We start from the raw sequence: 90,254 nt of genomic DNA on the forward strand, positions 1-90,254 counted from the left end.
TCCACCGCGTTTGCCCGTAACGCAATTCAAAGGCCGGAAATGGGCGCGCACATGCCCGGCGCATGGCCTCCGCGCATAAGAGCGGGGCCCGGCGCACAAGGGCAGAACGAAGGGGCGGGCGCCCCCGCACAGGGCGCCCGCCCCTTCGTCCTCTTCCGGAGCCGCCCGCCGGGCCGGTGAGGGTCGGGGCAACCGGCGGATACGCTCCGGGGTCTTCGACAGCCGGGCTAGGGCCTGTCTTCGCGATCAGGCACTAGCGCGAGTCGCTGCCCGCCGAGGCCGCCGCCGCGCGCCCCGCCTCCAGCCGTGCCACCGGGATACGGAACGGCGAGCAGGACACATAGTCCAGGCCCACCTCGTGGAAGAAGTGCACCGATTCCGGGTCGCCGCCGTGCTCCCCGCAGATGCCCAGCTTCAGCCCCGGCCGGGTGGCCCGGCCCGCCTCCACCGCGCTCCGTACCAGCGCGCCCACCCCGTCCCGGTCGATCGTCTCGAACGGCGACACCCCGAAGATGCCCTTCTCCAGATACGCCGTGAAGAAGCTCGCCTCCACGTCGTCCCGGGAGAAGCCCCACACGGTCTGGGTGAGGTCGTTCGTACCGAAGGAGAAGAACTCCGCGGCCTCCGCGATCTGTCCGGCGGTCAGCGCCGCGCGCGGCAGCTCGATCATCGTGCCGAGCGCCAGCTTGAGTTCGGTGCCGGTCGCGGCTTCCACCTCGGCGATGACCTGCTGGGCCTCGTCCCTGACGATCTCCAGCTCCTGGACCGTACCGACCAGCGGGATCATGATCTCGGCGCGCGGGTCGCCCTTGGCGTTCCTGCGCTCCGCGGCGGCCTCGGCGATGGCCCGTACCTGCATGGCGAACAGACCGGGGATGACCAGGCCGAGTCGTACTCCGCGCAGCCCCAGCATCGGGTTCTGCTCGTGGAGCTTGTGCACGGCCTGGAGGAGGCGCAGATCGTTCTCGTTGTGGTCCTTGCGCGCCTCGGCGAGGGCGACCCGTACCGACAGTTCGGTGATGTCGGGCAGGAACTCGTGCAGCGGCGGGTCGAGCAGACGGACCGTCACGGGCAGCCCGTCCATCGCCTCGAACAGCTCGATGAAGTCCCGCTTCTGGAGCGGCAGCAGCGCGCCGAGCGCCGTTTCGCGCTCGTCGTCCGTGTTGGCGAGGATCAGCTTCTCGACCATCTCGCGGCGCTCGCCCAGGAACATGTGCTCCGTACGGCACAGGCCGATGCCCTGGGCGCCGAAGCGGCGGGCGCGCAGGGCGTCCTCGACATTGTCGGCGTTGGCGCGCACCCGCAGCCTGCGGCGGCGGTCCGCGTACGCCATCATCCGGTGCACCGCCTCGACCAGTTCGTCGGCGTCGTCGGCGCCCGCGTGCATCCGGCCCTCGAAGTACTCGACGACGGGCGACGGTACGACGGGGACCTCACCGCGGTAGACCTTGCCGGTCGAGCCGTCGATGGAGACGACGTCGCCCTCCTCGACGACCGTGCCGTTGACGGTCATCCGGCGCGCCTTGGTGTCGACCTCCAGCTCCTCGGCGCCGCACACACAGGTCTTGCCCATGCCACGGGCGACGACGGCGGCGTGCGAGGTCTTGCCGCCGCGCGAGGTCAGAATGCCCTCGGCGGCGATCATTCCGTCCAGGTCGTCGGGGTTGGTCTCGCGGCGGATGAGGATGACCTGCTCGCCGGAGCGGGACCACTTGATGGCGGTGTACGAATCGAAGACGGCCTTGCCGACGGCCGCGCCCGGCGAGGCGGCGATGCCGCGCCCGAGCAGCTCGCGCTTGGCGTCCTCGTCGAAGCGCGGGAACATGAGCTGGGCGAGCTGGGCGCCGCTGACCCGCTGGAGCGCCTCGGCCTCACCGATCAGCCCCTGGTCGACGAGCTGGGTGGCGATCCGGAAGGCGGCGCCCGCGGTGCGCTTGCCGACCCGGGTCTGGAGCATCCACAACTGGCCGCGCTCGATGGTGAATTCGATGTCGCACAGATCGCGGTAGTGCGTCTCCAGGGTCTCCATGATGCCCATGAGCTGGTCGTACGACTTCTTGTCGATGGTCTCCAGCTCGGCGAGGGCGACGGTGTTGCGGATGCCCGCGACGACGTCCTCGCCCTGGGCGTTCTGCAGGTAGTCGCCGTAGACGCCCTGCTGGCCGCTGGCGGGGTCGCGGGTGAAGGCGACGCCCGTGCCGGAGTCGGGGCCGAGGTTGCCGAAGACCATGGAGCAGACGCTGACGGCGGTGCCGAGATCGCCGGGGATGCGTTCCTGGCGGCGGTAGAGCCGGGCGCGGTCGGTGTTCCAGGACTCGAAGACCGCGCGGATCGCGAGATCCATCTGCTCGCGCGGGTCCTGCGGGAAGTCGCGCCCCGCCTCCCGGGAGACGATCTTCTTGAAGTGCTTGACCAGCCTCTTGAGGTCGCCGACCTCCAAGTCCACGTCGGTGGCGGCCTGTTTGGCCTGCTTGGCCTCCTCCAGCGCCTCTTCGAAGAGCCGGCCGTCGACACCGAGGACGGTCCTGCCGAACATCTGGATGAGCCTGCGGTACGAGTCCCAGGCGAAGCGCTCGTCGCCGGCCTGGGCGGCGAGCCCGGCCACGGAGGCGTCGGAGAGACCGACGTTGAGGACGGTCTCCATCATGCCGGGCATGGAGAACTTGGCGCCGGAGCGTACGGAGACGAGCAGCGGGTCGTCGTGCTGGCCGAGCTTCTTGGCCATCTTCCGTTCGAGGGCGTCGAGATGGGCGCTCACCTCGTCGCGCAGCGAGGCCGGTTCCTTGCCGCTGTCGAGGTAGATGTTGCAGGCCCGGGTGGTGATGGTGAAGCCCGGCGGGACAGGCAGCCCGAGGTTGGTCATCTCGGCGAGATTGGCACCCTTGCCGCCGAGGAGGTCCTTGAGATCCTTGTTGCCCTCGGTGAAGTCATAGACGAATTTCTCGGCTGAGTCTGAGTGTGGATCATTCTTTTCCGGCACGGGTCTCGACTCCTCGAAGACGCGGTGGCTGCCCTGACGGCGAGGAACATACCCATTTCGAAGGTACCTCGGTACGTCCACTTGCCTGTCATACGGTCTTAACCACCCATCCGCCAGCAGATCGAAAGTGGCCCCGGTCAAGCGCGCTCGCGATGGCGTCTTCACGCCTCGAAGCGGACATGACCTGCCCATGACGCGCCATGCTCATCTGAGCTAGGACATCGACGTCTGAGTTCAGGATATGAACACAGAAGGGGTGGCGCGGGACGCCACCCCTTCCAGAAATGCATGCACCCACAAGTCGCTCATGTGAGCTAAATGCCGATCAAACGTGGCGAGAATCACGCCCCGACCGGCTCCGTGATTCCAGGATCCGGACGCCCGTCGGACCCGGTCACGGTCCCCGTAACCCGGCCGTCACACGCGCCGGGAGCGCAGCCGCTCAGCACACCGAGATCGACCTCTTCCAGGCTCCGCGCGAAATACCGCCCGGGCGCCGGCTCCACGGGCAGCAGCGAGGGCACCACCATCACCGCGCATCCCGCCGCCTGGGCCGAGGCGGTGCCGTCCGGTGAGTCCTCCACCGCGACACATTCCCCGGGCGGCACCCCCAGCCGCTCGGCCGCCGCCAGATATGGATCGGGGTGCGGCTTGGTCCGTACGGTGTCGTCGGCCGAGAGCGTGAAGGCGAAGCCGGCATCGGCCAGCGAGCCCGCCACCACCGAGTCCACCACGGCCCGCGGCGAGGCGCTGACCAGGGCGAACGGCACCCCGGCGCGCTCCAGCCCGGCCAGCAGCGAACGGGCGCCCGGCCGCAGCGGCGCGCCCGCCTCCACCCGCCGGAAGAAGGACCCGGCCAGCTCGGCCGCGACCGTATCGGCGCGGCCGCCGCCCGCGACCCGGATCAGATGAGCGGCCGTATCAGCGACCGCGCGGCCGACGACCTGGGGCGCGTCCGCGGCGGAGAGCCGGTGGCCGAGGCCGGCCGCGACCTCCTCCACCGACTCCCACCACAGCACCTCGGTGTCGACGAGCGTGCCGTCCATGTCGAAGAGGACCGCCGCGGGCGCCCTCACGCGCCCTGGCCGGCGGCCGGAACAGCGGCGGAAGCACCGGCGGAACCGGCGGCGGGCACCACGAGGACCGGGCGCCGCGCGGGCTCCACCCTCGCGCGCACCCCGGGCACCAGCTCGCCGGCGTCCCGCGACGGCACGTCCGACTTGACCGAGCCGCCGCCGGGCAGATCGAGCAGCACGCGCGTCACCGAACCGAAGAAGGACGCCGAGACGACCGTGGCCGTACCGGCCGGATCGGCGGTGGCGGTGATGTTCTCGGGACGGATCAGCACCTCCACCTCGCGGCCGGCCGGGATCTCGCCGTCCACGGGCAGTTCGGTGCCCGCGACCGCGACCAGACCGCCGTCGGTGAGCCGCCCCGGCAGCCGGTTCATCGCGCCGACGAACTCGGCGACGAAGGCCGTGGCGGGCCGCTCGTACAGCTCGGCGGGCGGAGCGCACTGCTCCAGCCTGCCCGCGTTGAGCACCGCCACCCGGTCGGCCATGGAGAGCGCCTCCTCCTGGTCATGGGTGACGAAGATGGTGGTGATGCCGAGCGAGAGCTGGAGGCGCCTGATCTCCTCGCGCAGGGTGAGCCGGACCTTGGCGTCGAGCGCCGAGAGCGGCTCGTCGAGCAGCAGGACGCGCGGGCGCAGCGCCAGCGCGCGGGCCAGCGCGACCCGCTGCTGCTGGCCGCCGGACATCTGGTGCGGGAAGCGGTCGCCGTGGGCGGGCAGGCCGACCAGATCGAGGAGTTCGGCGGCGCGGGCGCGCCGCTCGTCGGCGGACACCTTCCGTACGCGCAGCCCGAAGGCCACGTTGTCGCGGGCGTTGAGGTGCGGGAAGAGGCTGTACGACTGGAAGACCATGCCCGCGTCGCGCCGGTTGGCCGGGACCCGGGTGATGTCCTCGCCGTCCACCAGCACCTCGCCCGAGTCAGGGTGCTCGAAGCCGGCGAGGACGCGCAGCGCCGTGGTCTTGCCGCAGCCGGAGGGGCCGAGCAGGGCGAGGAGTTCGCCGGGCTCGGCCGTCAGGTCGAGGCCGTCGAGGGCGACGGTGGAGCCGAAGGCCCGGCGCAGGCCCCGGAATTCGACTCGGGCGCCGCCGGCCGCGGCCGGCTCCGGCCGCTCCGCGGTCGCTGTGGAGGTGGATGACATGGGGGGTCTACTCCTTGCCGGAAATGTTGCCGGAGACGTTGCCGGAGGTGGAAGGGGCCGCGGGGGCCGGAGCCGTGGAAGGGGCGGGGGTGGCTGGAGGGGCCGGAGTGGCGGCCGAGGTACGCGCGCCCGCCCGCGACAGGACCAGCAGCAGCACCCAGGTGATCAGCAGGCTGAGCAGGGACACCGCCACCGACATCCGCGCCTCCGCGCCCGAGACGGTGACGATCCACACGGCGAAGGGCTGGAAGCCGAGCAGCGAGGCGATGGTGAACTCGCCCAGGACCAGCGCCAGGGTGAGGAAGGAGGCACCGGCCAGTGCGGAGCGCAGGTTGGGCAGGATGACCCGCAGGATCACATACGGCCTGCTCGCCCCGCAGTTGCGCGCGGCCTCCACCAGGGTCGGTACGTCGATGGCGCGCAGCCCGGCGTCGAGCGAGCGGTAGACGAACGGCAGGGCCAGCACCGTATAGGCGAGCACCAGCACGATCGGGAACGACTCGTTCTGCACCGCGAGGAACGTCTGGTAGAGCGGGGTGCGCGAGAAGTGCTCAGGCCCCCAGCGCAGCACCGTGGTCACCCCGGTGACCAGCGCGATCGGCGGCACCACCAGCGGCAGCATGCAGACGATCTCGACCAGCGGGGCCAGCTTCGGCGCGCCGAGCCGTACCGCCACCAGCGCCGGCACGGTCAGCAGCAGCGAGAGCAGGATGGTGGCGGCGGCGAGCCCGAGCGAGAGCAGCAGACTCCGGGTGAAGCCCTCGGCGGACAGGATTCCGGTGTACGCCGAGAAGGTGAGGCCCTGTCCTGGGACGCGGACCGTGAAGACGAACGAGGAGACCAGCGGTACGAGGAAGTACAGCCCGGCCACGAACAGGACAACCCCACGCCAGACACGCGGCCGGCGGCGGGTGCGCGCCGTCCCGCCGTCCCGTGCCTTGCGGGGAGCCGCGGGGGCGGGGGCGGCCGGGGGCGCGGTGGGGGTCAGTGCAGCCATCGGGTGCTCCGTCGCTGGAGGGGCAGATAGACCGCCATGACCAGGCCGGCGATCACGATCATGTCGAGGCTCAGCGCGAGCGCCACATTCTCCTGACCGACCAGTACGTTGCCGGAGAGCGCGTCCGCGATCTTCAGGGTGACCAGCGGGACCGAGCCGCCGACCAGCGCGGCGGCAGTGGCGTGCGCGGCGAAGGCGCTGCCGAAGAGCAGTACGAACCCGCCGAGCAACGAGGGCGCGAGGACCGGCAGTCCGACATGGCGCCAGAACTGCCAGTTGGTGGCACCGGCGTTCTGCGCGGCCTCCCGCCACTGCGGCCGCAGACCGTCCAGCGCGGGCACGCTGACCAGCACCATCAGCGGCACCAGGAAGTAGAGGTAGATCAGGGTGAGTCCGGTGAAGGAGTACAGGTTCCAGCCCAGGCCGTCGAGATGGGCGAGCTGGGTGACCACACCGGAGATACCGAGGGTGGCGACGAACGCGAACGCCAGTGGGATTCCGCCGAAGTTGGCGAGCACACCGGAGGCGGTGAGCACCCCGTTGCGGAGCGCGCCGCCGCGCGAGGTGACGACGGCCTGCGCGATCAGCATCCCGAGCACGGTGCCGATCACGGCGGTCAGCGCGGAGAGTTCGACGCTGCCGACGATGGAGGTGAGATAGGGGCCCTGGAGCGAGCGCTGGAGGTGCTCGCCGGTCAGGGAGGTGGCGCCGGTGGCGGGATCGTCCCGGGTGACGGCCCCGTACAGCAGGGCGCCGACCGGGAGTCCGAAGCACAGTCCGGCGAAGACGAGCAGCGGGAGGGCGCCGAGCCAGGCGCGCGACGCCCGCCGCCGACGGCGACTGCCGTCGGCGGCGCCCACCGCTGCGAGCGGGGTGGGGACGGACGTGGGGGCGGTCATCAGGAGACGGCCTTGTCCCAGTTCTCGGCGAGGGTGGCGTTGGCCTTGTCCAGTTCGGCCGACTCCGGGAAGGCCGGGGTGCCCTCGACCTGGGGCAGCTTGCCGACGAAGGTCTTGTCGGCGGTGCCGTCCGTGGTCATGGCGGGCAGCAGCACGGGCCGCGCGTACCCCTTGAGCCAGAGGTTCTGGCCCTCGGCGCTGTACAGGAACTCCATCCACAGCCGGGCGGCGGCCGGGTGCGGCGCGTCCTTGTTGATGGCCTGCGAGTAGTACTGCGCGTAGACGCCGTCGCTCGGGATGGCGACCTTCCAGTCCACGCCCTTGCCCTTGAACTGGTCGGCGTAGCTGGCGTTCAGGTAGTCCCAGTCGATCGAGATGGGCGTCTCGCCCTTCTCGACCGTGGCCGGGGTGGACTCGACGGGGATGAAGTTGCCGCTCTTCTTCAGCTTGCCGAAGAAGTCGATACCGGGCTGGATGTCGGCGAAGGAGCCCTTGTTGGCGAGGGACGCCGCGTACACGCCGCCGAAGGCCGAACCGGACTTGGTGGGGTTGCCGTTGAGCGCCACCTTGCCCTTGTACTCGGGCTTGAGCAGATCGGCGAAGGTCTCGGGGCAGGTCTTGATACGGGAGGCGTCGCAGCCGATGGAGACATAGCCGCCGTAGTCGTTGAACCAGCGGCCGTCCTTCTCCTTCTGCGCGTCGGGGATCTTGTCCCAGGCCTCGACCTTGTACGGCGCGAAGAGGTTCTCGGCGGCGCCGCTGCGGGCGAAGGCGATCCCCAGGTCGAGCACGTCGGGGGCGCGGTCCTGGCCCTTGCGGGACTTGACGGCGGCGATCTCGTCGGAGCTGGAACCGTCCGGGTTCTCGCTGTTGACCTTGATCTTGTACTTGGCTTCGAACGCCTTGATGATCTCGCCGTAGTTCGCCCAGTCCGGCGGAAGGGCGATCGCGTTCAGCTCGCCCTCCTTCTCGGCGGCGGCCACCAGGTCCTTCATCCCGCCGAAGTCGGCGGCGGAGGTGGCGGCCGCGGAGTCGGCGGTGTCGGCGGATTCCTCGGGTGCCGCACCACAGGCGGTGAGCGCGGTGAGAGCGGCGGTACTGAGCGCCAGGGCGGCTGCCAGCCGGCCGTTGGCGCGGGCACGGAGTCGGGTCACGCGGTGTCTCCCGGAGCGAAGAGAGGGTGTCACTTGTTCATACAAGCTGGCATCAGTTCGCCCGGTCCAGATGACTCAGCAGTGAACGAATGATGGCGGCGGCGGCACGGCCCGACGAAGACCAGTCCTTGCAACTAGCTGGTCAGCACAGCCTTTCAGGGAGGATTTCCGGAAGAATTGACGCTCAACAGGGCATCCCGGGGTCCGGACACCCGGCGGGACGTGCGGTTAGAGTGAGGGCCGGGTCCGCGGCGGATAAGCGCACCTGTGCACAGTTCCGGAATTCAATGGGGGCAGGCGTGGGCAGTTCGCGGTATCTGGAGATCGCGGAAGCGCTGCGGAAGTCGATTCTGGGCGGCGAGTATCCGGTCGGCGCCCGGCTGCCCTCGGAGAGCGATCTGGCGGCCCGCTGGTCGGTGTCGCGCGGGACGGTACGGCAGGCGGTGGGGCTGCTCGCCTCGGACGGCCTGATCGGCTCGCGGCAGGGGGCGCGCCGGGTGGTCCTGCGTCAGGAGCGCCGCCACAGCTTCCAGCAGCTCAACAGCTTCGCGCAGTGGGCGCAGGCGCTGGGGTGCGAGGTCTCCAGCCGGATACTGAGCCGTACGTCACGGCCCGCCACCGCGGAGGAGTCGTCGCGGCTGGGGGTCGCTCCGGAGAGCGAGGTGCTGTACGTCGTACGGCTGCGCAGACTGGACGGGGAGCCGGTCATGGTCGAGCGGACCGCGTACACGGACTGGGTCGCGCCGGTCGTACGTGCCCTGCCCGACGATGTCGTGTCGATCATGGACAGCATCGCGGAGAACGCGGACATCGTGGCGCACTACGGCGAGCACCTCATCGACGCGGTCGCGGCGGGCAGCGAGGACGCCCGGCTGCTCCGTGTCCGCCGCGGCAGCCCGCTGCTGCGGCAGCGCCATCTCACGTACACGGCCGCGGGCCGGCCGATCGAGTGGACGGACGACCGCTACCGGGCGGGCAGTGTGGCCTTCAGTGTCAGCAACTCCGCGGCGGCCACCCCGCTGGAGCGGCACGCGGGCCCGGAGGTGACACCGCAGCCGCCCCGCCCGGAATAGCGCGGGGGTCAAGCGCCGGCAGGGCCGGGGCGGAGGGCCGGGCGCGGGCCGGGGTCCGGAGGGCCGGGCGCGAGCCGAGTGGGCCACTTAAGCCCTGTTCAGCCTCCTGAGGTGTCCAGTTCGGCTTCCGCGCCGACACAGGAGTGGTCGTACGGGTCCTTCAGCCAGCCGTCCGGCAGGACGACCCGGTTGTTGCCGGACGTACGGCCGCGCGGCCCGTCCGCACCCTCCGGCCAGGGCTGGTCGAGGTCGAGACGCGACAGCAGCGTGTCCAGTTCGGCGAGAGACGAGGCGACCGCCAGCTCCTTGCGCGGCCCCGAACCGACCGAGAACCCCTTCAGATACCAGGCCACATGCTTACGGAAATCGATCACCCCGCGCGCCTCGTTCCCGAGCCACTCCCCCAGCAGCTCGGCATGGCGCCGCATGATCCCGGCAACCTCCCGCAGTGACGGCCGCACGGGAGCGCCCGTACCCTCGAAGGCCGCCACCAGGTCGGCGAAGAGCCAGGGCCGCCCCAGGCAGCCGCGCCCCACGACAACGCCGTCGCAGCCGGTCTCGCGCACCATCCGCAGCGCGTCGTCCGCCGACCAGATGTCGCCGTTGCCCAGCACCGGGATCTCCGGGACATGCTCCTTGAGCCGCGCGATGGCGTCCCAGTCCGCCGTACCCCCGTAGTGCTGCGCGGCGGTCCTGCCGTGCAGGGCGATCGCCGTGACGCCCTCGTCGACCGCGATCCGCCCGGCGTCCAGATACGTGAGGTGGTCGTCGTCGATGCCCTTGCGCATCTTCATCGTGACGGGCAGGTCCCCGGCGTTGGAGACCGCCTCGTGCAGGATCGCCCGCAGCAGGGGCCGCTTGTACGGCAGGGCCGAACCGCCGCCCTTGCGGGTCACCTTGGGCACCGGGCAGCCGAAGTTGAGATCGATGTGGTCGGCCAGATCCTCGTCCGCGATCATCCGGACCGCCTTGCCGACGGTGACCGGATCCACCCCGTACAACTGGATCGACCGCGGCGTCTCGGCCGCGTCGAAGCGGATGAGCTGCATGGTCTTCTCATTGCGCTCGACCAGCGCCCGCGTGGTGATCATCTCGCTCACGAACAGCCCCTTGCCCCCGCTGAATTCGCGGCACAGCGTCCTGAACGGCGCGTTCGTGATCCCGGCCATGGGGGCGAGCACCACCGGCGGGCGCACGGTGTGCGGCCCGATCGCAAGTGACGGCGTGGTCGCGAGCGAAGACGTGGCGGGTGAAGAGGTGGTGAGGGTGTCGAGCGAAGCGGTCATCCGCCCATTGTCGCGCACGACGATAGTCATTAGTTAGTCGTACTATCGACATATGCCCGAGCTGAGTCACCGGCGGCGCGTCCTGGTCCTGGCCATCTGCTGTATGAGCCTGCTGATCGTCAGCCTGGACAACACCGTCCTCAATGTCGCCCTCCCCTCCATGCAGCGGGAGCTGCACGCCTCCGTCTCCGGGCTCCAGTGGACCATCGACGCCTACACCCTGGTCCTGGCCTCCCTGCTGATGCTCTCGGGCTCCACCGCCGACCGGATCGGCCGCCGCCGGGTCTTCAAGACCGGGCTCGTCCTGTTCACCCTCGGCTCCCTGCTCTGCTCCCTCGCGCCGAGCCTGGAATCGCTGGTCGCCTTCCGCATGGTGCAGGCCGTCGGCGGCTCGATGCTCAACCCCGTCGCGATGTCGATCATCACCAACACCTTCACCGAACCCCGTGAGCGCGCCCGCGCCATCGGGGTCTGGGGCGCGGTCGTCGGTATCTCGATGGCGGCGGGCCCACTGGTCGGCGGGCTGCTGGTGGACTCGGTCGGCTGGCGGTCGATCTTCTGGATCAACCTCCCGATCGGGATCGCCGCGCTCCTGCTGACCTGGCGGTACGTTCCCGAGTCCCGCGCCCCGAAGCCGCGCCGCCCCGATCCGGTCGGACAGCTCCTGGTCATCGGCATCCTGGGCTCGCTGACGTACGCGATCATCGAGGCGCCCACCGCCGGGCTGACCTCGCCGCGGATCCTGGCGTTCGCCGCCGTCGCCGCCCTCTCGCTGATCGGGCTGCTGCTGTACGAGCCGAGGCGCAAGGAGCCGCTGATCGATCTGCGGTTCTTCAACAGCGCGCCGTTCAGCGGGGCGACGGTGATCGCCGTCTGCGCCTTCGCCGCGCTCGGCGGGTTCCTCTTCCTCAATACGCTCTACCTGCAGAACGTACGGGGGCTGTCCGCGCTGCACGCCGGGCTGTACATGCTGCCCATGGCGACCCTGACGTTCCTCTGCGCGCCGCTGTCGGGGCGGCTCATCGGCAGCCGCGGGCCCCGGCTCTCGCTGCTGATCGCCGGCACGACGATGACGGCCAGCGGTGCCCTGTTCGCGGCGACGGACGCGGAGGGCACCAACGCGCTGCTCTTCACCGGCTATGTGCTGTTCGGTCTGGGCTTCGGCATGGTGAACGCGCCGATCACCAATACCGCCGTCGCCGGAATGCCCCGCTCCCAGGCGGGTGTTGCCGCCGCGGTCGCCTCCACCAGCCGCCAGATCGGCTCGACGCTGGGGGTCGCCGTGATCGGCGCGGTACTGGCGGGCGGGGTCGTCGGCGTCACCGCGTCCGCACCGCACGCGCCGTCGGCCTCGTACACCGCGGCTTTCACGGCCGCGAGCGGCCCGGCCTGGTGGATCATCACGGCCTGCGGACTCTGCGTACTGCTGGTGGGGGCGCTGACCAGCGGGGCGTGGGCACGCGCGACGGCGCGGCGTACGGCGGAACGGCTGGAACCGGTCAGCGCGCGGGCCTCCGTGGAGACCGGGCGCTGAAGCCGCGTCGAGGCGGTGGAGGCGGCGCGGAAGCTGCTGAAGCTCAGGCCGGGGCGGGCACCAGGCTGTGCAGCCGCTCCAGCCGATCCCTGGACTCGGCGTCCACGGGGATGTAGCTGACCAGCCGCGGTCCCGCGGAGGGGCCGAGCCAGAGATTGGTGTACTCCAGATTGAGCAGCCCCACCCGGGGGTTGGCGAACCGCTTGGTCCTGTCGCCGACCACCGCGACCACTTCGTGCTGCTCCCAGATCTCCCGGAACTCGGGCGAGGCCGACCGCAGCCGCCGCAGAAGCGTCTTCCACGCGGGCTCCGCGAGATGCTCGGCCATGGCGGCCCGGAACTTGGCCGCCATCATCCGGATCGTCTCGTCCCGGTGGACGAGCGCGGCGCGCCACTCGTCATTGGTGAAGGCGAGCCACATGGCGTTGCGGTCCTCGGGCGCCAGCGCGTCGAGATCGCACATGAGATGCCCGTACACGCGGTTGTACGCGAGGATGTCGTACCGCCCGTTCTGCACACAGGCCGGATACGGCTCAAGGCGCTCCAGCATCTGCCGCAGCGCGGGCGTGATGGTCGGGCAGGGCGTGCCGGGGGCGGGGTCGACGGCGCCCGCGAGCGCGAAGAGATGCGCGCGCTCGCTGCGGTCGAGCAGCAGGGCGCGGGCGAGCGCGTCGAGCACCTGGGCGGAGACCTGGATGGAACGGGCCTGCTCAAGCCAGGTGTACCAGGTGACTCCGACAGCGGAGAGCTGGGCGACCTCCTCGCGCCGCAGCCCCGGCGTACGGCGGCGGCTCCCGCGGGCGAGTCCGACCTGCTCGGGCGTGATGCGCTCGCGCCGGCTGCGCAGAAAAGCGGCCAGCTCATGGCGCCGGATGTCGGTCTCCTGCACAGCCATGCTCATGGGGTCCAGCGTGCCGCAGGTCCCAACCCGTTGCCAGGTGGTGCGAGTACCAGGATGAGCCGCTCCGATACCAGGCTGAGCACCGCAGCGGCCAACGGGCCGTACGGGCCGTACGCGCACCGCCCGGCCGGTCAGGCGCCGGTCGGGCGGTGAGTGTTGTTGACGTTTCTGGCGCTCTTCTTACGGAGGCCACGTCTCTTGTCCTCTTGTTGCTTGTCCTCTTGTTGGCAGAGGCCGTGTCATTTGCGCCTTACAGAGGCTGTGTCACTGGCTGTGTCACTTGCGCTTTCCGCGCGTCTCCACCGCCGTGTCGGGGCCCGGCGAGACGATCGTTTCATGGCCGTCCTCACCGCGTACCTTGAAGGGCGGTGTGCCGTTCGGTCCCAGCACCTCCACGACTTCCACCACACGGTCGTGCTTGCCGACCACCCTGCCGTGCATCACCAGGCGGTCACCCTTGCTCGCTTTCATCCCGCACTCCCAAGCCGCTCGTCGACGCTGTCATCCCTGTCACCGGCTGTGATCGCCAGTGTACGGAATGTCCGGTTCTGTGTCGTCCGGAAGCGCCTCAGCCCATTGCCGGGTAGTTCATCTACCAGGATAAAGACACTCTGGTACCAGGCTGTGTGACGCGCGATCGTCGGATGCGTGAGCAGAGCATCCGCGAAACACACCTCCAACGCGGCAACGGGCCCGGCGACGACCTCGTCCGCCGCCGCCGCTCCCGGCGGGCCCTCCGGTGAATCCGCCGGCCCCGTCATCCACGACCACGGGTCGGTGCTCGGCACCCTCGGGCTCTTCACCGTGCTGCTCGGCGCGGCGCTCCCTCTGATCGACTTCTTCATCGTCAATGTAGCCCTGCCGACGATCGACCACGATCTGGCCGCGGGGCCCGCCCTCCTCGAACTGGTCGTCGCCGGGTACGGCCTCGCGTACGCCGTGCTGCTGGTGCTGGGCGGGCGGCTCGGGGACATGTTCGGGCGGCGCAGACTCTTCCTGGCCGGGATGGCGGCGTTCGGCCTCACCTCGCTCGCCTGCGGTGTCGCGCCCGACGCCTGGACGCTGGTCGGGGCCCGGGTCGCGCAGGGAGCGGCGGCCGCGCTGATGCTTCCGCAGGTGCTGGCCACCATCCACTCCGCGACCGCCGGGCAGCGCCGCGCGAAGGCGGTGAGTCTGTACGGTGCCACCGCCGGGCTGGCGATGGTGGCGGGCCAGATCCTGGGCGGCGTCCTGGTCGCGGCGGATATCGCGGGCAGCGGATGGCGCGCGATCTTCCTGGTGAATGTGCCGGTGGCGCTGCTGGGTCTGGTCCTGGCGGTGCGTTCGGTGCCCGAGACGCGATCCCAGAAGCCCGCGCCGATCGACATACCGGGGACGGTGCTGCTGGCCGCCGCGCTGATGACCCTGCTGGCGCCGCTCACCGAGGGCCGCGCGGCCGGCTGGCCCGTCTGGACCTGGGTCTCCCTCGCGGCCTTCCCGCTCGTCTCGTACGCCTTCCTCCGCGTCGAGAAGCGGGCCGACCGGCAGGGCCGGATCCCGCTCGTACCGCCGAGCCTGCTCGCGCTGGTGACGCTCCGGCGCGGTCTTGCGCTGCTTCTGCCGTTCTCGATCGGCTTCGGCGGCTTCATGTTCGTGATCGCTATCGCGCTCCAACAGGGCCTCGGCATGGGCGCGGTGACGGCCGGACTCGCACTGGCGCCGATGGCGGTGGCGTTCTTCGCCGCCTCACTGGCCGGGCCCCGGCTGGTACGGCGGTACGGCAGCCTGGTGGTGACGGCGGGCGCGGTGTCACAGTTGGCCGGTGTCGCCCTGCTGGTGCTCGCCGTCCGGCACGACTGGCCATCCGTCAGCCTGCTGGATCTGGCGCCGGGAGTCACACTGGCCGGTCTCGGTCAGGGGCTCCAACTGCCGGTGATGATCCGGATCATGCTCTCCGACATCCCGTCGGAGCGGGCCGGAGTGGGCAGCGGCGTCATGGTCACCACCCAGCAGTCCGCGCTGGCGCTGGGGGTCGCGACGCTCGGCTCGCTCTTCCTCTCGCTGGCCGCGGCGACGGGGATGCGGGACGCGCTGGTGATCACGTTGCTGGCACAGTTCGGGCTGGTTGTCCTGACCGGGCTGCTGAGTCTGCGGCTGCCGCGCTCGATCGGCTGAGAGCGTCCCGTACCGCCCCAGGCCCTGTCACGGCGTTGGGCCCGGACCACCTCGGGGTGGTGGTCCGGACCCAACGTGTGTGTACGACGGGTCGGTTCAGCGCCGGTCAGTTCTGCGCGGCGGATCCTTCGCCGGCCTGCGCACCGTCCTGGCTGCTCTGCCCGGTCTGCTCATCCTCGCTCTGTGCCTGGCCGCCGGCGCGCTCACGCATCTTGCGCAGCAGCTCCGCCTTCTGGTCGGCGGCGGCCTTGCGGTCGGCATTGCGTGCGGGGCCATTGCCCTGCTGGTCGGCGCGGGACAGCTTCTTGCGTTGTCCGCCCACGCCGAGAAGGTTGTTGCGGCTCTTTGCCACGGGGTTCTCCCGAAGTGATGAGAAGTGATCTGCGGATTCGTCGGTGGGGGGCAGGCCGTGGCCGCCGCGCTCTCACTCGTAGATCTGGAAGAACATGCCCGAGACGCTACCACCGGGCGCGACCGGGACGTAACGCATTTTTGGCGAGCATCAGCCATGACGGCTGACAGAAATTGAAATCTGTCAGCCGACATGCCATAGTCGTGAGTGTCACTCCCCGCTGGGCCGTCTCTCTGGAGGAACCCCTCATGACTTCCGTCTCCGGTACTCCCGCCGCCCCCGGCCTCCCCGCCCGCCGCCTCGGCGCCACCGGCCCCCGCACAGCCGCCCTCGGCCTCGGCTGCATGGGCATGTCCGCGATGTACGGGGAAGCGGACCGCGCCGAATCCATCGCCACCATCCACGCCGCCCTGGACGCGGGCGTCACCCTGCTCGACACGGGCGATTTCTACGGAGTGGGCCACAATGAGCTGCTGATCGGCGAAGCGCTGCGCACCGCCCCCGCCGCCGCGCGCGAACAGGCCCTGGTCAGCGTCAAGTTCGGCGCCCTGCGCGATCCGGACGGCGGCTGGGGCGGCCATGACGGCCGCCCGGCGGCCGTGAAGAACTTCGCGGCGTACTCATTGCAGCGTCTCGGCACCGACCATATCGACATCTACCGGATCGCCAGGATCGACCCCGATGTCCCGATCGAGGAGACGGTCGGCGCCATCGCCGAGCTGGTCCGGGCCGGCCATGTCCGCCATATCGGCCTCTCCGAGGCGGGCGCCGCGACCATCCGCCGCGCGGCGGCCACCGCCCCCATCGCCGATCTCCAGATCGAGTACTCACTGATCTCGCGCTCCATCGAGGCCGAGATTCTGCCCACGCTCCGCGAGCTGGGCATCGGCATCACGGCGTACGGAGTGCTCTCGCGCGGCCTGATCAGCGGCCACTTCACCCGTGACCGGGCGCTGGGGCCCGGCGACTTCCGTTCGACGAGCCCGCGCTTCCAGGGGGAGAACCTCGCGCACAATCTCGGGCTTGTGGAGTCCCTGCGGAAGATCGCCGAGCAGAAAGGCGTCACCGTCGCCCAGATCGCCATCGCATGGGTGCTCTCGCGGGGCGAGGACATCGTGCCGCTGGTCGGCGCGCGCCGCAGGGACCGGCTGGCCGAGGCCCTGGGCGCCGTCGAGGTCACGCTCGACGCCGAGGACCTGGCCGCGATCGAGCGCGCGGTGCCGCCGGGCGCCGCGGCGGGCGACCGCTATGCGCCCGCCCAGATGTCCCACCTCGACAGTGAGCGCTGAGGTAGCGGCCGTCGGTGTCGGCCGCGAAGGCTCCCGGTCCCGTCGCCGGGCCTGACAGGTAATGTCATCTGTCGCGTCCCGTCGTACGAGCCTCTCGCCGTACCGGTCATGAAAGGTCGGATCCCATGGCCCCCGAGACCCTGACCGCCGAGCGCATCCTCGAAGCCACCGAGGAGGTGCTGCGCCGCTACGGCCCGGCGAAGGCCACGGTCGTCGATGTGGCCCGGGCGCTGGGCGTCAGCCATGGCAGTGTCTACCGCCACTTCCGTACGAAGGCGGCGCTGCGCGAGGCGGTCACCATGCGCTGGCTGACCCGTACGGAGCTGGCCCTGGCCCGGATCACCGACGCCGCGCGGCAGGAGAAGGCCGGGACAGGAGCCGTGGAGGAGGGGGAGCCGGGTCCCAAGCCGGAGCCGAAGCCGGGGCCGGAGAAGCTGCGCGACTGGCTGGCGACGCTGTTCGACACCAAGCGCCACAAGGCGGGGGACGATCCCGAGCTGTTCGCGACCTTCTCGGTGCTCATCGACGAGAGCAGCGGGGTGGTCGACGCCCATATAACCGAGCTGACCCGGCAGCTCACCCGGATCGTCGAAGAGGGCGTGCGGGCGGGCGAGTTCGCCGCGGACGACCCGGCGAGCACGGCGGGCGCGGTCTTCGCGGCCACCGCGCGCTTCCATGACCCGGCGTATGCCCCGGAGTGGCAGAAGCCCACCATCGACGCCGAGTTCACGGCCGTCTGCGATCTGGTGCTGCGCGGACTGCGGCCGTGAGCAGGTCTTGAAGCGGGCAGGCCCCGAGCGGCGGGCCCTGAGCCCCGGCCCGAGCCGGTCCCAGGGCCCGCGGGCCCGCTCTTACGGCCGGCCGGACAGGGTTTAGGGCGTGTTTCGGAAGTAGCGTCGTCCGCCCGCAGGGCGGGCCTCGCGGTGTCCGGTGCGTGCAATCGCAAGGCGGAGGATCGCCCGTGTACTGGACGTACTCGGGCGACTCCGACAACGCAGCGAGTGTGCGTGCCGGGCGTCGCGGGGCAGACGGGACTTCCGAAACACGCCCTAGCCGCCGGCCGGGTCCACCGTGGCCTGGTGGGCCTCGGTGAGATGTTCCTGGGCCTTCAGCCAGGGCAGGAACTGGGCGTTCTTGTGCCAGCCGCAGGTGTCGCAGACCAACGACCGCTGCACACCCGCCTTCTGGACGTGTACGACATGCTCACGCCCATGCTGATCCCATCTGCTGACCTTGCTGGTGGTCGGGGACGGCATCCGTGCCTCCTGTTGACGCGTGCGCCCAGTGTGCAACGAAGCCCCCGGTTCCGTGGCGGAACCGGGGGCTTCGAGCCACGACCGTGACCCGTCAGCAGCCGACGAGCCGGCCGCCGAGGTAGCTCTGGATCTGGTCCAGCGAGACCCGCTCCTGCTTCATCGTGTCGCGCTCGCGCACGGTCACCGCGTTGTCGTCGAGGGTGTCGAAGTCGACGGTCACACAGAACGGGGTGCCGATCTCGTCCTGGCGCCGGTAGCGGCGGCCGATGGCGCCCGCGTCGTCGAAGTCGATGTTCCAGTTGCGCCGCAGGTCCTCGGCGAGGCCCTTGGCCTTGGGCGAGAGCTGCGGGTTGCGGGAGAGCGGCAGCACGGCCACCTTGACCGGCGCGAGGCGCGGGTCGAGCCGCATCACGGTGCGCTTCTCCAGCACGCCCTTGGCGTTGGGCGCCTCGTCCTCGTTGTACGCGTCGAGGAGGAAGGCGAGCATCGCGCGGCCGACACCGGCGGCCGGCTCGATCACATACGGAGTCCAGCGCTCGCTGGCCTCCTGGTCGAAGTACACCAGGTCGTGACCGGACGCCTTGGAGTGCGCGGTGAGGTCGTAGTCGGTGCGGTTGGCGACGCCCTCCAGCTCGCCCCACTCGCTGCCGCCGAACTGGAAGCGGTACTCGATGTCGGCGGTGCGCTTGGAGTAGTGGGAGAGCTTCTCCTTGGGGTGCTCGTACCAGCGCATGTTCTCCTCACGGAGACCCAGGTCGCGGTACCAGTTCCAGCGCTGCTCCATCCAGTATTCCTGCCACTGCTCGTCCTCGCCCGGCTTGACGAAGAACTCCATCTCCATCTGCTCGAACTCACGCGTGCGGAAGATGAAGTTGCCCGGAGTGATCTCGTTCCGGAAGGACTTGCCCATCTGCGCGATACCGAACGGCGGCTTCTTGCGCGAAGTCTGCTGGACCTGGGCGAAGTTGGTGAAAATGCCCTGCGCGGTCTCGGGCCGGAGGTAGGCGACCGAACCAGTGTCCTGGGTGGGGCCGAGGTGGGTGGCGAGCAGGCCGGAGAACTGCTTGGGCTCGGTGAAGGTGCCCTTGTTGCCGCAGTTGGGGCAGTTCAGGTCGGCGAGGCCATTCGCGGGGGCCTTGCCGTGCTTCTCCTCGTACGCCTCTTCCAGATGGTCCGCGCGGAACCGCTTGTGACAGGAGGTGCACTCGGTCAGCGGGTCGGTGAAGGTCGCCACATGCCCCGACGCCTCCCAGACCTCGGTGGCCAGGATCACCGACGAGTCGATACCGACGACGTCCTCGCGCGAGGTGACCATGTAGCGCCACCACTGACGCTTGATGTTCTCCTTCAGCTCGACTCCGAGCGGCCCGTAGTCCCAGGCGGCGCGCTGTCCACCGTAGATCTCACTGGACGGGTAGACGAAGCCACGGCGCTTGCTCAGGTTGACGATGGTGTCGATCTTGTCGGCGGCCACGGTGCTCTCTTCATTACGACGACGAACGCGAATGCTTCAGATTAGCGGCGGTCGCACCCCTTCGATCAAATCGGTGCGGGACAAGAGACATACCCATCCCTTGTTGACAATCGTTTCCAGTTTTGTTGAAAATGACTGTCATGAACGTACGACGCCTGATACCCACCGCCACCCTCGCCGGAGCGGTCTCGCTCGGCCTGGTGGCGCTGTCCGCCTGCTCCTCCTCCGACGCCGCCGACCGGACGAGCGGTGACAAGCTCGCGGTCACCGCGTCGTTCTACCCCATGCAGTTCCTGGCTCAGCAGATCGGCGGCGATCATGTCTCCGTCACCACCCTCACCAAGCCGGGTGTGGAGCCGCACGATCTTGAACTCAAGCCCCGGCAGACCGCCGAGCTGGGCGAAGCGGACGTCATTCTGTATCTCAAGGGTATCCAGCCCGCCGTGGACAAGGCCATCGCCCAGTCCGGCGTGGGGACCGTCGTCGACGCGGCCGCCCTCACCACTCTGGAGAAGCACGGCACCGAGGTCGGGCACGCGCACGGCGGCGACGATCACGCCGGTGAGGAGCACGGGGGCGAAGGGGAGGCCACCACGGACGGCAACGACCCGCACATCTGGCTCGACCCGGTGAGATACGCCGAGGTCGCCAAGGGCGTCGGCGCGGCCCTGGAGAAGGCCGACCCGGACAACTCCGCCGACTACCGGAAGAACACGGACACGCTGGTCGGCCGGCTCGGCGGCCTGGACACCGCGTTCAAGCAGGGCCTCACGGACACCGCCACCAAGACCTTCATCACCACCCACGCCGCCTTCGGCTATCTCGCCGAGCGCTACGGCCTGGAGCAGGAGGCGATCGCCGGTATCGACCCCGAGGCCGAGCCCAGCCCCGCCCGGGTCAGGGAACTGGAGACCATCGCGAAGCAGGACAAGGTCACCACCGTATTCTTCGAGACACTCGCCAGCGACAAGACCGCCAGGACCATCGCCGCGGACTCAGGACTGAAGACCGATGTCCTGGACCCGCTGGAGGGAATTACGGACAAGTCCAAGGGCGATGACTACATCGAGGTCATGCAGTCCAACCTCGCCGCGCTGCGGAAGGCACTCGGCGCGAAGTGAACCGGCCGACGGCAGCAACGGAGGCGCCGCACATGGCGACCATGGAGAGCGACGAACAGGCCCGTGAGGCGCGAGCGCCGGAGACCGCGCCGCCGTCCGCCCCCGCCGACCCCCGGCCCCGCCCCCCGGAGCCTGCCGGCACCGAGGACCGGCCTCCCACTCCCGGCCCCCGGAACGCTCCGGAGCCGGCCGGGACCACAGCCGCCGCGGACGGAGAACCTGTCGTTGCTCAGCGCCTCGCGCCGGTCGTCTCCGTCCGCGGTGCCATCGCCGTCCTCGGCTCGCGCACCGTGCTGCGCGGCGTCGACCTCACCGTGCGCCGTGGTGAGGTCGTCGCCCTGCTGGGCGCCAACGGCTCCGGCAAGTCCACCGCCGTCCGCGCCATGATCGGCCAGGTCCCGCTCACCGGCGGTGAGATCTCGCTCTTCGAGACCCCGCTGCGCCGCTTCCGCGACTGGTCGCGGGTCGGTTACGTACCGCAGCGCACCACCGCCGCCAGCGGAGTGCCCGCCACCGTCCGCGAGGTCGTCTCCTCCGGCCGGCTCTCGCGCACCAGGCTCGGCCGCCCCTCCAAGGCCGACAAGGCGGCCGTCCAGCGGGCCATCGATCTGGTCGGTCTCACCGACCGCGCCAAGGACTCCGTGGGCGCGCTCTCCGGCGGCCAGCACCAGCGCGTCCTGATAGCCAGGGCGCTCGCCGCCGAACCGGAGCTGCTGCTCATGGACGAGCCGATGGCGGGCGTCGACCTGGCCAGCCAGGAGATCCTCGCCGCGACCCTGCGCGAACAGGTCGCCGCCGGTACGACCGTCCTCCTCGTCCTCCATGAGCTGGGCCCGCTGGAGCCGCTGATCGACCGCGCGGTGGTGCTCCGCGACGGCTGTGTCACCCATGACGGGCCGCCGCCCCGCGCCCTCGGCCAGCACGCCCTGCCCGGCCACGACCATGTCCACCCCCACGCGGCCGGCGAGCCGCTCCGTACAGGACTGCTGACCTGACCATGGACATCCTTGAGACCGCGTTCATGCAGCGCGCGCTGATCGCGGCCGTACTGGTCGGGATCACCGCCCCCGCCGTCGGCATCTATCTCGTCCAGCGGCGCCAGGCGCTGATGGGCGACGGCATCGGCCATGTCGCCATGACCGGGGTCGGACTGGGCTTCCTGCTCTCCGCCAGCCCGGTGTGGATGGCGACGCTGGTCTCGGTCGCCGGGGCCGTCACCATGGAGCTGATCAGGGCGTACGGACGGACGCGCGGCGACATCGCGCTGGCCATGCTCTTCTACGGCGGGATGGCGGGCGGTGTCCTGCTGATCAATCTCGCGCCCAACGGCTCGAACGCCAACCTCAGTTCGTATCTCTTCGGCTCGCTCTCCACGGTCTCGCCCTCCGACGTGACCGCGATCTCGCTGCTCGCCGCGTTCGTCGTGCTGGTCACGGTGGGGCTGCGGCGGCAGCTCTTCGCGGTCAGCCAGGACGAGGAGTTCGCCCGGGTCACCGGGCTGCCGGTCCGGGCGCTGAACCTGCTGATCGCGGTCACGGCCGCGGTGACCGTCACCGTCGCCATGCGGGTGGTGGGGCTGCTGCTGGTCAGCGCGCTGATGGTGGTGCCGGTGGCGGCGGCCCAGCAGATCACCCGGTCGTTCGTGGTCACGTTCGTGCTCGCGGTGGTGATCGGTACGGCGGTGACGCTCGCCGGTACGGTCACCTCGTACTACCAGGACGTACCGCCCGGCGCGACGATCGTGCTGATGGCGATCGGGGTCTTCGTGGTCCTGACGGTCCTGGCCTCTCCCCTGGCAAGACGGCGGGCCAGGGCGCTGCGGACCGCGGAGGCGGCCGAGGAGACCGCCGCCGGGGCGGTGACCGCGCCCGTACCCGGTGTGACGGGCGCCCAGGCCGTACCGGGCGTGCCCGCCGCCCGTCGGCCCACGGACGACCTCACGGTCTGACCGCGAGCCGGTGGCGAACTGGCAGAATGGCCCGAGGGAAGCGGGCAATGCCCGGTTGATACGGGCAGAGGCAAGGAGGCACCTGTGACGACTGCGCCCAGCGGTGGATCAAGTGCGGCCCCCGTGCGCGGCCGATCGACCCGCCAGCGTGCCGCGGTGGCGGCGGCGCTCGACGAGGTGGATGAGTTCCGCAGCGCGCAGGAGCTCCACGACATGCTCAAGCACCGCGGTGACTCGGTGGGTCTGACCACGGTCTACCGCACGCTCCAGTCCCTCGCCGACGCGGGCGAGGTCGATGTGCTGCGGACCAACGACGGCGAGTCCGTCTACCGCCGCTGCTCGACCGGCGACCACCACCACCATCTCGTCTGCCGGGTCTGCGGGAAGGCCGTCGAGGTGGAAGGGCCCGCGGTGGAGCAGTGGGCCGAGACGATCGCCGCGCAGCACGGCTATGTGAGCGTGGCGCACACGGTGGAGATCTTCGGCACCTGCGCGGAGTGCGCGCAGTGCACGGGCCGGGCCGCCAAGAACTGAGTCCGATCACTCCTAGGTGCCGGACGGGCGCACAGCGCGCCCGTCCGGCACCTGGTTCTACGGGCCGTCCGGCGCCCGGAAACCCTCTCAGCCCTGCGAAACCGCGGCCTCCGCCGCCTCCTGCGCATCCGCTGCCGCCCTCGCGTCGGCCTCCGCCTGCTCCTCGTTGGGCAGTGCGCCGCCGAAGCGCCGGTCCCTGGAGGCGTATTCGAGACAGGCCCGCCACAGATCCCTGCGGTCGAAGTCCGGCCACAGTACGTCCTGGAAGACCATCTCCGCGTAACTGCTCTGCCAGATCAGATAGTTGGAGGTGCGCTGCTCCCCGCTGGGACGCAGGAAGAGATCCACGTCCGGCATGTCGGGGTAGTAGAGGTACTTCGCGAAGGTCTTCTCGTTGACCTTCGCCGGGTCGAGCTTCCCGGCCGCCACATCCGCCGCGAGCGCTTGCGCCGCGTCCGCGATCTCCGCGCGCCCGCCGTAGTTGACGCAGAAGTAGAGCGTCATGGCGTCGTTGTCCTTGGTCTGCTCCTGCGCGACCTGGAGTTCCTGGACGACCGACTTCCACATCTTGGGCATCCGGCCGACCCAGCGGATACGGATGCCCAGTTCGTCCATCTCGTCCCGGCGGCGGCGGATGACATCGCGGTTGAAGTTCATCAGGAAACGCACCTCGTCGGGTGTGCGCTTCCAGTTCTCGGTGGAGAAGGCGTACAGCGAGAGGTTCTTGACGCCCATCTCCAGACAGCCCTTGAGCACATCGAGGACGACTCCCTCGCCGACCTTGTGGCCCTCGGTGCGCGGCAGACCGCGCTCCTTGGCCCAGCGGCCGTTCCCGTCCATCACGCACGCCACATGCCGCGGCACCAGTTCGGCCGGGATCTTCGGCGGCCGGGCGCCGGAGGGGTGCGGTTCGGGCGTCTTGTACTCGCGGCGGGAACGTCCCAGGATTCCGCGTCGTGCCATGCGCTCTCGTCTCCCAAGTTTCGCTGTCGCTGTGCAGCCGTGCGGCTGTGTCTGTGCGTACGTGTCGGCCCTGGCGCGTACGTACCGGTGCTGGCGCCGCGTACGCCCCGTATCAGTTCTTCTCCACGTATCTGAGCGAGCGCAGACCGCGCTCCAGGTGCCAGTGCAGATAGGCGGACACCAGCCCGCTGCCCTCCCTGACGTACCGCGCCTCGCACGCGTCGGCCGTCTCCCAGTCGCCGGTCAGCAGCGCGCTCAGCAGTCCTACGGCCTCACCCGAGGGTACGACGCTGCCGGGCACCCGGCAGTCGGCGCAGACGACCCCGCCCGCGGCCACCGAGAAGAAGCGGTTGGGGCCGTGGAGCCCGCATTTCGCGCAGTCGTCGAAGCTCGGCGCGTAGCCGTTGACCGCGAGCGAGCGCAGCAGGAAGGCGTCCAGGACGAGATGGGGCGCGTGCTCGCCACGGGCGAGGGTGCGCAGCCCGCCGACGAGCAGCAGATACTGCTGGACGGCCGGCTCGCCCTCGTGGTCGGTGAAGCGCTCGGCGGTCTCCAGCATGGCCGTCCCCGCGGTGTAGCGGGCGTAGTCGGTGACGATGGTGCCACCGTACGGAGCGATGGTCTCGCTCTGTGTGCACAGCGGCAGACCGCGGCCGACGAGATCGCTGCCGCGCGCGAAGAACTGCACGTCGACATGGGAGAAAGGTTCCAGCCGGGCGCCGAACTTGGATTTCGTACGGCGCACTCCGCGGGCGACGGCACGGACCCGCCCGTGGCCGCGGGTCAGAAGCGTGATGATGCGGTCGGCCTCACCGAGCTTCTGGGTGCGCAGCACGACGCCGTCGTCCCGGAACAGACTCATGGCGCCCATTCTCCCGCACGCACACGGGCGTCCCACACGCGCACCGGGCCCCGGAGCCGTCGGCCCTCTGGGGAAGGCTCAGGAAGGCGTGCCCGAGGCCGCCAGGAGCAGTCTCTCCGTGTCGTCCGAGCACAGCAGCAGCGCGCCGCCGACGATGCTCAGCACCTCGCGCTCCGCCGCGCTGTACGGCCCGTCCGCCACCGCGATCCTGGCGCCCTGGAGCACGATCGACTCCCGGCCCGCCGGGGCGAGATGCGGCGCCAGCGGCTCCAGCGCCTCGTGCAGCTCGATCGCGAGCGCCGCGCCGCACGGTCCCGGGTCCGTGATGAACCGCCCGGTGTCGGCGGCGAGCGCCTCCACCAGATCGGTCAGCCGGTCCTCTGTGCAGTCCTCGAATCCGGCCGAGCGGACCGCGTGCACCGCGGTCTCCCTGACCGTACGGGAGGACACCCCGCCGGCCGCGAGCACGGCCAGCGCCACGGTGTGCACGGCGTCGCGCAGCATCGCGGAGAAGCGGAGCGTGGTGGGATGGTCGAGGACATCCGTACCGAAGTGGGCGTGGCAGGCGGCGCATTCGACCACGGGCCCGGCCAGTCCGCGCGCCAGCAGCGGAACACCCAGCACGGTGAACCGGCGACGGCCGGTCCGGCGGCGGTAGTTGCGGTCGCCGCCGCAGTCGGGACAGAAGAACTCCCCGTCCCCTACGGTGTTCCAGGACGTACGAATGCCGCAGATGCGCACTTTTCGGCCGCTTGATCCCTGAGCTGGCAGCACGTCGCGCACCTCCGTAACGCTCCGGCAACATTGCCGCGTTGACGTGATGTTAGCCACACCACCCGGGCCCCGTCAGCACCGCGGCGGGAGATCGCCACGACATGGCTGAACCCCGCCCACCGCGACGGGTGGACGGGGCCGGTAAACGCCCAGGTGAACGCCTGGATCAGCGGAAATCAGCCGTCGGCGGAGCCGGACCGGCGGGTCGCGCGGTTGACCGCGGAGATGACCGCCTTGAGTGAAGCGCGGGTGGTGTTCGCGTCGATCCCGATGCCCCAGAGCACCTTTCCGTCGATCGCGCACTCGATGTACGAGGCGGCCTGCGCGCTCGCGCCCTCGCTCATCGTGTGCTCCTGGTAGTCCAGCAGCCGGGCGTCCACCCCGACGAAGGCCAGGGCCTCGAAGAACGCGGAGATGGGACCGTTCCCGGTGCCGGTGAGCACCGTCTCCGTACCGTCCACGACGGCCTGTACGGTCAGCGTGTCCCGGCCGTCCGTGCCGGTCGTGCTCTGCCCCGAGCGGAGCTGGATCCGGCCCCAGGCGTTGTCCGGGTTGGGCAGGTACTCGTCCTGGAAGACGGACCAGATCTGGCCGGGGGTGACCTCGCCGCCCTCGGCATCCGTCTTGGCCTGGATGATGCGGGAGAACTCGATCTGCATCCGGCGCGGCAGGTCCAGCTTGTGGTCGTTCTTCAGGACGTAGGCGATACCGCCCTTGCCGGACTGCGAGTTGACACGGATGACCGCCTCGTAGGAGCGCCCCACGTCCTTCGGATCGATCGGCAGATACGGCACCGCCCACTCGGTCTCCCCGACCGGGACGCCCCGCGCGGCGGCGTCGGCCTCCCGGGCGTCGAAGCCCTTCTTGATGGCGTCCTGGTGGGAGCCGGAGAAGGCGGTGTAGACCAGATCGCCCGCGTAGGGGTGGCGCGGATGGATCTCCATCTGGTTGCAGTACTCACTGGTCCTGCGGATCTCGTCGATCTGCGAGAAGTCGATCTGCGGATCCACCCCCTGCGAGAACAGGTTCATGCCCAGCGTCACCAGATCGACATTCCCGGTGCGCTCACCCTGCCCGAACAGACACCCCTCGACCCGGTCCGCACCCGCCATCAGCGCCAGCTCCGCCGCGGCGACGGCCGTACCCCGGTCGTTGTGCGGGTGCACCGAGAGACAGACAACCTCGCGGCGGGACAGATTCCGCGACATCCACTCGAAACGGTCGGCATGCGTGGACGGCGTCGAACGCTCCACCGTGGCCGGCAGATTGAGAATGATCTCGCGGCCGGCCTCCGGCTGCCAGACATCCATCACGCCCTCACAGACCTCCAGAGCGAAATCCAGCTCCGTGTCGGTGAAGATCTCCGGACTGTACTGATAGCCGAAAGTGGTCTCCGGACCCAGGATCTTGTCCGCGTACTCCATCACCAGCCGCGTACCGTCCACCGCGATCTGCTTCACCTGCTCCCTCGTCCCCCGGAAGACCACACGCCGGAAGGTCGGGGCGGTCGCGTTGTACAGGTGGACGGTCGCACGGTGGGCACCGCGCAGCGACTCGACCGTCCGCTCGATCAGCTCCTCACGCGCCTGCGTCAGGACGGAGATCGTCACGTCCTCGGGGACCGCACCCTCCTCGATGACCGACCGTACGAAGGCGAAATCGGTCTCCCCGGACGACGGGAAACCCACCTCGATCTCCTTGTAACCCATACGCACCAGCAGATCGAACATCTCCCGCTTACGCGTGGGCGACATGGGATCGATCAGCGCCTGGTTGCCGTCACGCAGATCCGTGGACAGCCAGCGCGGGGCGACGGTGATGCGATGGTCCGGCCAGGTGCGGTCGGGGATGTCGACGGCCTCGTACGGGCCGTACTTGTGGATCGGCATCCCGGACGGACGCTGGGCGTGGGTCGCGTTGGTGACGGGCGTCGGACGACCGACAGAAGGGTCGGACATGGCGCGATCGGACATGGCGTAGGGCTCCTCGTGAGTCCGCTGGGACGGCCGACGGGGCGCGATCACCGCAACGCCAGACTCCGCGGGGAGGGGGTCGGCCTACGACTACAGGCCCTCGCCGCGGCAGCTAAGGAGAAGCAGCCCGAAACGCATGATGCAGGCGAGCATATCCGAGGCGGGCCGGGCACGGCGGGTCGTATCAGCATGCGGGACCCGCGCGTGAGGGGCCCGCGCGGCCGGGATCCCGGGACGCGGCCGAGTTCCCGGAATGCCGAGAGATCACTCCATTTCAGCAACATTGGTCGCAATGGGTGACATTGTGATGACGGAGTGCCACATTGCCTGTATGAACGCCTTCACGCACGCCGACACCGCCACCGCGGGTGGCCCCGGTCCCGTCTTCTGCACCATCGTGCCGCCGCACGTCCTCGACAAGCTCGCGCAGGCCGACGATCCCGTCATCTCCGGGCCCGCCCGCCGCACGCTGGAGGCCGACTCCTCCCAGCGCACCCGGCGCCGGCTGACCGCGTTCCGCGCCGCGGGGCCGCCGAGCGGCGCCGAGGCGACGGGCAAGCCGGACCGCACCGTCCACGACTGCGGCAACGGCACCGCCCTGCCGGGCAGGAAGGTCCGCGCGGAGGGCGACGAGCCGGGCAGGGACGCCACGGTCAACCGCGCGTACGCCGGACTCGGCGCCACCTTCGAGCTGCTGCTCAAGGCGTACGGACGCGATTCGCTGGACGGCGCGGGGCTGCCGCTGGTCGCGAGCGTCCACTACGACCGGGAGTACGCGAACGCGTTCTGGGACGGCGAGCAGATGGTGTTCGGCGACGGGGACGGGGAGATCTTCCTCGACTTCACGATCCCGGTCGATGTGATCGGCCATGAGCTGGCCCATGGCGTCACGCAGTACACGGCCAATCTGACCTACTACGGGCAGCCGGGCGCCCTGAACGAGTCCATGTCGGACGTCATCGGCTCGCTGGTCAAGCAGTACACCCTGGACCAGACCGCCGACCAGGCCGACTGGCTGATCGGCCAGGGGCTGCTCGCCCCACGGGTCACCGGGGTCGCGCTGCGCTCCATGAAGGCGCCTGGGACGGCGTACGACGACGATGTCCTCGGCAAGGACCCGCAGCCGGCCACGATGGACGACTACGTACGGACGAACCAGGACAACGGCGGGGTGCACATCAACTCCGGCATCCCCAACCACGCGTTCTATCTGCTCGCCGACCGGCTGGGCGGCAAGGCGTGGGAGCGCGCGGGACGGATCTGGTTCGACGTGCTGACCGGCGGGGAGCTGGCGGGGGACGCGGACTTCGCGGACTTCGCCCGGCTGACCGTGTCGGCGGCGCGGTCCCGCTTCGGGGACGGGGCGGAGCACGAGGCCGTGGTCAAGGCCTGGTCCCAGGTCGGCGTCCCCACGACATGACGACATGACCCGGGAGCGGCGCCTACCGCCCGCGCCCGCCGGCCACTAGACAGGACCCATGCGTATCGAAGTGCGTCGTACGGGCGGTTTCGCGGGCATCGAACGCCGGGCCGAGGTGGACACCTCACACCTCCCGGACGCCCCGGCCTGGCAGTCCCTCGCTGAACAGGCCCTGTCGGACGCCTCAGCGGACCCCGCCGACCTCGGGGTCCCGGACGGCTTCCACTACTGGATCACCATCGACAGCCGAACGATCCACTGCACCGACCACCACCTCACCGATTCCCAGCGCACCCTGATCTCCAGAGTCCTCAAGGAAGGAGCCTGAATGGAGAAAATCACCATCACGCTGCCCGAAGAGCTGATCTCCGCCTGCCCTGAGCCTTAAGTCGCTCAGAAGCCCAGTTTGCGGAGCTGTTTGGGGTCGCGCTGCCAGTCCTTGGCGACCTTGACGTGAAGGTCGAGGAAGACCGGGGTGCCCAGCAAGGCCTCGATGTGTTTGCGGGACTTGGTGCCGACTTCCTTGAGGCGCTTGCCCTTCGGGCCGATGATGATGCCCTTCTGGCTGGGGCGTTCGATATAGACGTTCGCGTGGATATCGAGAAGCGGTCTGTCCGCCGGGCGGTCCTCGCGGGGGAGCATCTCCTCGACCACCACCGCGATGGAGTGCGGCAGTTCGTCCCGTACGCCTTCGAGCGCCGCCTCGCGAATCAGTTCCGCCACCATGACCTGCTCGGGCTCGTCCGTGAGATCGCCCTCCGGGTAGAGCGGGGGGCTCTCCGGGAGCAGGGGGACCAGCAGGTCCGCCAGCAGCCCGACCTGGCGGTCGCCGACAGCCGAGACCGGGACGATCTCCGCCCACTCCAGGTCGAGTTCCTGCCCGAGCCGGTCGATCGCGAGGAGCTGCTCGGCGAGTGTCTTGGAGTCGACCAGGTCCGTCTTGGTGACCACGGCGACCTTGGGCGTCTTCTTGATCGCGGCCAGTTCCTTGGCGATGAACCGGTCACCGGGGCCGAGCTTCTGGTCCGCGGGCAGACAGAAGCCGATCACATCGACCTCGGCCCAGGTCGTCCGTACGACATCGTTGAGCCGCTCACCGAGCAGGGTGCGCGGTTTGTGGAGGCCCGGGGTGTCGACGAGGATGAGCTGCGCCTCGGGCCGGTGCACGATGCCGCGGACCGTGTGCCGGGTCGTCTGCGGCCGGTTCGAGGTGATGGCCACCTTCTGGCCGACCAGAGCGTTCGTGAGGGTGGACTTGCCCGCGTTGGGGCGGCCGACGAAGCAGGCGAAGCCGGCCCGGTGGGGGGCTTCGGCCGTCTCGGGAGAGGGGGTACGAGCGCTCATGGCGCCCATTCTCCCCGATCGTTCACCCCCCGCCGACCAGATCGCCTCGGGCCGTCGCGTACGGCCTGCCCCGGCGCCCTGGTACGGGCCCGCCGGGAGGCCGCCGGCTCAGGCGGTCCCGCCCGCTTCGACAGTCGTCCGGAGGGTGCCGTCGGGGGCCGCCACCAGCAGCGGGGTGGCCGGTCCGCCCAGGTCGCGCACGGCCGCGCGGTCCTCGTCCGTCGCCGTCTCCGCTTCCGTGACGACCGCCGCCGCCTCCAGTGAGGTGGCACCGCTGGCGACGGCCATCGCGACCGCGGTCCGCAGCGCGCTGAGTCTGAGGGAGGCCAGCTCCACGGTCCCGGCGACATACGTACGCCCGGTCTCGTCCCGTACCGCCGCGCCCTCCGGTACGCCGTTACGGGCGCGGGCGCTGCGGGCCAGGGTGATGATCTTGCGGTCCTCGGGGCCGAGGCCGGTGCCGGGGTCGGTGCTCTCAGTCATGTGCCGAGCATAGGCAGCACGCCCGGCGGCCCCGCGACCGCCCTGAGACCGCCGGCGCTGAGACCCGCGCCTTCTCGTACACCCCACCGGCCGCCCCGTACCCCCACACCTCAGGGCCGGTCGAGCCGCAGCCGCTCCGCCTTCGGCAGACCGGCCACCACCAGGTCGTACGAGTCCTCGACCAGTTCCCGCACCATCCGCGCGGGCAGGCCGCCGACCGTCACGGTGTTCCAGTGCCGCTTGTTGAGATGCCAGCCGGGCACGATCGCCGGATGGGCCTCGCGGAGCCGGACCGCCTCCTCCGGATCGCACTTGAGGGCGATCTTCAGTGGCCGTTCCTCCAACGAGCAGAACGCGAAGATCCGGCCGCCGACCCGGAAGACCGTGAGGCCGGGGCTGCGCGGGAACGGCACATCGCTGGACGTCCCGTTCAGCCCCAGACACCACTCCGCCAGTTCCTCCGCGGTCATGGCGTCGTCCGGAGCCATGACGTCCTCGGATGCCCCCGCGTCCTCGGGCGCCACCACGCCCTCCCACGTCACGAAGCCTGGGCCTCCTCGCGCACCGGCTCGACCAGGACCGTGACGATCTTGTTGCGGCGGCCCGCCGGTGACTCCGCCGTCAGCCGCAGCCCGCGCCCGTCGGGCAGTTCGACCCTGGCGCTGGCCCCCGCGATCGGCACCCGGCCCAGCGCCTTCGCCAGCAGCCCGCCGACCGTCTCCACATCCTCGTCGTCGTACTCGTCGAGCCCGAACAGCTCCCCGAGGTCGCCGATGTCGAGCCGCGCGGTGACCCGGTACGAGCCGTCGCCGATCTCCTCGACCGGCGGCAGCTCACGGTCGTACTCGTCGGTGATCTCGCCGACGATCTCCTCCAGGATGTCCTCGATGGTGACGATCCCGGCCGTGCCGCCGTACTCGTCGATGACGACCGCGACATGGCTGCGCTCCTGCTGCATCTCGCGCAGCAGATCGCCCGCGTTCTTGGTGTCGGGGACGAAGGCGGCGGGGCGTATCGCCGTGGACACCAGGTCGTTCTCGGAGTCCCGGTTGATATGGGTCTTTCTGACCAGGTCCTTCAGATAGACGATGCCGACGATGTCGTCCTCGTTCTCACCGGTCACCGGGATCCGCGAGAAGCCGGAGCGCAGCGCCAGGGTCAGCGCCTGCCGGATCGTCTTGTAGCGCTCGATCGAGACCAGGTCCGTACGCGGCACCATCACTTCCCGTACGAGCGTGTCGCCCAGCTCGAAGACGGAGTGCACCATTCTGCGCTCGTCGTCCTCGATCAGGGACTCCTGCTCGGCGAGGTCGACCATGGCCCGCAGCTCGGCCTCGCTCGCGAACGGCCCCTTGCGGAAGCCCTTGCCGGGGGTGAGGGCATTGCCGAGGAGGATCAGCAACTGCGGAATCGGCCCCATGATCCTGGCCAGCGGCAGCAGGACGTACGCCGAGGCCGTGGCCGTATTGAGCGGATGCTGCCGGCCGATGGTCCGCGGCGAGACTCCCACCGCGACATACGAGACCAGGACCATCACCCCGATCGCGACCACCAGCGCGGCCCAGGTCTCCTCGAACTCCTTGATGCAGACATAGGTGACCAGCACTCCGGCCGCCATCTCGCAGGCGACCCGGACCAGCAGGGCCACATTCAGATAGCGCGTCGGATCGGCGGCGACCTGCTCCAGCCTGGCCGCCCCGCGCCGCCCGGACCGTACGGCCTCGGCCGCCCGGAAGCTGGAGACCCGGGCGATCCCGGCCTCCGCCGAGGCCGCCAGCCAGGCCACGACGACCAGGGCGACCGCTCCGACGATCAGTTGCGCGGTCACGAGACCGTGGGCGCGGGGGACGGTCCCGTGAGCCCTTGTTCGGATCGCCAGCCGTCGATGATCGCCGCCTGGAGTCCGAACATCTCGGCCTTCTCGTCCGGCACTTCATGGTCGTACCCCAGCAGATGCAGCACTCCATGGACGGTGAGGAGCTGGAGCTCCTCGTCCATGGTGTGCTGCGTCGGGGCTTCCTCGCCCTGTTTCCTGGCCACTTCGGGGCAGAGGACGATGTCACCGAGGAGCCCCTGCGGGGGCTCCTCGTCGTCCTTCACCGGCGGACGCAGCTCGTCCATCGGGAAGGACATGACATCCGTGGGGCCGGGCAGATCCATCCACTGCATATGGAGCTGCTCGATGGCCGCCTCGTCCACCACGATCACCGACAGCTCGGAGAGCGGGTGGATACGCATCCGGGTGAGCGCGTAGCGGGCGACGTCGAGAATCGCCTGCTCGTCGACCTCGGTGCCTGACTCGTTGTTGACGTCGATCGACATGGTGCGCTCTTGCTCTACTTCCCGTTCCGGCCGTCGTTGCGGCTGTCGTACTGCTCGTACGCGTCGACGATACGGCCGACGAGCTTGTGCCGTACGACATCCTGCGAGGTGAGACGGGAGAAGTGGACGTCGTCGACGCCTTCCAGGATCTCCTGGACCTGGCGCAGACCGCTCTTCGTGCCGCCCGGGAGGTCGACCTGGGTGATGTCTCCGGTGATGACTATCTTCGATTCGAACCCGAGCCGGGTGAGGAACATCTTCATCTGCTCGGGGCTGGTGTTCTGGGCCTCGTCGAGAATGATGAACGCGTCGTTGAGCGTCCGGCCGCGCATGTACGCCAGCGGCGCGACCTCGATCGTGCCCGCCGCCATGAGCCGCGGGATCGAGTCAGGGTCGAGCATGTCGTGCAGCGCGTCGTAGAGCGGGCGCAGATACGGGTCGATCTTCTCGTAGAGCGTGCCGGGCAGGAAGCCGAGCCGCTCACCGGCCTCGACTGCGGGCCTGGTCAGGATGATCCGGGTGACCTGCTTGGCCTGGAGGGCCTGGACCGCCTTGGCCATGGCGAGATAGGTCTTGCCCGTGCCCGCGGGGCCGATACCGAAGACGATCGTGTGCCGGTCGATCGCGTCGACGTACCGCTTCTGGTTGAGGGTCTTGGGGCGGATCGTCCGGCCCCGGCTGGACAGGATGTTCTGCGTGAGTACTTCGGCGGGGGTCTCGGGACCGTCCGCGCCGCCGTTCTCGCTCGCCCTGAGCATGGCGATGGAACGTTCCACTGCGTCCTCCGTCATCGGCTGACCGGTGCGGAGCACCAGCATCATCTCGTCGAGCAGGCGCTGGACGAGCGCGACATCCGCCGCGCTGCCGCTCGCACTGATCTTGTTGCCCCGTACGTGGATGTCCGCCGCCGGGAACGCGTTCTCGATCACACGCAGCAGGGAATCCCCTGAGCCCAGGACCGTCACCATCGGATGGCTGGCGGGGACGGTGAAGTGGGCACGTGCCTGCCCCTCTGCGGGGGTCCGGGCTGTAGGTGTCTGAGTCATGGGCCGGCTCTGTGGCCTGCGCATACCTCCCGTTGCAAGGTTCTCGCCGCTCGACAACCTCTGGGCTACCAGCCTACGGCTCCGCACTGACAACGCCCTAGGGCTTTTACCTGCGCCGTACCGGGAACCTTGCGGCGGTCCGGTCGCGGCTCTCAGCCCGAGCGGCCGAAGCCGATGGTCGGTACGGCCCTGCGCAGCGGCCACGGCCTGCTCGGCGCGGGCAGCAGCTCCTCCAGGAAGGCATAGCGCCGCAGCGCCGCCGGGTCCTGGTCCGAGCAGGTCCGTACGTACTGCCACCAGGCCGCGACCTCCGACCAGCCGGGCGCGGAGAGCGAGCCGCCGAACTCCTGGACCGAGAGCGCGGCGGTCAGCCCGGCGAAGGCCAGCCGGTCCGCGAGCGGCCAGCCGGCGAGCGTCCCGGTGACATAGCCGGCCACGAAGACATCGCCGGCGCCCGTCGGGTCCAGGGCCTCCACCGCGATGGCGGGCACCTCGGCGGTCTCGCCGCTCGCGCCGTCCACCGCGTACGCGCCCTCCGAGCCCAGCGTGACGACGGCGACCGGCACCCGCTCGGCGAGCACCCGGGCGGCGGCCCTGGGGCAGTCGGTACGGGTGTAGCGCATCGCCTCCTCCGCGTTGGGCAGGAAGGCCTCGCAGTGCTCCAGGTCGGCCAGCCCCGCGAGATCCCAGCGGCCGGAGTCGTCCCAGCCGACATCGGCGAAGATCCGGGCCCCGTGGCGGACGGCGCGGGCGATCCACTCGTCGCGGCGGCCGGGGGTGAGCGCGGCGACGGCGGCGCGGGCGCGGGGCGGGCACTCGGGCAGGGCGCCCTCGGGCGGCGGGGCCTCGTGGCCGTGCGACACCATGGTCCGCTCACCCTCGTACGCCATGGAGACGGTGACGGGCGAGTGCCAGCCGGGGACGGTGCGGGAGCGGGACAGGTCGATGCCCTCGCCCTGCTCCAGCGCGTCCCAGCAGTACTCGCCGTAGTGGTCGTCGCCGAAGGCCGCCGCGAGCGAGGTGTGCAGACCGAGCCGGGCCAGCGCGGTGGCCATGTTGGCGATGCCGCCGGGGCTGGATCCCATGCCGCGCGCCCAGGACTCCGTACCGCGTACGGGCGCGCTGTCCAGGCCGGTGAAGATGATGTCGAGGAAGACCGTACCCGTGAGGTAGACGTCGCAGTCCGGGTCGTCCGGGGCGCGTACCGCGCCCAGCGGATCGACATGGGCGTCGACATGGACGGTGTGTTCGATTTCTCCGTTGGGTGTGATCACGGCGGGCTCCCGGTCGCGTGCGGATCCGGACAGTCTGCCCGATCCCCGGGGCCTCGGCGGACGCTCAGGATCTTCCCAGGCGCCTTGTTCGCGCCAACTGCCCGCCCTGTCATATGCCATGTCGTATTCAGCCGGAGCGTTTGGGCAGCGGTACGCGTACGAGATCGGCCGCGACGGTCAGTTCCCCGTCGAACCCGGCCGCCCGCGCCTGCCGTTCGAACTCCTCGGGATCGGGGTAGCGCTGCGAGAAGTGCGTCAGTACGAGATGCCGTACGCCGGCCTCGTGCGCCGCCCGTCCGGCCTGGCCGGCCGTGAGATGACCGTGTTCGGTCGCCAGCCGCTCGTCCTCGTCCAGGAATGTCGACTCGATGACCAGAAGATCGCATCCCTCGGCCAGGGTGCGCACCCCCGGGCAGAGCCGGGTGTCCATGACGAACGCGAAGCGCTGGCCCCTCCGGATCTCGCTGACCTCGTCGAGGGTGACCCCGTTCAGCGCGCCCTCGCGCTGGAGACGGCCCACATCGGGGCCCCCGATCCCGTGCTCGGCCAGCAGCGCCGGGATCATCCGCCGCCCGTCGGGCTCGGTGAGCCGGTAACCGTACGACTCGACGGGGTGCGAGAGCCGGTACGCCTCCAGCGTGTACGAGGGGGTCCGCGCGAGCACGCCGTCACCGGTGACCGGCGCCTCGGTCAGCGGGACGGACTCGCGGTAGGCCGTCGCGTACCGCAGCCGCTCGAAGAAGTGCTGCCCGCTCGCCGGGTAGTGCGCGGTGACCTGGTGCGGCACCTGGTCGAGATTGATGCGCTGGACGACCCCGGCCAGGCCGAGCGAGTGGTCGCCGTGGAAGTGCGTGACACAGATGCGGTTGATGTCGTGCGCGGCGACCCCGGCGCGCAGCATCTGGCGCTGGGTGCCCTCGCCCGGGTCGAAGAGCAGGCCCTCGCCGTCCCAGCGCAGCAGATAGCCGTTGTGGTTGCGGTGGCGGGTGGGCACCTGGCTGGCCGTGCCGAGCACCACCAGTTCGCGTACGGACAAGACGCCTACCCGGGGGGCCAGTTGAAGCCGCGCCCGCCCAGCACATGGGCGTGAGCGTGGAAGACCGTCTGTCCGGCGCCCGCGCCGGTGTTGAAGACGATCCGGTAGCCGCTGCCGTCGGTCCTGTCGTCGACGGCGACCGCGGCGGCCTCGCGCAGTATGTCGGCGGCGACGGCGGGCTCGGCGGTGGCGAGGGTGCCCGCGTCCGGGTAGTGCACCCGGGGGATGACCAGCACATGGGTCGGGGCCTGCGGATTGATGTCACGGAAGGCGACGGTGGTCTCCGTCTCCCGGACGACGGTGGCCGGCACCTCCCCCGAGACGATCTTGCAGAACAGGCAGTCGGCCTGTGGTTCTCCGGCCATGATCCGGGCCTCCTCGACGCCGCCGGTGATCGGTTCGCTACGGACGCATGCTATCCGTCCGCGGGGCGCCGCCTGTTGAGAGCCGCCCTGCTGAACCAGTAGGTGAGGAGCATGACCCAGAACAGGGACACGCCCAGTCCGCCCATGGCGCTCGATCCCGCGCCGGGCATGGAGACCACGATCAGCGAGTGGAGCCCCAGCAGTCCCACGGCGACCGCCATCGCGACCACCGGCCGGCAGCGGCGGGCCAGCAGCAGCATCGGCCGGCGCAGCCGCGCGGGCACTCTGCGCCGTACCCACACCGCCCAGCCCGCCCAGAGCGCCACCAGCATCAGGGCCGCCGTGATCTGGGCCGCTGTCGCGCTGCCGTCGCCGGGGATCCGTACCGTACCGAGGACCGCGACGACGAATCCGGCCAGCGCGACCCAGCGGGCGCCCGCCGCCACGCCCCAGGCCATGGACTCCAGATTGAACCGGGAGTCCCGGTCCTCCCCGTCGAGGGCGGCGGCCGTCGCGAAGCCCTCCGCCGCCGCGGTCCACGCCCCGCGCCGCCACCACCGGCGCCGCATCCGGAGCATCGCCAGATTGTTGTGCGCCTCGCCGCTCTGCGGGTTGAGCCGGAGCGCGGTGCGGTAGGCGAGTTCGGCGGTGCGGAAGTCCCGCAGGCGGTGGGCAGTGACCCCGACGAGGAAGTGCGCCGAGTCGTGCTCCGGCGCCAGCTCCGCGGCGCGCCGGGCGACGGCGTACGCCTCCGGGCGGCGGGAGCGGTCGCCGGAGCGGTCCAGGACCCAGGCGAGGGCCTGGTACGCGCCCCAGAAGTGCGGGGCGAGCCTGATCGACTCGCGGGCCGCCGCCTCGGCCTCGGCGTACCGACGCGCCCCGGCGAGCAGTTCGGCGCGCACGATCCAGCCGGAGAGCTGGCGGGGGTCGGCGCGCAGCGCCTCGTCGATCGCGTGCAGCGCGGTGGGACGGTCGTCGAGGGCGAGGGCGCAGCGGGCGAGCAGGACCCAGGCGCGCGCGTCGTCCGGGTGGCCGGCGAGATGGGCGGAGACGGAGGCTGCGGCCTGTTCGTACCGGCCGATCTCATGAAGCGCGCCGGCCCGCGTCAGCGCCTCGCTCACCGGAAACGGCCGGTGAACGAGCGGGCGGTGGTCGAGCAGGCGGTGGTCGAGCAGGCCTCGCCGGGACGGATGGGACGAGCGGGGCGGCCGGGACGAGCGGGGCGGCGGCCGGAGGTCACAGCTTCCGCTTCTTCTTCAGATAGGCCAGCAGATCGTCGTACATCCCGCCGTCGTTGGCGAACATGGCGACATTGCGGGCCGCGGCGAACCAGGGCTCCGTGGACGGCCGTATCTCCTTGGCCGCTGTCAGCAGGTCCGTCATATTGATCATGCGGACGGTGCCCGTACGGGCCGAGTCCAGCAGCGCGCTCTCCGAGGCGGACTCGCAGAGATGGGCGAGATCGGCGCCGGAGAAGTCCTCGGTGACCTTGACGAGCCGGCCCAGATCGACGGATTCGATGGGCCGGTCGCGCAGGTGGTACTTGAGGATCGCCTCGCGCGCGGGCGCGTCGGGCGGCAGGACGAGCAGGGTGCGGTCGAGCCTGCCGGGCCTGCGCAGGGCGATGTCCACATCCCAGGGGACATTGGTGGCGGCCAGCACGAACACGCCTTCATTGACCGCATCCACGCCGTCCAGTTCGGTCAACAACTGGTTGACGGTATTGCGCATCCCATTGTGCTGCGTACGGCTCCTCTTGGCGCCCAGTCCGTCCAGCTCGTCCAGGAACACCACACAGGGCGCCTGGCGGCGGGCTGTCTGGAACACCTCGTGCATATTGCGCTCGGAGTTGCCGATCCACATGTCCAGGACGTCATTGACCGACACGGACAGGAAACTCGCGCCCAGTTCGCCCGCGACGGCCCGGGCCACAAAGGTCTTGCCGCAGCCGGGAGGTCCGTACAGAAGCAGCCCGCCGCGCAGGCTCTTGCCGAACAGCCTGCGCAGTTCGGGGTTGCGCATCGGCGCCAGGAAGGCGGCTTCCAGACGGTCCTTGACCTCCCGCATCCCGCCGACATCGGCGAGGGTGACGGACCCCGGCGCATCGACGTCCCAGGCGGAGGCGGTGGCGGAGTCCTCGCCGCCGCCGTCGGAGGCGAGGGGCGGTTCCGGCGCCCGGTGCGGCGCGGACTCCTCGGGGGCGACGAAGCGGGGCGGGATCGCGTCGCTGATCTCCCGCTCGGCCGCGGTCCAGTCGAATTCACCCGCAGTGGACGGAGGTTGACGGGAAGCGTCCTCCTCCTTAGGAGGCGACGGAATTGGGGGAGACGGCATTGAGGGTGGCGGCGTTGGAGCTGTCGGCATTCCCATGGCGCGCAGCATCAGCGCCCGCGCGTCGGCGTCCCCCGGAGCGTGCTGGAGCGCCACGGCCGCCTCGGCCACCGCCTCCTCCGCGTGTCCGGCGCCGAGCAGCAGCTCGGCGAGATGGATCCGTAGCGGTACGTCGTCGGGGGCCGCGGCCACAGCGGCGCGCAGGCTCCGGATCAGCGGGGACTCGTCGGACATGTCACCACCCTATGAAGCGGCGGTGGGCCGCTGTCCAGTGGGTGGCGAGTACGGGCCGCCCGACCGGCCGCGGAAAGCACCGAAGGCCCGGGCGGCCGGCCGGAGGGCTCGCCGACTCGGAGGCTCAGGGCCTCAGGACCAGCGGCCGGTGCGGCCGAGCAGCAGGGCCGTGGCGGCCGTCCCCGCCGTCGAGGTGCGCAGGACCGTACGGCCCAGGCGGTACGGCTTCGCCCCCGCCTCCGCGAAAGCCGCCAACTCCTCGGGGGACACGCCCCCTTCGGGCCCCACCACCAGCACGATCCGGCCCGAAGCGGGCAACGGCGCCGTGGCCAGCGGTTCGCTGCCCTCCTCGTGCAGGACGGCGGCGAAGTCCGCGTCCGCGAGCAGCGCGGCCACCTGTTTGCCGGTCATGGCGTCCATGACCTCCGGGAACCGCAGCCTGCGCGACTGCTTGCCCGCCTCGCGCGCCGTGGCCCGCCACTTGGCGAGCGACTTGGCGCCCCGCTCGCCCTTCCACTGGGTGACACAGCGGGCCGCCTGCCAGGGCACGATGGTGTCGGCGCCGGTCTCGGTCATCGTCTCGACGGCCAGTTCGCCGCGGTCGCCCTTGGGCAGCGCCTGGACGACGGTGACCGAGGGCGAGGGCTCCGGCTCGGTCCGTACCTCGGTGACCGTGACCTCCAGCCGGTCCTTGCCCTCGACGGCGGCGACCGTCCCGTACCCGCCGGTGCCCGCGCCGTCCGTCAGGACGATCTCCTCGCCGACGCGCAGCCTCCGTACGGAGACGGCGTGGCGCCCCTCGGGGCCGTCGAGGACGACCGTACCGACGCGCGGCGCGCCGCCCTCGACGAGAAAGACCGGAGCGGTCACGAGGCGCTGCCCGCCAAGGAGGCGCGGGTCGCTTCGAGTTCGGTCTCCAGGACCTCGACAAGCTGTCCCGCGGGCAGTTCGCGGGCCATACGGTGGCCCTGTCCCGCCCAGAGCGCCATCCCCTGTGGGTCGCCCACCTTGGCCGCGGCCTTGCGCAGCCCGGAGGTGAGGTGGTGGACCTCGGGGTAGGCGGCCGGGGCGTACCGGCCGTGCTCCCGCATGAAGCGGTTGACCAGGCCACGGGCGGGCCGGCCGGAGAACGCCCGGGTCAGCTCGGTCCGTACGAACAGCGGATTGGTCATGGCCTGTTTGTGCACCACATTGGCGCCGGACTCCGGGCACACCAGGAACGCCGTGCCGAGCTGGGCCGCGTCCGCGCCCGCCGCGAGCACCGCCGCTATCTGGCCGCCGCGCATCAGCCCGCCCGCGGCCAGGATCGGAAGCTGCACGGCCTCCTTAACCTGGGTCACCAGGGACAGCAGCCCGATGCCGGCGCCGTCGGTCGCGGGGTCGTCGCGGTGCGTGCCCTGGTGGCCGCCGGCCTCGATGCCCTGGACACAGACGGCGTCGGCGCCCGACCACTGCGCGGCCTGCGCCTCTTCGGGGGTCGTCACCGTGACCACGGTGTACGTGCCGACGCGGGCGAGAGCGTCCAGGGTCGACCTGCTCGGGCAGCCCAAGGTGAAGGAGACGACCGGTACGGGGTCGTCGAGCAGGATCGCCAGCTTGGCCTCATAGCCGTCGTCCCGGCCGGCCTCGGGGTCGCCGAGCGGGGTCTCGTACCAGGTGGCCTCACCGGCGAGCTGGTTGCGGTAGACCTCCACGGCCGCGCGGTCGGCGGACTGCGTCTGGGGCATGAAGAGGTTGATCCCGAAGGGCTGGCCTGTCAGCCCGCGCAGCTGTTTGACCTCTTCGTACATGCCGTCCGCGGTCTTGTACCCGGCGGCGAGGAAGCCGAGCCCGCCGGCCTCGCAGACGGCCGCGGCGAGCTGCGGGCAGGAGGCACCACCCGCCATGGGGGCCTGCACGATCGGATACCGGCAGAGATCGGTCAACGCGGAGGACATGGAGGCATGGTGCCATGCCCTCCGGGACAGCTCCGAATCGGTCCGGGCGGTTGTCTACAATCGCCGGACGGGCCGCAAAAAACAGCCCGTCCGGCGATTGAGGACAGCATCGAGGCCAACAGGGCGCGCGCCTAACGCCCGTTGAACGCGTCCTTCAGGCGGGAGAACAGACCCTGCTGGCCGGGCTGGAACTGCCCCGTCGGGCGTTCCTCGCCCCGCAGTTTCGCCAGTTCCCGCAGGAGCCGCTCCTGCTCCGGGTCCAGCTTCGCCGGGGTCATCACCTCGACATGCACGATCAGATCGCCCCGGCCGCCGCCCCGCAGATGCGTGATGCCGCGCCCGTGCAGCGGGATCGACTGGCCCGACTGCGTACCCGGCCGTACGTCGATCTCCTCCATCCCGTCCAGCGTCTCCAGCGGGCACTTCGTACCGAGCGCGGCCGCCGTCATCGGAATGGTCACCGTGCAGTGCAGATCGTCCCCGCGCCGCTGGAACACCGCGTGCGCCAGCTCATGGATCTCGACATACAGGTCACCGGCGGGACCGCCGCCGGGCCCGACCTCGCCCTCGCCCGCGAGCTGGATCCGGGTGCCGTTGTCGACACCGGCCGGGATCTTGACCGTGAGCGTACGGCGGGAGCGGATGCGCCCGTCGCCCGCGCACTCGGGGCACGGCGTCGGCACGACCGTACCGAAGCCCTGGCACTGCGGGCACGGCCGCGAGGTCATGACCTGGCCCAGGAAGGACCGGGTGACCTGCGAGACCTCGCCGCGGCCACGGCACATGTCGCAGGTCTGCGCCGAGGTGCCGGGCGCGGCGCCCTCGCCGGAACAGGTCGTACAGACCACGGCCGTGTCGACCTGGATGTCCTTGGTCGTACCGAAGGCCGCCTCGTTGAGGTCGATCTCCAGCCGGATCATCGCGTCCTGGCCGCGCCGCGTCCGCGACCGCGGGCCGCGCTGCGACGCCGTACCGAAGAACGCGTCCATGATGTCCGAGAAGTTGCCGAAGCCACCGGCCCCGAACCCGCCGGCGCCGCCCCCGCCCCCGTTCGCCGAGAGGGGGTCCCCGCCGAGGTCGTAGACCTGCTTCTTCTGCGGGTCCGACAGCACCTCGTAGGCCGCGTTGATCTCCTTGAAGCGCTCCTGCGTCTTGGGATCGGGATTGACATCCGGATGCAGCTCGCGCGCGAGTCTCCGGAATGCCTTCTTGATCTCGTCCTGAGATGCGTCGCGGCGTACGCCGAGTACGGCGTAATAGTCCGTGGCCACTTACGACTCCGCCAGGATCTGTCCGACGTAACGTGCCACTGCGCGTACCGCTCCCATCGTTCCGGGGTAGTCCATGCGGGTCGGTCCGACCACGCCGAGTTTGGCGACTGCCTCGTCGCCCGAACCGTAGCCGACCGCGACGACGGACGTGGAGTTGAGCCCCTCATGGGCGTTCTCGTGCCCGATACGTACGGTCATGCCGGGGTCCTTGGCCTCGCCGAGCAGCTTGAGGAGCACCACATGCTCCTCCAGCGCCTCCAGCACCGGCCGGATGGTCAGAGGGAAGTCGTGTCCGAAGCGGGTGATGTTGGCCGTACCGCCGATCATCAGCCGCTCCTCGGTCTCCTCGACCAGGGTTTCGAGCAGGGTCGCGAGCACGGCGGACACCACGCCGCGGTCCTCCTGCTCGAACGAGTCGGGCAGGTCCTGCACAAGCTGCGGGACATCCGCGAACCGGCGCCCGACGATCCGGCTGTTGAGCCGGGCGCGTAGATCCGCGAGCGAGGTCTCGCCGAAGGGCGCGGGCGCGTCGATCATGCGCTGTTCGACCCGTCCCGTGTCCGTGATCAGGACGAGCATCAGCCGGGCGGGCGCGAGCGCCAGCAGCTCCACATGCCGCACCGTCGAACGGGTCAGCGAGGGATACTGCACGACGGCGACCTGCCGGGTGAGCTGGGCGAGCAGCCGTACCGTACGGCCCACGACATCGTCGAGGTCGACGGCGCCGTCCAGGAAGTTCTGGATGGCGCGGCGCTCCGGCGAGGACAGCGGCTTCACACCGGCCAGCTTGTCGACGAAGAGCCGGTAGCCCTTGTCGGTCGGGATGCGTCCCGCGCTGGTGTGCGGCTGGGCGATGAAGCCCTCGTCCTCCAGGACCGCCATGTCATTGCGGACAGTGGCCGGCGAGACACCGAGCTTGTGGCGCTCGGTGAGCGCCTTGGAGCCCACGGGCTCCTCCGTGCCGACATAGTCCTGGACGATGGCGCGCAGGACCTCGAGTCTGCGTTCGCTGAGCATCGCGCACACCTCCAGCTACGGTCGTGGTCCCGGGCCGTATCACTTCTTGCCGTGTCACTGCTTGGTACTTGGGCTTGGTACTTGGGCTGCTTGGTACTTGCTCTTGGCACTCGCTCACAGGGAGTGCCAACACTCCCCCCGTTAGTGTACGGCCGTGGGGTACACCCCTAGCAAGGGTGGCCGGGCACGGTAACGCCCGATCGCGCCGGTCGGCGGGGGCGCCGTTTCCGTAGCGTCCCGTAGCGTCCTGGTATGGACCTCTGCTGGGATCTCCGCTGGGAAGAGCACGGATGGGAGCGGCTGGCCCCCGGAGTGGGGCGGCGCCGGCTGCCGGGGTGGGACGCGACGGCCGGACTGGTCGTCGGCGAGGACTCCGTCCTGCTGTACGACACGGGCGCGACGCTCCAGGACGGCGCGGGGCTCCGGGCGGGTGTGCGGTCGCTGCTCGGCGAGCGGCGCGTGACGCATGTCGCACTGAGCCATCCGCACTTCGACCATGTGCTGGGGACGGCGACGTTCCCGGGGGTCGAGGTGTACGGGGCGGTGGGGATGGCGCGGCTGCTGTCGGGGGGCGGGCCGGGGCTGTACGAGGAGGCGGTACGGCTGGGGGCCGACGCGGACGGGACGGCGCGGGCGGTGGAGGCGCTGGTGGTGCCGCGGCACGAGGTGTCCGGGGAACTGGTGCTGGAGCTGGGCGGGGGGCGGCGGGCGGTGCTGGTGAATGTGGGGCCTGGGCATACGGCGCACGATCTGGCGGTGCTGGTGCCGGGGGCTTCGGCGGGGGCAGGGGCGGCTTCGGCGGGCTCTGGGGCTCCTGCGGCTCCTCCGGTGGTCTTCTGCGGCGATCTGGTGGAGGAGTCGGGTGAGCCGCAGGCGGGGCCCGACGCGATCCCGGCCCGCTGGCCGGCGGCCCTGGACCGGCTGCTGGCGCTGGGCGGCGAGGACGCGGTGTATGTGCCGGGGCACGGGGCGGTGGTGGACGCGGCGTTCGTACGGGCACAACGGGAGGCGCTGGCGCGGCGGTTCGGGGGGTCGTAGCGGTACTGGCGGGGTCGGCCCGAGACGGGGCCTGGATGCCGTAGCCGTTGTGGCGCGGGCGGCCTATCGTCTTGCGAATGCGTAGCTACAGCCCCGATCTGACGCCGCCGTGGAAGAAGTCCACGCCCGCGCCCGAGGTCCCCGCGGAACCGGATCTGGTGGTCGAGGAGGTGTCGACGGGCTTCTGCGGCGCGGTGATCCGCTGCGAGCGGACCGCGGAGGGGCCGACGGTCACCCTGGAGGACCGGTTCGGCAAGCACCGGGTGTTCCCTCTGGTTCCTGGCGGATTCCTGCTGGAGGGGCGGGTGGTCACCCTGGTCCGCCCGACAGCGGCGGGCCCGGTACGCCCGGCCCGTACGGCGTCCGGTTCGGTGGCCGTGCCGGGGGTCCGCGCGCGGGTGGCGCGGGCGGGCCGGATCTATGTCGAGGGCCGCCATGACGCGGAGCTGGTGGAGAAGGTGTGGGGCGACGATCTGCGCGTGGAGGGCGTGGTCGTCGAGTATCTGGGCGGCATCGACGATCTCCCCGCCGTCGTCGCCGAGTTCGGCCCGGCCCCCGACGCCCGGCTGGGCGTCCTGGTCGACCACCTGGTCCCGGGTACGAAGGAATCCCGCATCGCGGCACAGGTCACCGGCCCGGACGTGCTGGTCGTCGGCCACCCGTACATCGACATCTGGCAGGCGGTCAAACCGTCGTCCCTGGGCATCCCCGAATGGCCGACGGTCCCGAAGGGCGAGGACTGGAAGACGGGCGTCTGCCGGGCGCTGGGGTGGGGGGAGAACACGGGCGCGGCGTGGGGGAGGGTGCTGTCACGGGTCCGGACGTTCAGGGACTTGGAGCCGGCGCTGCTGGGTCGTGTGGAGGAACTGATCGACTTCGTCACGATGCCGGAGGGTTGAGCGGGGGGGGTGGGGCGCGGACGGCTGGTCCGGGACGCGCCCGTGCGGGGCGGCCTGGCTCGGTGCGCCGGCTCGCGGCGCGGTAGTACCTGGCCCGGGGCCGGCCCACAACCGGGGCAGGCCCGGGCCCCTGAGCGCACAGGCTCAGGGGCCCGGCTCGGTCGGCCCGGGACCCCGGCACCCCTGCCCGCGCGGGCGTGGGCGGTCGGGGGCTTTTCCCCACCCCGCCCCTTCCCGAACCCGGGGCAAGCCCCGGGACCCCGAACCGCGCTCTGCGGGCGCGGGGGGTGTGTTCAGGGGTACGAGTACCCCCGGGCCCCCGGAAACGGCAGCTCCGCGCCGCGTACCCGCGCGGAGGGCGGGCACGAGCGCCGCTGCACGGCGGGCGCAGCCCGCGCCGCGTCGGCACCGCCGACGGCGCCTCGGCGCGGGGCGCGCTGTGAGCGCACAGCGCGAGCGGCTGGGTACACAGGGGCCGCGCCAGGCGGCCCTCAGGCGGGCGCAGCCCACGCCCCGCCGCGGGCCCGCGGACGCCGACGGCGAGCAACCGCCCACAGGAGAACCCGCACCCCTGCATCCCACCCGCACGCGCGGAGCGAGTGGGTAACCCCGGCCCGCCGCCAGGCGGGCCGTCAGCGGGCGCCTCCCGGCGCACCCCGTCAGTCGACCAGGTCCCTCACTACCGCGTCCGCCAGTAGGCGGCCCCTCAGTGTCAGTACCGCCCTCCCCGCCTCGTACGGCTCCGGGGACAGCAGGCCCGCCGTTACCGCGCGGGCGGCTGCTGTCAGGCCCTCGCGGGTCAGGAGGGACAGCTCGCAGCCTGCGGACAGGCGGAGTTCGAGGAGGATGCGCTCCACCCGGCGGTCCTCCGCCGAGAGGATCTCCCGGCCCGCGCCCGGCGACCGGCCCGCCGCCAGTGCCGCCGCGTACGCACCCGGGTGCTTGACGTTCCACCACCGCACCCCGCCCACATGGCTGTGTGCCCCTGGCCCCGCGCCCCACCAGTCCGCGCCGCGCCAGTACAGCTCGTTGTGCAGACAGCGGGCCGCCTCCGAGGTGGCCCAGTTGGACACCTCGTACCAGGAGAAGCCTGCCTCCGCCAGCACCGCGTCCGCGATCAGATACCGGTCCGCGTGCTCGTCGTCGTCCGTCATCGGGACCTCGCCGCGCCGGATCCGCCGCGCCAGCCCCGTACCTTCCTCCACGATCAGCGCGTACGCCGAGACATGGTCGGGCCCCGCCCCCACCGCCGCCGCGAGCGAGTCGCGCCAGTCGTCGTCGCTCTCCCCCGGCGTGCCGTAGATCAGGTCGAGGTTCACATGCTCGAACCCGGCCGCGCGGGCCTCCGCCACGCACTCCTCCGGCCGTCCGGGCGTGTGCGTACGGTCCAGCACCTTCAGTACGTGCTGCTTCGCGCTCTGCATCCCGAAGGAGATCCGGTTGAAGCCGCCCTCCCGCAGCGCCGCCAGATACTCCGGACCGACCGATTCCGGATTCGCCTCCGTGGTGATCTCGGCGTCGTCCGCGAGCCCGAACTCGTCCCGGACGGCCCCCAGCATCCGTACGAGATCCGCGGCCGCCAGCAGCGTGGGCGTACCGCCGCCGACGAAGACCGTACGTACGGGCCTCGGGTCGTCGCCCAGCACCTTTCTGGCCAGCCGTACCTCGTCGACGAGGGCCGAGGCGTAGTTGTCGCGGGACGCCAGCACACCGCCCGAGCCGCGCAGCTCGGTCGCCGTGTACGTATTGAAGTCGCAGTAGCCGCAGCGGCTCGCGCAGTACGGAACGTGCAGGTAGAAGCCGAGCGGCCGGTCCGCCGCGCCCGTCAGCGCATGCGCGGGCAGCGCTCCGGTCTCGGGTACGGGCTCGCCGTCGGGCAGTGCGGAAGGCATGCGTCCAGTGTCCCGTACGGCGTCCAGTGCCCCGTACGGCGACCGCTGTCCCGTACGGGCCGGGCTGCCCGGTCCGCGCGGTTCCCGCGGCACCCCACTCCGTCGCCGGCCCACTCCGGCGATGGCCCGCCCCGGCGTCGGCCCGCCCCGGCGTCACTCCGCCTGGAGCACCAGCAGCGCCAGATCGTCCCCCGGCGGTGCCTCCGCGAACTCGTGCACCGCTTTCCGTATCCGGTCCGCGACCCCCTGCGCCGTCAGCCCGGCGCACTCCGCCAGCACCCGCGCGAGCCCGTCGCCGTCGTCGAACATCCGCGGCCCCGAGCGCCGCTCCGTCACCCCGTCGGTGACACAGAGCAGGGTGTCGCCGGGCTCCAGGTCGAACGTACGGCTCTCGTACGTGACGTCCTCCTCGACCCCGAGCAGAAGCTGCGGCTCCGCGGCGACCCGTACCGTCCCGTCGGGCCGCAGGAGCAGCGGCAGCGGATGGCCGGCGCTGGCGAGGGTGCACCGTACGCCGCCTCCAACGCCCGGCAGCGGCATCAGCTCCCCGTACAGCAGCGACAGGAAGCGCGCCTGCCCGCCGCCCTCGCCCGGAGCCGGTACGGCGCCCTGCGCACCCGCACCCATGCCCGCGCCACCAGCGCTGCCACTGCCGGTACCGGTACCAGGACTCGTCCCGGTCGCCGCGGCGACGACCAGGGACGCCGATTCGGCCGCCTCCGTCGCATCGTCGAGAAGCAGCCGGTTGAGCCGGTCGAGAACCCCGCCGACGCGATAGCCCTCCCGGGCCAGCAGCCGCAGCCAGGGACGGGCGAGGCCGGTGACGACCGCCGCCTCGGGGCCGCTGCCCTGGACATCGCCGAGCATGAAGCACCAGCGGTCGCCCGGCGGACAGGGGAAGACGTCGTAGAAGTCGCCGCCCGCGAGCCCCTCGTCGCTCGGTTCGTACACCAGGGAGCTGGCGACACCGGGGATACGGGCGACCTGGCTGGGCAGCAGACCGCGTTGCAGGACACGGCTGATGGTGACCTGGCGGCTGTAGCGGCGGGCCGCGCCGATGGCGAGGGCGACGCGGCGCGCGAAGTCCTCCACGAGGGCGGTCACTTCGTCGGGGACGCCGGCCCCGCCGGGTCTGCCGAGCATGAGGGTGCCGAGCGAGCGCCCGTTCGCGACGAGCCGGCAGGCGAGCGCGCCGTCGCCGCCGACGCCATCAGCGCCAGTGCCCTCGCCTCCGGTCGTATCGGCGCCGGAGTCCGTGGAGTTCGCGCCCGCGCCCGCCTCGGGACCAGCCGTCCCCGCACTGCCCGTACCGGAGCCCGTAGTACCCGTACCGCCACCGGCCCCCGTACCGCCCGCGCCGACGCCCGTACCGCCCGTACCGCCCCCGCCCGGCCACGGCACCCGTACCGCTCCGCCCCGCGGCAGGTCCGGCAGCCGCGGCGGCTCCTTCTCCAGGACCGCCCGCAGCTCCCCGGTCCTCGACTCGTCGGCGTGCCAGACCCGCGCGAGCCGGGGCGCGCTGCCCGCCTGCCCGCTCTCGCCGTCCAGCCAGACCGCGCACCAGTCCGCGAGCCGCGGCACCAGCAACTGCCCCGCCAGCGCAGCGATCAGATCCTCGTCGAGCTGCCCCGCGAGCAGTTCGGAGGCCTCCGCGAGAAACGACAGCGCGCCCCGGCCGACCCACTCGGGATCGTCCCGTACGGCGCGCCGCGACGCGGGCGCCAGGATCTCCGCGGCCCGCAGCCCCCGGCGCACCGCGGGTTCGGCCGGCTGGCCCGGCCCCGTGTCCCGGCCTTCGAGCGGCAGCCGGGCCCAGACGGTCTTGAGCCCCGGGCGGTAGGTGATGCCCCACCGCTCGGCGAGGGAGGCGACGAGATGCAGCCCTCTGCCGTACTCGGGCGTCCCGGACGGCCCCTGCCCCTCCGCGTCGCTCTGTATGACGCGCGCGGGATGGTGGTCGGAGACTTCGAGGACCAGGGCGGCCGGTTCCTCCACCGTCCCCGAGGCGTCCTCGGAGGCGTCTTCGAGGCGGCAGAGCAACTCGACGGTGGTCCCGGCGTGCACCACCGCGTTGGTGACGAGTTCGCTGACGATCACCGCCGCGTCGTCCGCGAGCAGGTCGGTGCTGTGCCGCCCGGGGGCGCACCCCCCGTCGCCCCGGCAGAAAGTACAGGTGGCCAGCAGGCCCTGGCCGGTCCAGTCGGCCAGCGCCGCGCGGGCGAAACGGCGCGCGGCGGACGGCGCGAGCGGGTTGCCGGGCAGGCTGGTACGTGATGTCGACCGCGCGCCCTGCCGTAACGGCACCGGAAGTGCCGGACGGTGCGACGGCTCGCGCGGAATCGGAATGGGCCCCACTGCGGCTCCTGATCCCGTTCTGGAGTTGTGCCACTTACGATCCCGACAGAGTGACAGACGGAGCGCGCCCATATGCGCCGAGTTATCGAAGTGGGCAGATATTTGCCCGAAGTTGGCAGAACGGCCAGGTCCCGGAGACTCCAGTGGGCACCCCCGCCACGGGCATCGGCGACACGGTCTCAAACCCCGGGAACGACGTGCGAAATCACGCCGGACAGAGCAGTCTTGCCCCGCCGGACGACAGCCGAGGGCCGGGGGCAGGGACCCGCAGCTCAAGGCCGCCGAAGGCCGGGGCCGGGAGCCGAGGGCCCCGAAGGCCGACAAGGAGACCCGGATGAGCAGGTCAACAGCCACCGTCGAGCGCGTGAGCATCCTTCTCGTCGATGACATGGAGGAGAATCTCGACGCGCTGGAAGCGGTCCTGGCCTCGCTGGACGAGACGCTCGTACGGGCCCGCTCCGGCGAGGAGGCGGTACGGGAGCTGCTGCTGCGGCCGTTCGCGGTGATCCTGCTCGATGTCCGGATGCCGGGCATGGACGGTTTTGAGACGGCCTACCGGATCAAACGGCTCGATCGCGCCAAGGACATACCGATCATCTTTCTGAACGGGCCCGAGTCCGGCGGCGGTTACGCCTTCCACGGATACGCCACGGGCGCGGCGGACTTTCTGGCCAAGCCCTTCGACCCCTGGGTGTTACGTGCCAAGGTCAGCGTCTTCCTGGATCTGCACCGCAAGAACAGGGAGGTCGAGCGGCTGCTGGCGCGGGAGCGCGGGCAGTTCGGGGAGATCGCGGACCGGCTGTCGTCGATAGAGGAGGCGTTGCGGCGGGGCGCGCCGGACGATCTCGCGGCGCTGGGCAAGCAGCTCGCCTGTATCAGCGACACGCTCTGCGAGCTGCGACGCGAACAGGAGCGGTAGCAGCCGCCGTTGACGCCCGACGGAACTCGGGCGCCGTTGAGGCCCGACGGAACTCGGGCCTCCCGGGTACCTCAGGCCACGCCGGGCCCTCAGGCCACGCCGGACCCTCGGGCCACCGCGAACCCTCAGACCTCCCGCGTCCCCTCGTACATCTCCTCGATCAGGTCCTTGTACTCCCGCTCCACCACCGGCCGCTTGAGCTTCAGGCTCGGGGTCAGCTCGCCGTGCTCGACGTCCAGATCGCGCGGCAGCAGCCGGAACTTCTTGATGGTCTGCCAGCGCTGGAGCCCCGCGTTGAGCCGCCGCACATAACCGTCGATGAGCTGCCGCACCTCCGCGGAGGCGACCACATCGGCGTACGGCCTGCCGCCCATGCCGTTCTCCGCCGCCCAGCCGAGGATCGTCGGCTCGTCGAGCGCGATCAGCGCCGTACAGAAGTTGCGGTCCGCGCCGTGCACCAGGATGTTGGAGACGAACGGGCACACCGCCTTGAACTGCCCCTCGACCTCCGCCGGCGCGATGTACTTGCCGCCCGACGTCTTGATCAGGTCCTTCTTGCGGTCGGTGATCCGCAGATAGCCGTCGGGGGACAGCTCACCGATGTCGCCGGTGTGGAACCAGCCGTCGGGCTCCAGCACTTCGGCGGTCTTCTCGGGCAGTCCGTGGTATCCGGCCATGATCCCCGGGCTGCGCAGCAGGATCTCGCCGTCGTCCGCGATCCGTACCTCGGTGCCGGGCAGCGGCTTGCCGACCGTGCCGGTACGGTACGCCTCCCCCGGGTTGACGAAGCTGGCGGCGCTGGACTCGGTCAGTCCGTACCCCTCCAGGATGTGGATGCCCGCGCCCGAGAAGAAGTAGCCGATGTCGGGCGCCAGCGCGGCGGAACCGGAGATCGCGGCGCGCAGCCGCCCGCCGAACGCCTCGCGCAGCTTGGCGTAGACGAGCGCGTCGGCGACCCTGTGCTGCGCGTTGAGGGCGAACGGTACGGACGCGGTGCCCGTACGGCGGAAGTTGTCCTGGCCGGTCCTGGCGTACTCGCGGGCGATCCCGGCGGCCCATTTGAAGATCCGGTACTTGGCGGGGCCGCCGGCCCGCGCCTTGGCCGCGACCCCGTTGTAGACCTTCTCGAAGATGCGCGGCACGGCGGCCATATAGGTCGGCTGGACGACCGGCAGATTCTCGATGATCCTGTCGACACGGCCGTCCACGGCGGTGATGTGCCCGACCTCGATATGCCCCGAGGTCAGCACCTTGCCGAAGACATGGGCGAGCGGCAGCCACAGATACTGCACGTCGTCCTTGCTGAGCAGGTTGGTGGCGGCGATGGCCTTGGCCATGTACGACCAACTGTCGTGGGCCAGCCGTACACCCTTGGGGCGGCCGGTGGTCCCCGAGGTGTAGATCAGAGTGGCGAGCTGGGTGGCGGTGATGGCGCCGACCCGCTCCTTGACCGCTTCCGGGTGGGTGAGCAGATACTCGGTGCCGCGCGCCTCCAGGTCGGCCAGGGAGAGCACCCAGCCGTCCGGGTCGCCCTCGGCCGGCAGCGCGTCGGCGGTGTCGATCACTACGACATGGGCGAGACGTGGCAGTTCGGCCCGGCGCTCACGGGCCTTGGCGAGCTGGGCGGCGTCCTCCGCGATCAGGACCCGGCTGTCGGAGTCGGCGAGGATGTACGCGGACTCCTCGGTGTTGGTCGAGGGGTAGACCGTGGTGGTCGCGGCGCCCGCGCACATCACCCCGAGGTCGGCGAGGATCCATTCGACACGGGTGGCGGCGGCGAGCGCGACGCGCTCCTCCGGCTCCACGCCCAGCGCGATCAGACCGGCGGCGATGGCGTACACGCGTTCCGCGGCCTCGCTCCAGCTCAGCGAGCGCCATTCGTCGGGGCCCGGGCCGTGGGTACGGGGGACGGGGTAGCGGTAGGCCTCCGCGTCGGGCGTGGCCGCCACGCGCTCAATGAAGAGGGTCGCCACGGAGGGCGGCCGGTTCTCGATCAAGGTCTGTGTGTCGCTCACGACATCCTCCGGGCCCGCGGCTGCGCTGCGTGACTGAACTGAACCGTCCGGCTGAACCATGGCCGCCGGGTGACTGCCGGGTAACTAACCGGCGGGTAACTACGGCTCAGTGATCAGACTAGAGGGGACCAGGCCGGTACGTAAGAGGCCGTACGCCGCCGCTTGAAAAGCGACGGGGAGCCGGGCGATGAGCGGGGGGTCCTCACACCGCGGTGTGAGGACCCCCCGCTCAGCCCGCCGCTCATCGCCCGGCGGGCGCCACTGCTACTTCTTCGCCTTGCCTACTTCTTCGCCTTGCCGCTACTTCTTCGCCTTGCCGCCGGACTCGTCGCTGGACAGCACCGCGATGAAGGCCTCCTGCGGGACCTCCACACTGCCGACCATCTTCATCCGCTTCTTGCCTTCCTTCTGCTTCTCCAGCAGCTTCCGCTTCCGGGAGATGTCGCCGCCGTAGCACTTGGCGAGGACGTCCTTGCGGATGGCGCGGATCGTCTCGCGGGCGATCACCCGGGAGCCGATGGCGGCCTGGATGGGGACCTCGAAGGCCTGGCGCGGGATCAGCTCGCGCAGCTTGGCGACGAGCCGCACGCCGTACGCGTACGCCTGGTCCCGGTGGGTGATCGCCGAGAAGGCGTCGACCTTGTCGCCGTGCAGCAGGATGTCGACCTTGACGAGGTGGGCGGTCTGCTCGCCGGTGGGCTCGTAGTCGAGCGAGGCATAGCCCCGGGTCTTTGACTTGAGCTGGTCGAAGAAGTCGAAGACGATCTCGGCGAGCGGCAGGGTGTAGCGGATCTCGACCCGGTCCTCGGAGAGATAGTCCATGCCCAGCAGCGTGCCGCGGCGGGTCTGGCACAGCTCCATGATCGAGCCGATGAACTCGCTGGGCGCGAGGATCGTGGCCCGTACGACCGGTTCATGCACCGAGTCAATTTTTCCCTCGGGGAATTCACTCGGGTTGGTGACCGTGTGCTCCTTCCCGTCCTCCATCAGTACGCGGTAGACGACGTTGGGGGCGGTCGCGATCAGATCGAGGCCGAACTCGCGCTCCAGCCGCTCCCTGATCACATCGAGGTGCAGCAGCCCGAGGAAGCCGACGCGGAAGCCGAAGCCGAGGGCCGCGGAGGTCTCGGGCTCGTAGACCAGCGCCGCGTCATTGAGCTGGAGCTTGTCGAGGGCGTCGCGCAGCTCGGGGTAGTCCGAGCCGTCCAGCGGATAGAGGCCGGAGAACACCATCGGCTTGGGGTCCTTGTAGCCGCCGAGCGCCTCGGTGGCCCCATGGGTGAGCGTGGTGATCGTGTCGCCGACCTTGGACTGGCGTACGTCCTTCACACCGGTGATCAGATAGCCGACCTCGCCGACGCCGAGGCCGTCCGCCGGGAGCATCTCCGGGGAGTTCGTACCGATCTCCAGCAGCTCGTGCGTGGCCCCGGTGGACATCATCCGGATCCGCTCGCGCTTGTTGAGCTGGCCGTCGATGACTCGTACGTACGTCACAACGCCGCGGTACGAGTCGTAGACCGAGTCGAAGATCATCGCGCGGGCGGGCGCGTCCGCGACCCCGACCGGCGCCGGGACATCCGCGACCACCCGGTCGAGCAGGGCGTCCACACCGACACCGGTCTTCGCCGAGACCTTGAGGACGTCCTCGGGGCCGCAGCCGATGAGGTTCGCCAGCTCCTCGGAGAACTTCTCCGGCTGCGCGGCCGGCAGATCGATCTTGTTCAGCACCGGGACGATGGTGAGGTCGTTCTCCATCGCCAGATAGAGGTTGGCGAGCGTCTGCGCCTCGATGCCCTGGGCGGCGTCCACCAGGAGGATCGTGCCTTCGCAGGCCGCGAGCGAACGGGACACCTCGTACGTGAAGTCCACATGGCCCGGCGTGTCGATCATGTTGAGGATATGGGTCGTGCCCTGGTCCTCACCCGTGCGGGGGGCCCAGGGCAGCCGGACCGCCTGGGACTTGATCGTGATGCCGCGCTCGCGCTCGATGTCCATGCGGTCGAGATACTGGGCGCGCATCTGCCGCGAGTCGACGACTCCGGTGAGCTGGAGCATCCGGTCGGCGAGCGTCGACTTGCCGTGGTCGATGTGCGCGATGATGCAGAAGTTACGGAGCAGCGCCGGGTCCGTACGGCTCGGCTCGGGCACGTGGGTAGGGGTCGCGGGCACGCGGGGTCCTGATTCTTGAGACGCGCGGCGTCTCGTCTCGGGTGGACGCGGATCGATACGTAGCCTCCATGGTCCCATGGGTACGGGACTGCGCCGGGTTTGGGCGGCTCCGAGGGTGGCTGGTAGCGTGGTGGGCTGTGTCTCGCGCCACCTCGGTTCGGGACGGGTGAGCGGTTCACCGGCTCATCAACGCTAGTGATTCATCAAAGCTGAGAAGGCTGTAAAAAACGTGGCGAACATCAAGTCCCAGATCAAGCGGAACAAGACCAACGAGAAGGCACGCCTGCGCAACAAGGCTGTCAAGTCGTCGCTGAAGACCGCGATCCGCAAGGCCCGTGAGGCCGCTGCCGAGGGTGACGTCGAGAAGGCCACCGTGGCCGCTCGTGAGGCGTCGCGCAAGCTCGACAAGGCCGCTTCGAAGGGTGTCATCCACAAGAACGCCGCCGCCAACAAGAAGTCGGCGCTGGCCGCCAAGGTCGCTTCCCTTCAGGGCTGAGCTGTTCCGCTCCACTTGATTTGACCGCCGGAAGGGACTCAGCGGGCCCTCTCTACCGCTCCTGACCGGCACTCCCGGACTCGTACGCGACTGCGTTCGCCACGCGGGTGCGAGTCCAGTCTTAAAAGACGTCGGGCCCCGGTGCCGTCCTTCCCCAGGACGGCACCGGGGCCTTCGTCATGCGCGTATGTACGGCTGTACGGCGTGCGCTACGGCGGTGTACGGGGGCCCGGTCGGCGGTGGTCAGGCGGTGGTCAGTTTCCGCGGCCGGAGCGGGCGGCGCGGGCGATCGCGACGACCGCCTTCTCCAGTGCGTACTCCGGATCGTCGCCGCCGCCCTTGACCCCGGCGTCGGCCTCGGCGACCGCCCGCAGCGCGACGGCCACTCCGTCCGGGGTCCAGCCGCGCATCTGCTGGCGCACCCGGTCGATCTTCCAGGGCGGCATCCCCAGCTCACGGGCGAGATCCGCGGGCCTGCCGCCACGCGCCGACGACAGCTTGCCGATGGCCCGCACGCCCTGGGCGAGGGCGCTGGTGATCAGTACGGGCGCGACTCCCGTCGACAGCGACCAGCGCAGCGCTTCGAGCGCGTCGGCCGCCCTGCCCTCGACCGCCCGGTCGGCGACGGTGAAGCTCGACGCCTCGGCTCGGCCCGTGTAGTACCGCCCGACGACCGCCTCGTCGATCGTGCCCTCGACATCGGCGGCGAGCTGGGAGACGGCGCTCGCCAGCTCGCGCAGATCGCTGCCGATCGAGTCGACCAGCGCCTGGCAGGCCTCGGGGGTGGCCGAGCGGCCCAGCGCGCGGAACTCGGACCGTACGAAGGTGAGCCGCTCGGCGGGCTTGGTCGTCCTGGGGCAGGCCACCTCGCGGGCCCCCGCCTTGCGCGCGGCGTCCAGCAGCGCCTTGCCCTTGGCGCCTCCCGCGTGCAGCAGGACGAGCGTGATCTCCTCGGCCGGGGCGTCGAGATAGGCCTTGACGTCCTTGACCGTGTCGGCGGAGAGGTCCTGCGCGTTCCGTACGACGACGACCTTGCGCTCGGCGAACAGCGACGGGCTGGTCAGCTCGGCGAGGGTGCCGGGCTGGAGCTGGTCCGAGGCGAGGTCGCGGACGTCCGTGTCGGCGTCGGCGGCGCGGGCCGCCGCCACGACCTGCTGCACGGCGCGGTCGAGCAGCAGGTCCTCCTGGCCCACGGCGAGCGTGACCGGGGCGAGGAGATCGTCGGGGGAAGACTTTCTGGTGGCCATCGCGGTCCAGCATCGCACGCACTACTGACAGCGCCGACAGCGCCGGCCGTCGGCCCGAGGGACGAACTCACGCGCGGGCGCCGGTCGGACGGCCCGGGTCGGGCGCCGTCGCCCGGTCGCTCGGCGCCGGCCGGGGCTGCCCGGGGTGGCCAGGTCGCTCGGTGCGGTCGCTGGGTCGGGTCGCTGGGTCGGCCGGGTCACTCGGTCGCTCGGCGCGAGCCGCTGCCGGTCCCCGCCTCAGTACGCTTCCCGCCAGCCGTCCCAGTCCGCCACGAACGCGTCCAGCGCCGCGCCGTCCATCTGCGCCTCCGGGTCCTCCACGACCACCAGCCACTGGGCGTCCTCGGCGTCGTCCTCGCCGGCCAGGGCGTCCCGTATCACCCGCGGTTCGTCGTCGACCCCGAACCGCTCCCCCAGCGCCTGCGCCACTTCCTCCGCGGCCTCGCGGTCGGGCAGGACCAGTACATGTCTCACATCGCTCACGGCCGTATTGTCCCAGCCGGTCGTACCGGCCTGTCGTCCCGGCCGGACGGGCCGGAAGGGTCCGCCGGGGCGGTGGTCAGCCCTTGGGAACGATCTGGATATCCATCTCGATCTTGATGCTGGACCCCACGACCGCGATGCCCCGCGCGAGCATCGACTGCCAGTTGACGGTGTAGTCCTCGCGGTGCAGTTCGGTGGTGGCGCGGACGGCCGCGCGGGTCTCGCCCTCCATTCCATTGCCTATGCCCAGGTACTGGGTCTCGAGGGTGATGGTCCGGGTCACCCCGTGCAGGGTGAGCGCCCCGGTGATCCCCCAGTTGTTGCCGCCCCGGTGGACGAAGCGGTCGCTGTAGAACTCCAGCGTCGGGTAGTTGGCCACATCGAGGAAGTCGGCCGACCGCAGATGGTCGTCACGCATCTGCACACTGGTGTCGATGGACGCGGCACCGATGACCACATGCATCGCCGACTCGTCCATCGTCTCGCCGATCCTGATCGCCCCGGCGAAGTTGTCGAACCGCCCATGGACTCGGGCGAGTCCGATGTGGCGGGCGATGAAACCGATCCGGGAATGGGCCGGTTCGATCTCCCACTCGCCTGGGGCCGGCAGCGGAAGCGAGGGCGCCACCTGAAGGGTGATGTCCCCCAGGCCCGAGGAGTCGCCGCCGTCGGTGACCCACGCGTTGCCCCGGTACGGGGTGAAGCTTTCGGCCGAGATGGCCACCCGGTACTCCCCGAAGGGAACCATCGCCACGATCATGCCGAACGGATCGGTCTCCCCGCTCACGATCTTGCGGCCGTTGCTGTCGCTCACCGTGAACTCGGCCCGTACGACAGGCTCATTGACCGGGTCGAGGACCCGGCAGGTCAGCAGTCCGGCGCCGGGCGGCACGGACAGTCCCGCGAGCGGGTGGTTTCTCTGCTGCGTGGCCGTCCGTCGGCCGAGAAGGCGGCTCATCATGCTGTACGTACCCCTGTGCGATCGTGCTCTGCGGGGCCGCGCACGGCCGGACATCCTTGTCGGGGCGGCGACCCATGACGAGTAGGCATTCGACCACCCGTGCCCCGTTCGAGGCAAACGTACGGACAGATAGCGAACTCAGGTACTACACACCGCCGACGGAAGATTGCCGGAAGCCCCCGCCCCGGGCGGCCCCCGCGCCATATGCCCCGCGCTCCCGGCCCGAGCGGCCTCAGGACCGGCCCGCCCCCTGGGCACCGCGCGCAGCCCCGCGCCCGCTCCCACCACCGCGATCGCCCCGTCCGTGTCCGTCCGCAGCACCGCCGCTCCCGCGGTACGCAGCGCCGCGACCGTACGGGGTGACGGATGGCCGTACGGGTTGTCCCGGCCGGCCGAGATCAGCGCGAGCCGGGGCCGGACCGCGCGGAGCAGTCCCGGATCCTGGAACGGCGAACCATGGTGGGCCACTTTGAGCACATCCACCGGCGGCAGCACCGGCCAGTCGCTCAACAGGCCTTGCTGGGCGGGCGGTTCGAGATCGCCGAGCAACAACAGGGCGGGCCCCCGGTCGATCCCTACGAACAAAGTGACACTGGAATCGTTCGGCTCCCCGCCCGCCGGACCTGGCCCGTCCCGGGGCCACAGCACCCGCCAGGTGAGCGGCCCGGTCCGCCGCCGCTCCCCCGGCTCCGCACGGACGACGGGCACCCCCGCCCCGGCGGCGGTCCTCCGTACGAACGCGGCCTGCTCCGGCGGCTCTTCGGAGGTCGTCGTCTGGATCGCGCCGACCGCCCTGCCCCGCAGCACCCCCGGCAGCCCGGCGACATGGTCGGCGTGGAAGTGGGTGAGGAGCAGCAGCGGAACGCGTGTGACCCCGAGATCCCGCAGACACCGGTCGGCCGGCCCGGGTTCGGGACCGGTGTCCACCACCACCGCCGTCCCCTCCCCCGCCGCGAGCACCGCCATGTCGCCCTGCCCCACATCGCACATCGCGAACGCCCAGCCCGGCGGCGGCCAGCCGGTGACGATCCGGGAGAACGGCGGCGGCCGCAGGACCGCGAGCAGCAGGAACACCGCACAGGCCGCGGCCGTCCAGGGATGGCGCGGGATCCGTCGTACGGCGAACACGACCAGGACCGTCAGCGCGGCCAGCAGCAGCCCGCCCCGCCAGCCGCCCGGCCAGTTGATCCCGGCGCCGGGCAGGGCCGCGCCACCCCGGGCGACGGACGCGATCCAGCCCGCGGGCCAGCCGCCGCACCGGGCCAGCGCCTCCGCCACGGGCATCGTGACCGGCGCCATGGCGAGGGCAGCGAACCCGAGAACCGTGGCCGGGGCGACGGCCAGTTCGGCCAGGAGATTGCAGGGGATCGCCACCAGACTGACCCGCGCCGCGAACACGGCCACCACCGGCGCGCACACCGCCTGCGCCGCCCCCGCGGCGGCCAGCGCCTCCGCGAGCCGGGCCGGCACCCCGCGCCGCCGCAGCGCGTCGGCCCACCGCGGCCCGATGACGAGCAGGGAGCCGGTGGCCAGTACGGAGAGGAGGAAGCCGTAACTACGGGCCAGCGGCGGGTCGTACAGCACCAGCAGCAGGACCGCGGCGGCCAGCGCCGGAATGAGTGTCCTGCGCCGGCCCGTGCCGATGGCCAGCAGAGTGATCAGCCCGCAGGCGGCAGCCCGCAGCACACTGGGCTCCGGCCGGCAGACGACCACAAAGGCGAGTGTCAGCGCCCCGCCGCCCAGCGCGGTCCACCGCAGCGGGATCCGCAGCCGCGGAGCGAGCCCGCGCCGCTCCGCCCTCATGGCCAGCCCCGGTGGCCCGATCAGCAGGGCGAGGACAATGGTCAGATTGCTTCCGGAGACGGCCAGCAGATGCGTGAGATCGGTCGCCGTAAAGGCCTCGTGCAGCTCGGGGGTCACCCGGGAGGTGTCGCCGACGACCAGTCCCGGCAGCAGCGCCCGGGCGTCCGGCGCGAGCTTGTCGGTCGCCTCGCGCAGCCCGGCGCGGAGGTCTCCGGCCATGCGCTGGAGGCGAGTTGGCTGCCCGGTGACGCGCGGTGGCCCTTTCCCTTCCACCCGCAGGGCCGCCGCATAGGGGTCGTTGTCGTGCAGCGGGGGCGAGAGCCGCCCGGTCAGCCGCAGCCGGGTGGAGGGCAGCAGCCGCTGCCACCGGCCGGCGTGCTCACCGGGCGCCGCGATCACCAGGACGGGCGTCCGGCCCTTGGTGGTCTTCCCGCCCGGTCCCGTCACCCGGGTGAGATCCGCGTCGAGAACAAACCCTCCGCCGGTCATCCGGTCGCCGAAAACCCTGGGGCGGGTGGGCCGGGGATCGGAGGTGACCGTCAACTCCACCGTGACACGGGCATACCGCTCGGCGAGTCCGGGCACGGGTCCCCGGTACGTGTCCGCGGTGTGCAGCCCGGCGGACGCCGCTCCGGCAGCCGCGCACAGCAGCGCGCCCGCGACGGCGACGCCGCCCAGCGGCCGCCGCCGCCCGGCGCCGCACCAGGCGAGCAGCAGCCCCGCCACCGCCAGACACACCAGCACCCCGACAGCCGTCCACCGCCCCGGAACGCCCATCGCGAGGGCCGCCGCGCCCCAGGCCGCCAGCGCGAGCGGAACCAGCCGAAGGTCGGCCGGACCCTCCTCCCAGCGCGGCTCGGCAGGGTCCGCGTGGTGGCCGGCCGCCCCGTTGACCATGGGGCGCGTCATGGCCGTACGAGCGGCTGGAGGTCCGCGAACCTGCGCGCGCCGATGCCATTGACCTCGCGGAGTTCCTCGATGGACCGGAATCCGCCGTGCTCGGTGCGGTAGTCGATGATGTGCCTGGCGAGTACGGGTCCCACGCCGGGAAGGGTGTCGAGCTGCTCCACCGTGGCGGAGTTGAGACTCACCGGCGTGGCGGGCCCCGCCGCGGGGCCGCCGCCCATACCGGTGCCAGGACCGGCGGCGGTGCCAACTCCCGTGAGGCCCGCGCCCGGTGGGGCCGGGCCGCCCACCACGACCTGTTCGCCGTCCATCAGCACCCGCGCCCGGTTGAGCCCGGTGATGTCCGCGCCGGGCTTCACGCCCCCGGCCGCGCGCAGCGCGTCGGCGACCCGCGAGCCGGTCGGCAGCCGCAGCACCCCCGGCTTCCGTACCTTGCCCCCGACATCGACGACGACCCGGCCGCGCTCCACCGAGGGTGACGAACGGGGTGGCATCCGTGGTACCGCGGCCCCCGCGCCGACCGCCTCCGGCACCTCGACGGACTGGGGACGCCCGGTCCAGAAATGCTGAGCGGCGAGGATCGCGGCCACCACCAGGACCACCGCGAGCGCGGCCAGCGTCCTGGGTTCGAGGCCGCATCTGAGCTGGATCCACAGCGGCAGCCGCTCCCGCAGCGCGGGCCCTACCCGCGCCCGCCCGCGTGCCCCCTGGCCTGCCCCGCCGTCGTCCCCACCACCTCCGCCTCCGGGAAATGCCGGCGGATCGACCGCCGTCACCACCGGCACCCGCACACGGGCGAAAAGAGCGTCCGCGCGGCGGCGCGGATCCGGCGGGGGCGGGGCCGTACCGTCCACGCGCCCGGCATGCGGCGGAGCCGCACGGGTTCGGACCCGGGCCCGGCCATGACGGGCGCGGAGATCGGAGCCCGGGGCACGACCCGGGCCACTGGTTACAGAGCGTGTTCGGAGAGTCATGCCACAGACGGTAGGCACATCCGTCCGGCCCCGCTGAGCGGGCCGCATTTCCGTGGACAACAAGCGGATTGTGGAAAACCCACTCACCCGTACGAGCGACCAGCACCCGCACAACACCCCGGCCGGAGCCCGGCCAAAACCCCCGCCCCCCGGGCCGACGCCCAGAACCCCGGCCCACGCCCGTCCCGCCCTCAGCGCGGGGAGATCACCGCTCCCAGCAGCCCCGGTCCTGTGTGCGCTCCGATCACCGCGCCCACCTCGCTCACATGCAGATCCACCAGCCCCGGCACCCGCTCGCGCAGCCGCTCGGCGAGCGTCATGGCGCGTTCCGGCGCGGCGAGATGGTGTACGGCGATGTCCACCCGGCTCGTGCCCGCCCGCTCCGCGACGATCTCCTCCAGCCGCGCGATCGCCTTCGAGGCCGTCCGTACCTTCTCCAGCAGTTCGATCCGCCCGCCGTCCAGTTGCAGCAGCGGCTTTACCGCGAGTGCCGAGCCCAACAGCGCCTGGGCGGCGCCGATCCGGCCTCCCCGGCGCAGATAGTCGAGCGTGTCGACATAGAAGTACGCCGAGGTGCCCGCGGCCCGCTTCTCGGCCGCGGCCACCGCCTCGTCCAGCGTGCCGTCGCCCTCCGCGGCCTCGGCGGCGGCCAGCGCGCAGAACCCGAGGGCCATCGCCACCATCCCGGTGTCCACCACCCTGACCGGCACGGGCGCCTCCTTCGCCGCGAGCACGGCGGCGTCGTACGTCCCGGAGAACTCGGCCGAAAGATGGAGGGAAACGATCCCGGTCGCCCCGGCCTCCGCCGCCGCACGATAGGCCGCCGCGAAGACATCGGGGCTGGGCCGCGAGGTGGTGACGGACCGCCGTTTCTGGAGCGCCAGGGCCACCGAGCGCGCCGAGATCTCGGTGCCCTCCTCCAGGGCGCGGTCACCGAGCACCACGGTCAGCGGCACCGCGGTGATGCCGTGCCGCTCCATCGTCTGTGGCGGCAAGTAGGCCGTGGAATCGGTGACGATAGCGACATGGCGGGACATGAGCGGGAGGTTACCCGTCGTCGCCCCCGGTCGGCAGCCCGGGCCCGGCTCAATGATCAATTCCGACCGGCCCCCGATCCAGTCCGGTCAGTTCGTGGCCTCGGGCCTGGCCTGTCCGGTCCGCTTCTGCCAGGGGTACACAAACCGCTGCCCTGGATCGGCCGGCTTCGGCGGCTCTATGGCCTGCGTCGGCTCCTGCACCGGCGGAGCCGGAGCGGACTCCGGGGCAGGCACCCCGGCACCCGGCTGAGCCCCCGCCTGCGGCCCACCGGACCCGGCAGAACCCACAGCCCCAGCACCCCCCGCGCCCGACGCCGGGTCAGCCACCGAATCAGGACCCGGACCGGGACCCGGGTCAGCCGTCGACCAGTGCCGCAGCGCGCCCGACTCCATGTCGATCTGTTCGCTCAGCGACGCAAGATCGTCCTCCGCGAACTTCCGCGCCCTGTCCCGCGCCGCCCAGCGCAGCGAGTCCGCCGAATGCGTGATCCGCTCCAGGCGCTCACGCAGCTCGGGCAGCCGCTCGGCCACCCTCGCCCGGTCCGGGTCCCGTTCGAGCTGGCGCAGTTCGTCGTCCAGCTCCCGGGCGTGCGCGCTCAGCCGCTGGAAGAGCGCGACCGACTCCGACAGCGAGGCGTCCTCCGCGACGCCCGCCTGGAGCGCCTCGTGCGTCGCCCGTATCGACGTGCGCAGCTTCACCCTGAGCTGGGCCAGCTCACCGGCCACACCCGTCTGCCCGATGCTTCTCGCCCGTAGCGTGGTCTCCTCGACCGTGCGGCGCGCCTGCGAGATCGTACGGTCGACGCGGCGCTTGGCGGCGCCCACCGCCTTGACGCTCACATACACCCCGAGCGATACGAAGGCGACGAAGAGCAGCGCCAGGATCAAGATTGCGACCTCCATGAGCGCCCCTTCGTCGTCGGTCCCGTCGTAGGTCCCGCTCCGTCCGTTCCCACTCCCTCCACGGTAAACGGAACAGGCAGGTTAAGGGTTCCTGTCGAGAACCCTTGACCTGCCCGTAGGGGACACCCCTGATGCCTCACGCCAGCAAGATCGGTGCCTCACGCCGGAACGATGTTCACCAGCTTCGGCGCCCGTACGATCACCTTGCGGATGCCCGCGCCGCCCAGCGCCGCGACCACCGCCTCGTCACCCAGCGCCAGCGCCTCCAGCTCCTCGTCCGAGATCGACGGGGAGACCTCCAGCCGCGCCTTGACCTTGCCCTTGATCTGCACCACGCAGGTCACGGCCTCGTCCACCACATACGCCGGGTCCGCGACCGGGAAGTCCTGGTACACGACCGAGTCGGAGTGGCCCAGCCGGTGCCACAGTTCCTCGGCGACATGCGGGGCCAGCGGCGCCACCAGCAGCACCAGCCGCTCGGCGACCGAGCGTGGCACCGGACCGCCCGCCTTGGTGAGCTGGTTGTTCAGCTCGGTGATCTTGGCGATGGCGGTGTTGAACCGCAGCCCGGTCATGTCCTGGGTGACACCGTCGATCGCCTTGTGCAGCGCGCGCAGCGTCTCCTCGTCGGGCTCGGTGTCCACGACGGTGACCTCGCCGGTCGTCTCGTCGACCACATTGCGCCACAGCCGCTGGAGCAGCCGGTACTGCCCGACCACCGCGCGCGTGTCCCAGGGCCGCGAGACATCCAGCGGCCCCATGGCCATCTCGTACAGCCGCAGAGTGTCCGCTCCGAACTCGGCGAAGATCTCGTCCGGAGTGACCGCGTTCTTCAGGGACTTGCCCATCTTGCCCAGGACCCGGCTGACCTTCTCGCCCTGGTACCAGTACCCGCCGTCCCGCTCCTCGACCTCGGCCGCGGGCACCGCGATACCGCGGCTGTCCCGGTACACGAAGGCCTGGATCATGCCCTGGTTGTACAGCTTGTGGAACGGCTCGACCGAGGAGATGTGCCCCAGGTCGTACAGCACCTTGGACCAGAAGCGCGCGTACAGCAGGTGCAGTACGGCGTGTTCGGCGCCGCCCACATACAGGTCGACGCCGCCGTGCGGCTGCCCCTCGCGGGGACCCATCCAGTACCGCTCGATGTCCGGGTCGACCAGCTTCTCGCTGTTGTGCGGGTCCAGATAGCGCAGCTCGTACCAGCACGAACCGGCCCAGTTCGGCATGGTGTTGGTCTCGCGGCGGTAGTGCCTGACGCCCTCGCCTCGGCCCAGGTCCAGTTCGACATTCACCCACTCCGCGTTCCGTGACAGCGGTGTCTCGGGCTGGGTGTCCGCGTCGTCCGGGTCGAACGTACGTGGCGAGTAGTCGTCGACCTCGGGCAGTTCCAGCGGCAGCATCGACTCGGGCAGCGCGTGCGCGGTGCCGTCCTCGTCGTACACGATCGGGAAGGGCTCGCCCCAGTAGCGCTGGCGGCTGAACAGCCAGTCGCGCAGCCGGAAGTTGACCGTGCCCTCGCCGATACCGCGCTCGGCCAGCCACTCGGTGATCTTCGCCTTGGCCTCGGTCACGCTCAGGCCGTCCAGCGAGATGTCCGTACCCGCCGAGTTGACGATGTGCGCGTCGTACGAGGCGAACGCGTCGTCCCACTCCGCCGGGTCGGTGGAGCGCCCGTCGGACGGCTCCACCACACAGCGCATCGGGAGCTCGAAGGCGCGCGCGAACGCGAAGTCCCGGCTGTCGTGCGCCGGTACGGCCATGATCGCGCCCGTTCCGTACCCCATCAGCACATAGTCGGCGATGAACACGGGTACGGGCTCGCCGCTGACCGGGTTGGTGGCGTACGCGCCGGTGAACACACCGGTCTTGTCCTTGGCCTCGGCCTGCCGCTCGACGTCGGACTTGGACGCGGCCTGCTTGCGGTACGCGCCGACGGCGTCGGCGGGGGTCGCGTGACCGCCCGTCCACACCTCGTGCGTGCCCTCGGGCCAGACGGCCGGGACGATCTTCTCGACCAGGTCGTGCTCGGGCGCCAGCACCATGTAGGTGGCGCCGAACAGGGTGTCCTGACGGGTCGTGAAAACGGTGATCGCGCCGGCGTCGCCGACGGGGAAGTCGACGCGCGCGCCCTCGCTCCTGCCGATCCAGTTGCGCTGCTGGAGCTTGATGGCCTCGGGCCAGTCCAGGGCGTCCAGATCGTCCAGCAGCCGGTCGGCGTACGCGGTGATGCGCATGTTCCACTGGCGCAGCTTCGCCTTGAAGACCGGGAAGTTCCCGCGCTCGGAGCGGCCGTCCGCGGTGACTTCCTCGTTGGCCAGGACGGTGCCCAGTCCAGGACACCAGTTGACGGGCGCGTCGGAGGCGTACGCCAGCCGGTACTCGCCCAGGACGTCGGCGCGTTCGGGGGCGCTCAGCGCGCCCCAGGGGCGCCCGTCAGGAGTGGCGCGCTCCCCGCTCTCGAACTGCGCGACCAGGGTGTCGATGGGACGGGCCCGGCCGGCGTCCTTGTCGTACCAGGAGTTGAAGATCTGTACGAAGATCCACTGGGTCCACTTGTAGTAGTCCGGGTCGATCGTGGCCACGGACCGGCGCTTGTCGTGCCCCAGGCCCAGCCGGCGGAGCTGGGACTTCATATTGTCCATGGCGGCCTCGGTGGAGACCCGGGGGTGCGTGCCGGTGGCGACCGCGTGCTGCTCGGCGGGCAGGCCGAACGCGTCGAATCCCAGTGTGTGCAGGACGTTGTGGCCGGTCATGCGCTGGTGACGGGCGAACACATCGGTGGCGATATAGCCCAGCGGATGCCCGACGTGCAGACCGGTGCCGGACGGGTAGGGGAACATGTCCATGATGAACTTCTTGGGCCTGGCGACCAGCTCCGGGTCACCGGCCAGCTCGCCCGAGGGGTTCGGTGCCTCGTACGTCCCCTCGGCGTCCCAGAAGTCCTGCCAGCGCGCCTCGATGCCGGCGGCCATCGCGGCCGTGTAGCGGTGCGGCGCTGCCGGCTCGGCGGCAGCGGGATTCGTCTCGCTCATGTCCTCTGAAGCTCCATCGATCGTCTCTGCCGGCGGTTCGGCTCTGCTCCGGCACCCGGCGAACGCCGTGCCGGTCCGTGAACGAAAAAACCCCTCGCACAGGAGGGGACGCCGCGCCGATTCCGACCGGATTTCTCATCCGTCGGGACTGATCAGCGCGGCCCGCTAAGCAGAAGGCGCACGGCTCGCATGGCGTCAGGGTACCGCAGGGCCCTGACAGCCCGCACGGACCTTACAGGGGGCGGACACGGACCCAGAAGACGGGCACAGAACAAACGCGCCAGGGACACAGAAAAAGCACACCGAAAGCGCACGAAAGATGCGCCTGGGACACGGGAGAAGCACGGGACGGACGCGGCAGGAGTACGGGAGGGCCACAGGAGGGACGCGAGACGGTCGCGGAATGGTTGCGTCCGGAATCCGTTACCCCGCGTATCACCCGGTTCCGGGGCAACTCTCCGGCCTTCCGGAGTCGGGTAACTCACCTTCCCCTGGTTAAACCTGCAAACCGGGTACTGCCTGGTATGGCTCCACTTAGCATGCGGCAACGGGACCGCTTTCCCGAGCCATTCGGAGTTGCCCCCTCATGAACCGTCAACGCAAGTTCAGCTCGTCGCCCGCCCTCGATCCGGGCATGAGCCGTCAGGTACAGGGCGGACTCACGGTCGCCGCGCTGGTACTGGTACCCCTGCTCGCCGTCGCGGGAGGCGACGCCTTCCGTGCCGCACTCGATTTCACCACCGGCGTGCTGTCGCTGCTGTCCCTGACCGCGGCCGTCGCCTGGGGCCTGATGGCCACCGACCGGCTGCTGCTCTCGCCGCGCCACCGGCTGCTGGCCCAGGGCGTCCACCGGGCGACAGCGGTCGCCTCGCTGGGCTTTCTGCTGCTGCACATCACCGTCAAGGTCGCCCTCGGACATGTGGCGCTGCTCGGCGCGCTGGTGCCGTTCGGCCTCGGTTTCAGCGGTACGAACGGGCTCATCGGCTTCGGTTCGCTGGCCGGGCTGCTGATGGTCGTGGCCGCCACGACCGGCGCGATGCGCAGCGCGTTCGCCGTGCCCGGCAGGTTCGCGGGCCGCTGGCGCGCGATGCACATGGTGGCCTATCCGGCCTGGTGCTTCGCCCTGGTGCACGGCCTGTACACCGGCCGTCCCGCCGCGACCTGGGTCGTCACGATGTACTGCCTGGCCCTCCTCGCGGTCGCCGGCGCCGTGTCGCTGCGGCTGCTGCCCCAGCCGGTCAAGCGCCGTATCGCCGACCGGATCCTGGTACTGACCGGGGGTGTCCGCGAGGCGCCGGAGCCCGAGCAGACCCGCCGCGATCTCGCGTCGGACCCGCTCCCCGGCGCAGCCGGCATCCCGCAGCAGCGCGACTACCGGCAGCGGGACGCCCGCGAGTCCGCCCTCCCGTCGCAGCCACTGGGCCCGGCGCTGGGCCGGCCCCGTACGCCACCGCGGCTCGCGGCCCCGGCCCCGCCGCTGTACGAGGCGACGCGGTCCATGGCCGAGCCGTTCGCGCCCCCGGCGCCCTCACCCTCCCCGGACCCGTTCGCGGCCACGTCCCCGGATCCCTTCGCGGCCGGCGGCCCGTCGGCGGATTCCGGTACCGGTACGGGTATCTCGGCCGGCTATCGCGCGGTCTCCCTGGGCGGTGAGGCCACGGCCCGCATACCCACCGGCGAGATACCCCTCGCCGAGCGCATTCCCATGACCGAGGAACTGCCCATCGTCGAAGACCCCCAGAGCAGGCCCGGATCCTGGCCCGCGCCCTCCCCGCCGCCGCCCGCGCAGGCCTTCGCGCCGCCCGCGTCCACCCCGTACGACACGGGCGAGGTCCCCTCGTACGGCCCGGGCGGGGCCTCTCCGTACGACACCGGCGCGAACCCCTCGTACCCCCCGGGCACGCCCTCTTACGACACGGGCGCCACCCCGGGCGCCACCCCCGTCTACGGACCTGACGCCCCGTCCCCGTACGACACCGGTGCGCTCCCCACGTACGACACGGGCTCCATCCCGGCGTACGGCGCGGGCCCGCTCCCGCCGTACGACACCGGTTCCGTCCCCGCGTACGGCACCCCCGCCCCCGATGGCACGGTCTCCCCGCCGCCGCCCTCGTCCGACTCCGCGGCCTCCACCGGTCCGCTCTATCCGCCCCCGGCCGGGGAACCCTGGCACGCACCCGCAGGAGACCGACCGTGAACACCCCTCTCCCCGATGTCCCCGAGGTCCGCGTCGTCGGCCTCCCCCAGCTCACCCAGGGCTTCGACCTGGTCGAGCGGCTCGACCTCCCCATGCATCTCAAGGTGCACGGCCCGCTGGAACCGGTGACCGGGGAGCGGCTGGCCCAGCTCGCCGAGAACATGTCACTGACCGGCCGCGGCGGCGCCGGATTCCCCTTCGCCAAGAAGCTGCGCGCGGTGGCGACGGCCGCGATCCGCCGGGGCGTACGGCCCGTCGTCGTGATCAACGGCAGTGAGGGCGAGCCCGCCTGCCGCAAGGACACGGTGCTGATCAACCGCGCCCCGCACCTGATACTCGACGGCGCGCTGCTGGCAGCCGAGGCGCTGGGCGCCCGCACGCTGATCGTCGCGGTCACCCGCAACTCCACCGAGGTCTCGATCCGCGCGGCGCTCGCCGAACGCGGCCTTTCGGACCGGCGCGGCCAGCAGTTGCGCGCGCGGGTGGTGCGTACGCCGGAGCGCATGGTCTCGGGCGAGGCGTCGGCCGTGATCCGCGCCATCGGCGGCGGTCCCGCGCTGCCGCCGGGCCGCCGCGAGCGCGCCGCCGAGTCGGGTGTCGCCGGTCTGCCGACGCTGCTGTCCAATGCGGAGACCTTCGCCCAGCTCGCCATCGGCGCCCGGATCGGCGCCCGCCGTTACGGCCACACCGGGCTGGACACCGAGCCGGGCACGGTCATGCTCACGATCTCCGGGGCGGTCGCGCGCCCGATGGTCGTCGAGGTGCCGACGGGGGTGCCGCTGCGGTACGTCCTCCAGATGGCCGGCGCCCCGCCGCTGCCTCAGGGCGTGCTGACCGGTGGCTACCACGGCAACTGGATCGACTCGGTGGCCGCGCATGAGGCCGTCGTCTCCAAGGAGTCCCTCGCGTCCTTCGGCGGCGCGCTGGGCGCGGGAGCGATCCTGCCGATCGGCCCCGAGACCTGTCCGCTGGGCGAGGCGCTCCGGGTCGCCAACTGGCTCGCGGCCGAGACGGCGGGCCAGTGCGGCCCCTGCAAGCTCGGGCTGCCCGCCGCCGCGGGCGGCCTCTCCGACGTCATCAACGGCGGCGGTCCCGCCGCGCTGGAAGCGCTGCGCGCGGTGACCCAGGCGGTCAAGGGCCGGGGCGCCTGCAAGCACCCCGACGGCTCCGCGCGCTTCTTCGCCTCGACCCTGTCGGCGTTCACCGACGACCTCGCCGCGCATGTGCTGGACGGCGGCTGCGGACGCGAGACGACGGGTGTGCTGCCGCTGCCCGGGCCCGGCTACCAGGACGCGGAGGAGTCGATCCCGAGCGGTGAGAAGCTCGCTGTGGACTGGACGCTCTGCCAGGGCCACGGGCTCTGCGCGGACATCGTCCCGGAGCTGATCAGGCTCGGCCCCGACGGTTATCCGGCGCTCGCGGACGCGTCGGTCCCGATGCATCTGCGGGGGCGGGCCCAGCGCGCCGTGCGCCGCTGCCCCGAACTGGCGCTCCGTATCGAACAGCCGGCGCCCGAGCGGCCCCGGCCCGCACGCGCGGCGCTGCCGCCCGGCGGGGGCCGCAAGGCCCTGGGCCCCGGCCGGAGTTGAGCACGAGGACGGGCGGGACCTTCTCGGGGTCCTGCCCGTCCCGCCCCGGTCCTGCTCACGCCATATTCGTACGTCCCGCCACATTCGTACACACAGAAGTGGGCCGCCCGGATCGGACGGCCCGCTTCTGTGCTGCTTTCTGTGGAGCTAAGGAGAATTGAACTCCTGACCTCCTGCATGCCATGCAGGCGCTCTACCAACTGAGCTATAGCCCCTGGTGAACACCGCTTTCCGGGTCTCCGGTCGGCGGCATCGCCAACATTACACGGTCCTTCCCGCCCACCACCAAATCGTTTCCGTTCTGTCCGGTTGGGGAAGATCGGGCCGGTACTGTCGCCCTTCGTGACCGTTCCCGTACTCGTGCGGTTCGTCAGGAACAGCGGCCGGAGCGCGGCCCCGCACCGCTCCCTGCTGATCGCCGGCGCCGTCTGCCTGGCATCCTTCGCGGCGTTCTGGATCGCGCAGCGGGCCGCGGCGGTCTCGATGATCGATCTGCTGGTCTACCGGGCCGAGGGCCGTACGGTGCTGGAGGGCCGGGATCTGTACGCGATGCGCGCCACCGCGGCCCGGCTCCCCACGACCTACCCGCCGTTCGCCGCGCTGCTGTTCACCCCGCTCACCCTGCCGTCCGTACCGGTGCTGCGGACGCTCGCGACCGCCGGGAATCTGCTGCTCCTCGTCGTCTTCGTACGGCTGTCCCTGCGGCTCGTTCTCCAGGGAAAAACGCCGCCTCCTAAAGAAGGGACCCAAAAAGAAGCAGGGACCCAAAAAGCGGCCGTGCCGTGGGCGGCGACGCTCTGGGTGGCCGCGTTCGCGGTCTGGTGCGAGCCGGTGTGGACGACCCTGCGCTACGGGCAGATCAATCTCCTGCTGGCGGTGGCGGTGCTGTGGGACCTCTGTCCGAGGGCCCCGAGGGACCTGCGGGACCTGCGGGACCCGAGAGGCAAGGGAGCCACGGGAGACCAGGCAGCGCCGGGAGCCCCGGGACAGGGACACCGCTGGGCCGGTGCGGGCATCGGTTTCGCCGCCGCCGTCAAGCTCACCCCCGCGCTCTTCGCCGTCCTGCTGCTGCTCACCGGGCTGGTACGGGCCCGCAGGGCGGGCTGGAACCCCTGGCTCCGCCAGGCCGCGACGGCGGGCGCGGTCTTCGCCGGAACGACCCTTCTGGCCGCCGCCCTGCTCCCCGGGGACTCGCGCCGCTACTGGACCGGAATCCTCTTCGAGGCGGCCCGCGCGGGCCGGGCGGAGGACACCGCCAACCAGTCGCTGCGCGGGGTCCTGGCCCGGCTCCTGCACACCTCCGATCCGGGGCTCTGGTGGCCGCTGGTGGCCGTCCTGGTCACCGGGGCGGGGCTCACGGCGGCGGTCGCGGCGGCGCTGCGCGGGGAGCGCGCCGGGGCGGTGGCCGCCTGTGCGGCGACGGCGCTGCTGATCAGCCCGGTCTCCTGGTCGCACCACTGGGTGTGGTGCGTACCGGTGGTGCTGTTCCTCGCGGCGCGCGGGGCGACTGGGCGCGGGGCGACTGGGCGCGGGGCGACTGGGCGCGGGGCGACGGCGCGTGGGGCAACAGGCCGGGCGACAGCGGTCTGGCTGGTGTTCTGTTCGTACGCCCTGTGGTGGGTGCCCCATGGCTCCGGTGCCCCCGAACTGGCCCAGGGCGCCACCGAGATGGCGCTGTCCGCGCTCTACCCGCTGACAGCCCTGGCCCTGATCGGATGGCTGCTCGGGGAGACGGTCAGGGCGCGTGGGTACGGTCAGGCCGTGGCGAACGAGTAGAACCGCTTGAGCGTGCAGTGCTCGTCCAGGAGGCGGCCGTAGATCGGCTCCCCCTCCAGCTCCCGGTAGGTCTCGATGGGGTCGCCTTTTATGATCAGCGCCCGCGCGCACTCCTCGCACCAGTACTGGTACTCCGGATTGAGCGGATCCATGTCCCGGACGATCGGCGTGCCACTGCCGCACCAGTCGCATTTACGCCTGTGGGCACCCATCAGTCAGCTCCAGATGTGGCCGCAGGCCGTACACACGTAGGAAACCCCGCCATTGTCGCCGAGCACTTGAGCCACATGGGACGAACCGCACGAGGGGCAGAGAAGGCCGACGGGCACCTCCGCCGCGGGAAGCAGGTCATCGGGCTCCTCGATGCTGCTGGCGGACAATACGGCTCTCCCCTCCGGCCCAGTCCCCTCGGTCGTCCGATTCTGCCACGATCGGGCCAGGTGGTCAGCCGGAAAAAGCCGCCCGGTAAGGGCTTATACCGGACGGCGCCGGGTAACGGGTTGGCTCACCTTCTTTAAGAGGTCCATTTGAGGGGCCTTCAGGAGGCCTTCTTGACCAACCCGGCGAGTGCGCCAAGGACCGCCGCTCCCGCCAGCGCGAGCGCGCACACCCAGAGCGCGTCGGCCGGAGCGGCGGGGCCCGCCTCCAGCCGGTTCAGGAAGAGCGTCCCGAAGGTCGCCACTCCTATGAGCTGGCCGAGCTGGGTGACCGTCGCGAGGAGCCCGCTCGCGTCAGCCGCGTCCTCGGGGCGTACGGTCGCCAGCGCGCCGGTCAGGGTGGGGCTGAAGCCGAGCGCCAGACCCGCGCCGACCCCCACATAGGCGGCGTACATCGCGGGTCCCCCGTCGCCGATGTCGCGCATCACCCAGCCGACGGCGACGGCCGAGAGGGCGGTCAGCGCGAACCCGCCGGGGACGAGCGCGCGCCGCAGACCCGGGTGCCAGTTGCGCCAGGTCAGCCCGACAAGACCGAAGACCACGGCCATGGGTACGAAGGTGAGTCCCGCGCGCAGGGCGCTGTAGCCGAGCCCGCCCTGCACATAGAGGGTGAGGGTGAAAAGGAAACCCGCGTTGACGGCCATCACCAGCAGGATCCGTACGGCCGCGAGTCCCATCCCGGGGATTCGGAGGACCCTGGGCGCGACCAGCGGAGCGCCCCCGCGCCGGGCGAGCCGGGACTCGAAGGCCAGGAAGCAGCCGAAGAGGACCACGGCGGCGGCCATGGAGGCCCAGGACCAGACCGGCCAGTCCTCCTCCTGGCCGAGGACCAGTGGAACGGTGAGGAGCGAGACGGCCGCGGCCAGCAGCACCAGACCGGGCAGATCGAGACCGCGGGTGCGCTCCGGCTCGTCGCGGCGGTCCTGGGGCAGCACCCGGGCGCCGAGCGCCAGCAGCGCCAGTCCGATCGGTACGTTCACGAGGAAGACCGGCCGCCAGCTCGCGCCGAACAGGTCGGCGCTGACCAGGACACCGCCGACGACCTGCCCCGCCGCCGCGCCGGTGGCGAGGACGGCCGAGTAGGCGCCGAGCGCCCGTACCCGCCGCTCACCGGTGAAGTTGCGCTGGATCAGGCTGAGCACCTGCGGGATCATCAGCGCCGCGCCCGCGCCCTGGACCAGCCGGAAGGCGATCAACTGGCCGGTGCCCGCGGCCAGTCCGCAGGCGAGCGAGGCGGCGGTGAACACCGCGAGCCCGCCCAGATACATCCGGCGGTGGCCCAGCAGATCGCCGAGCCGGGCACCGGTGATCAGCAGGACGGCGTAGGCGATGGTGTAGCCGGCGATGACGAGCTGGAGCGCGGCGCCGGACGCGTCGAGTTCGGTGCGGATCGTCGGGGCCGCCACATTGACGATGAACACGTCGAGCAGCGCCATGAACTGGGCCGCGAGCACCACGGCGAGCAGCCCGGGCCGTCTTCCCGCACCGGCCGCCGGACCGCCGCCCGCGCTCGCGCCGGGGGCGTTGTCAGTGCCGTGGTCTTTACTGGATCCGTGGGTGTGCCGAGAGTTCTCGGGTGAGGTCGTCGTCATGGGACCGAGCCTGGGCGCGGTCGGGTACGGGTAACGAGAGCCCGCCGATGCTGGTACCGGCAGCACCTGGCAGAGGTGGGTTCACGGATCGACGATGGGGGCGTGACGACGATGGCAGTACGGCATGCGGCAGACACCGCGCCCGCGACGGGCGGGGCGGACACAGCGGGGGCACGGGGTGTCCGGGCCGCGGCGGGCAGGCGCCGCAGAGCGGAGCTGGCGGCGTTTCTGCGCGGGCGCCGGGCCAGGGTGACCCCTGCCGATGTCGGGATGCCACCGGGGCTCCGCCGCCGTACACCCGGGCTGCGCCGGGAGGAGGTCGCCCAGCTCTCCGGGGTCGGGGTGACCTGGTACACGTGGCTGGAGCAGGGGCGCCCGATCAACGCCTCGGCACAGGTGCTGGACGCGGTGGCCCGTACGCTCCGGCTCGACCGGACCGAGCGCGAGCACCTCTACCACCTCGCGGAAGTGCCGCACGAACCGGATCCGCAGGCCGACGCGGAGGGGGTCGGACCGGAGATAGAGGGCATCCTCGACGCGCTCGATCCCCGCCCGGCAGTGGCGTACAACGCGCGGTACGACATCCTGGCCAGCAACGCCGCCTACCGCGGCCTCTTCGACTTCGCACCGTTTCCGGAGACGGAGTACGGACTGCCGAACGCGCTGTGGACCCTGTTCACCGTCGCCGAGCACCGCTGTCCGCTGGTCTATCCGGAGGCGGAGCTGCCGGTGATGGTGGCGACGCTGCGCGGTGCGTACGGCCGGCATGTGGGCGAGCCCGGCTGGGAGTCGTTCGTACGGCGGCTCTCGGCGGCCAGTGCGCGCTTCGCCGAACTGTGGGAGAGCGGGGATGTGACCCCGCCGGGGCCCCGGGTGAAGACCTTCCGGCACGAGGAGACCGGGGAGATACGGATGACCACGGTGTCGCTGTCGGTCAACGGAATGCCGGAATGCCGGATCGTCGTCTACACACCGGTGGACGAGGAGAGCGGTCGCCGGATAGCCGCACTGCGGGCCAGGGAACCCGGTGCGGACGCTTAGACGCTCAGGGCCAAGGGCGAGGGGAGACACAAGGGCCAGGAGACAAGGGCCGGGAGTACGAGTGGCGAGGCTCGGCGAAGCCCCTCGCGGGAACGACGAAGGGCGGAGAGGCTCGCGCTTTCCGCGAGCACACTCCGCCCTCGATCCTGTGGAGCTAAGGAGAATTGAACTCCTGACCTCCTGCATGCCATGCAGGCGCTCTACCAACTGAGCTATAGCCCCGTGCGTTCTTCGCGCTCCGCGCCGTGAACAAGAAGAACCTTAGCCTGCGACCTGCCGGAAAGTGAAATCCGGCGGACCGCCGGCAGTAGCTGCCCGGCCGTCGTCTCAGTCGTCGTCGCCGAGCACCGGTTCGGGGAGGGTTCCCGCGTTGTGCTCCAGCAGCCGCCAACCGCGCGCGCCCTCGCCGAGGACCGACCAGCAGCAGTTGGAGAGCCCGCCGAGCCCTTCCCAATGGTGCGCCTCCAGACCCAGCAGCCGGCCGATCGTGGTGCGGATGGTGCCGCCGTGGCTGACCACGACGAGCGTGCCGTCGTCGGGCAGCTTCTCGGCGTGGTGGAGCACCACGGGCGCGGCCCGGTCGGCGACCTCGGTCTCCAGTTCACCGCCGCCGCGCCGTACCGGCTCGCCGCGCTTCCAGGCCGCGTACTGCTCGCCGAACCGCTCGACGATCTCCTCATGGGTCAGCCCCTGCCAGGCGCCCGCGTAGGTCTCGCGCAGGGCCGAGTCGTACGAGACGTCCAGCCGGGTGAGCACGGCCAGCTCGGCGGCGGTGGCGGTGGCCCGTCTGAGGTCGGACGCGATGATCGCGTCGGGCTTCAGCGAGGCCAGCAGCCGGGCCGCCCGGCGGGCCTGGGCACTGCCCGTGGGGCTCAGTTCGATATCGGTCGAGCCCTGGAAGCGGCGCTCCAGATTCCAGGACGTCTGGCCGTGCCGCCACAGGATGACGCGGCGGCCACGGCCGCTCCTGCCGCCGTTCAGCGCAGCTCACCGTCCGTCGTGCCACCGGACCCGGCGGCTCCGGCCGCGCCCGCGACTCCGGCGTGCTCGGCGGCCTTGCCCCGGGTCTTGACGGCGTCCTCGGGCAGGTCCAGCTCGGGGCAGTCCTTCCACAGCCGCTCCAGGGCGTAGAAGACACGCTCCTCGCTGTGCTGCACATGCACGACGATGTCGACATAGTCGAGAAGGATCCAGCGGGCGTCGCGGTCTCCCTCGCGGCGCACCGGCTTGGCGCCCAGCTCCTTCTGGAGCCGCTCCTCGATCTCGTCGACGATCGACTTGACCTGGCGGTCGTTGGGCGCGGAGGCGAGGACAAAGGCATCGGTGATCGACAGCACATCGCTGACGTCGTACGCGATGATGTCGTGCGCGAGCCGGTCGGCGGCCGCCTGTGCGGCGGCGTTCACAAGCTGGATGGAACGATCAGTAGCGGTCACAAGCAGGCTTTCGTCGACGGTTGGGGCGACATCCAGGATCTCACGCCCCACCGCTCCCCGGCACAGCCATAAACGGCGCCCGCACCGAGGCCCCTCTCCAAGGCCCCGGAGGGCCCGCGCCGAGACCCCGGCCGGGACCCGCGACGGAACCGCTGTGGACCGGGACCCGCCGCGGGCGTCAGGGGTCCCGGTCACGGCACTCGGCCGCTACTCGATGCTCACCTTGTAGTCCTCGCCCAGCACCACCGAGACATCGGCGTTCGGGGCGGGGGTGCCCTTCTTCACCGCGCTCGTCGGGAGGCCCAGCGTCTTGGCGACCTCCACCGCCTGCGGCTTGTTCGCCTCGTCGCCATAGCTGACCTGCGAGGACGTCAGCGCGGAACCGTTCCCGGCGTCCACGAAGCCATAGCCGCCATTGACCAGGGCGATCCGGGCGGACTCCGCCGCGTCCTCGTTCCCGCTCGCGTTCTTCACCCCGACCCGTACCGCGGTGCCCTTCTCCGGCGCGCTGACCGAGCCGCCCAGGATGTCCTTGACCACACCGTTCGCGGCTTCGTCGCTGAGCGTGCCGTCCGTCTCCACGGGCAGGACCGTCGTCGTGTAGTCGCCCACCTTGGCGTGCTCGGCGAGCTTGGCGAGCGAGGCGCCGAGGTCCTTCTCGGGCAGCGAGGGGTCGAGGATCTGCGCCAGCGTCTCGACGGTGATCGTCGCGGCCTGCGGATCGTCCGACAGCTTCCGCAGCACGCCCTGGAGCACCTGCCCAAACCGCTGGAGCTGCTTCGTCTCCGGCTCGCCAGGCCCGCGGTAGGTGGCGTACGCGACGGCCATCCGCCCGTTGAGCGTCTGGTCCGCGCCCTTCTTCACCACCGGCGGGTCGGTCTTCTTCGCGCCGGGCACCTCGGTGTCGGTGGTCAGATCGATCGTGCCGACCAGCTCGACGAGATTGTCCAGATACGGGGTGTCCAGCCGCCACGTACCGGTGATCTTGGTGCCGAGCAGGGTCCCGATGGCCTCGCGGGTGCCGTCCGAGCCGTCCTCGTCCACGGACTTGCCGAGCGTGGTGGAGGTGCCGTCGTCATTGGCGACCGCGAGGGAGTTGGGCAGCAGTACGGTCGTACCCCGGCCGGTCGTGGAGTTGTTGACCAGCAGGGCCGTGGAGGTGCCCTTCTGCTTGGTGTTGTGCAGATGCACCACGATCACATCGCGCTTCTGCGGTCCGGTGGCGGTGGCCTTCTTCTCCTCCGCCGCGGACAGCCCGGGCAGCTTGCCCGCGTACCAGAGGTAGCCGACGCCCCCGACGAGCGCCAGCGCGAGGACGACGATCAGCGCCACCACCCGGTTACGGCCGCGGCGCCGGGCCTCCTCGCGCCGCTCGGAGCGGCTCTCGGTGAACTTGAGCCAGTCGATGACGTCTTGGGAGTCCTCGTCCGGCTCCTCGATGAAGGAGAACTGCTCGGTCCGGTAGTCGCGGTCCTGCCCGCCCTCGCCGTCCTGGGACCCGTCGTGCTCCCGCGCGCCGGAGCGCCGCTGCCCGGGTACGGACGGCTGCCCGGCGGCCGGCCCGGCGGCGCCCGGCTCCTCCACCGTCCCGCCCGCGGAAGGCTGTTGGTGCGTGACATCCCCGGCCTGCCCGGCCTGCTGATGCCCGGCCTGCGGGGCCTGCTGCTGGTGCGGGATGCTCCACTGCTGCGTGGTGTCGACCGCCACGGGGGGCTGCCGGCCCGTCTCGTACGCCTGCTGCTGCCCGGTGTCGTAGCCGTACCCGTACCCGTCGTACCCCTGTTGCTGCTGGGGCTGCTGATGCTGCTGGGCGTACGGGTCGTACTGCCCCTGGGACGGCGGCTGTTGGGGGTGCTGGGACTGCTGCGGCTGCTGCTGGGCGTACGGGTCGTACCCGTACCCCTGCTGCTGTTGAGGCTGCTGCTGTTGGGGCTGCTGCGGCTGCTGGTACACCGGCTGCCCGTACTCGTCGTACCCGACGAGCTGGGGCTGCGTGTAATACGGGTCGTACGGATCGTACGGCTGCTGCTGGTCGTTCACCGGTGCCCCTCTCCGTGGCTCAGTCGCTCAAGCGCCGCGGTACAACTGCCGTTTGTCGATGTAGCGCACCACACCGTCGGGCACCAGGTACCAGACAGGATCGCCCTTCGCGACTCTCTCCCGGCAGTCGGTCGACGAGATCGCCAGCGCCGGGATCTCCACCAGGGACACCCCGCCCTTCGGCAGCCCGTCGGCCGACAGATCGTGCCCCGGCCGCGTGACACCGATGAAGTGGGCGAGCGAGAACAGCTCTTCGTGATTCCGCCAGCTCAGGATCTGGGAGAGCGCGTCGGCCCCGGTGATGAAGAAGAGATCCGCGTCACCGTGAAGGGACCGCAGGTCCCGCAGCGTGTCGATCGTATAGGTCGGGCCGCCGCGGTCGATGTCGCTGCGGCTGACCGAGAACTGCGGGTTGGACGCCGTGGCGATGACCGTCATCAGATAGCGGTCCTCGGCCGGGGACACCGCGCGCTGGGTCTTCTGCCACGGCTGCCCGGTCGGCACGAACACCACCTCGTCGAGATGGAACAGCGCCGCCACCTCACTGGCCGCCACCAGGTGTCCATGGTGGATCGGGTCGAAGGTCCCGCCCATCACACCCAGCCGGCGCCTGGCCCGGCCCACGCCGGAGCCGGCTCCGGGTCCGGTCACGTGGCCGGTTCCGGTGCCGGCGGACGCTTGCTGCTCTCCCATGCGTGCAGAGCCTACTTGCACCGGGTTACGGGCCGGGGTCAGCGGTCGCGGTTGAACCGGGTGGTGATCCACAGCAGCAGAAGCAGCCCGAACAGCGCCCCGCCGCCGATGAGGTACGGGCTGAGGCTTTCGTGGTTACCGCCCTCGGCGCCCTCGGCGAGCATGACCAGGTTGGCGGCGGTGCCGTTGAGGCTCATCTTCAGCAGGCCCTATCCATCGTGTCGGACATCGTGTCGTAGCGGAGACTTCGCGCACATCGTATGCGGGGCCCGCGGGCACGCTCACGCCGACTCAGTCGTTGCGGTTCCGCCGACTCAGTCGGTCTGGTTCTCAGGGCCCTTTCCGGGCTCCTCAGGACCGTTCCCGGACCCGTCGTCGCGGTATCCGCGCAGCAGGAACCACGCGAAGAAGACGGCTCCCACCATCGAGACGGCGAGCACGATCCGCAGGGTGTCGCCGGGTCCCTGCCCGTCGGTGGCCGCGGCGAGACGGGTGGCGGCGAGCAGTGTGGCGGTGTCCGGCATGGCGGTTGCGCTCCTCGGTGGTCGGTGGCACGCCCCGGTCGTTCCGGCCGGCGCCCGCGGGCGCTCCCCGGGAATCGCGGCCGCGGCCCCCCTCCACACGGTAGACCCACCCCATAGGCTGGATCGGGTCAGGGGGACGAGCCTTGGACTCGTAGGAAGCAGGAAGCGGGGACATCCATGACCGAAGCCGAAGACAACCGCGAGCAAGAAGCCGGGCACGAAGCACTCCACAAGAATGTGCCGAGCAGGCAGCGCAAGCGCTTCCCCGGTATCTCCTCGCGGGCGTACGAACACCCCGCGGACCGTTCGGCGCTGGTGGCGCTGCGCAAGCTCAGCGGGTTCGACACCGTGTTCAAGGCACTGAGCGCGCTGCTGCCGGAGCGGAGCCTGCGGCTCCTCTTCCTCTCCGACTCGGTGCGGGTGAGCGACGCGCAGTTCGCGCATCTGCACGCCATGCTGCGGGACGCCTGTTACATCCTGGACCTGGAGAAGGTCCCGGTCATGTATGTGGCGCAGGACCCCAAGCCCAACGCGATGTGCATCGGTCTGGACGAGCCGATCATCGTGGTCACCACCGGGCTGGTGGAGCTGCTCGACGAGGAGGAGATGCGGGCGGTCGTCGGCCACGAGGTGGGCCATGCCCTCTCCGGTCACTCCGTCTACCGCACGATCCTGCTGTTCCTGACCAATCTGGCCCTCAAGGTCGCCTGGATCCCGCTGGGCAATGTCGCGATCATGGCGATCGTCACGGCGCTGCGCGAGTGGTTCCGCAAGTCGGAGCTGTCGGCGGACCGGGCCGGGCTGCTGGTCGGGCAGGATGTACGGGCCTCGATGCGCGGCCTGATGAAGATCGCCGGGGGCAACCATCTGCACGAGATGAATGTGGACGCGTTCCTGGCGCAGGCCGAGGAGTACGAGGCGGGCGGCGATCTGCGCGACTCGGTGCTGAAGATCCTGAACGTACTGCCGCGTACGCACCCCTTCACCACCGTGCGGGCCGCCGAGCTGAAGAAGTGGGCGGAGAGCCGCGACTACCAGCGGATCATGGACGGTCACTATCCGCGCCGCGACGAGGACAAGGACACCTCGGTCACGGACTCCTTCCGCGACTCGGCCGCGCATTACGCGGACACGGTGCGGGGGAGCAAGGACCCGCTGATGAAGCTGGTGGGCGATATCGCGGGCGGCGCGGGGGATCTGGGCGGGAAGCTGCGGGACGTCTTCACGGGCGGCGGTACGGGTAGCGGTGGCGGTACGGAGTCCGGCGGCGAGAAGAAGTAGCGCCGGGCCCGGCCGGCCAGCCGGTTTGTGCTCAATCGCCGGACGGGCTGGAATTCAGCCCGTCCGGCTGGGCCGTGCGGGCCAGGGTGCCGCACAGTGCCGTATCGGCCGGGCCCGTGGCGTACGGGTCCGTGCCCGCCGGATCGTCCGGCTTGGCCCGCTCCCCCGCCAGCAGCGGCCGCAGCGTCGCCGGTGCCTCCGCCGAGCAGGCCTGCGGGCCCGCCAGCACATCGCTGCTCAGCACCTCCGTACGGTGCTTCAGCAGGTCCTCCACATCGAACCGGAACCGCATCTCGCGCCGTACGGTGAACAGCGAGGCGTCCCGCACCGGCCGCGCCGCGGAAGCCGCCGGTCTCAGCGCGTACACGAAGACATGCTCCGAGACCACCTCCAGCGTCCCGGCCGAGGTCTGCTCGTACCGCAGAGTCCCGTGCGCGCGCACCCCGCTGCCGGCCGGTACGGCCTTCGCCGGGTCGAACCGTACGAGCCAGCCGGCCGGGGAGTGCCTGCCGTCATTGGCGGGGGCGGAGATGCTGCGGTCGAACTGGGGAAGCTGGTCGGGGTCGAGCAGCACCCGCACCGGCCGTACCGTATGGCCCGCGAGGACGTCCGGGTCCATCGAGGACGCCACGAGATAGTCCTTGACGGTGGTCAGCGCGGCCATCACCTGGCCCTCGGAGAAGTCCCCGGTGTCCCGGGCCGCGGGCAGCGCGACCCCGGCCGCCCCCTCCCGGAACTGCGCCGCCGGGCTGTGCGCGAAGAGATCGTCGGGTGCCCCGCCCGGTACGCGGTCGCTCGGGGCCAGCGGGACCACCGCCATCCGCGCCTGCGGCACGGTGCCCGCCGTGATGGGCCGGTACGGATTGCGCAGACCGAGATAGATCGCGGAGCCGAAGGCCAGGACGATCACCAGCAGGAGGAGCAGCAGCCGCTTGGGGCCGTTCCGGAATCCGGAACGTCTGAACCGCCTTCTCGGCGGGGGCGGCGGGACCCTCCGTACCGCATGGCTGTGGTCCCTCATCCGCTCCTTGGCTGAGGCCTCACGGAGCCGGGCAGCTCGGATGAACGACTCGTCGAAGTCGACGGACCCGTACTCGTCGTCACCTCCGCCGGGGAGCCCCTCAGGTTCCCCTTCGGGTGGGTCTCCACGCCCTGCCATACCTTCAGGGTAGGTCGGCGGGGGCGATCGTAAACGCTCGGCCGCGAGTCAAGTGCCGGTACGGCCGCGTTCCGCCGTCCGGGTGAAAACCCGGAAATCCAAAGCAATTTCAGCCGGGTTTCCGGCCGGATTCGAACGGTGTTTCCGGAGGGCGTACGGGCGGTCCCGCAGGCGCGCGGAACGTGTACCGCGGACGTTCAGGCCGTATGCGGAGCCGGGCGCTCAGGGCGTATGCGGAACCGCGGAGAGCAGCGGCGCCGTGGGGACCGCGGAGACCGACACCGAGACGCTGGGCCCGACCGGACCCGGCTTGTCGATCCCGGAAGTGGCGGGCTGCGGCACCTGGTCGTCGCGGCTGCTGGAGGCGCCGCGGTAGACGGCGGTGAAGGCGAGCGCGACCATCCCGATGCCCATCAGCAGCGCCAGCAGCCAGGCGACCGGCCGGTGCCAGCGGGCGCTGCCGCGGTACGGGCGCAGAGCGCCGCCATGGCGTCCGTACGGGCCCGAGAGCCCGTCAGGGTCATCCGGGTCGTACTCGCCGTCGTACGGGTACTCGCCGCCGTACACGCCGTCCCGGCCGTACAGCTCCTCGTACAGCTCGTCCTCGGGCGGTCCTCCGCCGGCCCTCGCGCGGGCCGCCTCGGCCTCCGCGCGCGCCTGGGCGGCGGCGAGCAGCCGCTCGACGGCGGAGGGTTCATGGACGGGTGCCGACCGGACGAAGTCCTCGTCGAACACCACGGAGGCGAACTCCTCGTCCGCGCCTCCGCGGTCGTCGTCGGGCTCCCGGCCGTCCGGGAACGGCCTGCCCCCCACGTCGTCCGGCACCTCTTCAGAGTAGACCTGGGCCGCCGTTTTGGGCAGGCGGAGTCCGAACTCTCCCGGACTCTCCCGGCTTCGTTCACCGCACCCGCCCCACCCGGTCACCCCTGCCCCACCGGCACCGGCCGACGGGCGGGCGGGCGGGCGCCTACCGGATGTGGCCGTCGCCGGTGACGATGTACTTGGTCGAGGTCAGCTCCGGCAGCCCCATCGGGCCCCTCGCGTGCAGCTTCTGCGTGGAGATCCCGATCTCGGCGCCAAAGCCGAACTGTCCGCCGTCCGTGAACCGCGTGGACGCGTTCACAGCGACCGTCGTGGAATCGACCAGCCGGGTGAATCGCCGGGCTGCGGCCTGCGAGGTGGTGACGATCGCCTCCGTATGGCCGGACGACCAGAGCCGGATATGGGCGACGGCCGCGTCCAGCGAGTCCACCACCGCGGCTGCGATGTCGTACGAGAGGTACTCGGTCTCCCAGTCCTCCGCGGTGGCCGCCACAACCCGCGCCTTGGACCCCTCCGCGTACGCCAGCACCCGCTCGTCGGCGTGCACGGTCACCCCGGCGTCGGCGAGCGCGTCCAGGGCGCGCGGCAGGAACGCCGCCGCGATGTCCTGGTGGACGAGAAGCGTCTCGGCGGCGTTGCACACGCTGGGCCGCTGCGCCTTGGAGTTGATCAGGATCTCGACGGCCATGTCCAGATCGGTCTCGGCGTCGACGTACACATGGCAGTTGCCGGTGCCGGTCTCGATGACGGGGACGCTGGAGCCCTCGACGACCGTACGGATCAGGGAGGCGCCGCCGCGCGGGATCAGTACGTCGACGAGCCCGCGCGCCCGCATCAGCTCCTGCACGGACTCCCGGCCCTCGCCCGGTACGAGCTGGACGGCGTCCGCGGGCAGTCCGGCGCCGCCGACGGCGTCGCGCAGCACCCGGACGAGCGCGGTGTTCGAGGAGCGCGCGGAGGACGAGCCGCGCAGCAGGACGGCGTTGCCCGACTTCAGGCAGAGCGCGGCGGCGTCGACGGTGACATTGGGCCGCGCCTCGTAGATGATCCCGACGACCCCGAGCGGCACCCGGACCTGGCGCAGATCGATCCCGTTCGGCAGCGTCGAGCCGCGGACGACCTCGCCGACCGGGTCGGGCAGCGCCGCCACGTCCCGTACATCCGCGGCGATGGCCCGTACCCGTTCGGGGGTCAGGGTCAGCCGGTCGATGACCGCCTCGCTGGTCCCGGCCTCCCGGGCGCGGGTGACGTCCTCGGCGTTGGCCGTGACGATCTCGTGCGTACGGACCTCCAGCGCGTCCGCGATCGCCAGCAGTGCGTCGTCCTTGGCCGCGCGCGGCAGTGGCGCGAGGTCTGCGGCCGCCGCGCGGGACCGGTAGGCGGCCCTGGTGACCGGGGAGAGGTTGTCGTACGGCGAAAGCGAGGTCATGCCCGCAGGGTAGTGCGCCTCCTGCGGGCATTCCGCTCGTATTCCGTACTCCGAGACACTTCCGAAAGCGCTTCCGGCCCGCGCGGGAGGTCAGCGGGGTCAGAACGGATGGACGCCCACCGGAGCCGCCGGGGGCGGGCCGTATCCCTCCGCGATCCGCAGGTGGTACGTCTCGCGGTCGATGACCTCAAGGCCGACGATCTCCCACGGCGGCAACTTCGCGCTCGACCGGTGCTCGCCCCAGAGCCGCAGCGCCACCGCGGCGGCGTCGTGCAGATCCCGGGCCTCCTCCCAGTAGCGGATTTCCGCGTGGTCGTTGGCGTACCGGCTCGTGAGCAGAAACGGATGGTCGTGGGCCAACTGTTCCAAGCCACGCCGGACCTCCGTCAGCGGGGCCTCGGCACCCGAGACGCTGAGCGTGATGTGCCACAGTTTCGACACCGCCCGGCCCTCCCCGCGGGCGTCCCTTCTCGATACGGCCTCCCGCTGTCGTTCTTCGTCGAAGTCTTCCCCCGCTTCGACGCTGGTCAGGGCCCTTTCCTGCGCCATGGCCCGGCGGGCATGGGCACTGCCCCCGGTCCCTCGGGGCGCCGCCCCCGGGCGCGCTCGTCTCACCAGCGGCCTCCTGTTGCTGCGTCGTCGTGCTGTTCCCCGCCTGTACCCCTGAGACAAAGTTGACCAGTCCCGGGCGCGGCATGGGGTGCTTTTGGTAAAGGTCCCTGTTCAAAGGCAGCAGTTTCAGCCGTTTCAGGGGCCGGTCACAAGTGCAGGATGACCAGATCGTCCCTGTGTACGACTTCCCGCTCATATGCGGGGCCCAGTTCGCGGGCCAGATCCCGGGTGGAGCGGCCGAGGAGCTGGGGGATCTCCTTGGCGTCGAAGTTGACGAGTCCGCGGGCGATGGCACGGCCCTGGCCGTCCCGCAGCTCGACCGGGTCCCCGGCGCTGAACTCGCCTTCCACGGAGGCGATCCCGGCCGGCAGCAGTGAGGTGCGCCGCTGGACGACCGCCCGTACGGCGCCGTCGTCCAGGGTGAGCGCGCCCTGCGGGGCCGAGGCGTGTGCGAGCCAGAGCAGCCGGCCCGTGGAGCGGCGGCCGGTGCGGTGGAAGTACGTGCCGGTGTCGCGGCCCGCGAGGCCGTCGGCGACCCGGCCTGCCGAGGTCAGGACGACCGGGACCCCGGCCGCGGTGGCGATGGCCGCGGCCTCGACCTTGGTGACCATGCCGCCGGTGCCGAGGCCCGCCTTGCCCGCGCTGCCGAGGGAGACCCCGGCCAGATCGGCGGGGCCGCGCACCTCGTCGATCCGGGAGGTGCCGGGCCTGCTGGGGTCGCCGTCGTACAGCCCGTCGACATCCGACAGGAGGACGAGCAGATCGGCCCGTACGAGATGGGCGACGAGGGCGGCCAGCCGGTCGTTGTCGCCGAACCGGATCTCGTCCGTGGCAACGGTGTCGTTCTCGTTGACGACGGGCACGGCCCCCATGCCGAGGAGCTGGTCCAGGGTGCGGTAGGCGTTGCGGTAGTGGGCCCGGCGGCTGGTGTCGTCCGTGGTGAGGAGCACCTGCCCGACCCGTACGCCGTACCGCGCGAAGGAGGCGGTGTAGCGGGCCACCAGCAGCCCCTGGCCGACGCTGGCCGCGGCCTGCTGGCGGGCCAGGTCCCGGGGGCGGCGTACGAGACCGAGCGGCGCGAGCCCGGCGGCGATGGCGCCGCTGGACACCAGGACGATCTCCTTCTCGCCGCCCTTTCTGACCTGGGCGAGGACATCGACGAGGGCGTCGACGCGGTCGGCGTCGAGGCCCCCGGCGGCGGTGGTGAGCGAGGAGGAGCCGACCTTGACGACGATGCGCCGGGCCCGCGTCACCACGTCGGCGCGCGTCACCACGTCGGCCCGCGCGGCCACCTCGGCCTGCGCCACCGCCTCGGCCCGCCCGGCCGACTCCGGCTGCTCCGGCGCCGCTGCCTCCGGCTGTCCCGTCGGCTCCGGCCGGTCCCCGGGTCCCGGCCGCCCCGTCAGCTCCGCCCCCGCCGCGTCCTGCCGTGCCGCTGCCACGTGCTCTGCCTCTGTTCTCACACCGCGTGTGCTCTCACACCGCGTGCTCTCGCGCCGGGCTCACCGCGCGCGCTGCCGCGGAGGCCCGCGCCCGGCAGGCCTCCCGTCCGGTCAGCGTACGCGCGCGGCGCCCCCGGACGGCGGGCCTTTTCAGTGGGTGGGACGGCCCCCGCGGACCCGCTTCGATCAATCAATCCGCGCCACCGCACAACCGGATGCGGGTGACAACTGTCTTTCAGGTGTAACAACGGGAGGGAAACATCGTCCTCCGGGCGGGGATAGGCTGACCGTCGGCAGCGCCCCTCGCTCCGCCGACGGCGGCGCCCCCTTCCCCCCGTGTAGCACGCCGGGCAATCACACACGAGATGGGCCACCAGTAAATGCCAGTTAAAGTGAGCGTCGTCATTCCGGTATACAACCCGGGTAAGTACATCGACCCCTGTGTCGATTCACTGCTGGCCCAGACGCTGCCGGCCGCCGACTTCGAGGTCCTCTTCGTCGACGACGGTTCCACCGACGACTCCCCCGCCCGGCTCGACAAACTGGCGGACGAACACCCTCACTTCCGGGTGATCCACATCCCCAATTCCGGCTGGCCGGGAAAGCCCAGAAACATCGGCGTCTCCGAAGCGCGCGGCGAGTACGTCCAGTTCGTCGACCAGGACGACCATCTGGCCTCCGACGCCCTGCGACGCCTGTACGAGATGGGCCACCGCAACAGCTCCGACATCGTGATCGGCAAGGTCGCGTCCAATTTCCGCGGCGTCCCGCACGGGGTGTTCAGGACGAACCGCGAGAAGTGCGATCTGAGCAGTGCCCCGCTGTACGACAGCCTCACCCCGCACAAGATGTTCCGTACGGAGTTCCTCCGCGAGAACGGCATCGCGTACCCCGAGGGCAAGCGCCGGCTGGAAGACCAGCTTTATATGATGCAGTCGTACTTCCCGGCGAAAGTGGTGTCGATCCTCGGGAATTACACCTGCTACTACTACTCGAAGCGGGACGACGGCCAGAACGCCGGATCGGCCAAGCTCGTACCGTCCGGGTACTACGGCAACCTCCGCGAGGTCCTCCAGGTCGTCGTCGACAACACCGAACCGGGTGAATTCCGGGACCGGCTGCTGCGCCGCTTCTACCGGGTGGAGATGCTCGGACGGCTGAGCGAGCCGGGTGTGCTGAAGTTCACCCCCGAGTACCTCGACGAGATGGTCGAGGCCATCCGCCCGCTCGTCCGGGACTTCATCACGGACGGCGTGCACGAGGGACTCGGCTCGCTGACCCGGCTGCGCTCCACTCTGCTGCGCGCCGACGACCGCGAAGGGCTGATGCGGATCGCCCGCTTCGCCTCCTCGGTCAAGGGCGCGGCCCGTCTTGAGGACTTCGCCTGGGAGTCCGACGGCAGGATCGCGCTCTCGCTGACCGGCCGGCTGGTCCACGGCGAGGACCGTGAGCCGCTGCGCCTGATCCGCCGTGACGGCCAGTACTTCCTGCACCCGGACATCACCGAGGGTCTGCTGCCGGCCGGTGAACTCCTCGATGTCACCGACGACATGGACGGATTCAAGGGCGAACTGTCCCTGCGCAACCGCGAGACGGCCGTCGAGTGGCCGTGCCCCGTCGACTTCAGCGCCGAGATCGAGAAGCTGCCCGGCAACGGCACGGGCAACGGCGGCGGCACCGAGGGCGAGAGCTACGAGGTCGTGCTGCGCGGCCGCGGCCATGTCACCAGCGAGGCGGTCAAGGGCCGGGGCAGGGTCTCCCGTGGCTTCTGGGACGTCTGGGTGCCGCTGCGCGGCCTCGGTCTCGTACGGAAGGCCCGGCTCGGCGCCGACCGCGCGCCGGAGGTGGACGCCAAGTGCCTGCCCGCGGTGCTCGGTTCACCCGCCCGTCCGGTCATCCCGTACTTCACGGACCCGCACGGAAATCTGACCCTCGATGTCGCGGGCCGCGCCAAGAAGATGGCCACCTATCTCGCGGACCGCCCGGTCCTGCGGATGCCCGGCGGCAGTCCGGAGCTGCGCCTCGATGTGTTCACCGGCAGCAAGTCCGGTCCCCGGGCCGTCGAGCTGGTGCTGACCGGCCAGGACGGCTCCACCAGGACCCTGGGGGCCACGCTCCGCCCCGACCACGGCCGGGCGCATCTCGGCATCCCCGCACGGGTGGCGGACCTGCCGGCCGGGACGGTACGGCTGTCCGTGCGGCTGGACGGTCCGAAGGGGCCCGAACTGCCGCTCTGCGAGGCCCCCGTGGGCCCCGGCGGCCGGATCCGGCTGGACCACGCCGGTCTGCCGGCCGCCGACCCCGCACTCGTACGGGTGGTCGCGGTGCAGCGCCGCAGGGCAACCCTGCGCCGGGTGCTCCGCTCGGCGGGCGGCCCGATCGTACGGCGGCTGCCCGCCTCGGCGCGGAAGAAGGTACGGCGCCTCGCGGCCCGCTTCTGACCCATACCCCGCCCCGCGCCCCGCGCACCGAGCGGGCCATGAGAACGAACACCCTGTACCAAGAACAACAAGGACGTGATCACATGCGGCAGCTTTCGGTCGAAGGCGCCTGGGTCCAGGAACCGAAGCTCTTCCCGGACAGCCGTGGCAGCTTCCACGAGTGGTTCAAGGCCGCCGACTTCACCGGCGCGGCCGGCCACTCCCTCCAGCTCGCCCAGGCCAACTGCTCGGTGTCCAGCCTCGGCACCCTGCGCGGTATCCACTTCGCCGATGTGCCGCCCGGCCAGGCCAAGTATGTGAAGTGTGTGCGGGGCGCGGTGCTGGACGTCGTCGTGGACATCCGCGTCGGCTCCCCGACGTACCGGCAGTGGGAGGCCGTACGGCTGGACGATGTGGACCACCGCGCCGTCTATCTCGCCGAGGGGCTCGGCCATGCCTTCATGGCCCTGACCGATGACGCGACCGTCGTCTATCTCTGCTCCGAGGGGTATGCCCCCGGGCGCGAGCACGGTGTCAACCCGCTGGACCCGGCGCTCGCGATCGAGTGGCCCGAGGGCATCACCCCGCTGCTCTCCGACAAGGACGCGGCGGCCCCGACGCTCGCCGAGGCCGAGGCCTCGGGCCTGCTGCCCCTGTACGCGGACTGCCGGGCGTACGCCGCCAAGCTGGCCGCCCGCGGCTGACGGCAAGCACGTACGCGGATACGGAAGGGGGCGGGCAAGGCACAAGAATTGCAGCCCCCCCCTCCCCCAGCCCTGACAGCGCCGCTCTTGCAAAGGTGAGCCCCCCCCTTAG

Annotated in this window: 78 protein-coding genes and 2 tRNA genes; 22 read left to right on the plus strand and 58 right to left on the minus strand. The window is 71.0% G+C overall.

Going from position 1 to position 90,254, the window contains the following annotated elements:
• Window positions 1–253: 253 nt before the first annotated feature.
• From ppdK to ACFU9P_RS16420, 6 genes are all read right to left on the minus strand, one after another.
• Complete coding sequence (gene ppdK, locus ACFU9P_RS16395) at window positions 254–2,980, minus strand: pyruvate, phosphate dikinase (RefSeq protein ID WP_384081049.1); 2,727 nt, start codon at window positions 2,978–2,980, stop codon at window positions 254–256.
• 341 nt (window positions 2,981–3,321) lie between these two features.
• A complete protein-coding gene (locus tag ACFU9P_RS16400) occupies window positions 3,322–4,056 on the minus strand; it encodes an HAD family hydrolase (RefSeq protein WP_384081051.1) in 735 nt (244 codons plus the stop codon).
• The gene (locus ACFU9P_RS16405) at window positions 4,053–5,192 is read right to left on the minus strand and encodes an ABC transporter ATP-binding protein (RefSeq protein WP_384081054.1); all 1,140 of its coding nucleotides are present in this window, start codon (window positions 5,190–5,192) and stop codon (window positions 4,053–4,055) included. The genes ACFU9P_RS16400 and ACFU9P_RS16405 overlap by 4 nt, the downstream gene beginning before the upstream one ends.
• Before the next feature lie 7 nt (window positions 5,193–5,199).
• A complete protein-coding gene (locus ACFU9P_RS16410; protein WP_384081057.1) occupies window positions 5,200–6,189 on the minus strand; it encodes an ABC transporter permease in 990 nt (329 codons plus the stop codon).
• Complete coding sequence (locus ACFU9P_RS16415) at window positions 6,177–7,088, minus strand: ABC transporter permease (protein ID WP_376384830.1); 912 nt, start codon at window positions 7,086–7,088, stop codon at window positions 6,177–6,179. Before ACFU9P_RS16415 ends, ACFU9P_RS16410 begins: the two co-directional genes overlap by 13 nt.
• Window positions 7,088–8,242: an ABC transporter substrate-binding protein gene (locus ACFU9P_RS16420; RefSeq protein WP_376384828.1), complete on the minus strand. Its 1,155-nt coding sequence runs from the start codon at window positions 8,240–8,242 to the stop codon at window positions 7,088–7,090. The genes ACFU9P_RS16415 and ACFU9P_RS16420 overlap by 1 nt, the downstream gene beginning before the upstream one ends.
• Window positions 8,243–8,541: 299 nt before the next feature.
• On the opposite strand from ACFU9P_RS16420, the gene ACFU9P_RS16425 reads away from it, so the two are divergent.
• Window positions 8,542–9,315 (plus strand): GntR family transcriptional regulator, encoded by a 774-nt coding sequence (locus ACFU9P_RS16425; protein WP_376384825.1) that lies wholly within the window; start codon window positions 8,542–8,544, stop codon window positions 9,313–9,315.
• Between the two features lie 98 nt (window positions 9,316–9,413).
• Here the strand turns inward: ACFU9P_RS16425 and dusB are convergent, their stop codons facing one another.
• The gene (dusB, locus tag ACFU9P_RS16430; RefSeq protein ID WP_384081061.1) at window positions 9,414–10,631 is read right to left on the minus strand and encodes a tRNA dihydrouridine synthase DusB; all 1,218 of its coding nucleotides are present in this window, start codon (window positions 10,629–10,631) and stop codon (window positions 9,414–9,416) included.
• Window positions 10,632–10,653: 22 nt separating this feature from the next.
• On the opposite strand from dusB, the gene ACFU9P_RS16435 reads away from it, so the two are divergent.
• Window positions 10,654–12,135: an MFS transporter gene (locus ACFU9P_RS16435; RefSeq protein WP_384081064.1), complete on the plus strand. Its 1,482-nt coding sequence runs from the start codon at window positions 10,654–10,656 to the stop codon at window positions 12,133–12,135.
• 43 nt (window positions 12,136–12,178) lie between these two features.
• Here ACFU9P_RS16435 and ACFU9P_RS16440 read toward each other — a convergent pair whose 3' ends face one another.
• Together ACFU9P_RS16440 and ACFU9P_RS16445 are read right to left on the minus strand one after the other, a co-directional pair.
• Window positions 12,179–13,036, minus strand: a complete 858-nt coding sequence (locus ACFU9P_RS16440) for a helix-turn-helix transcriptional regulator (protein WP_384081067.1) — start codon at window positions 13,034–13,036, stop codon at window positions 12,179–12,181.
• Between the two features lie 276 nt (window positions 13,037–13,312).
• Window positions 13,313–13,507, minus strand: a complete 195-nt coding sequence (locus ACFU9P_RS16445; RefSeq protein ID WP_046503541.1) for a DUF1918 domain-containing protein — start codon at window positions 13,505–13,507, stop codon at window positions 13,313–13,315.
• 288 nt (window positions 13,508–13,795) lie between these two features.
• Here ACFU9P_RS16445 and ACFU9P_RS16450 point away from each other — a divergent pair, with 288 nt between their 5' ends.
• Window positions 13,796–15,190 (plus strand): MFS transporter, encoded by a 1,395-nt coding sequence (locus tag ACFU9P_RS16450; RefSeq protein ID WP_384081827.1) that lies wholly within the window; start codon window positions 13,796–13,798, stop codon window positions 15,188–15,190.
• A 106-nt stretch (window positions 15,191–15,296) separates the two neighbouring features.
• Here the strand turns inward: ACFU9P_RS16450 and ACFU9P_RS16455 are convergent, their stop codons facing one another.
• Complete coding sequence (locus ACFU9P_RS16455) at window positions 15,297–15,542, minus strand: DUF6243 family protein (RefSeq protein WP_376384812.1); 246 nt, start codon at window positions 15,540–15,542, stop codon at window positions 15,297–15,299.
• A gap of 248 nt (window positions 15,543–15,790) precedes the next feature.
• Between ACFU9P_RS16455 and ACFU9P_RS16460 the strand changes: the two genes are divergently transcribed.
• Both ACFU9P_RS16460 and ACFU9P_RS16465 read left to right on the plus strand, forming a co-directional pair.
• Window positions 15,791–16,831, plus strand: a complete 1,041-nt coding sequence (locus tag ACFU9P_RS16460) for an aldo/keto reductase (RefSeq protein ID WP_384081071.1) — start codon at window positions 15,791–15,793, stop codon at window positions 16,829–16,831.
• 125 nt (window positions 16,832–16,956) lie between these two features.
• Window positions 16,957–17,601, plus strand: coding sequence for a TetR/AcrR family transcriptional regulator (locus ACFU9P_RS16465; RefSeq protein ID WP_384081074.1), 645 nt, complete (start codon window positions 16,957–16,959; stop codon window positions 17,599–17,601).
• Between the two features lie 279 nt (window positions 17,602–17,880).
• Here ACFU9P_RS16465 and ACFU9P_RS16470 read toward each other — a convergent pair whose 3' ends face one another.
• On the minus strand, window positions 17,881–18,087 hold the full coding sequence (locus tag ACFU9P_RS16470; RefSeq protein WP_376384803.1) for a hypothetical protein: 207 nt from the start codon (window positions 18,085–18,087) through the stop codon (window positions 17,881–17,883).
• 91 nt (window positions 18,088–18,178) lie between these two features.
• On the minus strand, window positions 18,179–19,561 hold the full coding sequence (locus ACFU9P_RS16475; RefSeq protein ID WP_376384800.1) for a glycine--tRNA ligase: 1,383 nt from the start codon (window positions 19,559–19,561) through the stop codon (window positions 18,179–18,181).
• Window positions 19,562–19,701: 140 nt separating this feature from the next.
• Between ACFU9P_RS16475 and ACFU9P_RS16480 the strand changes: the two genes are divergently transcribed.
• From ACFU9P_RS16480 to ACFU9P_RS16495, 4 genes are all read left to right on the plus strand, one after another.
• A complete protein-coding gene (locus ACFU9P_RS16480) occupies window positions 19,702–20,682 on the plus strand; it encodes a metal ABC transporter substrate-binding protein (RefSeq protein ID WP_384081078.1) in 981 nt (326 codons plus the stop codon).
• Window positions 20,683–20,714: 32 nt separating this feature from the next.
• Entirely contained in the window at window positions 20,715–21,677 is a 963-nt protein-coding gene (locus ACFU9P_RS16485; RefSeq protein ID WP_384081081.1) for a metal ABC transporter ATP-binding protein, read from the plus strand.
• 2 nt (window positions 21,678–21,679) lie between these two features.
• Window positions 21,680–22,630 (plus strand): metal ABC transporter permease, encoded by a 951-nt coding sequence (locus ACFU9P_RS16490; protein ID WP_384081084.1) that lies wholly within the window; start codon window positions 21,680–21,682, stop codon window positions 22,628–22,630.
• A gap of 84 nt (window positions 22,631–22,714) precedes the next feature.
• A complete protein-coding gene (locus tag ACFU9P_RS16495) occupies window positions 22,715–23,164 on the plus strand; it encodes a Fur family transcriptional regulator (protein ID WP_376384789.1) in 450 nt (149 codons plus the stop codon).
• A gap of 87 nt (window positions 23,165–23,251) precedes the next feature.
• On the opposite strand, the gene ACFU9P_RS16500 is transcribed toward ACFU9P_RS16495, so the two are convergent.
• The 4 genes from ACFU9P_RS16500 to leuA form a co-directional block, all read right to left on the minus strand.
• Window positions 23,252–24,127, minus strand: coding sequence for an isoprenyl transferase (locus tag ACFU9P_RS16500; protein WP_384081087.1), 876 nt, complete (start codon window positions 24,125–24,127; stop codon window positions 23,252–23,254).
• A gap of 112 nt (window positions 24,128–24,239) precedes the next feature.
• Window positions 24,240–24,989: a DNA repair protein RecO gene (recO, locus tag ACFU9P_RS16505; protein ID WP_384081090.1), complete on the minus strand. Its 750-nt coding sequence runs from the start codon at window positions 24,987–24,989 to the stop codon at window positions 24,240–24,242.
• A 78-nt stretch (window positions 24,990–25,067) separates the two neighbouring features.
• Window positions 25,068–25,763, minus strand: a complete 696-nt coding sequence (locus tag ACFU9P_RS16510; RefSeq protein ID WP_384081093.1) for a TerB family tellurite resistance protein — start codon at window positions 25,761–25,763, stop codon at window positions 25,068–25,070.
• 176 nt (window positions 25,764–25,939) lie between these two features.
• Window positions 25,940–27,721: a 2-isopropylmalate synthase gene (leuA, locus tag ACFU9P_RS16515; protein ID WP_384081096.1), complete on the minus strand. Its 1,782-nt coding sequence runs from the start codon at window positions 27,719–27,721 to the stop codon at window positions 25,940–25,942.
• A gap of 346 nt (window positions 27,722–28,067) precedes the next feature.
• On the opposite strand from leuA, the gene ACFU9P_RS16520 reads away from it, so the two are divergent.
• Both ACFU9P_RS16520 and ACFU9P_RS16525 read left to right on the plus strand, forming a co-directional pair.
• Window positions 28,068–29,156, plus strand: coding sequence for a M4 family metallopeptidase (locus ACFU9P_RS16520; protein ID WP_384081099.1), 1,089 nt, complete (start codon window positions 28,068–28,070; stop codon window positions 29,154–29,156).
• A gap of 58 nt (window positions 29,157–29,214) precedes the next feature.
• Window positions 29,215–29,484: a protealysin inhibitor emfourin gene (locus tag ACFU9P_RS16525; protein WP_384081102.1), complete on the plus strand. Its 270-nt coding sequence runs from the start codon at window positions 29,215–29,217 to the stop codon at window positions 29,482–29,484.
• Between the two features lie 65 nt (window positions 29,485–29,549).
• On the opposite strand, the gene era is transcribed toward ACFU9P_RS16525, so the two are convergent.
• The 15 genes from era to hrcA form a co-directional block, all read right to left on the minus strand.
• On the minus strand, window positions 29,550–30,509 hold the full coding sequence (gene era / locus ACFU9P_RS16530; protein ID WP_376384768.1) for a GTPase Era: 960 nt from the start codon (window positions 30,507–30,509) through the stop codon (window positions 29,550–29,552).
• Between the two features lie 99 nt (window positions 30,510–30,608).
• Window positions 30,609–30,983 carry a cytidine deaminase gene (locus ACFU9P_RS16535; protein ID WP_046506127.1) on the minus strand — a complete coding sequence of 125 codons (375 nt, stop codon included), beginning with the start codon at window positions 30,981–30,983 and terminating at the stop codon, window positions 30,609–30,611.
• Between the two features lie 110 nt (window positions 30,984–31,093).
• On the minus strand, window positions 31,094–31,453 hold the full coding sequence (locus ACFU9P_RS16540) for an MmcQ/YjbR family DNA-binding protein (protein WP_376384843.1): 360 nt from the start codon (window positions 31,451–31,453) through the stop codon (window positions 31,094–31,096).
• Window positions 31,454–31,521: 68 nt separating this feature from the next.
• Window positions 31,522–32,811 carry a hemolysin family protein gene (locus tag ACFU9P_RS16545; RefSeq protein ID WP_376384763.1) on the minus strand — a complete coding sequence of 430 codons (1,290 nt, stop codon included), beginning with the start codon at window positions 32,809–32,811 and terminating at the stop codon, window positions 31,522–31,524.
• On the minus strand, window positions 32,808–33,305 hold the full coding sequence (ybeY, locus tag ACFU9P_RS16550; protein WP_376384760.1) for an rRNA maturation RNase YbeY: 498 nt from the start codon (window positions 33,303–33,305) through the stop codon (window positions 32,808–32,810). The genes ACFU9P_RS16545 and ybeY overlap by 4 nt, the downstream gene beginning before the upstream one ends.
• 14 nt (window positions 33,306–33,319) lie before the next feature.
• Window positions 33,320–34,351, minus strand: coding sequence for a PhoH family protein (locus ACFU9P_RS16555; protein ID WP_376384758.1), 1,032 nt, complete (start codon window positions 34,349–34,351; stop codon window positions 33,320–33,322).
• Between the two features lie 152 nt (window positions 34,352–34,503).
• On the minus strand, window positions 34,504–35,625 hold the full coding sequence (locus ACFU9P_RS16560; RefSeq protein WP_376384755.1) for a carbohydrate kinase family protein: 1,122 nt from the start codon (window positions 35,623–35,625) through the stop codon (window positions 34,504–34,506).
• 127 nt (window positions 35,626–35,752) lie between these two features.
• On the minus strand, window positions 35,753–36,661 hold the full coding sequence (locus ACFU9P_RS16565; RefSeq protein WP_384081108.1) for a ribonuclease Z: 909 nt from the start codon (window positions 36,659–36,661) through the stop codon (window positions 35,753–35,755).
• Between the two features lie 5 nt (window positions 36,662–36,666).
• Window positions 36,667–37,026 carry a histidine triad nucleotide-binding protein gene (locus ACFU9P_RS16570; RefSeq protein ID WP_376384750.1) on the minus strand — a complete coding sequence of 120 codons (360 nt, stop codon included), beginning with the start codon at window positions 37,024–37,026 and terminating at the stop codon, window positions 36,667–36,669.
• Between the two features lie 50 nt (window positions 37,027–37,076).
• Window positions 37,077–38,147 (minus strand): tetratricopeptide repeat protein, encoded by a 1,071-nt coding sequence (locus tag ACFU9P_RS16575; protein WP_384081111.1) that lies wholly within the window; start codon window positions 38,145–38,147, stop codon window positions 37,077–37,079.
• A gap of 115 nt (window positions 38,148–38,262) precedes the next feature.
• Window positions 38,263–39,591, minus strand: a complete 1,329-nt coding sequence (locus ACFU9P_RS16580; RefSeq protein WP_384081114.1) for an ATP-binding protein — start codon at window positions 39,589–39,591, stop codon at window positions 38,263–38,265.
• Between the two features lie 132 nt (window positions 39,592–39,723).
• On the minus strand, window positions 39,724–40,461 hold the full coding sequence (locus tag ACFU9P_RS16585; RefSeq protein ID WP_384081116.1) for a 16S rRNA (uracil(1498)-N(3))-methyltransferase: 738 nt from the start codon (window positions 40,459–40,461) through the stop codon (window positions 39,724–39,726).
• Entirely contained in the window at window positions 40,458–41,528 is a 1,071-nt protein-coding gene (locus ACFU9P_RS16590; RefSeq protein WP_376384739.1) for a nitronate monooxygenase, read from the minus strand. Before ACFU9P_RS16590 ends, ACFU9P_RS16585 begins: the two co-directional genes overlap by 4 nt.
• 131 nt (window positions 41,529–41,659) lie before the next feature.
• Window positions 41,660–42,799, minus strand: coding sequence for a molecular chaperone DnaJ (gene dnaJ, locus ACFU9P_RS16595; protein ID WP_376384736.1), 1,140 nt, complete (start codon window positions 42,797–42,799; stop codon window positions 41,660–41,662).
• The gene (gene hrcA, locus ACFU9P_RS16600; RefSeq protein WP_376384733.1) at window positions 42,800–43,816 is read right to left on the minus strand and encodes a heat-inducible transcriptional repressor HrcA; all 1,017 of its coding nucleotides are present in this window, start codon (window positions 43,814–43,816) and stop codon (window positions 42,800–42,802) included.
• 252 nt (window positions 43,817–44,068) lie between these two features.
• Between hrcA and ACFU9P_RS16605 the strand changes: the two genes are divergently transcribed.
• Window positions 44,069–44,854 carry an MBL fold metallo-hydrolase gene (locus tag ACFU9P_RS16605; RefSeq protein ID WP_384081121.1) on the plus strand — a complete coding sequence of 262 codons (786 nt, stop codon included), beginning with the start codon at window positions 44,069–44,071 and terminating at the stop codon, window positions 44,852–44,854.
• A gap of 77 nt (window positions 44,855–44,931) precedes the next feature.
• A complete protein-coding gene (locus tag ACFU9P_RS16610) occupies window positions 44,932–45,753 on the plus strand; it encodes a DUF3097 domain-containing protein (protein ID WP_384081124.1) in 822 nt (273 codons plus the stop codon).
• 659 nt (window positions 45,754–46,412) lie between these two features.
• Here the strand turns inward: ACFU9P_RS16610 and hemW are convergent.
• Window positions 46,413–47,645 carry a radical SAM family heme chaperone HemW gene (gene hemW / locus ACFU9P_RS16615; protein ID WP_384081127.1) on the minus strand — a complete coding sequence of 411 codons (1,233 nt, stop codon included), beginning with the start codon at window positions 47,643–47,645 and terminating at the stop codon, window positions 46,413–46,415.
• A 153-nt stretch (window positions 47,646–47,798) separates the two neighbouring features.
• Entirely contained in the window at window positions 47,799–50,000 is a 2,202-nt protein-coding gene (locus ACFU9P_RS16620) for a SpoIIE family protein phosphatase (protein WP_384081130.1), read from the minus strand.
• Window positions 50,001–50,334: 334 nt separating this feature from the next.
• On the opposite strand from ACFU9P_RS16620, the gene ACFU9P_RS16625 reads away from it, so the two are divergent.
• Window positions 50,335–50,919 (plus strand): two-component system response regulator, encoded by a 585-nt coding sequence (locus ACFU9P_RS16625; protein ID WP_384081133.1) that lies wholly within the window; start codon window positions 50,335–50,337, stop codon window positions 50,917–50,919.
• A gap of 125 nt (window positions 50,920–51,044) precedes the next feature.
• Here ACFU9P_RS16625 and ACFU9P_RS16630 read toward each other — a convergent pair whose 3' ends face one another.
• A complete protein-coding gene (locus ACFU9P_RS16630; RefSeq protein ID WP_384081136.1) occupies window positions 51,045–52,934 on the minus strand; it encodes an AMP-dependent synthetase/ligase in 1,890 nt (629 codons plus the stop codon).
• A 300-nt stretch (window positions 52,935–53,234) separates the two neighbouring features.
• Window positions 53,235–55,103 (minus strand): translation elongation factor 4, encoded by a 1,869-nt coding sequence (gene lepA / locus ACFU9P_RS16635; protein WP_376386077.1) that lies wholly within the window; start codon window positions 55,101–55,103, stop codon window positions 53,235–53,237.
• A 229-nt stretch (window positions 55,104–55,332) separates the two neighbouring features.
• On the opposite strand from lepA, the gene rpsT reads away from it, so the two are divergent.
• Window positions 55,333–55,599, plus strand: a complete 267-nt coding sequence (gene rpsT / locus ACFU9P_RS16640; RefSeq protein ID WP_376386075.1) for a 30S ribosomal protein S20 — start codon at window positions 55,333–55,335, stop codon at window positions 55,597–55,599.
• A 254-nt stretch (window positions 55,600–55,853) separates the two neighbouring features.
• Here the strand turns inward: rpsT and holA are convergent, their stop codons facing one another.
• The 8 genes from holA to leuS form a co-directional block, all read right to left on the minus strand.
• Window positions 55,854–56,846: a DNA polymerase III subunit delta gene (holA, locus tag ACFU9P_RS16645; RefSeq protein ID WP_384081140.1), complete on the minus strand. Its 993-nt coding sequence runs from the start codon at window positions 56,844–56,846 to the stop codon at window positions 55,854–55,856.
• Between the two features lie 237 nt (window positions 56,847–57,083).
• Window positions 57,084–57,329 (minus strand): hypothetical protein, encoded by a 246-nt coding sequence (locus ACFU9P_RS16650; protein ID WP_384081142.1) that lies wholly within the window; start codon window positions 57,327–57,329, stop codon window positions 57,084–57,086.
• A gap of 76 nt (window positions 57,330–57,405) precedes the next feature.
• Window positions 57,406–58,290 (minus strand): YceI family protein, encoded by an 885-nt coding sequence (locus tag ACFU9P_RS16655; RefSeq protein ID WP_384081145.1) that lies wholly within the window; start codon window positions 58,288–58,290, stop codon window positions 57,406–57,408.
• Window positions 58,291–58,428: 138 nt separating this feature from the next.
• Window positions 58,429–60,990: a ComEC/Rec2 family competence protein gene (locus ACFU9P_RS16660; protein ID WP_384081831.1), complete on the minus strand. Its 2,562-nt coding sequence runs from the start codon at window positions 60,988–60,990 to the stop codon at window positions 58,429–58,431.
• Between the two features lie 8 nt (window positions 60,991–60,998).
• Complete coding sequence (locus ACFU9P_RS16665) at window positions 60,999–61,973, minus strand: helix-hairpin-helix domain-containing protein (RefSeq protein WP_376386066.1); 975 nt, start codon at window positions 61,971–61,973, stop codon at window positions 60,999–61,001.
• Window positions 61,974–62,164: 191 nt separating this feature from the next.
• Window positions 62,165–63,010 (minus strand): DegV family protein, encoded by an 846-nt coding sequence (locus tag ACFU9P_RS16670; RefSeq protein WP_376386064.1) that lies wholly within the window; start codon window positions 63,008–63,010, stop codon window positions 62,165–62,167.
• Between the two features lie 87 nt (window positions 63,011–63,097).
• Window positions 63,098–63,913, minus strand: coding sequence for a hypothetical protein (locus tag ACFU9P_RS16675; RefSeq protein WP_384081149.1), 816 nt, complete (start codon window positions 63,911–63,913; stop codon window positions 63,098–63,100).
• Between the two features lie 158 nt (window positions 63,914–64,071).
• Window positions 64,072–66,948, minus strand: coding sequence for a leucine--tRNA ligase (gene leuS, locus ACFU9P_RS16680; RefSeq protein ID WP_384081152.1), 2,877 nt, complete (start codon window positions 66,946–66,948; stop codon window positions 64,072–64,074).
• A 634-nt stretch (window positions 66,949–67,582) separates the two neighbouring features.
• Here leuS and ACFU9P_RS16685 point away from each other — a divergent pair.
• Entirely contained in the window at window positions 67,583–69,145 is a 1,563-nt protein-coding gene (locus ACFU9P_RS16685; RefSeq protein ID WP_384081834.1) for a hypothetical protein, read from the plus strand.
• On the plus strand, window positions 69,142–70,734 hold the full coding sequence (locus tag ACFU9P_RS16690; protein WP_376386056.1) for a ferredoxin: 1,593 nt from the start codon (window positions 69,142–69,144) through the stop codon (window positions 70,732–70,734). Before ACFU9P_RS16685 ends, ACFU9P_RS16690 begins: the two co-directional genes overlap by 4 nt.
• Before the next feature lie 142 nt (window positions 70,735–70,876).
• Here ACFU9P_RS16690 and ACFU9P_RS16695 read toward each other — a convergent pair.
• Window positions 70,877–70,949: transfer RNA gene (locus ACFU9P_RS16695), tRNA-Ala, on the minus strand.
• Between the two features lie 127 nt (window positions 70,950–71,076).
• Here ACFU9P_RS16695 and ACFU9P_RS16700 point away from each other — a divergent pair.
• Window positions 71,077–72,510, plus strand: a complete 1,434-nt coding sequence (locus tag ACFU9P_RS16700) for a glycosyltransferase 87 family protein (protein WP_384081155.1) — start codon at window positions 71,077–71,079, stop codon at window positions 72,508–72,510.
• Here ACFU9P_RS16700 and ACFU9P_RS16705 read toward each other — a convergent pair.
• Both ACFU9P_RS16705 and ACFU9P_RS16710 read right to left on the minus strand, forming a co-directional pair.
• Window positions 72,489–72,722 (minus strand): hypothetical protein, encoded by a 234-nt coding sequence (locus tag ACFU9P_RS16705; RefSeq protein ID WP_030352343.1) that lies wholly within the window; start codon window positions 72,720–72,722, stop codon window positions 72,489–72,491. The two genes, ACFU9P_RS16700 and ACFU9P_RS16705, sit on opposite strands and share 22 nt — an antisense overlap.
• Before the next feature lie 326 nt (window positions 72,723–73,048).
• Window positions 73,049–74,539 carry an MFS transporter gene (locus ACFU9P_RS16710; RefSeq protein WP_384081158.1) on the minus strand — a complete coding sequence of 497 codons (1,491 nt, stop codon included), beginning with the start codon at window positions 74,537–74,539 and terminating at the stop codon, window positions 73,049–73,051.
• A gap of 102 nt (window positions 74,540–74,641) precedes the next feature.
• On the opposite strand from ACFU9P_RS16710, the gene ACFU9P_RS16715 reads away from it, so the two are divergent.
• Entirely contained in the window at window positions 74,642–75,580 is a 939-nt protein-coding gene (locus ACFU9P_RS16715) for a helix-turn-helix transcriptional regulator (protein WP_384081161.1), read from the plus strand.
• Between the two features lie 149 nt (window positions 75,581–75,729).
• Here ACFU9P_RS16715 and ACFU9P_RS16720 read toward each other — a convergent pair.
• From ACFU9P_RS16720 to ACFU9P_RS16750, 7 genes are all read right to left on the minus strand, one after another.
• Window positions 75,730–75,802: transfer RNA gene (locus ACFU9P_RS16720), tRNA-Ala, on the minus strand.
• Between the two features lie 105 nt (window positions 75,803–75,907).
• A complete protein-coding gene (locus ACFU9P_RS16725; RefSeq protein WP_376386082.1) occupies window positions 75,908–76,561 on the minus strand; it encodes a histidine phosphatase family protein in 654 nt (217 codons plus the stop codon).
• Entirely contained in the window at window positions 76,558–77,016 is a 459-nt protein-coding gene (gene rsfS / locus ACFU9P_RS16730; protein WP_046498626.1) for a ribosome silencing factor, read from the minus strand. Before rsfS ends, ACFU9P_RS16725 begins: the two co-directional genes overlap by 4 nt.
• Window positions 77,017–77,223: 207 nt before the next feature.
• The gene (locus tag ACFU9P_RS16735) at window positions 77,224–79,056 is read right to left on the minus strand and encodes an LCP family protein (RefSeq protein WP_384081164.1); all 1,833 of its coding nucleotides are present in this window, start codon (window positions 79,054–79,056) and stop codon (window positions 77,224–77,226) included.
• A gap of 27 nt (window positions 79,057–79,083) precedes the next feature.
• Window positions 79,084–79,749, minus strand: a complete 666-nt coding sequence (gene nadD, locus ACFU9P_RS16740; RefSeq protein ID WP_384081167.1) for a nicotinate-nucleotide adenylyltransferase — start codon at window positions 79,747–79,749, stop codon at window positions 79,084–79,086.
• A gap of 38 nt (window positions 79,750–79,787) precedes the next feature.
• On the minus strand, window positions 79,788–79,946 hold the full coding sequence (locus ACFU9P_RS16745) for a hypothetical protein (RefSeq protein WP_376386047.1): 159 nt from the start codon (window positions 79,944–79,946) through the stop codon (window positions 79,788–79,790).
• Between the two features lie 117 nt (window positions 79,947–80,063).
• Window positions 80,064–80,273: a hypothetical protein gene (locus ACFU9P_RS16750; protein WP_384081907.1), complete on the minus strand. Its 210-nt coding sequence runs from the start codon at window positions 80,271–80,273 to the stop codon at window positions 80,064–80,066.
• Between the two features lie 177 nt (window positions 80,274–80,450).
• Between ACFU9P_RS16750 and ACFU9P_RS16755 the strand changes: the two genes are divergently transcribed.
• On the plus strand, window positions 80,451–81,554 hold the full coding sequence (locus tag ACFU9P_RS16755) for a M48 family metallopeptidase (RefSeq protein WP_376386046.1): 1,104 nt from the start codon (window positions 80,451–80,453) through the stop codon (window positions 81,552–81,554).
• 31 nt (window positions 81,555–81,585) lie between these two features.
• On the opposite strand, the gene ACFU9P_RS16760 is transcribed toward ACFU9P_RS16755, so the two are convergent.
• The 5 genes from ACFU9P_RS16760 to proB form a co-directional block, all read right to left on the minus strand.
• Entirely contained in the window at window positions 81,586–82,713 is a 1,128-nt protein-coding gene (locus tag ACFU9P_RS16760) for a hypothetical protein (protein WP_384081171.1), read from the minus strand.
• Between the two features lie 222 nt (window positions 82,714–82,935).
• A complete protein-coding gene (locus ACFU9P_RS16765; RefSeq protein ID WP_384081174.1) occupies window positions 82,936–83,538 on the minus strand; it encodes a hypothetical protein in 603 nt (200 codons plus the stop codon).
• 142 nt (window positions 83,539–83,680) lie between these two features.
• The gene (locus tag ACFU9P_RS16770; protein ID WP_384081177.1) at window positions 83,681–84,964 is read right to left on the minus strand and encodes a glutamate-5-semialdehyde dehydrogenase; all 1,284 of its coding nucleotides are present in this window, start codon (window positions 84,962–84,964) and stop codon (window positions 83,681–83,683) included.
• A 99-nt stretch (window positions 84,965–85,063) separates the two neighbouring features.
• Window positions 85,064–85,579, minus strand: coding sequence for a hypothetical protein (locus ACFU9P_RS16775; RefSeq protein ID WP_384081180.1), 516 nt, complete (start codon window positions 85,577–85,579; stop codon window positions 85,064–85,066).
• Window positions 85,580–85,722: 143 nt separating this feature from the next.
• Window positions 85,723–86,829: a glutamate 5-kinase gene (gene proB, locus ACFU9P_RS16780; protein WP_384081837.1), complete on the minus strand. Its 1,107-nt coding sequence runs from the start codon at window positions 86,827–86,829 to the stop codon at window positions 85,723–85,725.
• A 581-nt stretch (window positions 86,830–87,410) separates the two neighbouring features.
• Here proB and ACFU9P_RS16785 point away from each other — a divergent pair.
• Both ACFU9P_RS16785 and ACFU9P_RS16790 read left to right on the plus strand, forming a co-directional pair.
• A complete protein-coding gene (locus tag ACFU9P_RS16785; RefSeq protein WP_384081183.1) occupies window positions 87,411–89,459 on the plus strand; it encodes a glycosyltransferase family 2 protein in 2,049 nt (682 codons plus the stop codon).
• A gap of 83 nt (window positions 89,460–89,542) precedes the next feature.
• Window positions 89,543–90,142 (plus strand): dTDP-4-dehydrorhamnose 3,5-epimerase family protein, encoded by a 600-nt coding sequence (locus tag ACFU9P_RS16790; RefSeq protein ID WP_384081186.1) that lies wholly within the window; start codon window positions 89,543–89,545, stop codon window positions 90,140–90,142.
• Window positions 90,143–90,254: the final 112 nt, after the last annotated feature.

The sequence above is a fragment of the Streptomyces sp. NPDC057617 genome (assembly GCF_042800555.1).
Classification (GTDB): Bacteria; Actinomycetota; Actinomycetes; order Streptomycetales; family Streptomycetaceae; genus Streptomyces.

What these genes read in the sequence shown, in the direction of transcription:
- ACFU9P_RS16405 (WP_384081054.1), bottom strand. Translation starts at nt 5,192, where the DNA reads ATGTCATCCACCTCCACAGCGACCGCGGAGCGGCCGGAGCCGGCCGCG.
- ACFU9P_RS16410 (WP_384081057.1), bottom strand. Translation starts at nt 6,189, where the DNA reads ATGGCTGCACTGACCCCCACCGCGCCCCCGGCCGCCCCCGCCCCCGCG.
- ACFU9P_RS16415 (WP_376384830.1), bottom strand. Translation starts at nt 7,088, where the DNA reads ATGACCGCCCCCACGTCCGTCCCCACCCCGCTCGCAGCGGTGGGCGCC.
- dusB (WP_384081061.1), bottom strand. Translation starts at nt 10,631, where the DNA reads ATGACTATCGTCGTGCGCGACAATGGGCGGATGACCGCTTCGCTCGAC.
- ACFU9P_RS16435 (WP_384081064.1), top strand. Translation starts at nt 10,654, where the DNA reads ATGCCCGAGCTGAGTCACCGGCGGCGCGTCCTGGTCCTGGCCATCTGC.
- ACFU9P_RS16440 (WP_384081067.1), bottom strand. Translation starts at nt 13,036, where the DNA reads ATGAGCATGGCTGTGCAGGAGACCGACATCCGGCGCCATGAGCTGGCC.
- ACFU9P_RS16445 (WP_046503541.1), bottom strand. Translation starts at nt 13,507, where the DNA reads ATGAAAGCGAGCAAGGGTGACCGCCTGGTGATGCACGGCAGGGTGGTC.
- ACFU9P_RS16460 (WP_384081071.1), top strand. Translation starts at nt 15,791, where the DNA reads ATGACTTCCGTCTCCGGTACTCCCGCCGCCCCCGGCCTCCCCGCCCGC.
- ACFU9P_RS16465 (WP_384081074.1), top strand. Translation starts at nt 16,957, where the DNA reads ATGGCCCCCGAGACCCTGACCGCCGAGCGCATCCTCGAAGCCACCGAG.
- ACFU9P_RS16470 (WP_376384803.1), bottom strand. Translation starts at nt 18,087, where the DNA reads ATGCCGTCCCCGACCACCAGCAAGGTCAGCAGATGGGATCAGCATGGG.
- ACFU9P_RS16480 (WP_384081078.1), top strand. Translation starts at nt 19,702, where the DNA reads ATGAACGTACGACGCCTGATACCCACCGCCACCCTCGCCGGAGCGGTC.
- ACFU9P_RS16485 (WP_384081081.1), top strand. Translation starts at nt 20,715, where the DNA reads ATGGCGACCATGGAGAGCGACGAACAGGCCCGTGAGGCGCGAGCGCCG.
- ACFU9P_RS16490 (WP_384081084.1), top strand. Translation starts at nt 21,680, where the DNA reads ATGGACATCCTTGAGACCGCGTTCATGCAGCGCGCGCTGATCGCGGCC.
- ACFU9P_RS16500 (WP_384081087.1), bottom strand. Translation starts at nt 24,127, where the DNA reads ATGGCACGACGCGGAATCCTGGGACGTTCCCGCCGCGAGTACAAGACG.
- recO (WP_384081090.1), bottom strand. Translation starts at nt 24,989, where the DNA reads ATGAGTCTGTTCCGGGACGACGGCGTCGTGCTGCGCACCCAGAAGCTC.
- leuA (WP_384081096.1), bottom strand. Translation starts at nt 27,721, where the DNA reads ATGTCCGACCCTTCTGTCGGTCGTCCGACGCCCGTCACCAACGCGACC.
- ACFU9P_RS16520 (WP_384081099.1), top strand. Translation starts at nt 28,068, where the DNA reads ATGAACGCCTTCACGCACGCCGACACCGCCACCGCGGGTGGCCCCGGT.
- ACFU9P_RS16525 (WP_384081102.1), top strand. Translation starts at nt 29,215, where the DNA reads ATGCGTATCGAAGTGCGTCGTACGGGCGGTTTCGCGGGCATCGAACGC.
- era (WP_376384768.1), bottom strand. Translation starts at nt 30,509, where the DNA reads ATGGGCGCCATGAGCGCTCGTACCCCCTCTCCCGAGACGGCCGAAGCC.
- ACFU9P_RS16535 (WP_046506127.1), bottom strand. Translation starts at nt 30,983, where the DNA reads ATGACTGAGAGCACCGACCCCGGCACCGGCCTCGGCCCCGAGGACCGC.
- ACFU9P_RS16540 (WP_376384843.1), bottom strand. Translation starts at nt 31,453, where the DNA reads ATGACCGCGGAGGAACTGGCGGAGTGGTGTCTGGGGCTGAACGGGACG.
- ybeY (WP_376384760.1), bottom strand. Translation starts at nt 33,305, where the DNA reads ATGTCGATCGACGTCAACAACGAGTCAGGCACCGAGGTCGACGAGCAG.
- ACFU9P_RS16555 (WP_376384758.1), bottom strand. Translation starts at nt 34,351, where the DNA reads ATGACTCAGACACCTACAGCCCGGACCCCCGCAGAGGGGCAGGCACGT.
- ACFU9P_RS16570 (WP_376384750.1), bottom strand. Translation starts at nt 37,026, where the DNA reads ATGGCCGGAGAACCACAGGCCGACTGCCTGTTCTGCAAGATCGTCTCG.
- ACFU9P_RS16580 (WP_384081114.1), bottom strand. Translation starts at nt 39,591, where the DNA reads ATGTCCGACGAGTCCCCGCTGATCCGGAGCCTGCGCGCCGCTGTGGCC.
- ACFU9P_RS16590 (WP_376384739.1), bottom strand. Translation starts at nt 41,528, where the DNA reads ATGTCCTCCGCGTTGACCGATCTCTGCCGGTATCCGATCGTGCAGGCC.
- hrcA (WP_376384733.1), bottom strand. Translation starts at nt 43,816, where the DNA reads ATGCTCAGCGAACGCAGACTCGAGGTCCTGCGCGCCATCGTCCAGGAC.
- ACFU9P_RS16605 (WP_384081121.1), top strand. Translation starts at nt 44,069, where the DNA reads ATGGACCTCTGCTGGGATCTCCGCTGGGAAGAGCACGGATGGGAGCGG.
- ACFU9P_RS16610 (WP_384081124.1), top strand. Translation starts at nt 44,932, where the DNA reads ATGCGTAGCTACAGCCCCGATCTGACGCCGCCGTGGAAGAAGTCCACG.
- hemW (WP_384081127.1), bottom strand. Translation starts at nt 47,645, where the DNA reads ATGCCTTCCGCACTGCCCGACGGCGAGCCCGTACCCGAGACCGGAGCG.
- ACFU9P_RS16625 (WP_384081133.1), top strand. Translation starts at nt 50,335, where the DNA reads ATGAGCAGGTCAACAGCCACCGTCGAGCGCGTGAGCATCCTTCTCGTC.
- holA (WP_384081140.1), bottom strand. Translation starts at nt 56,846, where the DNA reads ATGGCCACCAGAAAGTCTTCCCCCGACGATCTCCTCGCCCCGGTCACG.
- ACFU9P_RS16655 (WP_384081145.1), bottom strand. Translation starts at nt 58,290, where the DNA reads ATGATGAGCCGCCTTCTCGGCCGACGGACGGCCACGCAGCAGAGAAAC.
- ACFU9P_RS16660 (WP_384081831.1), bottom strand. Translation starts at nt 60,990, where the DNA reads ATGGTCAACGGGGCGGCCGGCCACCACGCGGACCCTGCCGAGCCGCGC.
- ACFU9P_RS16665 (WP_376386066.1), bottom strand. Translation starts at nt 61,973, where the DNA reads ATGACTCTCCGAACACGCTCTGTAACCAGTGGCCCGGGTCGTGCCCCG.
- ACFU9P_RS16670 (WP_376386064.1), bottom strand. Translation starts at nt 63,010, where the DNA reads ATGTCCCGCCATGTCGCTATCGTCACCGATTCCACGGCCTACTTGCCG.
- ACFU9P_RS16675 (WP_384081149.1), bottom strand. Translation starts at nt 63,913, where the DNA reads ATGGAGGTCGCAATCTTGATCCTGGCGCTGCTCTTCGTCGCCTTCGTA.
- leuS (WP_384081152.1), bottom strand. Translation starts at nt 66,948, where the DNA reads ATGAGCGAGACGAATCCCGCTGCCGCCGAGCCGGCAGCGCCGCACCGC.
- ACFU9P_RS16685 (WP_384081834.1), top strand. Translation starts at nt 67,583, where the DNA reads ATGAGCCGTCAGGTACAGGGCGGACTCACGGTCGCCGCGCTGGTACTG.
- ACFU9P_RS16705 (WP_030352343.1), bottom strand. Translation starts at nt 72,722, where the DNA reads ATGGGTGCCCACAGGCGTAAATGCGACTGGTGCGGCAGTGGCACGCCG.
- ACFU9P_RS16710 (WP_384081158.1), bottom strand. Translation starts at nt 74,539, where the DNA reads ATGACGACGACCTCACCCGAGAACTCTCGGCACACCCACGGATCCAGT.
- nadD (WP_384081167.1), bottom strand. Translation starts at nt 79,749, where the DNA reads ATGGGAGAGCAGCAAGCGTCCGCCGGCACCGGAACCGGCCACGTGACC.
- ACFU9P_RS16745 (WP_376386047.1), bottom strand. Translation starts at nt 79,946, where the DNA reads ATGAGCCTCAACGGCACCGCCGCCAACCTGGTCATGCTCGCCGAGGGC.
- ACFU9P_RS16750 (WP_384081907.1), bottom strand. Translation starts at nt 80,273, where the DNA reads ATGCCGGACACCGCCACACTGCTCGCCGCCACCCGTCTCGCCGCGGCC.
- ACFU9P_RS16755 (WP_376386046.1), top strand. Translation starts at nt 80,451, where the DNA reads ATGACCGAAGCCGAAGACAACCGCGAGCAAGAAGCCGGGCACGAAGCA.
- ACFU9P_RS16760 (WP_384081171.1), bottom strand. Translation starts at nt 82,713, where the DNA reads ATGGCAGGGCGTGGAGACCCACCCGAAGGGGAACCTGAGGGGCTCCCC.
- ACFU9P_RS16770 (WP_384081177.1), bottom strand. Translation starts at nt 84,964, where the DNA reads ATGACCTCGCTTTCGCCGTACGACAACCTCTCCCCGGTCACCAGGGCC.
- ACFU9P_RS16790 (WP_384081186.1), top strand. Translation starts at nt 89,543, where the DNA reads ATGCGGCAGCTTTCGGTCGAAGGCGCCTGGGTCCAGGAACCGAAGCTC.